At 70.6% G+C, this 110,379-nt stretch carries 117 protein-coding genes and 2 tRNA genes (2 of these 119 cut by a window edge); 45 read left to right on the top strand and 74 right to left on the bottom strand.

All coding sequences use genetic code 11. The features are described from left to right. Window positions 1-340 carry the 5' end (the start) of an ABC transporter gene (locus BJP65_RS12580; RefSeq protein WP_070409367.1) on the bottom strand. Its footprint begins 872 nt before the window's first position, so 340 of the gene's 1,212 nt are visible here — the first part of the coding sequence; the start codon lies at window positions 338-340; its stop codon lies beyond the left edge, outside the window. A 13-nt stretch (window positions 341-353) separates the two neighbouring features. Further along, window positions 354-1,208, bottom strand: a complete 855-nt coding sequence (gene aztB / locus BJP65_RS12575) for a zinc ABC transporter permease AztB (RefSeq protein ID WP_070409366.1) — start codon at window positions 1,206-1,208, stop codon at window positions 354-356. Between the two features lie 55 nt (window positions 1,209-1,263). On the opposite strand from aztB, the gene aztA reads away from it, so the two are divergent. Continuing rightward, window positions 1,264-1,941: a zinc ABC transporter ATP-binding protein AztA gene (gene aztA, locus BJP65_RS12570; RefSeq protein WP_083285978.1), complete on the top strand. Its 678-nt coding sequence runs from the start codon at window positions 1,264-1,266 to the stop codon at window positions 1,939-1,941. On the opposite strand, the gene BJP65_RS12565 is transcribed toward aztA, so the two are convergent. Beyond that, complete coding sequence (locus BJP65_RS12565) at window positions 1,934-2,320, bottom strand: MarR family transcriptional regulator (protein WP_181015930.1); 387 nt, start codon at window positions 2,318-2,320, stop codon at window positions 1,934-1,936. The genes aztA and BJP65_RS12565 overlap by 8 nt on opposite strands. Before the next feature lie 191 nt (window positions 2,321-2,511). Between BJP65_RS12565 and BJP65_RS12560 the strand changes: the two genes are divergently transcribed. Both BJP65_RS12560 and BJP65_RS12555 read left to right on the top strand, forming a co-directional pair. Further along, complete coding sequence (locus BJP65_RS12560) at window positions 2,512-2,871, top strand: hypothetical protein (protein ID WP_070409363.1); 360 nt, start codon at window positions 2,512-2,514, stop codon at window positions 2,869-2,871. 77 nt (window positions 2,872-2,948) lie between these two features. Then, window positions 2,949-3,299 (top strand): hypothetical protein, encoded by a 351-nt coding sequence (locus tag BJP65_RS12555; protein ID WP_055839021.1) that lies wholly within the window; start codon window positions 2,949-2,951, stop codon window positions 3,297-3,299. 20 nt (window positions 3,300-3,319) lie between these two features. Here BJP65_RS12555 and BJP65_RS12550 read toward each other — a convergent pair whose 3' ends face one another. After that, window positions 3,320-4,381, bottom strand: coding sequence for a hypothetical protein (locus tag BJP65_RS12550; protein ID WP_070409362.1), 1,062 nt, complete (start codon window positions 4,379-4,381; stop codon window positions 3,320-3,322). A 76-nt stretch (window positions 4,382-4,457) separates the two neighbouring features. Here BJP65_RS12550 and BJP65_RS12545 point away from each other — a divergent pair, with 76 nt between their 5' ends. Further along, window positions 4,458-5,210: an ABC transporter permease gene (locus tag BJP65_RS12545; protein ID WP_070409361.1), complete on the top strand. Its 753-nt coding sequence runs from the start codon at window positions 4,458-4,460 to the stop codon at window positions 5,208-5,210. Window positions 5,211-5,343: 133 nt separating this feature from the next. Here the strand turns inward: BJP65_RS12545 and BJP65_RS12540 are convergent. The 3 genes from BJP65_RS12540 to BJP65_RS12530 form a co-directional block, all read right to left on the bottom strand. Continuing rightward, window positions 5,344-5,425 (bottom strand) — tRNA-Tyr (locus BJP65_RS12540). A gap of 88 nt (window positions 5,426-5,513) precedes the next feature. Continuing rightward, on the bottom strand, window positions 5,514-6,395 hold the full coding sequence (locus BJP65_RS12535; protein WP_070409360.1) for a PfkB family carbohydrate kinase: 882 nt from the start codon (window positions 6,393-6,395) through the stop codon (window positions 5,514-5,516). After that, a complete protein-coding gene (locus tag BJP65_RS12530; protein ID WP_070410001.1) occupies window positions 6,392-6,892 on the bottom strand; it encodes an FBP domain-containing protein in 501 nt (166 codons plus the stop codon). The genes BJP65_RS12535 and BJP65_RS12530 overlap by 4 nt, the downstream gene beginning before the upstream one ends. A gap of 307 nt (window positions 6,893-7,199) precedes the next feature. Here BJP65_RS12530 and BJP65_RS16625 point away from each other — a divergent pair, with 307 nt between their 5' ends. The 4 genes from BJP65_RS16625 (at window position 7,200) to BJP65_RS16830 (ending at window position 8,946) form a co-directional block, all read left to right on the top strand. Beyond that, complete coding sequence (locus BJP65_RS16625) at window positions 7,200-7,538, top strand: hypothetical protein (protein ID WP_156784887.1); 339 nt, start codon at window positions 7,200-7,202, stop codon at window positions 7,536-7,538. Between the two features lie 124 nt (window positions 7,539-7,662). Next, complete coding sequence (locus BJP65_RS12525) at window positions 7,663-8,151, top strand: YajQ family cyclic di-GMP-binding protein (protein WP_055839030.1); 489 nt, start codon at window positions 7,663-7,665, stop codon at window positions 8,149-8,151. Between the two features lie 19 nt (window positions 8,152-8,170). Next, the gene (locus BJP65_RS12520) at window positions 8,171-8,812 is read left to right on the top strand and encodes a dihydrofolate reductase family protein (protein WP_083285844.1); all 642 of its coding nucleotides are present in this window, start codon (window positions 8,171-8,173) and stop codon (window positions 8,810-8,812) included. After that, window positions 8,809-8,946 (top strand): hypothetical protein, encoded by a 138-nt coding sequence (locus BJP65_RS16830; protein WP_181015929.1) that lies wholly within the window; start codon window positions 8,809-8,811, stop codon window positions 8,944-8,946. The genes BJP65_RS12520 and BJP65_RS16830 overlap by 4 nt, the downstream gene beginning before the upstream one ends. Window positions 8,947-8,976: 30 nt before the next feature. Here the strand turns inward: BJP65_RS16830 and BJP65_RS12515 are convergent, their stop codons facing one another. The 7 genes from BJP65_RS12515 to BJP65_RS12485 all read right to left on the bottom strand — a co-directional run bounded on the left by BJP65_RS12515 (window position 8,977) and on the right by BJP65_RS12485 (window position 16,681). Continuing rightward, window positions 8,977-9,771, bottom strand: a complete 795-nt coding sequence (locus BJP65_RS12515) for an SGNH/GDSL hydrolase family protein (protein ID WP_258027471.1) — start codon at window positions 9,769-9,771, stop codon at window positions 8,977-8,979. Window positions 9,772-9,939: 168 nt separating this feature from the next. Further along, entirely contained in the window at window positions 9,940-11,637 is a 1,698-nt protein-coding gene (locus tag BJP65_RS12510) for an AMP-binding protein (RefSeq protein ID WP_070409358.1), read from the bottom strand. A gap of 20 nt (window positions 11,638-11,657) precedes the next feature. Beyond that, window positions 11,658-12,620 (bottom strand): alpha/beta hydrolase, encoded by a 963-nt coding sequence (locus BJP65_RS12505; protein WP_070409357.1) that lies wholly within the window; start codon window positions 12,618-12,620, stop codon window positions 11,658-11,660. A gap of 209 nt (window positions 12,621-12,829) precedes the next feature. Further along, window positions 12,830-14,203, bottom strand: a complete 1,374-nt coding sequence (locus BJP65_RS12500) for an FAD-dependent oxidoreductase (protein ID WP_070409356.1) — start codon at window positions 14,201-14,203, stop codon at window positions 12,830-12,832. A 38-nt stretch (window positions 14,204-14,241) separates the two neighbouring features. Further along, a complete protein-coding gene (locus tag BJP65_RS12495; RefSeq protein ID WP_070409355.1) occupies window positions 14,242-15,303 on the bottom strand; it encodes a polyprenyl synthetase family protein in 1,062 nt (353 codons plus the stop codon). A gap of 82 nt (window positions 15,304-15,385) precedes the next feature. Beyond that, window positions 15,386-16,051, bottom strand: coding sequence for a class I SAM-dependent methyltransferase (locus BJP65_RS12490; RefSeq protein WP_258027551.1), 666 nt, complete (start codon window positions 16,049-16,051; stop codon window positions 15,386-15,388). Window positions 16,052-16,117: 66 nt separating this feature from the next. Continuing rightward, complete coding sequence (locus BJP65_RS12485; RefSeq protein ID WP_070409353.1) at window positions 16,118-16,681, bottom strand: DUF402 domain-containing protein; 564 nt, start codon at window positions 16,679-16,681, stop codon at window positions 16,118-16,120. Between the two features lie 150 nt (window positions 16,682-16,831). Here BJP65_RS12485 and BJP65_RS12480 point away from each other — a divergent pair, with 150 nt between their 5' ends. Then, window positions 16,832-18,046: an isochorismate synthase MenF gene (locus BJP65_RS12480; protein ID WP_055839576.1), complete on the top strand. Its 1,215-nt coding sequence runs from the start codon at window positions 16,832-16,834 to the stop codon at window positions 18,044-18,046. A 12-nt stretch (window positions 18,047-18,058) separates the two neighbouring features. On the opposite strand, the gene BJP65_RS12475 is transcribed toward BJP65_RS12480, so the two are convergent. From BJP65_RS12475 to BJP65_RS12465, 3 genes are all read right to left on the bottom strand, one after another. Next, window positions 18,059-18,916, bottom strand: coding sequence for a polyphosphate kinase 2 family protein (locus BJP65_RS12475; protein ID WP_070409352.1), 858 nt, complete (start codon window positions 18,914-18,916; stop codon window positions 18,059-18,061). Window positions 18,917-18,978: 62 nt separating this feature from the next. After that, window positions 18,979-20,775 (bottom strand): 2-succinyl-5-enolpyruvyl-6-hydroxy-3-cyclohexene-1-carboxylic-acid synthase, encoded by a 1,797-nt coding sequence (menD, locus tag BJP65_RS12470; protein ID WP_070409351.1) that lies wholly within the window; start codon window positions 20,773-20,775, stop codon window positions 18,979-18,981. Between the two features lie 3 nt (window positions 20,776-20,778). Continuing rightward, entirely contained in the window at window positions 20,779-21,195 is a 417-nt protein-coding gene (locus BJP65_RS12465) for a PLDc N-terminal domain-containing protein (protein WP_070409350.1), read from the bottom strand. Between the two features lie 74 nt (window positions 21,196-21,269). Here BJP65_RS12465 and BJP65_RS12460 point away from each other — a divergent pair, with 74 nt between their 5' ends. Beyond that, a complete protein-coding gene (locus BJP65_RS12460) occupies window positions 21,270-21,608 on the top strand; it encodes a DUF4229 domain-containing protein (protein ID WP_055839063.1) in 339 nt (112 codons plus the stop codon). A 31-nt stretch (window positions 21,609-21,639) separates the two neighbouring features. Here the strand turns inward: BJP65_RS12460 and BJP65_RS12455 are convergent, their stop codons facing one another. The 4 genes from BJP65_RS12455 to BJP65_RS12440 form a co-directional block, all read right to left on the bottom strand. Then, window positions 21,640-22,611, bottom strand: coding sequence for a 1,4-dihydroxy-2-naphthoate polyprenyltransferase (locus BJP65_RS12455; protein WP_070409349.1), 972 nt, complete (start codon window positions 22,609-22,611; stop codon window positions 21,640-21,642). 85 nt (window positions 22,612-22,696) lie between these two features. Next, window positions 22,697-23,851, bottom strand: a complete 1,155-nt coding sequence (locus BJP65_RS12450) for an AMP-binding protein (RefSeq protein WP_070409348.1) — start codon at window positions 23,849-23,851, stop codon at window positions 22,697-22,699. 28 nt (window positions 23,852-23,879) lie between these two features. Then, on the bottom strand, window positions 23,880-24,782 hold the full coding sequence (locus BJP65_RS12445; protein ID WP_055839072.1) for a 1,4-dihydroxy-2-naphthoyl-CoA synthase: 903 nt from the start codon (window positions 24,780-24,782) through the stop codon (window positions 23,880-23,882). 87 nt (window positions 24,783-24,869) lie between these two features. Continuing rightward, window positions 24,870-25,667, bottom strand: coding sequence for an LLM class F420-dependent oxidoreductase (locus tag BJP65_RS12440; protein ID WP_055839076.1), 798 nt, complete (start codon window positions 25,665-25,667; stop codon window positions 24,870-24,872). Window positions 25,668-25,714: 47 nt separating this feature from the next. On the opposite strand from BJP65_RS12440, the gene BJP65_RS12435 reads away from it, so the two are divergent. After that, window positions 25,715-26,716, top strand: a complete 1,002-nt coding sequence (locus BJP65_RS12435) for an o-succinylbenzoate synthase (protein ID WP_070409347.1) — start codon at window positions 25,715-25,717, stop codon at window positions 26,714-26,716. Here the strand turns inward: BJP65_RS12435 and BJP65_RS16895 are convergent. Next, on the bottom strand, window positions 26,703-27,329 hold the full coding sequence (locus BJP65_RS16895) for a TetR/AcrR family transcriptional regulator (protein ID WP_070409346.1): 627 nt from the start codon (window positions 27,327-27,329) through the stop codon (window positions 26,703-26,705). The genes BJP65_RS12435 and BJP65_RS16895 overlap by 14 nt on opposite strands. A gap of 116 nt (window positions 27,330-27,445) precedes the next feature. Here BJP65_RS16895 and BJP65_RS12425 point away from each other — a divergent pair, with 116 nt between their 5' ends. From BJP65_RS12425 to BJP65_RS12415, 3 genes are all read left to right on the top strand, one after another. Then, entirely contained in the window at window positions 27,446-30,352 is a 2,907-nt protein-coding gene (locus tag BJP65_RS12425) for an MMPL family transporter (RefSeq protein WP_070409345.1), read from the top strand. Next, window positions 30,349-32,436, top strand: a complete 2,088-nt coding sequence (locus BJP65_RS12420) for a YhgE/Pip domain-containing protein (protein WP_070409344.1) — start codon at window positions 30,349-30,351, stop codon at window positions 32,434-32,436. Before BJP65_RS12425 ends, BJP65_RS12420 begins: the two co-directional genes overlap by 4 nt. Window positions 32,437-32,618: 182 nt before the next feature. Next, window positions 32,619-33,509: an endonuclease domain-containing protein gene (locus BJP65_RS12415; protein WP_070409343.1), complete on the top strand. Its 891-nt coding sequence runs from the start codon at window positions 32,619-32,621 to the stop codon at window positions 33,507-33,509. Window positions 33,510-33,958: 449 nt separating this feature from the next. Here BJP65_RS12415 and ccsB read toward each other — a convergent pair whose 3' ends face one another. The 7 genes from ccsB to BJP65_RS12380 form a co-directional block, all read right to left on the bottom strand. Further along, window positions 33,959-34,969, bottom strand: a complete 1,011-nt coding sequence (gene ccsB, locus BJP65_RS12410) for a c-type cytochrome biogenesis protein CcsB (protein WP_070409342.1) — start codon at window positions 34,967-34,969, stop codon at window positions 33,959-33,961. A 4-nt stretch (window positions 34,970-34,973) separates the two neighbouring features. After that, complete coding sequence (locus BJP65_RS12405) at window positions 34,974-36,707, bottom strand: cytochrome c biogenesis protein ResB (protein ID WP_070409341.1); 1,734 nt, start codon at window positions 36,705-36,707, stop codon at window positions 34,974-34,976. Next, window positions 36,688-37,437, bottom strand: a complete 750-nt coding sequence (locus BJP65_RS12400; RefSeq protein ID WP_070409340.1) for a cytochrome c biogenesis CcdA family protein — start codon at window positions 37,435-37,437, stop codon at window positions 36,688-36,690. Before BJP65_RS12400 ends, BJP65_RS12405 begins: the two co-directional genes overlap by 20 nt. Continuing rightward, the gene (locus BJP65_RS12395; protein WP_055839098.1) at window positions 37,434-38,039 is read right to left on the bottom strand and encodes a TlpA disulfide reductase family protein; all 606 of its coding nucleotides are present in this window, start codon (window positions 38,037-38,039) and stop codon (window positions 37,434-37,436) included. The genes BJP65_RS12400 and BJP65_RS12395 overlap by 4 nt, the downstream gene beginning before the upstream one ends. Next, window positions 38,039-38,683, bottom strand: a complete 645-nt coding sequence (locus tag BJP65_RS12390) for a histidine phosphatase family protein (protein ID WP_070409339.1) — start codon at window positions 38,681-38,683, stop codon at window positions 38,039-38,041. Before BJP65_RS12390 ends, BJP65_RS12395 begins: the two co-directional genes overlap by 1 nt. A 143-nt stretch (window positions 38,684-38,826) precedes the next feature. After that, window positions 38,827-39,537, bottom strand: coding sequence for a DedA family protein (locus BJP65_RS12385; protein ID WP_055839102.1), 711 nt, complete (start codon window positions 39,535-39,537; stop codon window positions 38,827-38,829). Between the two features lie 98 nt (window positions 39,538-39,635). Next, complete coding sequence (locus BJP65_RS12380; RefSeq protein WP_055839107.1) at window positions 39,636-39,971, bottom strand: hypothetical protein; 336 nt, start codon at window positions 39,969-39,971, stop codon at window positions 39,636-39,638. Window positions 39,972-40,084: 113 nt separating this feature from the next. Here BJP65_RS12380 and aspS point away from each other — a divergent pair, with 113 nt between their 5' ends. Both aspS and BJP65_RS12370 read left to right on the top strand, forming a co-directional pair. Next, complete coding sequence (gene aspS, locus BJP65_RS12375) at window positions 40,085-41,425, top strand: aspartate--tRNA(Asn) ligase (protein WP_070409337.1); 1,341 nt, start codon at window positions 40,085-40,087, stop codon at window positions 41,423-41,425. Window positions 41,426-41,498: 73 nt separating this feature from the next. Further along, window positions 41,499-42,560 (top strand): ABC transporter ATP-binding protein, encoded by a 1,062-nt coding sequence (locus BJP65_RS12370; protein WP_070409336.1) that lies wholly within the window; start codon window positions 41,499-41,501, stop codon window positions 42,558-42,560. Window positions 42,561-42,567: 7 nt separating this feature from the next. Here the strand turns inward: BJP65_RS12370 and BJP65_RS12365 are convergent, their stop codons facing one another. From BJP65_RS12365 to BJP65_RS12345, 6 genes are all read right to left on the bottom strand, one after another. Further along, the gene (locus BJP65_RS12365; RefSeq protein ID WP_055839115.1) at window positions 42,568-42,870 is read right to left on the bottom strand and encodes a Dabb family protein; all 303 of its coding nucleotides are present in this window, start codon (window positions 42,868-42,870) and stop codon (window positions 42,568-42,570) included. Further along, on the bottom strand, window positions 42,867-43,145 hold the full coding sequence (locus BJP65_RS12360) for a glutaredoxin family protein (RefSeq protein WP_070409335.1): 279 nt from the start codon (window positions 43,143-43,145) through the stop codon (window positions 42,867-42,869). Before BJP65_RS12360 ends, BJP65_RS12365 begins: the two co-directional genes overlap by 4 nt. A 71-nt stretch (window positions 43,146-43,216) precedes the next feature. Continuing rightward, entirely contained in the window at window positions 43,217-43,510 is a 294-nt protein-coding gene (locus BJP65_RS12355) for a rhodanese-like domain-containing protein (protein WP_055839123.1), read from the bottom strand. A gap of 82 nt (window positions 43,511-43,592) precedes the next feature. Then, entirely contained in the window at window positions 43,593-43,691 is a 99-nt protein-coding gene (locus BJP65_RS16325; protein WP_003792170.1) for a 30S ribosomal protein bS22, read from the bottom strand. An 82-nt stretch (window positions 43,692-43,773) separates the two neighbouring features. Continuing rightward, window positions 43,774-43,965 carry a helix-turn-helix domain-containing protein gene (locus tag BJP65_RS12350; RefSeq protein ID WP_055839125.1) on the bottom strand — a complete coding sequence of 64 codons (192 nt, stop codon included), beginning with the start codon at window positions 43,963-43,965 and terminating at the stop codon, window positions 43,774-43,776. Between the two features lie 139 nt (window positions 43,966-44,104). Then, window positions 44,105-44,500, bottom strand: a complete 396-nt coding sequence (locus BJP65_RS12345; RefSeq protein WP_055839127.1) for a helix-turn-helix transcriptional regulator — start codon at window positions 44,498-44,500, stop codon at window positions 44,105-44,107. A 68-nt stretch (window positions 44,501-44,568) separates the two neighbouring features. Here BJP65_RS12345 and BJP65_RS12340 point away from each other — a divergent pair, with 68 nt between their 5' ends. Beyond that, window positions 44,569-46,011 (top strand): TrkH family potassium uptake protein, encoded by a 1,443-nt coding sequence (locus BJP65_RS12340; protein ID WP_156459471.1) that lies wholly within the window; start codon window positions 44,569-44,571, stop codon window positions 46,009-46,011. Then, window positions 46,004-46,675 (top strand): TrkA family potassium uptake protein, encoded by a 672-nt coding sequence (locus tag BJP65_RS12335; protein WP_055839130.1) that lies wholly within the window; start codon window positions 46,004-46,006, stop codon window positions 46,673-46,675. Before BJP65_RS12340 ends, BJP65_RS12335 begins: the two co-directional genes overlap by 8 nt. Before the next feature lie 66 nt (window positions 46,676-46,741). Here the strand turns inward: BJP65_RS12335 and proC are convergent, their stop codons facing one another. After that, window positions 46,742-47,587, bottom strand: coding sequence for a pyrroline-5-carboxylate reductase (proC, locus tag BJP65_RS12330; protein ID WP_070409334.1), 846 nt, complete (start codon window positions 47,585-47,587; stop codon window positions 46,742-46,744). Between the two features lie 123 nt (window positions 47,588-47,710). Between proC and BJP65_RS12325 the strand changes: the two genes are divergently transcribed. Both BJP65_RS12325 and BJP65_RS12320 read left to right on the top strand, forming a co-directional pair. After that, window positions 47,711-48,823, top strand: a complete 1,113-nt coding sequence (locus tag BJP65_RS12325; protein ID WP_070409333.1) for an alpha/beta fold hydrolase — start codon at window positions 47,711-47,713, stop codon at window positions 48,821-48,823. An 81-nt stretch (window positions 48,824-48,904) separates the two neighbouring features. Next, a complete protein-coding gene (locus BJP65_RS12320) occupies window positions 48,905-49,834 on the top strand; it encodes an LLM class F420-dependent oxidoreductase (protein WP_070409332.1) in 930 nt (309 codons plus the stop codon). Window positions 49,835-49,870: 36 nt separating this feature from the next. Here BJP65_RS12320 and tadA read toward each other — a convergent pair whose 3' ends face one another. Further along, a complete protein-coding gene (gene tadA / locus BJP65_RS12315; protein ID WP_070409999.1) occupies window positions 49,871-50,326 on the bottom strand; it encodes a tRNA adenosine(34) deaminase TadA in 456 nt (151 codons plus the stop codon). Window positions 50,327-50,412: 86 nt separating this feature from the next. On the opposite strand from tadA, the gene upp reads away from it, so the two are divergent. Next, window positions 50,413-51,045: a uracil phosphoribosyltransferase gene (gene upp, locus BJP65_RS12310; protein ID WP_055839143.1), complete on the top strand. Its 633-nt coding sequence runs from the start codon at window positions 50,413-50,415 to the stop codon at window positions 51,043-51,045. 81 nt (window positions 51,046-51,126) lie between these two features. Here upp and BJP65_RS12305 read toward each other — a convergent pair whose 3' ends face one another. Further along, window positions 51,127-54,681: a bifunctional RecB family nuclease/DEAD/DEAH box helicase gene (locus tag BJP65_RS12305; RefSeq protein ID WP_070409331.1), complete on the bottom strand. Its 3,555-nt coding sequence runs from the start codon at window positions 54,679-54,681 to the stop codon at window positions 51,127-51,129. 110 nt (window positions 54,682-54,791) lie between these two features. On the opposite strand from BJP65_RS12305, the gene BJP65_RS12300 reads away from it, so the two are divergent. Continuing rightward, entirely contained in the window at window positions 54,792-56,849 is a 2,058-nt protein-coding gene (locus BJP65_RS12300; RefSeq protein WP_070409330.1) for an NAD(+) synthase, read from the top strand. Window positions 56,850-56,923: 74 nt separating this feature from the next. Here BJP65_RS12300 and BJP65_RS12295 read toward each other — a convergent pair whose 3' ends face one another. Beyond that, complete coding sequence (locus BJP65_RS12295; RefSeq protein WP_055839151.1) at window positions 56,924-57,421, bottom strand: DUF427 domain-containing protein; 498 nt, start codon at window positions 57,419-57,421, stop codon at window positions 56,924-56,926. A gap of 106 nt (window positions 57,422-57,527) precedes the next feature. On the opposite strand from BJP65_RS12295, the gene BJP65_RS12290 reads away from it, so the two are divergent. From BJP65_RS12290 to BJP65_RS12280, 4 genes are all read left to right on the top strand, one after another. Next, window positions 57,528-57,725, top strand: coding sequence for a hypothetical protein (locus BJP65_RS12290; RefSeq protein WP_055839154.1), 198 nt, complete (start codon window positions 57,528-57,530; stop codon window positions 57,723-57,725). Further along, complete coding sequence (locus tag BJP65_RS16615) at window positions 57,722-57,865, top strand: hypothetical protein (RefSeq protein ID WP_156458827.1); 144 nt, start codon at window positions 57,722-57,724, stop codon at window positions 57,863-57,865. The genes BJP65_RS12290 and BJP65_RS16615 overlap by 4 nt, the downstream gene beginning before the upstream one ends. Window positions 57,866-58,003: 138 nt before the next feature. After that, entirely contained in the window at window positions 58,004-58,948 is a 945-nt protein-coding gene (locus BJP65_RS12285; protein WP_070409329.1) for an aldo/keto reductase, read from the top strand. A gap of 149 nt (window positions 58,949-59,097) precedes the next feature. Beyond that, complete coding sequence (locus BJP65_RS12280; RefSeq protein ID WP_070409328.1) at window positions 59,098-59,655, top strand: nucleoside phosphorylase; 558 nt, start codon at window positions 59,098-59,100, stop codon at window positions 59,653-59,655. On the opposite strand, the gene BJP65_RS12275 is transcribed toward BJP65_RS12280, so the two are convergent. The 7 genes from BJP65_RS12275 to BJP65_RS12245 form a co-directional block, all read right to left on the bottom strand. Continuing rightward, window positions 59,643-61,142 carry an MFS transporter gene (locus BJP65_RS12275; protein WP_235561635.1) on the bottom strand — a complete coding sequence of 500 codons (1,500 nt, stop codon included), beginning with the start codon at window positions 61,140-61,142 and terminating at the stop codon, window positions 59,643-59,645. The genes BJP65_RS12280 and BJP65_RS12275 overlap by 13 nt on opposite strands. A 137-nt stretch (window positions 61,143-61,279) precedes the next feature. After that, window positions 61,280-61,462: a hypothetical protein gene (locus BJP65_RS12270; RefSeq protein WP_055839166.1), complete on the bottom strand. Its 183-nt coding sequence runs from the start codon at window positions 61,460-61,462 to the stop codon at window positions 61,280-61,282. A gap of 9 nt (window positions 61,463-61,471) precedes the next feature. Continuing rightward, on the bottom strand, window positions 61,472-64,510 hold the full coding sequence (locus BJP65_RS12265; RefSeq protein ID WP_070409327.1) for an AAA family ATPase: 3,039 nt from the start codon (window positions 64,508-64,510) through the stop codon (window positions 61,472-61,474). Continuing rightward, complete coding sequence (locus BJP65_RS12260; RefSeq protein WP_070409326.1) at window positions 64,507-65,661, bottom strand: exonuclease SbcCD subunit D; 1,155 nt, start codon at window positions 65,659-65,661, stop codon at window positions 64,507-64,509. Before BJP65_RS12260 ends, BJP65_RS12265 begins: the two co-directional genes overlap by 4 nt. Window positions 65,662-65,796: 135 nt before the next feature. Continuing rightward, window positions 65,797-66,117 (bottom strand): hypothetical protein, encoded by a 321-nt coding sequence (locus BJP65_RS16320; protein ID WP_082509557.1) that lies wholly within the window; start codon window positions 66,115-66,117, stop codon window positions 65,797-65,799. Window position 66,118: 1 nt separating this feature from the next. Then, entirely contained in the window at window positions 66,119-66,328 is a 210-nt protein-coding gene (locus tag BJP65_RS12250; RefSeq protein WP_055839177.1) for a hypothetical protein, read from the bottom strand. Window positions 66,329-66,418: 90 nt separating this feature from the next. Next, the gene (locus BJP65_RS12245) at window positions 66,419-66,718 is read right to left on the bottom strand and encodes a GNAT family N-acetyltransferase (RefSeq protein ID WP_055839180.1); all 300 of its coding nucleotides are present in this window, start codon (window positions 66,716-66,718) and stop codon (window positions 66,419-66,421) included. A gap of 433 nt (window positions 66,719-67,151) precedes the next feature. Between BJP65_RS12245 and BJP65_RS12240 the strand changes: the two genes are divergently transcribed. Further along, a complete protein-coding gene (locus BJP65_RS12240) occupies window positions 67,152-67,844 on the top strand; it encodes a winged helix-turn-helix domain-containing protein (RefSeq protein WP_070409325.1) in 693 nt (230 codons plus the stop codon). 214 nt (window positions 67,845-68,058) lie between these two features. Then, on the top strand, window positions 68,059-69,048 hold the full coding sequence (locus tag BJP65_RS12235) for a DNA-3-methyladenine glycosylase (RefSeq protein ID WP_070409324.1): 990 nt from the start codon (window positions 68,059-68,061) through the stop codon (window positions 69,046-69,048). 66 nt (window positions 69,049-69,114) lie between these two features. On the opposite strand, the gene BJP65_RS12230 is transcribed toward BJP65_RS12235, so the two are convergent. Continuing rightward, window positions 69,115-69,936, bottom strand: a complete 822-nt coding sequence (locus BJP65_RS12230; protein WP_070409323.1) for a siderophore-interacting protein — start codon at window positions 69,934-69,936, stop codon at window positions 69,115-69,117. A gap of 74 nt (window positions 69,937-70,010) precedes the next feature. On the opposite strand from BJP65_RS12230, the gene BJP65_RS12225 reads away from it, so the two are divergent. Next, entirely contained in the window at window positions 70,011-70,232 is a 222-nt protein-coding gene (locus BJP65_RS12225) for a hypothetical protein (RefSeq protein WP_055839190.1), read from the top strand. 59 nt (window positions 70,233-70,291) lie between these two features. Here BJP65_RS12225 and BJP65_RS12220 read toward each other — a convergent pair whose 3' ends face one another. From BJP65_RS12220 to BJP65_RS12205, 4 genes are all read right to left on the bottom strand, one after another. Beyond that, window positions 70,292-71,050: an ABC transporter ATP-binding protein gene (locus BJP65_RS12220; RefSeq protein WP_055839192.1), complete on the bottom strand. Its 759-nt coding sequence runs from the start codon at window positions 71,048-71,050 to the stop codon at window positions 70,292-70,294. 31 nt (window positions 71,051-71,081) lie between these two features. After that, entirely contained in the window at window positions 71,082-72,092 is a 1,011-nt protein-coding gene (locus BJP65_RS12215; RefSeq protein ID WP_070409998.1) for an iron chelate uptake ABC transporter family permease subunit, read from the bottom strand. Then, complete coding sequence (locus BJP65_RS12210) at window positions 72,085-73,050, bottom strand: ABC transporter permease (protein ID WP_070409322.1); 966 nt, start codon at window positions 73,048-73,050, stop codon at window positions 72,085-72,087. Before BJP65_RS12210 ends, BJP65_RS12215 begins: the two co-directional genes overlap by 8 nt. A gap of 74 nt (window positions 73,051-73,124) precedes the next feature. Beyond that, window positions 73,125-74,093, bottom strand: a complete 969-nt coding sequence (locus BJP65_RS12205; RefSeq protein ID WP_070409321.1) for a siderophore ABC transporter substrate-binding protein — start codon at window positions 74,091-74,093, stop codon at window positions 73,125-73,127. 88 nt (window positions 74,094-74,181) lie between these two features. Here BJP65_RS12205 and BJP65_RS12200 point away from each other — a divergent pair, with 88 nt between their 5' ends. Continuing rightward, window positions 74,182-74,952, top strand: a complete 771-nt coding sequence (locus BJP65_RS12200; protein WP_070409997.1) for a siderophore-interacting protein — start codon at window positions 74,182-74,184, stop codon at window positions 74,950-74,952. A 36-nt stretch (window positions 74,953-74,988) separates the two neighbouring features. On the opposite strand, the gene BJP65_RS12195 is transcribed toward BJP65_RS12200, so the two are convergent. Together BJP65_RS12195 and BJP65_RS17105 are read right to left on the bottom strand one after the other, a co-directional pair. Then, window positions 74,989-76,791 carry a S16 family serine protease gene (locus tag BJP65_RS12195; RefSeq protein WP_070409320.1) on the bottom strand — a complete coding sequence of 601 codons (1,803 nt, stop codon included), beginning with the start codon at window positions 76,789-76,791 and terminating at the stop codon, window positions 74,989-74,991. Beyond that, window positions 76,788-77,759 carry a GNAT family N-acetyltransferase gene (locus BJP65_RS17105; RefSeq protein WP_156784885.1) on the bottom strand — a complete coding sequence of 324 codons (972 nt, stop codon included), beginning with the start codon at window positions 77,757-77,759 and terminating at the stop codon, window positions 76,788-76,790. Before BJP65_RS17105 ends, BJP65_RS12195 begins: the two co-directional genes overlap by 4 nt. 127 nt (window positions 77,760-77,886) lie before the next feature. Between BJP65_RS17105 and BJP65_RS12185 the strand changes: the two genes are divergently transcribed. After that, on the top strand, window positions 77,887-78,177 hold the full coding sequence (locus BJP65_RS12185; RefSeq protein WP_055839205.1) for a DUF4287 domain-containing protein: 291 nt from the start codon (window positions 77,887-77,889) through the stop codon (window positions 78,175-78,177). Window positions 78,178-78,219: 42 nt separating this feature from the next. Here the strand turns inward: BJP65_RS12185 and BJP65_RS12180 are convergent, their stop codons facing one another. Further along, window positions 78,220-78,828: a MerR family transcriptional regulator gene (locus tag BJP65_RS12180; RefSeq protein WP_070409995.1), complete on the bottom strand. Its 609-nt coding sequence runs from the start codon at window positions 78,826-78,828 to the stop codon at window positions 78,220-78,222. A 70-nt stretch (window positions 78,829-78,898) separates the two neighbouring features. Here BJP65_RS12180 and BJP65_RS12175 point away from each other — a divergent pair, with 70 nt between their 5' ends. Then, window positions 78,899-79,399: a DUF4188 domain-containing protein gene (locus tag BJP65_RS12175; protein ID WP_070409319.1), complete on the top strand. Its 501-nt coding sequence runs from the start codon at window positions 78,899-78,901 to the stop codon at window positions 79,397-79,399. Between the two features lie 29 nt (window positions 79,400-79,428). Further along, on the top strand, window positions 79,429-80,289 hold the full coding sequence (locus BJP65_RS12170) for a sulfurtransferase (RefSeq protein ID WP_070409318.1): 861 nt from the start codon (window positions 79,429-79,431) through the stop codon (window positions 80,287-80,289). A gap of 19 nt (window positions 80,290-80,308) precedes the next feature. Here BJP65_RS12170 and BJP65_RS12165 read toward each other — a convergent pair whose 3' ends face one another. Both BJP65_RS12165 and BJP65_RS12160 read right to left on the bottom strand, forming a co-directional pair. Then, window positions 80,309-81,631: an NAD(P)/FAD-dependent oxidoreductase gene (locus tag BJP65_RS12165; RefSeq protein ID WP_070409317.1), complete on the bottom strand. Its 1,323-nt coding sequence runs from the start codon at window positions 81,629-81,631 to the stop codon at window positions 80,309-80,311. A gap of 205 nt (window positions 81,632-81,836) precedes the next feature. Further along, complete coding sequence (locus tag BJP65_RS12160) at window positions 81,837-83,291, bottom strand: amino acid permease (RefSeq protein ID WP_070409316.1); 1,455 nt, start codon at window positions 83,289-83,291, stop codon at window positions 81,837-81,839. Between the two features lie 147 nt (window positions 83,292-83,438). On the opposite strand from BJP65_RS12160, the gene BJP65_RS12155 reads away from it, so the two are divergent. Beyond that, window positions 83,439-84,641, top strand: a complete 1,203-nt coding sequence (locus BJP65_RS12155) for a PLP-dependent aspartate aminotransferase family protein (RefSeq protein ID WP_070409315.1) — start codon at window positions 83,439-83,441, stop codon at window positions 84,639-84,641. An 18-nt stretch (window positions 84,642-84,659) separates the two neighbouring features. Here BJP65_RS12155 and BJP65_RS12150 read toward each other — a convergent pair whose 3' ends face one another. Next, window positions 84,660-85,466 carry a Cof-type HAD-IIB family hydrolase gene (locus BJP65_RS12150; RefSeq protein WP_308447281.1) on the bottom strand — a complete coding sequence of 269 codons (807 nt, stop codon included), beginning with the start codon at window positions 85,464-85,466 and terminating at the stop codon, window positions 84,660-84,662. Window positions 85,467-85,665: 199 nt separating this feature from the next. Here BJP65_RS12150 and zapE point away from each other — a divergent pair, with 199 nt between their 5' ends. Next, the gene (gene zapE / locus BJP65_RS12145) at window positions 85,666-86,688 is read left to right on the top strand and encodes a cell division protein ZapE (protein WP_070409994.1); all 1,023 of its coding nucleotides are present in this window, start codon (window positions 85,666-85,668) and stop codon (window positions 86,686-86,688) included. 24 nt (window positions 86,689-86,712) lie between these two features. Here zapE and BJP65_RS16315 read toward each other — a convergent pair whose 3' ends face one another. After that, window positions 86,713-87,273: an AAA family ATPase gene (locus BJP65_RS16315; RefSeq protein ID WP_258027470.1), complete on the bottom strand. Its 561-nt coding sequence runs from the start codon at window positions 87,271-87,273 to the stop codon at window positions 86,713-86,715. Here BJP65_RS16315 and BJP65_RS12135 point away from each other — a divergent pair. Both BJP65_RS12135 and BJP65_RS12130 read left to right on the top strand, forming a co-directional pair. After that, window positions 87,272-88,449 (top strand): IS3 family transposase gene (locus tag BJP65_RS12135; protein ID WP_374754258.1). Its coding sequence is split into 2 segments (ribosomal slippage): window positions 87,272-87,538 and window positions 87,541-88,449, totalling 1,176 coding nucleotides; the frame shifts between segments, so codons are not numbered across the junction. The two genes, BJP65_RS16315 and BJP65_RS12135, sit on opposite strands and share 2 nt — an antisense overlap. A gap of 500 nt (window positions 88,450-88,949) precedes the next feature. Then, on the top strand, window positions 88,950-89,570 hold the full coding sequence (locus BJP65_RS12130) for a histidine phosphatase family protein (RefSeq protein ID WP_055839222.1): 621 nt from the start codon (window positions 88,950-88,952) through the stop codon (window positions 89,568-89,570). Between the two features lie 173 nt (window positions 89,571-89,743). On the opposite strand, the gene BJP65_RS12125 is transcribed toward BJP65_RS12130, so the two are convergent. From BJP65_RS12125 to BJP65_RS12090, 8 genes are all read right to left on the bottom strand, one after another. Further along, complete coding sequence (locus BJP65_RS12125; RefSeq protein ID WP_258027469.1) at window positions 89,744-90,394, bottom strand: Pr6Pr family membrane protein; 651 nt, start codon at window positions 90,392-90,394, stop codon at window positions 89,744-89,746. Between the two features lie 262 nt (window positions 90,395-90,656). After that, window positions 90,657-91,331: a response regulator transcription factor gene (locus BJP65_RS12120; RefSeq protein WP_070409314.1), complete on the bottom strand. Its 675-nt coding sequence runs from the start codon at window positions 91,329-91,331 to the stop codon at window positions 90,657-90,659. After that, window positions 91,324-92,511 carry a sensor histidine kinase gene (locus tag BJP65_RS12115; protein WP_070409313.1) on the bottom strand — a complete coding sequence of 396 codons (1,188 nt, stop codon included), beginning with the start codon at window positions 92,509-92,511 and terminating at the stop codon, window positions 91,324-91,326. Before BJP65_RS12115 ends, BJP65_RS12120 begins: the two co-directional genes overlap by 8 nt. A 55-nt stretch (window positions 92,512-92,566) precedes the next feature. After that, window positions 92,567-92,848 (bottom strand): SdpI family protein, encoded by a 282-nt coding sequence (locus BJP65_RS12110; RefSeq protein WP_070409312.1) that lies wholly within the window; start codon window positions 92,846-92,848, stop codon window positions 92,567-92,569. 38 nt (window positions 92,849-92,886) lie between these two features. Next, window positions 92,887-93,705, bottom strand: a complete 819-nt coding sequence (locus BJP65_RS12105) for an ABC transporter permease subunit (RefSeq protein ID WP_070409311.1) — start codon at window positions 93,703-93,705, stop codon at window positions 92,887-92,889. Between the two features lie 15 nt (window positions 93,706-93,720). Beyond that, the gene (locus tag BJP65_RS12100; protein ID WP_070409310.1) at window positions 93,721-93,987 is read right to left on the bottom strand and encodes a hypothetical protein; all 267 of its coding nucleotides are present in this window, start codon (window positions 93,985-93,987) and stop codon (window positions 93,721-93,723) included. After that, entirely contained in the window at window positions 93,948-94,496 is a 549-nt protein-coding gene (locus BJP65_RS12095) for a hypothetical protein (RefSeq protein ID WP_070409309.1), read from the bottom strand. Before BJP65_RS12095 ends, BJP65_RS12100 begins: the two co-directional genes overlap by 40 nt. After that, window positions 94,477-95,403 (bottom strand): ATP-binding cassette domain-containing protein, encoded by a 927-nt coding sequence (locus BJP65_RS12090; RefSeq protein WP_258027468.1) that lies wholly within the window; start codon window positions 95,401-95,403, stop codon window positions 94,477-94,479. Before BJP65_RS12090 ends, BJP65_RS12095 begins: the two co-directional genes overlap by 20 nt. Before the next feature lie 500 nt (window positions 95,404-95,903). Here BJP65_RS12090 and BJP65_RS12085 point away from each other — a divergent pair, with 500 nt between their 5' ends. Next, window positions 95,904-96,335 carry a MarR family winged helix-turn-helix transcriptional regulator gene (locus tag BJP65_RS12085; RefSeq protein ID WP_070409307.1) on the top strand — a complete coding sequence of 144 codons (432 nt, stop codon included), beginning with the start codon at window positions 95,904-95,906 and terminating at the stop codon, window positions 96,333-96,335. Window positions 96,336-96,389: 54 nt separating this feature from the next. Here BJP65_RS12085 and BJP65_RS12080 read toward each other — a convergent pair whose 3' ends face one another. Then, window positions 96,390-97,886 carry an L-serine ammonia-lyase, iron-sulfur-dependent, subunit alpha gene (locus tag BJP65_RS12080; RefSeq protein ID WP_070409306.1) on the bottom strand — a complete coding sequence of 499 codons (1,497 nt, stop codon included), beginning with the start codon at window positions 97,884-97,886 and terminating at the stop codon, window positions 96,390-96,392. A 146-nt stretch (window positions 97,887-98,032) separates the two neighbouring features. Here BJP65_RS12080 and BJP65_RS12075 point away from each other — a divergent pair. Continuing rightward, window positions 98,033-98,105: transfer RNA gene (locus BJP65_RS12075), tRNA-Arg, on the top strand. A 133-nt stretch (window positions 98,106-98,238) separates the two neighbouring features. Here BJP65_RS12075 and BJP65_RS12070 read toward each other — a convergent pair. The 4 genes from BJP65_RS12070 to BJP65_RS12055 all read right to left on the bottom strand — a co-directional run bounded on the left by BJP65_RS12070 (window position 98,239) and on the right by BJP65_RS12055 (window position 102,023). Further along, window positions 98,239-100,554: a hypothetical protein gene (locus BJP65_RS12070; RefSeq protein WP_070409305.1), complete on the bottom strand. Its 2,316-nt coding sequence runs from the start codon at window positions 100,552-100,554 to the stop codon at window positions 98,239-98,241. Window positions 100,555-100,605: 51 nt separating this feature from the next. After that, window positions 100,606-100,818, bottom strand: coding sequence for a hypothetical protein (locus tag BJP65_RS12065; protein ID WP_070409304.1), 213 nt, complete (start codon window positions 100,816-100,818; stop codon window positions 100,606-100,608). Window positions 100,819-100,904: 86 nt separating this feature from the next. After that, complete coding sequence (locus BJP65_RS12060; RefSeq protein ID WP_055839237.1) at window positions 100,905-101,540, bottom strand: hypothetical protein; 636 nt, start codon at window positions 101,538-101,540, stop codon at window positions 100,905-100,907. A 54-nt stretch (window positions 101,541-101,594) separates the two neighbouring features. After that, the gene (locus tag BJP65_RS12055; RefSeq protein WP_070409303.1) at window positions 101,595-102,023 is read right to left on the bottom strand and encodes a YdeI/OmpD-associated family protein; all 429 of its coding nucleotides are present in this window, start codon (window positions 102,021-102,023) and stop codon (window positions 101,595-101,597) included. 271 nt (window positions 102,024-102,294) lie between these two features. Here BJP65_RS12055 and BJP65_RS12050 point away from each other — a divergent pair, with 271 nt between their 5' ends. From BJP65_RS12050 to BJP65_RS12035, 4 genes are read left to right on the top strand one after another with little or no spacing between them, the layout of a single operon-like run. Further along, window positions 102,295-102,705 (top strand): DUF4383 domain-containing protein, encoded by a 411-nt coding sequence (locus BJP65_RS12050; protein ID WP_070409302.1) that lies wholly within the window; start codon window positions 102,295-102,297, stop codon window positions 102,703-102,705. A gap of 38 nt (window positions 102,706-102,743) precedes the next feature. Next, window positions 102,744-103,238, top strand: coding sequence for a hypothetical protein (locus BJP65_RS12045; protein WP_156458837.1), 495 nt, complete (start codon window positions 102,744-102,746; stop codon window positions 103,236-103,238). 48 nt (window positions 103,239-103,286) lie between these two features. Then, the gene (locus tag BJP65_RS12040) at window positions 103,287-104,219 is read left to right on the top strand and encodes an oxygenase MpaB family protein (RefSeq protein ID WP_055839245.1); all 933 of its coding nucleotides are present in this window, start codon (window positions 103,287-103,289) and stop codon (window positions 104,217-104,219) included. Then, window positions 104,216-104,770 (top strand): DUF1992 domain-containing protein, encoded by a 555-nt coding sequence (locus BJP65_RS12035; protein WP_070409301.1) that lies wholly within the window; start codon window positions 104,216-104,218, stop codon window positions 104,768-104,770. Before BJP65_RS12040 ends, BJP65_RS12035 begins: the two co-directional genes overlap by 4 nt. 123 nt (window positions 104,771-104,893) lie before the next feature. On the opposite strand, the gene BJP65_RS12030 is transcribed toward BJP65_RS12035, so the two are convergent. Both BJP65_RS12030 and BJP65_RS12025 read right to left on the bottom strand, forming a co-directional pair. Then, window positions 104,894-105,727: an aldolase/citrate lyase family protein gene (locus BJP65_RS12030; protein ID WP_083285841.1), complete on the bottom strand. Its 834-nt coding sequence runs from the start codon at window positions 105,725-105,727 to the stop codon at window positions 104,894-104,896. After that, entirely contained in the window at window positions 105,724-107,175 is a 1,452-nt protein-coding gene (locus BJP65_RS12025; protein WP_055839253.1) for a cation:dicarboxylate symporter family transporter, read from the bottom strand. Before BJP65_RS12025 ends, BJP65_RS12030 begins: the two co-directional genes overlap by 4 nt. Before the next feature lie 137 nt (window positions 107,176-107,312). On the opposite strand from BJP65_RS12025, the gene BJP65_RS12020 reads away from it, so the two are divergent. Together BJP65_RS12020 and BJP65_RS12015 are read left to right on the top strand one after the other, a co-directional pair. Further along, window positions 107,313-108,905, top strand: coding sequence for an ATP-binding protein (locus tag BJP65_RS12020; RefSeq protein ID WP_070409300.1), 1,593 nt, complete (start codon window positions 107,313-107,315; stop codon window positions 108,903-108,905). Further along, a complete protein-coding gene (locus BJP65_RS12015) occupies window positions 108,902-109,585 on the top strand; it encodes a response regulator (protein ID WP_055839260.1) in 684 nt (227 codons plus the stop codon). The genes BJP65_RS12020 and BJP65_RS12015 overlap by 4 nt, the downstream gene beginning before the upstream one ends. Window positions 109,586-109,686: 101 nt before the next feature. On the opposite strand, the gene ald is transcribed toward BJP65_RS12015, so the two are convergent. After that, window positions 109,687-110,379: the 3' portion of an alanine dehydrogenase gene (gene ald, locus BJP65_RS12010; RefSeq protein ID WP_070409299.1), read on the bottom strand. Its footprint extends 393 nt past the window's final position; the window shows 693 of its 1,086 coding nt (coding positions 394-1,086); its start codon lies beyond the right edge, outside the window; it ends in the stop codon at window positions 109,687-109,689.

Here is a 110,379-nt window from a genome sequence, read left to right as displayed (position 1 = left end):
CGTGATCCCAGGTCCACACGCCGCTGTCGACGATCGAGACGCCCGTGTCGTCGGCGGCGAAGAGGTACCGGCCGTCCGAGTGCACCGCCGAGGGCGGGCGCACGGTGCCGAGCGCGGTCGTGGTCTCGTCGAGCAGATCGAGGTGCGACACGCGTCCGTCGCCGTCGATCGAGGTGAGACCCACAGCGGGTTCGGCGAGTTCGGCGGCACCCGCGATCTCGCCGTGCGTGTCGGTCGAGGGTGCGGTGTCGGGGGCGGCGGGCGCCGCGCAGCCGGCGAGCGAGAGGAGCAGCACCGCGCTGAGGGGCGCGAGGCGACGGGAGAGGTCGGGGTGGGGCATGGGGGCTTTCCGGTCAGGCGGGAACGAGAACAGGGGATGCCACGCGCCGGCGCGCGGCGTCACGGCAGGCGCGTAGGGCCCACGAGACGCCGGCCGCGGCGATGGCGGTGGCGGCGATGGTCGCGCCGGCGGCGGTCGCGGCGTGCCACGAGACGAGCAGGCCGACGGCGACGGCGACCGCCCCGATCACGGCGGCGAGCGCCATGGTCGTGGCGATGCGGTGGGTCCACTGGCGCGCGGCGACCGCGGGCGCGATGAGCAGGCCCACCACCAGCAGCGAGCCGACGGCCTGGTACGACGCGACGACGGCGAGGGTGACGAGCCCGACGAGAACGGTCTGCGCGACGCGCGGGCCGAGGCCGAGCACCTGGGCGACCCGCTCGTCGATGGCGAGGGCGACGAGGCCACGATGGGCGACCGCGGCCGCCGCGATGCCCAGGCCTGCCGCCACCGCGAGGACGACCAGATCACCGGCCCCGATGGCGAGGATGTCGCCGAACAGGATCGCCGTGGCATCGGTGGCGAAGCTCCCGGCGTGCGAGATGACGATGACGCCGAGGGCGAGCATGCCGACGAAGAGCAGGCCGATGCTCGTGTCGTACGAGAGTCGGGCGCGCCGCTGCAGCACACCGATGCCGAGGCTCATCACGACGGCGCTGGCCGCCGCCCCCAGCAGAACCGGAAGGCCGAGCACGGTGGCGAGAGCGACGCCGGGCAGCATGCCGTGGGCGAGCGCCTCGCCCAGGAACGCCATGCCGCGCACAATGACCCACGTACCGGCGACGCCGCACAGCACGGCGACGAGCACTCCCCCGAGCAGCGCGCGCTGCACGAATTCGAGAGAGAAGGGATCGAGGAGCCAGGTCACGATGCCCGACCGTATCGAGAATGAGAACGATTCTCAAACTCATACAATGGATGCCATGCCCCTCACCGCCGTCATCGCACGCGCCCTGCGCGTGGACTACTCCGGCACCCTCGCCCTCGACGGCGTCGACGTCGATCTGCACGCCGGAGCGCTCACCGTCATCGTGGGCCCGAACGGTGCAGGCAAGTCGACGCTGCTCGAGGTGCTTGCCGGCGCACGGGAGCCGTCAACCGGCACGCTCGAGGTCGCGCCGCGCACGCGCGCCTTCGTGCCGCAGCGCGCAGCCGTCTCGCCCCACCTCCCGCTCACCGTCCGTGACGTCGTGTCGGTCGGAGCGTGGGGACGCACGGGGCCGCTCCGGCGACTCAGCGCCGCGCACCGGGCCGCCATCGACGGCGCGATGCAGCGACTCGACATCGCGCCGCTGGCACGGCATCCGTTCTCGTCGCTTTCGGGGGGCCAGCGACAGCGAGCGCTGCTCGCCCAGGGCCTCGCCCGCGAAGCCGACATCCTGCTGCTCGACGAACCGACCACCGGACTCGACGCGGCGAGCGCGCAACTCAACCGTGCGGCCATCGCGCACGAGGTCACCCGTGGGGCGACGGTCGTGTGCGTGAGCCACGACGACCGGCTCATCGCCGACGCCGATCACCTCATCCGGCTCGAAGGAGGCCGCGTGAGGCCCGACGGCGCAGAGTCCGCGATGACGGCGCCGAGGCGCCCGCTCAGCTGAAGGTGCGCACGCGATCCGTAATGCGACGCAGCAGCTCGGCGGCCACCTCGACGACATCGCGCGACTCGGCGCGCACGGCGGCGTCCACCTCGACGGGGAAACGCCGGAGCGCCGCCCAGGGCTCCTGCTCCATGTCGATCTCGAGGTGGATGTGGTTGACCCGACGGTCTTCGGCATCGAGCTCGCGGCGCACGAGGCCTCGTCCGATCAGACGATCGACCATCGTGGTAACCCCGGCTGCGGTCACACCCAGATGGGAGCGCAGGATCGAGGGGCGGATGCCGGGCTCGTCGGCGATGCAGCACAGAGCCGTCGCCTCGAGTTCGCTGACCGACAGGTCGGTTCTCGCCTTCGCGACGGCATCATCACGTGCGGACACGTAGTCATCGAGCGCTGCGGTCAACGCGGAGGGATTCGTCAACGCCGCACCTCCTCAGTCCTGGGGCAATCCGGCCGATTGCTAAGGCCTACCTTACTCAAGGTCGTGAACATTTCAGTTAATTAATTAACTTTGTGAAATACGTGCTACTTTAGTGATTAGCCCGCCGACCCCGACTCTAGGAGATCGCAATGGCCACTCTTTACTACGGTTCCGACACCGCCCCCATTTTTCTTCCCGATCGCCTGATGGGTTACATCAAGGTCATCGCCTCGACGAAGCTGCGCCGCGGCGAGTCGTTCACGTTCACCTGGACCGGCACGGAGCAGGATCCCGGACGCTCCACCATCTGGCTGCAGCCTTCGATCCCCCTGCGGTTCGTGTTCGAATCCGTCGAGCCCGAGCAGCTGGTGGGCGAGTACCTGCGCACGCTGGCCGACCAGTCCAACGCCGCATCGGGTCTCGTCATCGACGTGCGCGAGTGGGAGGTCGCCGAGAAGGCGACCCGTAGCCCCGCCCGCACGCCCGTGCGATCGATGCGCGCCGCCTGAACGCACGAAGCCGAACCTCTCCGCACCCGACATAATGTGGTGACGCGCGATCTCGCGCGAAGGAATCGGAGAGAGCCGTGCCGGTACGCCGCCTGCTGAACAAGGACCTGCTCGAGGAGTGGCTCGCGGAATTCCGCGCCCTCGGCTACCTGACGGGAAGCGACATCCGCCTCCTGGAGCAGGATGACGAAACCGATCCCGACTCGGGTCTGATCGTCGTCGACCTCAGCGAGGCGAAGACCGTGACCTACCTGCAGCCCGTGACCGGCGGTGACGGGATCTGGACGGCGACGATGGAAGCGCGAGACGCCACCATCGAGCTGGACGCCGTCGCGCTGGTCAACCTCGGCAACGAGGTGAACGTGCTCGGCGCGCTCGTCAACTTCTTGAACGGCAAGTCCAAGACCCTGCTCGCCGCCTCGGTCTGACGTGAGCCGAGCTCCCGGCATCACAAGTCTGGGAACTGTGCCCGCAGATCGTCGAACGCTTCGCGGTACCCGTCGCGCCCGTGCACGTAGGCCAGGCAGACGACGATGTTCAGCACGGCGATGAGCGAGTCGCGTCCAGTGGAATCCATCAGCGTGCGGGTGGCCCACTCCTGCGGCGATTCGGTGCTTTCGCCATCCAGAGGCGCCGGCACTCTCGTTCGCACAGGGCGCGACCATGCGAGGACATCCCAGCCGTAACGGAGTTCGTCGAATGGCGGAGGCGCCGGATCTCCGTGGCGAAAGGCGTGCACTGCGGTCTCGTAGAGGGGCAGCGCGCTCAGCCCGGATGCGTCCAGGCACCGCAGGGCGGCCCACGCCGCGATACGGCGATGGAGGACATCATCGGCTTCGGCCAGGGCGAACTCGAGGTCCACGTCCAGCTCCGTCAGGGCGCTCAGCGGCATCCCGGCATCGACGAGTTCGAGCAGACGCGCATTCGGAACACGATCTCCCCACCGCAAACGGCCGCGCTCCTGCCGTTCGGCAACCTCTGCGAGCTCTTGCTCGGTCATCTCCTCCAGACCCAGAGTGCGCCGGGTGCGGTGCCAATATGAGGCTTCGGTGCTGGTCTGGACAAGGATTCGGCCGGGGGCGGGCGGAGCCAGCCAGAACTGCAAGAGGTAAGAATCTTCCGCCTCATCGCTGTTGTGAGCTTCACCGAAACCCTGGGCGCAGTAGCGGACACGGTAGTCGCCGCGGGGAAGCGGGAAAGGGAATTCATCACCCATGAGGCCGGTCAGGAACGCCTCGTCGAGCTCCGTCGTGAACGAGACTTCCACGACCTCTTCCCACATCGGGTCGACGGCGGGCTCAGAATCATGCAACTCGACGCGGAACGACACCCGGCCCGTGTGCGTTCCCGTAACGAGTTCGAGCACTCCGGGGATACCGGCTCCGCACAGTCCGTTGCTCTCATCGACCCAAGGGGCACCGAGGTCGCCGCGGTCCACGCCCTCATCGGTGGTGATCGATGCCGAACAGTAAGACACGTCGACCTTCGGCTCGTCTAGCAGGATTCGCACCCACGGAGACTATCGGCCGCCACCGGCGCGAGGCTCCGGACACAGGCGGTGGGCGCACCGCCAGTACTCTTTCGGCATGCCTACAGTCGATGTGCTGGTGCGCACGGCGGTGGCGATGCTGGTTCTCGCCGGCATCGCGGTGAGCATCCTGCTCGCTTCGGGAGTGCCGCGGTGGCACGGTCCGGCCTTTGCTCTCGTGCGGGCGACCGTGCAGCTCACCCTTCTCAGCGTCATCTTGACGGGGGTCATTCAGGATGCCGTCTGGGTAGGCGCCGCGCTCGTGGTGATGTTTCTGGTGGCGGTGTCGGTGTCAACGAATCGCATCGGAGATCCGCCCTCTCAGGCATGGAGGACGGCGCTTGCCCTCTTCGCCGGGGTGGGTGTGGCCGGAAGCGTGGTGTTCCTCACCGGCGCCGTCGAATACTCACCTCGGTTCGTTCTCGCGGTCGGGGCGATGGTGATCGGCAACGCCATGACCGTCGCCTCGGTGACCGGTCGCACCTTCGCGCAGCTGCGCGCTGACCGCTGGCCCGAAGTGGAGGCCTGGTTGGCGCTGGGAGCGACACCTCGCCGCGCCACCCGCGACCTCGGGCGGCGCGCGGTACACGACGCCCTCCTCCCCGGGATCGACCAGGTCAAGACGACCGGCGTGGTCGTTCTTCCCGGAGCGTTCGTGGGAGCGATCTTTGGCGGACTCTCACCCGTCGAGGCAGGACGCTTTCAGCTGGTCGTCCTCGCGGCGATCATGGCCGCGGGCGCCATCACGTCGGTCACGGCGATTCGGCTCACGGGCGGGACAATCAACCGCCCACCGAGGGCGCCGGTGTGACGACTGTCGCTCTACCCGTTTCAGCGTCCGGAGTGGGGCCGAGCGCTGCGTGAGCGAGCGCAGACAGCTGAGGGGCGCTCCGGACGCACTCTCCTGAAACAGGAAACGTCCGTCTCGAGAGACGGACGTTTTGTGGCGAGTGAGGGATTCGAACCCCCGAATGCAATGCAGTCTGATTTACAGTCAGATCCCTTTGGCCGCTTGGGTAACTCGCCATGCGCGCCCGCCCGGCTTGTTCAGTCGACCAGAGGCGCGAGAAACCACTCTACTATCTCGCAGAGGGTGCCTCCAACCACGGTGGGGTCACTCCGGCGTGCGCAGCAGGGCCCCCTCGTGGCGGCAGGTGGCGGCGGCGACATCCATGGCGCGGGTGAGCACGGCATCCCACTCCTCGGCATCAACCGGAAGGCGGTCGCGCACGAGCGCGACGGTGGTCGCCAGCACGGCGTCGCCACCACCCATCGTGTCGATGATGCGGCCGGGAAGCTCCGAGATCCCCCGCGCGACCGAGGTTCCGGCGGCGTCGATCGCGGCGCCGCCCGCGCCGTAGGTCGCCAGCACGGCACCCACGCCGAGGCCGACGAGCCGCACGCGCAGGTCGTCGAGCGAGCCGCCGTAGAGAAGCTGCGCGTCGTCATCGCCCACCTTCACTAAGAGGGCTCCGGATGCCGCCCGCTCGAGGCCCTGCACGAACGCGGCGCGGTCGTGCAGCATGCCGCTCCGCGGGTTCGGGTCGATGGCCAGGGGCGTCGACGGTGAGGCCGTGGCATCCATCAGGAGGCGGGTCTGCTCCGCGTCGTCGAAGGGGAAGCAGCTGACCACGACCATGGGGGCGTCGGCGATCGCCGCGCGCTCGGCGTCGCCGTAGCGCACCCGTCGGTTCTGGGCCGCGTCGTTGAAGACGTACTCGGGCTCTCCGCCCGGCGAGCGGGTGCTCACGGCGCGCGATGAGCCGTGCTCCGACGGACTCGCCAGCAGCTCGACGCCGTGCTCGGCGAGGAAGCCGCGGATCTGCTCGCCCGCCGCATCGTCGCCCACCATCGCGATGAGCGATGCCGGAACGCCCAGGCGCGAGAGCCCCACCGCGACGTTGAGGCCCGCGCCGCCGACGAACTCGCGCACACCCGTCTCGTCGCGCAGCTCGTCGATGAGGGCGTCGCCGATGACGACGACCCGCCCGCTCATCGCGTCACCTCGGCGGTCTCGAGCACGCGGGCGACGAAATCCTCGGTGCGGCGCCGCGTGCCGTCGATCTTGCGGTCGACGCTCGCGCGGATCTCGCTCGGCGCGAGGGGAGCCGCCAGGCGCACCGTCTCGTGGCACGACAGGTCGGCGCACATGTAGGTGCCCACCGTGTCGCCGTGCTCGCCGGCCGCGCCGGCCTTGCGTGCGGTGAACAACGTCACCTGATCACCGGGCTGCATCGTGTGGCAGAGGTTGCACATCGACGACCGGGCGCGCGACTGCCCGTCGGCGGCGCGCAGCAGCACTCCGATCGGCTCCCCGTCGCGCTCGATCACGAGGTATCCGCGGCCCCGCGTGCTCGGATCACGCCAGGCGAGGAAGTCGAGATGATCCCAGTCGGTCAGCACGAAGTCGTGAGGAAGCGCCAGAACGCGCACCTCGTCCGGCGTGGCGTTGACGAACGCGGCGCGGAGCTCGTTCTCGGTGAGTGCTCGCATGGCATCCGAGTCTACGAGCGCGCATACCGAGACGGGGCGGGCGATGTCGAGGGGGTGTGGATCGGGGGCCCGCGAATAGAATCGGATCATGGCTGATTCTTCCTTCGACATCGTTTCCCGATAACGGTCGAACGACGCGGGATCGCTCCACAACCTGCGTTGCCGCGTCCGAGAACACTCATGAAAGGCTGCTGTGTTGCGGCGTCGCGACCGGGGCGCGGATGGTCCCACAAGCCCCATAAGAAACTGGATCGGGCTGACTGTACTTGTCGTCCTGACGATCGTTGTCGCCATAGTCGCGACCACGATGATGCTCGATCGCATCGAGCCATCGACGTGGGGCACCTTTACTCAGGAGCGGTGCGTCGAGAACCGCGGGGGATGCCGGAGCATCGGCCGATGGGTGAGCGACGATGGCAGCTCTCGATTGCACGGCGTTGTCTTGGACGGTGCTCCTGGTTCGGACGGAACGGTGTCGGCCTTCTTTCGTCCGACGGATACCTTCAACGTGAACAAGCCCTGGGTCGTGCGGACGCAGGCAGCTGAAGACGCGAACATCTGGTTCCCGGCCCTGATGCTCGTCCTGCTCGCGGGATGCACCATCCACGTAGGCGCAAGGATGCGATCTCGCTCGTCGCGCCATTGAGGGGCTCCCGTAGACGCCCTGAACGTCACGCTCCGGGTCGGTCGAGTCTACGAGCGCGCATACCGAGACGGGGCGGGCGATGTCGAGGGGGTGTGGATCGGGGGCCCGCGAATAGAATCGGATCATGGCTGATTCTTCCTTCGACATCGTTTCCAAGATCGACCGACAGGAAGCCGACAACGCGCTGAACCAGGCTCACAAAGAGGTCGAGCAGCGTTACGACTTCAAGGGCACCGACGCGTCGATCGCGTGGAGCGGAGACTCCATCGTCATCAAGGCGAACTCCGAGGAGCGCGCCAACGCCGTTCTCGACGTCTTCCAGACGAAGCTCATCAAGCGCGGCATCTCGCTCAAGAGCCTGGATGCCGGTGAGCCCGTCGCCAGCGGCAAGGAGTACCGCATCACCTCCACGCTGAAGGAGGGCATCTCGCAGGACGACGCGAAGAAGGTCAACAAGATCATCCGCGACGAGGGTCCCAAGGGCGTCAAGTCGCAGATCCAGGGCGACGAACTGCGCGTGCAGTCGAAGTCGCGCGACGACCTGCAGGAAGTGCAGCGCCTGCTCAAGGCCGCCGACCTCGACGTCGACCTGCAGTTCACCAACTACCGGTAACCCCTCCCCGGAGCACACCTTGCCCGTCCGCGTCGATCTGAACATCTCGCTCGACGGGGTGGCGATGCCCGCCGACCCGTCGCCCGAGAATCCGATGGGCGAGGACTGGGGGCGTCTCGTCGCGGACTACATGGCGACGAGAACGTTCCGTGAGCGTGTCTTCGGCGACACGTCGGGCGCGGGGACGACTGGCGTCGACGACCGGTACGCCGCCGCGTACTTCGAGGGCATCGGCGCCGAGGTCATGGGCGCGGGCATGTTCGGCCTGCATGCCTTCCCCGACGATCCCGACTGGCGCGGGTGGTGGGGCGAGGAGCCGCCGTTCCGCGTACCGGTGTTCGTCCTCACGCACCGCGAGCGGCCCGAGATCGCCTTCGCGAACGGCACGCGATTCACCTTCGTCTGCGAGAGCATCACGGATGCCGTGACACGGGCGTCCGCGGCCGCCGGCGACGCCGACGTGCGCATCGGCGGGGGTGTCGGGGTGGTACGCGCGGCCCTCGAGGCCGACCTCGTCGACCACCTGCACATGGCCATCCGCCCCGTGATCCTGGGGCGGGGAACGCGCCTGTGGGACGACCTGCGCGATCTTGACCGCCGCTACACGGTGACGACCGAGGTCGCCGAGAGCGGCGTCGTGCACGTGACGTTCTCACGATGAACAGCCGGCCGAGTCCGCTCCCCTGCCCCACCTGCGGCGACCCGCTCTCGTTCGAGATCCTCGACGACGAGCGGTTCCTCGTGGCATGGTCGTGTGTGAGCTGCGGCCTCATCCGCACCACCGAACCGATGTGACGCTCCGCGCTCCCGGCGCGCACGGGCGGCTCAGTAGGTGAGGGCCTTCAGCACGCCGTCGGCGATCGCGCGGTGCCCGGTGTCGTTCGGGTGGAAATAGTCGCCGGTACCGGCGAACGAGTCGCGCCCCTCGGGACCGTGGTACGCGGACGTCGAGAAGGCGTCGGCGAGCCCGACGTACACCCCGCCCCGCGCGGCGCAGGTGCGGGCGATCGCCTCGTCGTACGCGGCGCCGTCACTCGTCCAGGTACCGAGGCAGACGAGCGCGGCCTTCGGCGACGAAGCGCGGATGCGATCGAGCAGGCCGACGTACTGCTGCTCGAAGTCGGCCACCGGAGTGGGCAGACCGACGTCGTTCGTCCCGAGCTCGATCACCGCGAGACCGAGGTCGTCGGGCACATCCGTGATCGCGGCGACGGTGGTGAGCGTCTGGTGTGCCTGGGCCGCGGTGGTCATCTCGACCGGGCCGACGGCATCCGCCACGAGAGAGGTGAAGCCCCGATCCTTCTGCGACGCGAAGAAGCCCGCGGCCAGTGAGTCGCCGGCGACGAGCATGCGCACCGCGCCGCCCTCGCCGCGCGTCACGAGAGCCGTTCCCGGCCGCGCCGTGGGGGTCGGCGCGGCTGTCGGGGTGGGGGTCCGCGTCGGAGTCGCCGACCGCGTGGGGGTGGCCGATCGCGTGGGGGTGACGGATGCCGAGGACGTCGCCGTCGCCGGAGAGCTCGGCTCCGCGCGCGAACCGGCGGTCATGACCAGCAGCACGGCGACACCGATCGCGACGAGCACGATGCCCGCGCCGATCAGCCACGCCACTCGCTGTCGCACGGCGGACTCAGCCCCGCCCGCCGCGCGCGCCACACCGCAGGACGGCGTGTCTGGTCATCGCGGCAGGGGTCGCCGCGACAGAGTGCGCGGTCGGCCGGTCGTCGAGCAGGTGCATGAGTCGATGTTCACACGCCGACGAGGCCGGCGCGAACCGTTGCGGCGCGCGGATCAGCCCCGCAGGGTGGCATCCGTCCATTCCACGCACACGACCTCACCGCGCGCGGCGGCCTCTTCGCGCTGACGAAGCTCGACGCGGCGGATCTTGCCCGAGATCGTCTTCGGCAGGTCATGGAACTCGATGCGGCGCACGCGCTGGTACGGAGCGAGCTTCTCGCGGGCGTAGCGCAGGATGTCGAGGGCCACCTCGTCGCCGGGCTCGTATCCCGCGGCCAGCACCACGTACGCCTTCGGCACGGCGAGGCGCACCTCGTCGGGCGCGGGGACGACGGCCGCCTCGACGACTGCCGGATGCTCGATGAGCACGCTCTCGAGCTCGAACGGACTGATCTTGTAATCCGAGGCCTTGAACACGTCGTCGGTGCGCCCGATATACGTGATGCTGCCGGTCTCGTCGCGCCGAGCCACGTCGCCGGTGTGGAAGAGGCCACCGGCGAAGGCTTCGGCGTTGCGCTCGGCGTCGCCCACGTACCCCCTCATCAGGTTGAGCGGACGCTCGGTCAGATCGAGGCAGATCTCGCCCTCGTCGGCACGCGCGCCGGTGAGGGGATCGACGAGCACCACCGGGCACCCGGGCAGCGGGCGCCCCATCGATCCCGGTACGAGCGGCGCCCCGGGAGTGTTGGCGACGACCGCCGTCATCTCGGTCTGCCCGTACCCGTCGCGGATGTCGAGCCCCCAGGTGCGTTGCACCGCGGCGATGACCTCGGGGTTCAGCGGCTCGCCCGCCGAGACGACCTCGCGCAGTCTCCCGCGACGCCCCGACAGGTCGGTCTGGATGAGCATGCGCCAGACCGTCGGCGGCGCACAGAACGTGGTGACAGCCTCGCTCTCCAGCTCCTCCAGCAGCCGCTCGGCCGAGAATCGCGCGAAGTTCAGCGCCAGCACCGTCGCCCCGGCGATCCACGGCGCGAAGAAGCAGCTCCACGCGTGCTTCGCCCACCCCGGCGAGCTGATGGCGAGGTGCACGTCGCCGGGTTCGAGCCCGAGCCAGTACATCGTCGTCAGGTGTCCCACGGGGTACGAGGCGTGCGTGTGCTCGACGAGCTTCGGCTTCGAGGTGGTGCCCGAGGTGAAGTAGAGCAGCAGGCGGTCATCGGCGGTGGTTCCCGGATGCCGGGCCGGCGGCGCCTCGGTGACGAACGCGTCGTCGTACGCGGCCCAGCCCGGGTGGGTGCCGCCCACGACGATGCGGCCGAGCCCCTCGGGCAGGTCGTCGAACTTCGCGGCGTCCGCCGCCCCGACGACCACGTGCCGGATCTCGGCGCGCTCGACGCGGTCGGCGAGATCGGCGGTGCCGAGCGCGGTCGTGGTGGGAGCGATCACCCCGCCCAGCTTCATGAGGGCGAGCATCGCCTCCCACAGTTCCACCTGGTTGCCGAGCATGAGCAGCACGGCGTCGCCGCGGGCCACCCCGCGGGACGCCAGCCAGGCGGCGACCTGGTCGGACCGCCGCGCGAGTTCGTCGAACGTGCGCTGGTGCCGCGTGCCGTCGTCGTCGACGACGATCAGCGCGGGTGCCTCGTTGCCCCGCGCCATCGGGTCGAACCAGTCGATCGCCCAGTTGAAGGCACCGTCGAACACCGGCCAGGTGAACCCCGCCGCCCGGGCCGGATCGGTGCGCGCGGCCAGAAGCTCGTCTCGTGCGGCACGGTAGCGCTCGGTCGCGGACGCGGCAGTGGGGATCATGGGGCTCCTTCGATCGCGTTCTACGCTAGCTGCGTCATCCAGGTCTCGAGCGCGGTGAACGCGGCGTCCTTCGCCTCGGGCGCCGACAGGAACACGTCGTGCAGCGCCCCGTCGATGCGCGCGATCGTCACCGTGCGGGCGATACGGGTGGCCGCGCGCGCGATGTCGTCGACGACGAGCACCGAGTCGCTCGAGAGCATCGTGTCGTTCCAGCTGAGCGCCGAGGTCGAGCGCTGCGACAACAGCACGAGGGTCGGGCATCCCACGTCGACGCCGGATGCCACCCGCGCGTGCCCCGCGATGACGGCGGCCAACCAGCCCGGGTGGGTGGGGAATCCCTGCGCCGGGCGCCAGCCCTCGGGACTGTCGGGCAGGGTCCCCAGCTCCCGCTGCGCGCGCGTGTAGAAGCCGAGGTCGACGACCGGGTGCGTGCCGAGCGGGTCGAATCGCGCGCGGGCGTTCACCAGCGGGGCGAGCGCCTGGCGTCCGAGCGGGCCGAGCTGCAGCTCCAGCCACGGACTGTTGAGAACGAGGGCGTCGGCGACCCCCGGATGCCGCGCCGCCCAGAGCGTCAGCGTGAGTCCGCCCGTGCTGTGTCCGAGCAGCACGAGACGTCGTCCCTCGCGCGCGGTGCCCAGGACATCCAGAGCCGCCGCGATGTCGGCGTCGTACACGTCGAGGGACGCGACGTAGCCCGGCGCCTGCCCGGGCCGCAGGCTCCGGCCGTAGTTGCGCAGGTCGAGCGCCGAGAATCGGGCACCGCGATCGGTGAAGAACCGGGCGAGCTCGACCTGGAAGAAGTAGTCCGACCACCCGTGCACGTACAGCACGTCGATGTCGCGAAACTCACCGAACAGACGGGCGCCGGCGCGCGGCTGCGCGCGCACGAGCGTCGCGACGACCTCCCCCTCGGCATCGTCGCCGAGCGGCAGGGTCTGCTGTTCGAAGCCGTCGCCGAGGACGTCCGGATGCCACTCCCCCATCGCCCCAGCCTAGGCATGCGGGGCGGGGGCCGGCATACCCCCACGGCGGGCCGAACTCCTGAGAAGTCGGGCCGTGCGGGCTCGCCGGCGCGCCGAGGGGGCTGTGGCGCGCGATGACTCAGGAGTTCGGCCCGGCCCGTCGGCGCCTCAAAGACAGCGAGCCGCCCACGTCCGTGCGGACGGGGCGGCTCGCTGTGCAAACGTGAGGGTTACTCGCCGCGCGAGATCGAGATCATCTCGTCGCGGGGCACGACCTTGACGCGGGCGCGCTCGTGCGGGGCGCCGAGGGCGACTTCGTGCTCGTCGAGGCGGTGCCAGCCGTCGAGGTCGGTCCAGCGCACGCCGCGCTCCTCGAGAAGGGCCGGAATGGCCTCTTCTTCGGGGTGGGCCGGCTGCCACCACTCCCCCTGGTCGTTGATGACGTGGCGCACCGTTTCCATGGCATCCGACTTGGTGTGTCCGATGAGGCCGACGGGGCCGCGCTTGATCCACCCGGTGGCGTACACGCCCGGCAGGCGGTCGTTCGAGTCGGCGGCGAGCACCTGACCCTCGTGGTTGGGGATGACGCCGTGACGCTCATCGAAGGGCACGCCGGTCAGCGGCGAGCCGAAGTAGCCGACCGCGCGGTAGATGGCCTGGATCGGCACCTCGCGGATCTCGCCCGTTCCCACGACGCCCCCCTCGGCGTCGGGCTTCGTGCGCTCGTACCGGAACGCGGCCACCCGGCCCTCGGCGTCTTTCACGACCTCGACGGGCTTGGCCCAGAAGTGCAGGTGCAGGCGTCGCGACGCTTCTCCGCCGGAGTTGTTCACGCCCGGGCGGGTGCGCCACTGCTGCAGGACGCGGTCGATGACCTTGACCTGCTTGTTGGTCTGGATGGCGGCCAGCGACGCCTCGTCGTAGTCGAAGTCCTCGTCGTAGACGACCATGTCGACGTCGCGCAGCTCGCCCAGCTCGCGCAGCTCGAGAGGCGTGAACTTCACCTGCGCGGGACCGCGGCGGCCGAAGACGTGCACGTCGGTGACGGGCGAGGCCTTGAGCCCCTGGTACACGTTGTCGGGCACCTCGGTGGGCAGCAGGTCGTCGGCGTGCTTGGCGAGCATGCGCGTGACGTCGAGCGCCACGTTGCCGTTGCCGATGACCGCGAGCGACTCCGCCTCGAGCGGCCACTCGCGCGGTACGTCGGGGTGGCCGTCGAACCAGCTCACGAAGTCGGCGGCGCCGTACGAGCCCTCGGCGTCGATGCCGGGGATGTCGAGGTCGGCGTCGCGGATCGCGCCGGTCGAGAAGATGACCGCGTTGTAGTGCTGCTTGAGGTCGTCGAGGGTGATGTCCTCGCCGAAGCGCACGTTGCCGAACAGGCGGATGTCGCCGCGGTCGAGCACCTCGCGCAGCGCCGTGACGACACCCTTGATGCGCGGGTGGTCGGGGGCGACGCCGTAGCGCACGAGACCGTAGGGTGCGGGCAGTTGCTCGAACAGGTCGATCGACACGTCGAACTGCCGCTCGGATTTCAGCAGGATGTCGGCCGCGTAGATGCCGGCGGGGCCGGCTCCGACGATGGCGAGGCGCAGCTTCGTCATGGGGTCCTCTCGATCGGGATCGGGGGGGTGGGAAAAGTTCAGGCCGAGCGGTCGGCGACCGCGCGGGCGAAGCGCGTCAGCGCCTCGCGCACGGCGCCGTCGGGCAGCGGTGCGAGGGCTTCGATGGCCTCTTGCGACCACTGGTGCGCGAGCTTCAGCGTCTCGTGCGTGGTCTCGTGATCGCGCAGCTCCGCGAGTGCGGCGTCGAGGATCGAGGGGTCTGCCCCGGCGGCGATGCGCTCCTGGCCCTCGTCGATGCGCGAACGCAGGTCGGCCGACGCCGCGTCGGAGCGGTGACCGAGCAGCAGGTACGGCATGGTCGGCACGCCCGCGCGCAGGTCGGTGCCGGGCACCTTGCCGGTCTCGGAGGGATCGGGAGACAGATCGATCACGTCGTCGAGCAGCTGGAAGGCCACACCGGCCTTCTCGCCGAACACGACCATCGGCTTCTCGAACTCCTCGGGGGCGCCCGAGTAGATGACGCCGGACTGGGCGGCCGCGGCGATCAGCGAACCGGTCTTGTCGGCGAGCACCCTGAGGTAGAAGTCGACGGGCTCGTCGCCCTCTTGCGGGCCGACGGTCTCGTGCATCTGGCCCAGCACGAGACGCTCGAACGTGTCGGCCTGCAGCTGGATCGCGCGCTCACCGCGACGCGCCATGAGCTGGCTGGCGCGGGCGAAGAGCAGGTCGCCGGTGAGGATCGCGATGTTGTTGCCGAACACCGTCTGGGCGCTGGGCACCCCGCGGCGCTTGTCGGCGCCGTCCATGACGTCGTCGTGGTAGAGCGAGCCCAGGTGCGTCAGTTCGAGCGCCGTGGCGACCTCGATGACCTCGGGCGTCGTTCCGCGACCGAGCTGAGCGGTGAGGATGGCGAGCATCGGGCGAACGCGCTTGCCGCCGGCCTCGTACAGGTACCGGGCGGTGACGTCGGCCAGACGGTCGGCGCTTCGGACTTCGCCCTCGAGGGTGCCCTCGACCTGGGCGAGACCGGCCTCGACGGTGGAGAGCAGGGTGCGCGAACGCAGGCCTGCGAAGATGCGGTCACTCAGGCCCAGCTTGCCCGACAGGCGGGTGCCGGCCGCAGGCGGTCTCGGGGTCACGCTTTCACCCTATCCTGGCGCCGTTGCGCCCCGCCGCGAGTATCTCGACGGGGTGACACCCCGGGCCGGGGCCCCCGGCGCATCACGCGCTCTGCGCGACGACGCCGCGGTGCAGCGCCACGATGCCGAACGTCAGGTTGCGGTAGGCCACGTCGTCCCAGCCGGAGTCGCGCATCCACCGCGCGAGCGTCGGCTGGTCGGGCCAGTCGCGGATCGACTCGTTGAGGTAGTCGTAGGCCTCGGCGTTCGAGCTGACCGAGCGAGCGACGATCGGCAGCACCCGGTTGTTGTAGAAGCGGTAGAGCCCGTTGAAGACGGGGGACGGCGGATGCGAGAACTCGCACACCACGATGCGTCCTCCGGGACGCGTGACCCGGCGCAGTTCCCGCAGCGCCCGGCGCGGGTCGTTGACGTTGCGCAGACCGAACGACATCGTCACGGCGTCGAACTCCGCGTCGGCGAAGGGGAGGTCGGTGGCATCGGCCTGCACGAACTCGAGGTTGGGCACGTCGCCGTGACGGCGGCGCCCCTCGGCGATCATGCCGCGCGAGAAGTCGGCGGCGACGACGTGCGCGCCGCTCGGGACGAACGCCATCGACGAGGTGCCGGTGCCGGCGGCCAGATCGAGGATGCGCTCCCCCCGCTGCGGGGCCACGGCGCGCAGCGTGGCGGCACGCCACAAGCGGTCGTTGCCGAGACTCAGCACGGTGTTGGTGCGGTCGTAGGCCGCTGCCACCTGGTCGAACATGCCGCTGACGCGCTGCGGGTCTTTACCGAGGTCGGCGCGGTTGGGGTCGCTGCTCACCCGTCGAGTCTAGGCCGGGTCACCCGGGTGGTCGCCGGGGGTTGCCAGCGCCGCGAGCCGATCGAGCCAGGGCCGGGTGACGGCATCCGAGAAAGGGGCGACCCCCTCGCGCACGCGGTGCTCGAGATCGAGCGCCGTCGCCTCGAGGTGCGCCACGATCTCGGCCGGGTAGCCGTAGCGCACGCGGTGCTCGTCCCACTCGTCGCGATCGTCGACCCAGGTGCCGCGGCCGTCGGTGCGGCGCACGACGTCGAGGTCCATGTCGATGCCACGGGGCACGCCGTCGTCGCCCCAGCGCACATCCCACGCCAGGTCGATGTACACCGCGACCGGATGCGGTGCGGCGTTGTGGGTGAAGGCCCAGTCGGCGCTCGCCGGCACCAGGGTCACGTTGGGCTCGCGGCAGACGAAGGCCGCGCCCGGCCGTTCGCTGCGCCACCCCACCTGCTGGCCGAACCACTCGCCCCACTCGTCGGAGCCGAGGTAGACGCTGTCCTGCACCCAGTGCGGTGAACCGTCCCACTTGCGCCACTCGAACAGCAGGCGGGTGCCGGGAGCGGGGCGATTATCCATGCTCGGAGTCTAAAACGCCGTCCGGCGTCGGTCTCCGCGCCCGGCGTCCGCGGCCTCGGCCGGCGCCGCGGGTCTACGCTGAAAGACGTGCTGGAACCCGCGGATGACGTCGTGCCGCGCCTGCGCGTGGTCACGCGCGAGCTGCCCCCCATGGACGACGTGCTCGCCTACACGACCCCCTACGATCCCCTGTTCTGGACGCGGCGGGGAGAGTCGCTGGCGGCCTTCGGCGACCTGCTGACGCTGCGCTACACGGGGCACCAGCCGGGCGATGCCACGATCTCGGCGCGCTGGCGGGCGATCGCCGCCGCCGCCGAGGTCGACGACCCCGTGCAGCTGCCGGGCACCGGACTCGTCGCCTTCGGTTCGTTCGTGTTCGACCCCCGCTCGGAGCGCGAGAACGTCCTGCGCGTACCCGGCATGATCGTCGGGCGCCACGGCGGACGCGCCTGGGTCACCCGCCTCGCCTTCGACGACACCCCCGACGAACCCGAACCCGAACTGCCCCCGCGCTCGCCCTTCGGCCCCCACTGGTCGGCGACCCTGGGTCCCGGTCGCCAAAGTGCCGAGGGGTATCAGGATGCCGTCCGCACGGCCATCGAGGCCATCGGCGCCCGCGAGGTGGGCAAGGTCGTGCTCGCACGCGACATCGTGGGCACCGTTCCGGCCGGGTCCGACCTGCGCCGGCTCGTCCGGTCGCTGCTCGAGGGGTATCCGGATTGCTGGGTGTTCGCGGTCGACGGTCTGATCGGCGCGAGCCCCGAGACCCTCGTCACCGTGTCGAAGGGCACGGTGACCGCCCGCGTTCTGGCGGGGACCACCGCGCGCGGCGGCGACGCCGACGCCGACGTCGCGGCATCCCTCGCCCTCACCCGCAGCTCGAAAGATCAAGAGGAGCACCGTTTCGCGGTGCAGAGCGTGCTCACCTCGCTGCGCCCGCACACCTCCGCGCTCGCGGCGGCGGAGCAGCCCTTCACCCTCAAGTTGCCCAACGTCTGGCATCTCGCGACCGATGTCGAGGGAACCCTCAGCGAAGACGCGTCGTCGTTGGACCTGATCTCGGTGCTGCACCCCACCGCCGCCGTCGCCGGCACCCCCACCGCCGCGGCGATGGACGTCATCCGCCGCCTCGAGCCCTTCGATCGCGGCCGCTACGCCGGCGCGGTCGGGTGGACGGGGGCGTCGGGCGACGGCGAGTGGGCCATCGCCCTGCGGTGCGCGCAGGTCGACCGCGCGGCGCCGTCGTCGCCCACCGCCCCGATCACGGCCTACGCCGGTGCGGGGATCGTCGCCGACAGCGTTCCCGAGTCGGAGCTGCTGGAGACCCGCGTCAAGTTCCGCCCCATCGTGGAGGCCCTCGCCTGACCCGGCTGGGCGTCACGATGCCGCGAGGCGCGCCTTCTCGGCCTCGACGTCGTAGTCGGCCGCGGGCCACCGCGGGTCGATGTCGGCGAGCGCGTCAATGAGCAGCTGCTGCACGGCCAGGCGGGCGTACCACTTGCGATCGGCCGGAATCACGTGCCACGGGGCGACGGGTGTCGAGGTGCGGTCGATCGCCACCTGGTAGGCCTGCATGTAGTCGTCCCACAGCGCCCGCTCGTCGACGTCGGACGGGTTGTACTTCCAGTGCTTGTCAGGGCGGTCGAGGCGCTCGGCGAGACGCGCGCGCTGCTCGTCCTTCGAGATGTGCAGCATGACCTTGACCACTCGGATGCCGAGATCGGCCGCCTCCGCCTCGAAGTTCACGATCGCGCCATAGCGTCGTTCGATCTCGTCGGCGGGGGCGAGTTCGCGCACCCGACCGATCAGCACGTCTTCGTAGTGCGAGCGGTCGAAGACACCGAGGTGGCCCGCGTCGGGCAGGCGCTTCTCGATGCGCCACAGGAAATCGTGCGCGAGCTCCTCGGCGGTGGGCTTCTTGAACGACGCGAGCTCCACGCCCTGGGGGTCGACCGTGCCGACGACGTGGCGCACGATCCCGCCCTTGCCCGCGGTGTCCATGGCCTGCAGCACCAGCAGCACCGAGCCGGTCGCGGTGCCCGCCACGCTCTGAGCGAAGAGGCGTTCCTGCAGGGCTTCGAGGGGTTCACGGCCCGCGTCGAGGTCGGCTTTGCCGTCGGTCTTGTCGCCGTCGTAGCCGGGCGTCGATCGCGGGTCGATGTCGGTGAGGCGGAATCCGGGCTCGACGCGCAGCGCGTCGGAGGCGGGCGTGGACCATCTGCGGCGTGTGCTCATGTCCCCATCGTGTGGGGCGTCGGCGGCACGCGCCAGTGGTTGACGCGTCGACGTCCCGCCCGTCAACGCGGCAGCGGAACCTCGATCAGCTGGCGACCGCCGGTCGGCGAGGTCAGCACCTGGTCGAGCGCGACGCGGGTGGTGCAGCGGTGGTACTCCCAGCCGAAGGCGAGGGCCAGCTGCTCGAGGCGCGCGGTGTGCGGGGTGTACTGCACGCGCGACATCGCGTCGGAGCCGGCGATGCCGGCCACCTCGAGGCCGTCGAAGATCGTGCCGCCGCCGTCGTTGCCGACCACGACCTGCAGGCGCGGTTCGTCTTCGCCCGGGGGCAGCAGCAACGCGCCCACGTCGTGCAGGAAGGCCAGGTCGCCCAGCAGCACGCGGGTCACGCCCGGGCGCTCCTCGATCTGGCTGGCGAGGGCGACGCCGGTCGCCGTGGCGATGGTGCCGTCGATGCCGGCGAGACCGCGGTTGGAGTGCACGGCCACCTTCTTGCCGCCGAGCACCTCGTCGGCCACGCGCACCAGACGCGAGGAGCCGAACATGAGGCGATCGTGGGGCCAGGTGGCCCGCCAGACCGCGTCGACGAGGGTCGCCCGGTCGAGGGGGGCACGGATGACCTGCACCTCGGCGTTCAGGGCGCCCAATCGCTCGTGCGGAACGGCCGAGGCCAGGCCGTCGGCATCGGGAGCGGGGGGCGACAGGTCGACGGCAGCGTCGCGCGAGGCGCGCATCCACTCCCCCAGCCAGGCGCGGTCTCCCGACGAGGGGTGAGGGCGGATCAGGTCGACGGCGATCGTCGCGCCGTTGAGGTTGACGGGTTCTCCGGGGCCGCGGGCGGCGATCACCTCGACGTCGTCGCGCGACAGCAGGCGCGTCACCTCGCGGCTCAGGGTGGGACGACCGAAGACGACGACGCGCTCGATGCGCCCCCCGAGGGCAGGATCGTTCAGCAGTGCCCGGTAGCCGTGCACGATCTGCCGACCGAAGCGAGCCCCGCTGACGATCTCGGCCACCAGCGGGAAGCCCCCGTCGTGCGCGAACTGCTCGGCCGCCGCGCCGGCATCCGCTCCGGCGACGACCACGGTGCGCGGGCCCGGCGCGAGCGTGTGGGCGTCCTCGACCTCGGGTGCCACGTCGGCGACACCGATGCCGCCGCCGCCCTGGTACAGCGCTCCCGACGCCTCCGCGTCGCCGTGCGCATCACTCTGCGCGTCGGACGAGGGGGCGATCCCGGATGCCGCCCGCGCGGCGAGCCAAGCGGGCGCGGCGCCGGCGAGGGGCTCCCGGAACGGCACGTTCAGGTGGACGGGTCCGGGCACCCGGGCGCCTTCACCGAGCGCGGCCGAGAGGGTCGCGGCGGCGAGGGCATCCGCGTCAGCGGTCTGGACGGATGAGCCGTCGTCGTCGACGGTCTCGGGCACGGGGAGGTCGGCTTCGAACCGCACCGCCGAGCGGAACAGCCCCGGCTGGCGCGTGGTCTGGTTGGCGCCGACGCCGCGCAGCTCGGGCGGCCGGTCGGCGGTGAGCAGCACCAGCGGCACCCCGGCGTGATGGGCTTCGAGGGCGGCGGGCAGCAGGTTGGCGACGGCGGTGCCCGAGGTGCAGACGAGGACCGCCGGCATCCCGGTCTCGCGTCCGATCCCGAGGGCGGTGAAGCCGGCGACGCGCTCGTCGATGCGCACGTGCAGGTGCACGAGACCCGCGCGTTCCAGGTCGGCGGCGACGAGAGCGAGTGCCTGCGAGCGCGATCCGGGGCTGACGACGATGTGCCGCACCCCGCGCGACACGAGGCCCGCGAGCAGAGCGGCGGCGGCGTCGGTCGCGGGCGCGGCGGAGCGGTCGTTCGACGAGGTCATGGTTCAGCCGACGGAGCCGCGCTGGCCGAGCGTGTCGTCGTCGCCCTTGCCGGGGATGTCGCCCGGGTCGTCGGTGGGCTTCGGGGCGCGAGGGTCGTCGGCTTCGGAGTCGAGCTGCGCCAGCTCTTCTTCGAGCCGCCGGATGCGCTCGTCTTGATCGGCGCGCGCGGTGTCGGACATACGGCCCAGGAACTCGGGGTCGTCGTCGGGAGCGCGTCTCACCACGGGCTGACTCGCACGACCTCGGCCGATGACGAACCACAGGATGCCGCCGAGCACCGGCAGCAGGATGACGATGGCCATCCATGCGCCCTTACTGACGCCGCGGTGACGTCCCGCCGGCTGCACGGCGCAGTCCACGATCGTGTACACCCAGAAGACGGTCGCCACGAGCGCGAGGATGAGGAGCAACCGTGCCATGACCTGAGTCTACGTGTGCCCGCTGGACGCGGGCCGGGCGCCGGCGGTTTCCGAGGCCGCCGTAGGATGGGGGCATGCGTGCTCGCTCGGCCCTCGTCTACACCGTGCTGCGACTGCTCGCGTTCCTCGTACCGCTGGTCGTACTGCTGTTCTTCCCCGTGTTCCAGGAGTTGCCCTGGCTCGCGGCGATCTTCGCGGCCCTCATCGGACTGAGCCTGTCGCTGTTGTTCCTGCGTCGTCCGCTCGACAGCGTCACCGGCGGTCTGGCCGAGCGTCGCGCGCAGCGCACCGCCACCGGGCGCCGTACGGGCGCCGAGACCGACGCCGACACCGAAGACGCGGTGGTCGATGCCACGCGGCACGATGACGCGCCCGCGACCGGCACTCCCGAAGGCGACGCTCCGCTGCGCTGATCCCTGCGCGTTCTGCGAACCCGCCGGGGGCTCAGAACGCGAAGGCCCAGAAGAGCAGGGCGCCGTAGGCGACCGACGTGAAGCTCGTCACCTGCAGCGCCGTGATGAGCTCGCGCGGGGTGCGGTAGGTCCAGACGATGAGGATCGCCGCGAGTCCGCCGAGCAGGGCGACCAGGGTCAGCCACGCCACCGGGTAAACGAACGCGAGTAACACCGCGATCCCGAACGGCGCGAGGACGAACAGGGTGAACAACATCTGCGTCGCGCGGCGCCCGATGAGCACCGACAGGGTGCGCTTCCCCGCGAGGCGGTCCTGCTCGATGTCGCGCAGGTTGTTGGCCAGCAGCACCGCGCAGGCCAGCAGGCCCGCGGCGACCGCGCCCAGCCAGGCCTCCTGCGGCAACGACTGCACCTGCAGCCACGTCGTGCCCAGGGTCGCGACGAGACCGAAGAAGACGAAGACGAACAGCTCGCCCATCGCGTTGTACCCGTACGGGCGCTTGCCGCCGGTGTAGAACCACGCGGCGACGATGCAGACGGCGCCGACCAGCAGCAACCACCACTGCCCCGTGCGGATGACCAGGGCCAGCCCGATCAGGGCGGCGAGCGCGAAGAACGCCAGCGCGACGATCAGCACCGTCCGCGGCTTCGCCTTCTTGCCGCCGGTGAGACGGCCGGGCCCGACGCGCACGTCGTCGGTGCCGCGGATGCCGTCGCTGTAGTCGTTGGCGTAGTTCACGCCGATCTGCAGAGCGAACGCCACGGCGAGACAGGCTAGGGCGATGACCCCGTGCAACTGATCGTCGACGAGGGTGGCCGCACCGGTGCCGATGAGCACCGGGGTGATGGCCAGCGGCAGCGTGCGAATGCGGGCCGCCGCGATCCAGTCGCGTGCCGTGGCCGGCGCGACGGCCTGCGGTGCACCGCCCTTGGGCTTCTGGGGGTTGCCGCCGGGGCGACGCTTCGAGGACGACGTCGAACGCTTACGAGACTGTGCTGCCACGGTGGCTCATCCTAAGCCCGTGGTCACCGTCCTCCTTCGCGGACCGGTCGACCCGCGAGCCGGGCGACGCCACCGCTCCCGGGTGTCAGACCCAGGGATCCTGCGCGAGGCGCGCGCGCACGGCGGCCCGGTCGGGCTTGCCCGACGACAGCGTCGGCAGCTCGTCGACGACGACGAGACGCGACGGACGCGCGGGCGCCCCGACCGCGTCGGCGACCACCGCGCGTACCCGTTCGAGCAGCACGGCATCGGCGGCGGGCGTCGGCCGCGGCACGACCACCGCCGACCCCTGGCCCCAGGTGGCATCCGCGACGGGCACCACGACGGCGCTCTCGAGTCCCGCGATGCCGCGCACCGCGGCTTCCACGCGATCGAGCGAGACGTTCACCCCGCCCGAGACGATGACGTTGTCGAGGCGTCCGGTCACGCTCAGCACGCCGTCCACGACCTCTCCCCCGTCGCCCGTGCGGTACCAGCGGGTGCCGGCGTCGTCGGAGGGGAAGACGGATGCCGTCCGCGCGGGGTCGCCGAGATATCCGTCGGCGAGCATCGGCCCCGTCAGGCGCACCTCGCCGTCGACGAGGGCCACCTCGACGCCGTCGAGCGGAACCCCGTCGTACACGCAGCCGCCGCTGGTCTCGGTCGAGCCGTAGGTGCGCACGATCCGCACCCCCGCGGTCTCGGCGCGCTCGCGCACCGTGGGCGCCAGGGCCTGACCGCCGATGAGGACGGCCTCGAACGAGCGCAGCGCCTTCGCCACCGTCGGATCGGTGTCGGCGGCATCCAGCAGTCGTTGCAACTGGGCCGGGACCAGCGAGGTGTACGTCGGCACCCGGGCGCCGTTCTCGTGCGACGCCATGCCGAGCGCCGCGGCGGCGAACGGTTCGGGGCGGAAGGGACCCGCGACGACCGCCGGCTCGCGATCGGCGAGCAGAGCCCGCACGAGCACCTGCGCCCCCGCGACGTAGGTGGCGGGAACGGCCAGCAGCCAGGCGCCCTCACCGATGCGCGCCGCCGTCGCATACGCACTGCTGATCAGGGCGTTGCGGCTGAGCAGCACCGACTTCGGCACGCCGGTCGATCCCGACGTGGTGACCACGGCGGCCGTTCCCGGGGGGACGTCCGCGGGCAGGTCCGCCCCCGCCCCCAGCGACACCGCGGGACCGGCGCCGAGCACCGCGGTACGCAGGGCGCGCAGCACGTCGCGGGGATCGCCGGATGCCGGAGCCTCGAGCCTCATGAGCGCTCGGCTCGACGGCATCCGGGGCTCAGTAGTGCCACGGGACGTCGGACCAGTCGGGGTCGCGCTTCTCGAGGAAGGAGTCACGGCCCTCGGCGGCCTCGTCGGTGCCGTACGCGAGACGGGTGGCCTCACCGGCGAAGACCTGCTGGCCGACGAGCCCGTCGTCGACTGCGTTGAAGGCGAACTTGAGCATGCGGATGGCCGTCGGCGACTTGGTGAGGATCGTGCGGGCCATGGCGAGAGCTTCGCGCTCGAGTTCGGCGTGCGCGACGACGCGGTTGACCGCGCCCATCTCGTACGCGCGCTGGGCGGAGTACTCCTCGGCCAGGAAGAAGACCTCGCGGGCCAGCTTCTGCCCGATCTGGCGGGCGAAGTACGCGGACCCGTACCCGGCGTCGAACGACCCGACGTCGGCATCGGTCTGCTTGAAGCGACCGTGCTCGGCGCTGGCGATCGACAGGTCGCACACCACGTTGAGCGAGTGGCCGCCGCCCGCCGCCCACCCGGGAACGACCGCGATGACGACCTTCGGCATGAAGCGGATCAGCCGCTGCACCTCGAGGATGTGCAGACGCCCCGCGCGACCCGGGTCGTGCACGGTGTGCTCCTCGTGCGAGTACTTGTACCCGTCGCGACCGCGGATGCGCTGATCGCCGCCGGAGCAGAACGCCCAGCCGCCGTCCTTCGCGCTCGGACCGTTGCCGGTGAGCAGCACCACGCCGATGCGGTGATCCTGTCGCGCGATGTCGAGCGCCGAGTACAGCTCGTCGACCGTGTGCGGCCGGAAGGCGTTGCGCACCTCGGGCCGGTCGAACGCGATGCGCGCCACCCGCCCGTCGTGGGTGACGTGCGCGGTGATGTCGGTGTATCGCTCGGCGCCCGGCGCCAGCGTCCACTCGGCGGGGTCGAACAGCTCGGAGACGGTCACCGTTCCACCCTACGACCCGACGCGGCGGGCGGATCCGGCGGTCGCCGCCCGGAACCCCCGCCTCGCCGTACAGGTGCCCGACCGGAATCAGGCGTTCTTGCCGTCGCGCCAGGTGAGCCACCGCTCGATGAGCGAGTAGTCCCACTCGGGCCCCGAGAAGCCGAGGGTGAACAGTCGCGTGCCCGCCTCGAACAGGGCGTCGGCGTCGGACTCGTCGCGGTCCTTCAGCTCGTTCGAGACGACGAGGGTCGACAGGTCGCGTCCCTCGGTCTCGGCCCACTTCTCGATGACCCCGAGCTTGTGGGGCAGTTCGTCGGGGGTGACGAAGCTGTGCCAGATGTCGGCGTGACGCGCGACGATGCGCAGGGTCTTCTGCTCGCCCTTGCCGCCGATCATGACAGGGACCTTGCGGGTGGGGGCGGGGTTGAGCTTGCCCCAGCGGTCGACGATGCGGTCGAGGTCGGTGGCGAGCGCGTTCAGCCGCGAACCCGCGGTTCCGAACTCGTAGCCGTACTCGTCGTAGTCGCGCTCGAACCAGCCCGAGCCGGTTCCGAAGATGAAGCGGCCGGTGTCGCCGCCCTTCTTGCTGATGTGGTCGATGGTGCGGGCCATGTCGGCCTGCAGGTCGGCGTTGCGGTAGCTGTTGCAGTTGACCAGCGCGCCGAACTCGACCCGTTCGGTCTGCTCGGCCCACGCCGCGAGCATCGTCCACGCCTCGAAGTGCTCGCCGTCGGGGTCGCCGTACAGCGGGAAGAAGTGGTCCCAGTTGAAGAGGACGTCGACGCCCATCTCCTCGAGACGCAGGACGGCGTCGCGGATGTCGGAGTACTGCACGTGCTGCGGCTGGATCTGGACGCCGAGCCGGACCGGGGTATCGAAGAGCATGCGGTCAGCCTATTCCCGGGCGCCGGCCCCGAGGCCAGGATGGGGGGATGAGCTCCACGTCCCTTCCCCCGCTCGCCGACGTCCTCTCCACCGCGCGGGTGGTCGCCCTCCCCCTGGCGGCGCGGTTCCGCGGCATCGAGACGCGCGAGGCCGTCGTGTTCGAGGGCCCCGAGGGGTGGACGGAGTTCTCGCCGTTCCCCGAGTACGACGACGCCGAGGCGGCGACCTGGTTGGCCGGTGCTCTCGACTTCGGCTGGCGCGCCGCCCCGGCCGCGGTGCGGGACGCCATCCCCGTCAACGCCACGATGCCCGCCGTCGCAGCCTCCGAGGTGGCGCGGATCCTCGCCCGGTACGACGGATGCCGGACGGTCAAGGTGAAGGTCGCCGAGGCGGGGCAGGTGCTCGCCGACGACGTCGCGCGCGTCGGGGCCGTGCGCGCGGCGATGGGGCCGGAGGGACGCGTGCGGATCGACGCGAACGGCGCGTGGAACGTCGACGAAGCCGAGCGGGCCGTGCACGCCCTGGCCGAGTTCGACCTCGAGTACGTCGAACAGCCGTGCGCCGCCGTCGAGGAGCTCGCCGAACTGCGCGAGCGCATCGCCTACCTCGACATTCCGATCGCCGCCGACGAGAGCGTGCGAAAAGCCGCCGATCCCCTTCTGGTCGCACGCGCCGGGGCAGCCGACCTGCTCGTCGTGAAGGCGCAGCCGCTGGGCGGGGTGCACGCGGCGCTCGACCTCGTGGCACAGGCGGGCCTGCCGGCGGTGGTGTCCAGCGCGCTCGACACCTCGATCGGGCTGGCGATGGGCGCCGCCCTCGCCGCGGCTCTTCCGCAGCTGGACTACGACTGCGGGCTCGGCACCGCCGCCCTCTTCACCGCCGACGTCGTGGCATCCCCGCTGGTGCCTCGGGCGGGCGTGCTGCACGTCGAGCGCCCCCGCCCCACGTCCGTCGACCTCGACCGCGTGGCAGCCCCCGACGAGCGACGCGACTGGTGGCTCGCGCGACTGCGGCGTTGCTATCGCGCCCTGGAACTCACTCGAGGATGAGGTGCACGATCTGCGCGAGGCGCTCGCCGAGCTGAGCGTGCGACGCCGCCGGCGAGACCCGCGTCATGAGGGCGGTCTCGGCAGTCGACACCCACGCCGACAGCAGCAGCTCGGTCGCCGCCTCCGCCGGCACCCGCAGAACCAGCCCCCGCGCCTCGGCGATGTCGCGTACGAGCTGGGCGACGCTGTCGCCCAGGGCCTGGTTCGACGAGAGATACGCTGCGGCGAACTCGGCGTTGCGCAGCGCCTGCAGACGGATCTCGGCGCCGAGCAGCACGTCGAGGCGATCGTCGCCGGTGACTTCGAGCACCCCCTGCACCAGCTGCAGCACCTCGCCCGTGGCATCCAGCCCCCGGTCCTCGATCGAGGTGACGCGCTCGCGGACGGCCGAGATCGTCTGCTCCGCCGAGCGGGCGCACAGAGCGAGGAACAGCTCCTCTTTCGAGGCGAAGTTCGAGTAGAAGGCGCCGCGGGTGAAGCCGGCGCGCTCGCAGACGGCTTCGACCGAGGCGGAGTCGATGCCGACCTCGGCGAACATCTCGGCGGCGGCGTCCATCAGGCGGGTGCGGGTGTTCTCGCGCCGGCGCGACGGTGCGGGGGCGGTGTCGGTCATCCGCGTCCTCCTGTTCACGGAGGAGATCCAGGTACGACCACCCCCTCGGCGACTACGATACATTGATGTATCCGATACGGTGATGTATCGACCCGTTCACCTATCTGGGAGCCACCGTGTCGACATTCCTGTACACCCTGGGCCGTTGGTCGTTCCGCCACCCGTGGCGCGTTCTGACCGCCTGGCTCCTGGTGCTCGTGCTGGCCGGCGGCGGGGTGGCGCTGCTCGCCAAGGGCACCGACAACACCTTCACCATCCCGGGCACCGAGTCGCAGGCCGGTCTCGAGATGCTCGAGCGCACCTTCCCCCAGGTCAGCGGGGCGAGCGCCGAGATCATCGTGGTGGCCGCCGACGGCGCGAGCGTGCGCGACCAGGCGTACCAGGATGCCATCACCACCACCACCGGCGACATCGGCAAGCTCGACTTCGTCGAGGCCGTCACCGACCCCTACGACGCCCGCATCTCGGGCGGCATCGCCGACGACGACCGCGCGGCGATCGTGCGCATCCAATTCGCCGGAGAAGCCACCGCCGTCCCCGCCTCCACCGAAGACGGGCTCCGCGAGGCGGCCACGGCCCTGGGCTCCGCCCTGCCGAGCGGATCGCAGGCCGTGCTCGGCGGCCAGCTGTTCGCCAGCGAGGTCCCCGGCGCCACCCTCACCGAGGCCCTCGGCGTGCTCATCGCCGCCCTCGTGCTGATGGTGACGTTCCGCTCGTTCCTCGTGGCCGGCATGCCGCTGGCCACCGCCATCCTCGGCGTCGCCCTGTCGGTGGCCCTGATCTTCATCGCCACCGGCTTCGCGACCGTCTCGTCGACGACGCCGCTGCTGGCGGTGATGCTGGGTCTCGCGGTCGGCATCGACTACGCCCTCTTCATCGTCTCGCGACATCAAGACCAGACGAGAGCGGGAATGGACCCCGAGGAGTCCACCGCGCGCGCCGTCGGCACCGCCGGTTCCGCCGTCGTCTTCGCCGGCATCACCGTGCTCATCGCCCTCATCGGCCTGAGCTTCGCCGGCATCCCGTTCCTCACCACCATGGGGATCGCCGCGTCGGTCGCCGTCGCGATCGCGGTGTGCGTCGGACTCACCCTGACCCCGGCTTTCCTCGGCTTCGCCGGGCACCGCGTGGTCGGGTGGGGGTACAAGCGACCCAAGAAGCGTTCCCGCCGGGCCCGCGGCACCTCCGATGACGACGCAGCGGCGGTCGCCCAGGCCGCCGCCGAGCGCGACGAGAAGGTCGCGGCCGCAGCCTCGCGCGCCGAACGCAACGGCCCGGCCAAGCGCTGGGTGGGCCTGGTCACCCGGCATCCGGTCGTCACCACTGTCGCGATCGTCGGTCTGCTGGGGGTCACCGCGATCCCCGCCGCCAGCCTCGCGCTCACCCTGCCCAACGCCGGCCAGCTCCCCGAGGGCGACGAGGCCCGCGTCGCGTACGAGCTCACCGACGAGTACTTCGGCCCTGGTGCCAACGGCCCGCTCATCATGACCGGCACGATCGTCACCTCGAACGACCCCCTGACGCTCATGACCGACATCGGCGACGAGATCGCGAAGATCCCCGGCGTCGCCGAGGTCGCCCTGGCGACTCCGAACGAGACCGCCGACACCGGCATCGTGCAGATCGTGCCCGAGACCGCCCCCGACGACCCCCGCACCGCCGACCTCGTGCGGGAGCTCCGCGCGCAAGAGGACCGCCTGTACGACCAGTTCGGCGTCCATCTGCTCGTCACCGGCTACACCGCCGTGACCATCGACATCTCCGACCAGCTGGGAGCGGCGCTGCTGCCCTTCGGCCTCTTCGTCGTCGGCCTGTCGCTCGTGCTGCTGATGATCGTGTTCCGCTCGATCTGGGTGCCGCTGACCGCCGCCGGCGGCTACCTGCTGTCGGTGGCCGCCTCGTTCGGGGTCGTGGCCGCGGTGTTCGAGTGGGGCTGGTTCGCCGACGCCCTGCACGTGGCCAAGGTCGGCCCCATCATCAGCTTCATGCCCATCGTGGTGATGGGCGTGCTGTTCGGCCTCGCGATGGACTACCAGGTCTTCCTGGTCTCGCGGATGCGCGAGGACTACGTGCACGCGGACCGCGAGGGGCGCACGCCCCGCGAGGTGGCGCTCGGCGCCGTGCGCAGCGGCTTCGCGGCCTCGGCCCGCGTCGTGGTCGCGGCCGCCGTCATCATGTTCGCCGTCTTCGTGGCGTTCGTGCCCGAGGGCGACTCGAGCCTCAAGCCCATCGCCCTGGGTCTGGCCGTCGGCGTGGCCGTCGACGCCTTCCTCGTGCGCATGACCCTCGTGCCCGCGGTCCTCGCCCTGCTGGGCGACAAGGCCTGGTGGATGCCGCGCTGGCTCGACCGCCTGCTGCCGAAGCTCGACGTCGAGGGCGAAGCCGTCGAGCGCGAGGTGCGCCTCGCCGACTGGCCGGCGGAGCCCGCCATGGCCGTCGCCGCCGACGAGCTGCGCACGGTCGGAGCCTCGGATGCCGAGGAGCCCGTGTTCCGCGACGTCTCGCTGCGTCTCGGATTCGGCGGCACCCTGCTGGTCACCGGTGAGAGCCGCACCACCCGCACGCTGCTCCTCGCCCTGTCGGGGCGCCTCGCCGGCATCGACGGGCGCCTGCGCGTCGACGGACTGCTCGTTCCCGAGCGCGCGGGAGCCGTGCGCTCCCGCGTCGGCGTCGCCCTGCTCGACGACCCCGCCGAGGCCGCGCGCACCGTCGCCGACGCGGTCGCGGGTCGCGCGCGCATCATCGTCGTGTCCGACGTCGACCGCCTCGACGACGACACCCGCGACGACGTCGCCCACGTGCTCCGCCGCGCCGCCACCGAGGCGCGCGAACGTTCGGGAGAGGACTCCTCCCCCTTCACGCTCATCGTGTCGGCCCGCGACGAACGTCGGGCCCTCGCCCTGCTGGCCGAGGCGCACCGCCCGGACGTGGCCTCGCTCGCCCTTCCGACACCGCGGCGCCATCGCGCGCCGGATTCCCCGCAGCCCGAAACCTACGCCGATCTCTCCGAGGTGTTCGCATGACTCTCCCCGTCGAGCGCTCCCGCTCGCGCCGCCCCGTGACCTGGCTCACCCTCGTCGGCGTGCTGCTGCTGCCGGCCGTCATCGGCGGCATCCTCGTGGGCGCGCTGTACAACCCCACCGACCGGCTCGAGAACATCACCGCCGCGATCGTCAACGACGACAAGGCCGTCGAGCTGAACGGTCAGCTCGTGCCGCTCGGTCGTCAGCTCACCGGCGGTCTGGTCAAGGGCGCCGACGACCAGTCGAGCAACATCGACTGGGTCATCTCGAACGACGCGGATGCCGCGGCGGGCCTCGCCGACGGCACCTACACCGCCGTCGTGACGATCCCCGAGAACTTCACGGCCGCCTCGCTGTCGACCCGCCCCGGAGAGAGCCCCGAGAAGGCCACGATCGGCGTCGCCACGGCCCCCAACGCCCGGGTCGTCGACGGTGCGATCACCGCGACCCTGGCCTCCACCGCCTCGAGCGTCTACGGCAGTGAGCTGTCGTCGCAGTACCTCAAGAACGTCTTCCTCGGCTTCACGACCCTCGGCGACCAGCTGGGCACCGCCGCCAGCGGGGCGCACCAGCTCGCCGACGGTGCCGGGCAGGCCGCCTCCGGCGCGACCGGACTGCGCGACGGTCTGGGTCAGCTCGCCGACGGTGCCTCGCAGCTGTCGAGCGGAGCAGGACAGCTCGCGAGCGGCGCGGGACCCCTGGCCGACGGCGCCACTCAGCTCTCGAGCGGCGCGGGCGCCCTCGCGCAGGGAACGCGCGATGCCGCCACCGGCGTCGGCAAGCTGGCCGGCGGAGCCGACGGCATCGCCGCCGGAAACCAGCAGCTCGCCACGCAGATCAACGGCCTCGCCGACCAGATCCCGCCCGGCTTCGAAGACGCCGCCACCCGCCTGGCGCAGGCCGCCCCGCAGGTGAACACCGCCCTGGTCGATGCGGCCGCCGCCCTGCAGAAGGCGGCCGACGAGTGCACCGGCACCCCCGAGCAGTGCACGGCGTTGCGCAACGCCTCCGACGAAGCCAACAAGGCGCTCCCGCAGGCCACCGAGACGGTGGCCAAGATCGGCGAGCTGGCCGGGCAGGCCTCGCAGCTCCCCGCCGGGATCCGCACCATCGCCGACGCCAACCAGCAGCTCGCCGACGGCGCAGCCGGCCTCGCCGGCGGAGCGCGCGAGGCCGAGACGGGGATCAACACGATCGCGGGCGGCATCGACGCCCTCTCCGGCGGCGCGAACCAGCTCGCCGACGGCGCGCGGCAGTTCGGCACCGGCGCGTCGGCCCTCAGCTCCGGCGCCGCACAACTGGCATCCGGCACCCTGGGCGCCCAGGACGGCGCCGGTCAGCTCGCCGACGGCGTGAGCCAGGTGGCATCCGGCACCACGTCTCTCGCCGACGGCCTCGACACCGCCGTGTCGCAGCTGCCGAAGTACTCCGACGCCCAGGCGACCACCCTCGCCGATGTCGTCGCCGACCCGGTGTCGGCCACCGGCGCGAGCGACTCGCTCTTCGGCCTGGCCGCCGTTCCGCTGCTCGCCATGGCCGTGCTGTGGTTCGGCGGGCTCGCCTCGTTCGTGGCCTTCCAGGCGGTGTCGGCGCGCGCGCTGACGAGCCGACGCCCCTCGGCGCTCGTCGCCCTGCGCGGCTTCGCCCCCGCAGCTGCCGTCGGCGCCGTGCAGGGCCTGCTGGTCGCGGGCGTGGTGCAGGTGGCATCCCAGTACGACTGGGACGACTGGGCCCTGTTCGCCGTCATCTGCATCGCCGCGGGCGTGGCCTTCGCCGCCGTGCACCAGGCCCTCGTCGCCGTGTTCGGCGGAGCGGGACGCTGGGTCGCCGCGGTGATCGGCGCCCTCGCCCTGGGGGCGACGATCGTCTCGACGGTGCCACCGGCCCTCGCCGCCGCCGCCTCTCTCATGCCCACCGCCCCGGTGTACGACGCGATGCTCGGCGCCCTGTCGTCGTCGAGCGGGGTCGCCGCCGGCATCGCCGGGCTGGTGGTGTGGGCCGTGCTGTCGCTCGTGGTGACGACGTTGATCGTGACGCGTCGCCGCACGACCTCGGCGCGCGCCGCAGCGGTCTCCGTCGCCTAGTTCCCCCCCCCCCCCCCGGTTGAGTGTCCAAGACACGCCGTTGAGCCGCCCCCGGCCGCGGCGTGTTCTGGACACTCAACGGAGGGCGGGCCGCGCCTGAGGGTCCTCCACAGGGAGGGTTGTCCACACGCGGGGCGGGGGCGCGCAGCGCGGGGCACCGTGCCCGGTGTCTGCTGTCGGGCATGCACCCTCGACCTCTCCCCGCCGAGCTCGACACCGCGTTCCACGTTCGCGACGCGGACCGTCTCGGCATCCCGCCCAGAAGGCTCCGCGCTCGCGACCTGCGGTCGCCGTTCCACGGCGTCCGGTACGCCGGCGACGACCCCGGACTCGGTTCCGTCGCGGAGCGATGCCACGCGTACCTCCCGCGGATGTCGGGGGGCCAGTTCTTCAGCCACGTCACGGCCGCCTCACTGTGGGGGATGCCGCTGCCTTTTCCGCACGGCGAAGAGCTGCACGTCTCGGCGGTACCGCCCGCTCGGGAGCCCCGCACTTCGAGGGTCACCGGACACCGCCTGGTGATGCCGCCCGACGGAATCACCCTCCTCGACGATCTGCCCGTCGCCGCTCGAACGGAGACGTGGGCGCAACTCGGCGCCGTGCTGCGCGTGGACGACCTCGTCGCGGTCGGCGACTGGCTCGTGGCCCAGGGCGATCCGGTGCCGGACCTCGAGGAGGTGGCGATGCGCGCCCGACGGCGCGGGGCGGTGGCGCTCCGTGAGGCGGCCGGTCTCGTTCGCCCGGGTGCGGAGTCACCGCGCGAAAGCGCCGTGCGTCTCGTCCTCGTGGATGCCGGTCTGCCCGAGCCCCAGCTCAACTGGACGCTCCGGACAGCCTCGGGGCTCTTCGTCGCCAGGCTCGACATGGCCTACCCCGAGCAGCGCGTCGCCGTGGAATACGACGGGCGCCATCACGCTGAAGCCGCGCAGTTCCGCCGCGACGCCGACCGGTGGCGGGCGATCAGCGACGCGGGATGGACCCTCGTCCGCGTCCTCGCGCATCATCTCGACGCGCCGAACCAGCTCATCGTCGCACCGGTTCGCAGCGCCCTGCTGGCCGCACCTCCCCATTGAGTGTCCAGGACACGCCGCTATGCGTGGCGGAGATGCGGCGCGTCTTGGACACTCAACGGGAAGGGTCCGGCCGCGGCGCAAGCCACGGCAGAGACCCGGCAAGAGCGCCCGCCCGCTCTCGGCGCGTGCGCGAGGGAGCCCCGCCCGCGCTCGGCCGGCTCCCCTCAGCGGCTACAAGACCGTTGAGTGTCCACAACACGCCGCCACGCACGGCGGGCACGCGGCGTGTCGTGGACACTCAACGGGCAAGCCCCGGCCGCGGCGCGAGCCACGGCAGAGGCCCCGCAAGAGCGCCCGCCCGCTCGCGGCGTGCGCGCGACGGAGCACCGCCCGCGCTCGGCGCGCGCCCCTCAGCGGCTACAAGACCGTTGAGTGTCCACAACACGCCGCCACGCACAGCGGGCACGCGGCGTGTCTTGGACACTCAACGGGCAGACCGACGCCCCGCGTCAGGTCGTCAGACCGCTGTACGCGTGCAGTCCCTTGAAGAACACGTTCACGATCGTGAAGTTGAACAGCACGGCGGTGAAGCCGATGATCGACAGCCACGCCGAGCGGGTGCCGCGCCAGCCGCGGGTCGCGCGGGCGTGGATGTATCCGGCGTACAGCACCCAGATCACGAAGGTCCAGACTTCCTTGGTGTCGAAGCCCCAGAACCGGCCCCACGCGTCGTTCGCCCAGATGGACCCGGCGATGAGGGTGAACGTCCAGAAGATGAAGCCGACGATCGCGAAGCGGTAGGCGAGCGACTCCAGCGCGTCGGCCTTGGGGACCGTCCGCAGGAAGCTGCGCTTGGGCGCGTCGTCCGACGGCGCCGCCTCGGCGAGCTTGCGTTCTCGGCGCGTCTGGATGAGCTGCACCACCGACAAACCGAACGCCAGGGCGAACAGGGCCGTGGCCAGGCTGGCGACGAACACGTGGACCACGAGCCACACCGACTTCAGCGGGTCGGCCAGCGGCACGACCTCGACGTGGAACGCGAGCGTCGCCCCGCCGAGCAGCAGCACGGTGAGGCCCGTCATCAGCGCGCCCAGGAAGCGCAGGTCGTAGCGGGTGAGCACGGCGAGGTACACCGCGATGATGAGCAGCAGACCGGTCATCGCGAACTCGTACATGTTCGACCACGGCACCCGCTCGGCGGCGATGCCGCGCAGCACGGTCGCGGTGAGGTGGAATACGAACCCGAGCGCCGTCAGCACCGTTCCCAGCCGCGCCCAGAGGTAGCGGGGCTTCGCTGCGGCAGGGGATGCCGACGACCCGGTGGATCCGCCGATCACTCCCCCGCCCCCCGCGGTGACGAGCTCGCGGGCGACGACGTCGTCCTTCGCCTTCAGCGCGAGGTCGGAGCGTCGTGCGAGGTCGATCGCGTAGGCGATGAACGCCAGCACGTAGATGGTGACCGCCGTCCACACCAGGAGGAGGGAGATCTCGTCGAGGAGAAGCGGGTCGGTTCCGGGCATGGTGTCAGTCTACTTTTCCGGTGTCGGGGTGGCGCGGGGTCGGAAGGGAGGAGGCGTGCTTCTCGGCGAGCTGGCCGACGGCGGCGCCGAGGGTGGGGTCTTCGCCGCGGGCCAGGCCCGCGTACTCGATGACCACGGCGTCGCCCTGCGGCGTCGCCTTGACCCACATGCGCCGACGCGGGACGAACAGCGCGGTCATGAGCCCGAACAGCGCGAGCAGCGCGAAGGCGAGCACCCAGGGACCGGCGAGGTCACGATGGATCGACAGCGAGGCGAAGCGCTTCACCGAACCGTCGTACCCGGAGGCGCCGGCGGGGGCCTCGTTCTCGAACGTGATGGTGCCGAGACCGTTCGGCAGATCCTGGGTCTCTCCCGGCATGAGCTGCAGGGCGGGGGTGCCGCTGTCACCGCCGGCGATCTGCGTCATCCCCGAGGGGTCGAGCGTGTAGACCGATCGGGGCGTGCCGTCGTCGATGCCGAGGTCGCCCTCGTAGACGCGCAGCGTCAGCACGGGGTACTCCAGCGCGCCGTAGGTCGAGGTGAGCGCGCCCGAGGGCAGCACGTCCATCGTCGGGTAGAAGAAGCCGAGTAGGCCGAGCTGCTGCGGCAGTCCGTCGGCGACCTTGATGACGCCGAGCGAGGTCATGTTGGCATCCTGGGGAAGGAAGGCCACGGAGTCGTGGAAGACCTCCCGTCCCTCGGCGTCGCGGATCGTCACGGTGGGCGCGTAGCCGTTGCCCAGCAGGTAGACACGGTCGCCCTGCACGTCGAGCGGGTGGTTGACGCGCACCTCGCCGTTCTCGGGCTCGCCGCCCGGGGCGCGCGTGGTCATGTGCGCCACGAAGTCGCCCGCCTGACCCGAGCCGGGCTGGCCGGGCGGCACGTAGGCGACGTCGAAGGCGTCGAGCGTCATGGAGTACGGCGTGAGCGTGTCGCCGCCGACGAAGCGGCCGGGGTTGAACGAGGAGTAGTCGAGCAGGCTGTTCGCGAACGCCTGGCCCTCCACGAGCACCCGCTGCCCCGTGTAGGTGAAGCCGCCTCCGACGCCGACGGCGATGAGCACGCCCACCAGGGCCGCGTGGAAGACCAGGTTGCCCGTCTCGCGCAGGTAGCCGCGCTCGGCCGACACCGAGTACGTGCCGCGCCCGTCGTACCGGGCGACGCGGTATCCGCTCTTGCGCAGCTGAGCGGCGGCGCTGTCGACGGCGGCCGCGGCGACGGCATCCGCGTCTCCGGCGACCGTGAGGCGGCGGGTGCGGTGGTCGTCCAGGCGCGACAGCCGCGCGGGCGTGCGCGGGGGCTGCGAGCGCAGGGCCTTCCAGTGGTGCTTCGTGCGCGGCAGCACGCAGCCGATCAGCGAGATGAACAGCAGCAGATAGATCGCCGAGAACCACGGCGAGCTGTACACGTCGAACAGGCTGAGCTTGTCGAGCACCGGCGCCAGGTCGGGGTTGTCGGTGAAGTACTGGGTGACGCCGTTGGGGTCGGCGGTGCGCTGCGGCACGAGCGAGCCGGGAACGGCGGCGATCGCGAGCAGGAGCAGCAGCACGAGGGCGGTGCGCATGCTGGTGAGCTGACGCCACCCCCAGCGCGCCCATCCCACGACGCCGAGGCGCGGCTGCACGATGTCGTCGCCGGCGCCGTCCGCGACGACGGAGTCGGCGTGGTCGGACGGGCGCAGCACGCCGTCGGCGGGTTCGGTCACGGTCTTTCCTCGATCAGAGCGGGAGTTGGACATTGCCGATCACTCCCTGCAGGGTCGACATCCACTGGCCCCAGACGCCCGTGACCATGAGCAGGCCGAGCGCGATGAGAAGGCCGCCGCCGATGAGGTTGACGACGCGGATGTGCTTGCGCACGAACGACACCGAGCGCGTCGCCCACCCGAAGCCGAGGGCGAGCAGCACGAACGGGATGCCGAGCCCCAGCGAGTACGCCAGTCCCAGCAGCGCCGCCCGACCCGGGTCGCCGAGGTTGTACGACACCGAGAGGATCGCCGCCAGCGTCGGGCCGATGCAGGGGGTCCAGCCGATGCCCAGCGCGATGCCGAGCAGGGGGGCACCGATCAGGCCCAGGTTGTCGCGCGACTGCAGCCGCACCGAGCGCTGCGCCACCCCGAAGAGGCCGATGAACACCAGTCCCATGAGGATGATGACGACACCCATGACGCGCGTGATGACGTCGCCGTAGCGCGTGAAGAACATGCCGGCGGCCCCGCCGAGCACGTTGATCGCCATGAACACCACGGTGAATCCCGCGATGAACAGGAGGGTCCCACCGAGCAGGCGCCCCCGGCCGGCTCCGGATGCCGAGCCCCCGCGCGGGGCGACGGCACCGCCGATGTACCCCAGGTACCCCGGCACGAGCGGCAGCACGCACGGCGACAGGAACGAGATGAGACCGGCGGCGAGCGCGAGGGGAAGAGCCACCCAGAGTGCGCCGTCGAAGACGAGAGCGCCCGGGTTCACGCGGGCTCCGCGACCAGCGTGCGCACCATGGACTCGAGGATCGAGGCCTCGGGGAGCTCGCCGATGACGCGGGCGGCGACGCGGCCCTGCTTGTCGAGCACGAGGGTGGTGGGCGTCGCGTTGATGGGGGTCTTGTCGGCGAAGGCGAGCTTGAGCTCGCCGTCGTTGACGGCCATCGCGCTCGAGTACGACACCCCGTGATCGCGGGCGAACGACAGCGCCGTGGCGGGCTGGTCGTAGGTGTTGATGCCGAGGAAGGCCACGTCCTGGCCCTGGAAGCTCTGATAGGCCTGCTCGAGGCGCGGGGCCTCGATGATGCACGGGCCGCACGTGGCATACCAGAAGTTCACGACGAGCACCTTGCCGGCGTAGTCGGCGCTCGACACCGGTGAGCCGTTGTCGAGGCTGCCCGAGAACTCCACGGCCTCGCCGCGGTCGGACTCGGGGATCTCCTGCCACTGCAGCCCGTTGGCGGCGATGTAGCCCTTGTTGTCACCCGCCCGGTACTGCTCGGCGAGGGGGTCGGGCGTGCAGGCCGCGAGGCCCATCACGAGGGCCGCGGCGGCGGCCATCGCTCCGGCGGCGGTGAGGATTCGGCGCATCAGACGGCTCCTACGTCGACGGCTCCGGCGGTGGTGGCCGGCTCGGCGTACGCCACCTCGACCCAGCGCGTCGAGCCGTCGGCGCCGTCTCGCCGTTCGAAGCTCGTCACGCTCGACAGCGCGCAGCGGCGCTTGCGGGGGTCGTGGCGGGTGGGTTGGTGGGAGAGGGCGAGGTGGGTCACCCAGATCGGCAGCTGGTGCGAGACGATGACGACGTCGCCCGAGGGGACGCGTTCCCACGCGTCGCCCATGGCCTCGGTCACCCGCGCCACGACGCGCTCGTAGGGCTCACCCCAGCTGGGAACAGCGGGCTGACGCAGATGCCGCCAGTTCAGCGGGTTGGCGAGCGCCCGCTTCATCCGCCGCCCCTCGAAGACGTTGGTCGGCTCGATCACCCGCTCATCGATCACGGGCTCGATTCCGAACAGCGTCACGAAGGGCTCCGCCGACTCTCGGGTGCGCTGCAGCGGTGAGGCGATGAGGGCCGAGACGGGCCGCCCGAGGCCGTGGACGTACTCGGCGGCCTGGCGCGCCATCTGCCGCCCGTCGACGCTCAGGCCGAATCCGGGGAGCCGACCGTAGAGCACGCGACGGGGGTTGTGGACCTCTCCGTGGCGCACGAGATGAAGGCGATCGGCGGGCACGATGCCAGTCTACGGGCGGGTTCTGTGGTCTGACTGAGCGAGGGGGCGGGTTGCTTCGACGTGGAGATACCCGCGGATACCGGGCCCGCAGGAGGTGTGCGCCCGCGTTGGCGGGAACTCGACCCCGCGATGTCCTCCGACGCTCAGGCGTCGGTGCGCGACGCCGGGGCGTCGTTGCGGGAAGCCAGAAGCGAACGGATGCGCGCGTACAGGAACCACGCGACTCCGATCACGACCGCGGCGATCACGACGTACTGCAGGATCGAGGCGTACTCCTCGACGATGTGCCAGTTCTCGCCCAGCAGGAAGCCCGACAGCACGAAGATCGTGTTCCAGATCAGGCTGCCGGCGCCCGTGAGCAGACCGAACCGCCACATCGGCATCTTGGCGACGCCGGCGGGGATCGAGATGAGACTGCGGAAGATCGGGATCATTCGCCCGAAGAACACGGCCTTGCCGCCGTGGCGCTCGAACCACGCGACCGTGCGGTCGACGTCTTCGGGGTGCAGCAGCGGCATCTTCGCGGCGAACGAACGCAGACGCGCGGCTCCGAGCCACCGCCCGAGGCCGTAGAGCATGAAGGCGCCGACGATCGAGCCGACGGTCGTCCACAGCAGCGCCTCGAACAGCGTGAATGAGCCGCGGCTGGCGGTGAGGCCCGCCATCGGCAGGACGACCTCGCTCGGCAGCGGCGGGAAGAGGTTCTCGAGGGCGATGGCGACGCCCGCGCCCACCGGTCCGATGATCTCCATGAGCGACACGGTCCAGTCGGCCAGCGACGTGAGCCACGACTGCCCGTCCTCGGAGCCGGAGCTCGCGCGCAGGGGGGAGAGAGTGAGGGTGGTGTCGGTCATCGGGTGCCTTCGCGCTCGGTGATCGGCCGCCCGACCGGACGCCCGTTCCAGGCTACGGTCCGGTCATGCGCGGTTCCTGGGGGTTGCCCCCGAGCGGTTCAGGATGCCGAGACCCCGGCGCCGACGAACGCGGCCGCGATGAACCACACCGCCGCCATCCCGACGATGGTGGCCAGCGGCACCCAGAACGCCAGGCGATGGCGCACGAGGCGCACGATCGCGGCGACCACGCCGATCAGCAGGATGACCCAGGGCGAGATGACGGCCGTCCAGAAGCCGATGTTCATCAGCCCCGTGTCGCAGTTCGACGGCCCGCACTGGTCGGCGGCGAACGCCAGCAGCACTCCCGCGTACGAGGCCCCGAGCGCCAGCAGGGGAAGGAGCACGAGCAGGATGATCGTGAGCGCGACGTCCCAGCCACGCGCCTTGCGCACTGTCGGTTCGGGACGCATCGTCCGGAAAGATTCCGGCGGCAACGAGTAGGTCACGCCCCCATCGTAGATTCGCGCCCGGGTGCGCGCGCACGGCGCACGTAGACTGGTCGATCGTGAGCGAACGCGTCCTGGTCAACCAGCTGAAATCCCTTCCCGCCGGCCCCGTCGAGGTGTCGGGATGGGTCGAAACCGTCCGCGACCAGAAGAAGGTGCAGTTCGTCGTCCTCCGCGACGAGACCGGCGCGGTGCAGCTGGTGAACCCGGCGACGCGTCCCTCCGAAGAGGCGACGGATCAGGATGCCGCCGCCCTCGCCCTCACCGAGACGATCGGCGCCCTGTCGACCGGCACCTTCCTGACCGTGCGCGGCGAGCTCAAGCACGACGAGCGCGTCAAGCTCGGCGGCGTCGAGATCAAGGTCGGCGAGCTCGTCATCGCGGCGGCAGCCAACCCCGAGACCCCGATCGCGGCCGACAGCAGCCCCGACAAGCGCATGGACTGGCGCTTCATCGACCTGCGCCAGCGCCGCAACAACCTCATCTTCCGCGTGCAGACCACTCTCGAGCACGCGATGCGTACCTACTGGGTCGAGCGCGACTACATCGAGGTGCACTCCCCCAAGCTCATGGCGTCGCCCTCGGAGTCCAACGCCGAACTGTTCGAGGTGCCCTACTTCGAAGACAAGACGGCCTATCTGGCGCAGAGCCCCCAGTTCTTCAAGCAGATGGCCCAGGTCGCCGGCTTCGGCAAGATCTTCGAGATCGCCCCCGCGTTCCGCGCCGACCCCTCGTTCACGAGCCGTCACGCGACCGAGTTCACCTCGATCGACGCCGAGATCAGCTGGATCGACTCGCACGAAGACGTCGCCCGTATGCAGGAGGAACTGCTGCAGAGCGCTTTCCAGGCCGTCGCCGACAAGCACGGCGCCGAGATCCAGGAGCTCTTCGGCATCGAGGTGCAGGTTCCGACGCTCCCCTTCCCGCGCATCCCCCTCGCCGAGGCGCGTGAGATCGTCGCCGCGCGCGGGTACGACATCCCGCGCACCGACGGCGACCTCGACCCCGAGGGTGAGCGTCAGATCGCGGCGCACGTGGCCGAGACGTTCGGTCACCAGTTCGTCTTCATCACCGACTACCACCCCGAGATCCGCGCTTTCTACCACATGCGCGACGAAGAGACCGGGCTGACGAAGTCGTACGACCTGCTCTTCAACGGCGTCGAGATCACGACCGGCGCGCAGCGCGAGCACCGCGTCGACGTGCTGATCGAGCAGGCGAAAGAGAAGGGTCTCGACCCCGAGCACCTCGACTTCTACCTCGACTTCTTCCGCTTCGGTGCCCCGCCGCACGGTGGTTTCGGCATGGGCCTCGCGCGCGTCCTGATGCTCCTGCTGGGCGAGTCGTCGATCCGCGAGGTGACGTACCTCTTCCGCGGCCCGACCCGCCTCGCTCCGTAAGGTTCGAGCGACCGACGCCCGGGGTTCACTCCCCGGGCGTCGTCGCGTTCATCGGCCGCCCTACCGTGGGGCCATGAACGCCCTCACCTCGGCCGCCCCGTCCCCGGCGGGACGATCGCGCAGGGGGTGGGCGATCTCGCTCCGCGACGTCGGCCGCGCGCGCGCCGGAGTCCCGGTGCTCGAGAACATCGACCTCGAGATCGAGCCGGGCGGCATCGTCGCCGTCGTCGGGCCGTCGGGCTGCGGCGCGTCGACCCTGCTGCGCGTGATCACGGGAGCCGAGCGGCCGGATGCCGGCACCGTGACGATCGACGGGCGCACCGGGGCCGCCGCGCCCCGCGTCGTCGAGGTGCGCGACCGCACCCCGGTCGCTCGTTTCGGGCGGGTGCGCGCCGCGATCCTGGCCGCCGCCCGTCGCGCGGGCACCGCCGACCCCGACGCCGAAGCCGAACGCCTGGGCGCGCTCGTCGGGCTCGGCGCCGGTGACCGGCTGGTGCACCGCCTCTCGCACGGCGACCGGCAGCGGTGGGCCGTCGCCCGGGCTCTCGCGTCGCGGCCGCGGGCCCTCGTGCTCGACGACGCGCTGGCCGCGCTGCACACCTCGGCGCGCGCCGAGACCCGCGATCGCGTCGTGCGGGAACTGCGTGCGACCGGGGTCACCACCCTGTGGGTCACGCGCGACACCGCCGAGGCCGCCGCCGTCGCCGACCATCTCGTCGTGATGGACCAGGGCCGTATCGCCGCGCAGGGGCGCCCCGACGAGGTCTTCGCGCGCGTCGGCGACCTCGCGGTGGCCGACCTTCTGGGTCCGGTCAGCGCCGTGCCGGGAATCGTCGAGGGAGCCGTCGTCGAGGTGTGGGGGCAGGAGCTCCCTCTCGCCGCCGCGGCGAGCGACGGTCACTGCGAGGTCGTCGTACGCCCGGAACAGGTCGTGCTCGTGGGCGACGGCGCCCCGGGAGTCGATGCGGTCGTCGAGGAGACCATCTTCCTCGGCAGCGTGCGCCGCTCGACCGTTCTCACCGCCGACGGCGATCGCGTCGTCGTCGAGCACGCGCCCGACCAGCGCCTCGACGATCGGGCACACGTCCGGATCGCTCTCGCATCCGGGCCGATGAGCGTTCGCCCCATCGGCTGAACGGGCGTCAGAACGGGTAGTCGACCGACGACCGCTCGGCGACGACCGAGCGCACGAAGGCCGCAGCCTCTTGGTGGGCGGGGTGCACCTGGTAGCGCTCCAACGCCTCGACGTCGGCGAACTCGCTCACCAGGGCGACGTCCCAGTTGTTCTGCGGGTACGCGACGTTGCGACCGATCTCGAGATGCACGATCTCGTCGATCACGCCGCGAAGAGCCAGCAGGCGCTCCGCGATCTGCTCGGCGTGCAGAGCCCGGGTGTCGGCGTCGTCGGCCGCGAGCTTCCACAGGACGATGTGTCGGATGCTCACGCGGAGGCTCCTTCGGGCTCGGACGCCAGCAACGCGGCGCGGAGGCGGTCGGCCGACACGCGCCAGTGCGCGTGCAGCTCGCCGTCGATCAGGATGACGGGGATCTTCTCCCACCACTTCTCGTACAACGCCGTGTCGTCGGCGATCGAGGCGTGCGCGATCTCGACACGGTCGGCGACGTCGGCGGGAAGATCGGCCACGACGGTCTCGACGATCTGCTCGGCCACATCGCAGAGATGGCAGCCGGGCTTTCCGATCAGCGTGAGGGTCGTCACGCCTTCATCCTAGGAGGGCCGTGGATCGCGGCGCTCGGGACGCGCGGGATGACGCGGGTCCGGGCACCGGATCAGGATGCGACGTCGTACCCCGCGGCGATCCAGTCGCCCGTGCCGCCCTCGACGTTCGTGGCGTCGTGACCGCGCGCGGAGAGCGCCTCGACCACACGCGCCGAGCGGCCGCCGGCCTGGCAGATCACGTCGAACGGCTCGGCGGGGAGCTCGTCGAGATGTTCGCCCAGGGTCGACATGGGAAGGTTCACGGCCCCGGGAACGTGCCCGGCGGCGAACTCGTGTTCCTCGCGCACGTCGATGAGCGGACGCTCGCGTCCCGCGTGCAGGTCGTGGATCGAGATGGACTGCATGCTTACCTCCGAGAGGGCGAACGGCGCGGGCGGATACACGAAGCGCCCGTCGCAGAGGACAGGCGCTCGGTGTCGTGCCGCGTTACTTCTTGTTGCGGCGCTGGTGACGAGTCTTGCGAAGCAGCTTGCGGTGCTTCTTCTTCGCCATGCGCTTACGGCGCTTCTTGATGACAGAACCCACGGAAAACCTCACTAAGTCGGGGTCTGGGTGCCGTGGTCGGCCCCCGGGAACAGCAGGCGATGAAAAAATGCCTCGGATCAGTCTAGCCGACGTCGGACACCGGCCGCTGCACGACCTCGGCGACGGCCGATTCGGGCACACGGTAGCTGCGCCCGAAACGCACCGCGGGGAGTTCGCCGGCGTGCACGAGACGATAGACGGTCATCTTCGACACGCGCATGAGCTCGGCGACCTCGGCGACGGTCAGGAATCGCACGTCGGGCAGCTCGGCCATGGTTCACCCCTCGTTACGGGTGAACTCACCCTCTGATGCTGTGCACACTCTAGGGTCTGGCTGTGAAGGCTGTAAACCTCTGGGCGTGCTGTGACGAATGTGCTTCCCGGATGCCGCTCTTCCGCGGCATCCGTGAACCTCACCGTCCCGGAAGCTTGCGGAAGGCCGTCGAGAAGGAATGCTTGACCGACGCCGCGGCACGACCCACCACTTCGGCGGCGTGGACGGCGGACTCGGGAAGTGCGGGCTCGTTCTCTTCGTCGACCGAGAAGAACGGCACGAGCCAGTCGTCGACCTCGTCGAGAGGCGCCACCGCGAGGCTGTAATAGCGGTGCTGACCCTCTTCGCGCACCGACACCAGCTCGGCCTCGCGCAGCACCTTCAGGTGCTTGGAGACGGTCGGTTGACTCACCCCCAGGGACGCCACGATCTGCGACACGCTCGTTCCGCGTTCGCCACCGGTGGCCCGGTCCAGAAGGAGCTGAAGGATGTCGCGACGCGTTCCGTCAGCGATCACGTCGAAGATGTCCGCCATGGCATCAGATTAGCGGCGCCCCGGCCCGAGTACCATGATTCGGGTTCGGGCACCGAAGGGAGCGGCGCATGGCGGCGACGCCGAACGAGGTGCGATTGGCCGTGCGCGTGAGACGCATCGCGTTCACGGCATGGGATCGACTGCGCAATCTGACCACCGCATCACCCGCGCGTTTCGCGGTGCTGGTGTTCGTGACGCTCATCCTTCTCTTCACTGCGCTGTTCTCGCTGCCCGCGGCGTCGGCCGACGGGCGAGCGACGCCCCTGGCCGACGCGCTGTTCACGGCGGTGTCGACCATCTGCGTGACCGGTCTGTCGACGGTCAACATGTACACGCATTGGTCTCCGCTCGGGCACGTCATCACCTACGTCGGGGTGAACGTCGGTGCGCTCGGCGTGCTCACCCTCGCCTCGATCCTCGGCCTGGTCATCTCGAAGCGCCTGGGGCTCCGCGCGAAGCTCATCGCCGCCGGAGACAGCAACCCCCTGCGGGCGCACGGCGGACCGGTGAACGAGGGGCAGACCGTCCGTCTGGGCGAGGTCGGCCAGCTGCTGCGCACGGTCGCGCTGTCGACGCTGGTGATCGAGGCCGGGCTCACCGTGCTCATCTACCCCTCGCTCATCATCGGGGGCATCGACCCGATCGTCGCCCTGTGGGAGGCCCCGTACTACGCCGCCATGGCCTTCACCAACACCGGGTTCGTCCCCAACGCCGACGGACTTACGCCCTTCGCCCAGGACTACTTCCTGCTCTCGGTGCTGATGATCGGCGTCTTCCTCGGCTCGATCGGCTTCCCGGTGATCTTCACCCTGTGGCGGCACCACTGGCGATTCCGTCTGTGGTCGCTCCACACGAAGCTCACCCTGATCACCACGGTCATCCTGTTCTTCTTCGGCGCGGGCGTCATTCTGTTGCTGGAATACGACAACCCCCTCACATTCGGAAGCATGGATGCGTGGGACACGACCTTCCAGGCGTTCTTCCTCTCCGCCATGACCAGGTCGGGCGGATTCTCGGTCATCGACATCGGCGATCTCAACGGCGCGACCCTCATCGTGGGCTCGATGCTGATGTTCGTGGGTGGCGGCTCGGCATCCACCGCCGGCGGCATCAAGGTGACGACCCTCGCCGTGCTCGCCCTCGCGGTCTTCTCCGAGGCCAAGGGGCGGCCGTCGGTGCAGGCGTTCGGGCGCCGGATCCCCAGCGACGTGCAGCGCGTGGCCCTCTCGGTCGTCGCGTGGGGCGCCACGATCGTCGCGATCTCGACCGTGACGATCAGCCGCATCACCGACGCCCCCATCGAGCACGTCCTGTTCGACGTGATCTCGGGCTTCGCGACCGTGGGCCTGTCGACCGGTCTCACGGCGGAGCTTCCCGACCCCGCCGTCTACGTCATGGCCGCCACGATGTTCATGGGCCGCATTGGTACAGTGACACTCGCCGCGGCCGTGGCTGCGTCGTCTCGATCGCAGTTGTACGCGCTGCCCGTCGAAAGGCCCATCGTTGGTTGAACGCATCCGCAGCGACGCGCCCGTGCTGGTCATCGGCCTCGGGCGCTTCGGCGCGGCGTGCGCCGGCGAACTCGACCGCCTCGACCGCGAGGTCCTGGCCGTCGACGGCAACCTCGAACTCGTGCAGAAGTGGTCGGAGCGTGTCACGCACGCCGTTCAGGCCGACGCGCGCAACATCGACGCTCTGCGCCAGATCGGCGCGCAGGACTTCCAGGTGGCCGTCGTCGCCGTCGGCTCGCTCATCGAGGCGTCGGTGCTCATCACCGCCAACCTCGTCGACCTGAAGGTCCCGCAGATCTGGGCCAAGGCCGTCTCGCAGTCGCACGGCAAGATCCTGGCCCGTGTCGGCGCCAACCACGTGATCTACCCCGAGGCCGAAGCCGGCGAGCGCGTCGCGCACCTCGTGAGCGGACGCATGCTCGACTTCATCCGCTTCGACGACGATTTCGTGCTCGCCAAGATGTACCCGCCGAAGCTCGTACGCGGCGTGGGCCTGAACGAGTCGGGTGTCCGCTCGAAGTACAACGTGACCGTGGTAGGGGTGAAGAGCCCCGGGCGGGCGTTCCGCTACGCCGAAGCCAACACCGTGGTCACGAACCACGACCTCATCATCGTGTCGGGGACGAACTCCGACATCGAACGCTTCGCGTCGCTCGACCGCTGAGCAGTCGCTCGGAGTCTCTCGCCCTGGAGCCTTCGCCCGTAACGGGCCCCGTGCTCGGCCGGCACGTCACCGCCCCTCGGCGAGCTCTTTCGCGCGCGCGAGTGCGGCCTCGGCGGCCTCGGTGAAGGTGTCGTCGAATCGGGCCTCCTGCAGCACCGCGACGGCCCGCTCGGTCGTGCCCTTGGGGCTGGTGACGCGGCGACGCAGCTCCGCCGGGTCGACGTCGGAGGCGGCCAGGAGCGTCGTGGCCCCGATGAAGGTCTGCTCGGCGAGCAGACGCGCCTGCGCGTCGTCGAAGCCCATGCGGACGGCCGATTTGGTGAACTCCTCGACCAGCAGGAAGACGTAGGCCGGGCCCGATCCCGAGATCGTCGAGAGCGCGTCGATCTGTTCCTCGGGCACCTCGAGCACCGCACCCACGGTCTCGAACAGAGCGCGGACGACGGCCACATCGTCGGCCGAAGCAGCCGGCCCCGCGGCCAGACCTGTCACGCCCTTGCCGACGAGCGACGGCGTGTTCGGCATGGAGCGCAGCGTCGCGACACCCGCGCCGAGGTGGCGGGCGAAGGTGTCGAGGGTGACCCCCGCGGCCAGGCTGACCACGACCGCGCCGTCCCGCAGGTGCGGGGCGATCTCGTCGAGAAGGTCGGGCACCATCGCGGGCTTGACGCCGATCAACACCACATCAGCGGATGCCGCGGCCTCGATGTTGCCGTTCGGGTGGGCCTCGAGCGCGACGCTCGTCACTCCCTCGAGATCGGCGAGCTCGGCGGCCTTCGCGATCGAGCGGTTGGTCGCGGTGACGCCGCCCGCGCTCAGGCCCGCGGCGACGAGGCCGTGCAGGATGGCCCCTCCCATCGAGCCGGCTCCGAGGATCGCGATCGGGGGCAGCGAGGTGATGGCATCCGTCATGCCTCCAGTCTACGAAGCGCCCCGACGCCGCGACAGGCAACCCTGAGTGCGACCGATAGGGGCGGGCGTTAGAGTCGGACGACGGTGTACCGGGGCACCCGCGATCGACACGGAGGACCTTCCATGACTCTCTTCGACGGCATCACCGCGCGCCTGATCGAGACCGACCGGCTGGGTGTCAATGTGCTCGAGCGCTCCGGCGACGACCCCTCGACGCCCCCGGAGCACACGGTCGTGCTGGTGCACGGGAACGTCGCGTCGTCGCTGTTCTGGCAAGAGATCATGCAGGACCTCCCCAGCGATCTGCGCGTCGTCGCGGTCGACCTCCGCGGCTTCGGTCGCACCGAGCACACCCCCATCGACGCCACCCGCGGCGTGCGCGACTTCAGCGACGATCTGCACGCGACGCTCGACGCCCTCGGCATCGCCTCCGCCCACCTCGTGGGATGGTCGCTCGGCGGAGGTGTCGTGCTGCAGTACGCCCTCGATCACCCGGTGCTCTCGCTGACCCTCCAGTCGCCGGTCTCGCCCTACGGGTTCGGCGGCACCCGACGCGACGGCTCGCGGCTCGACGACGAGGGTGCGGGCACCGGCGCCGGCGCCGCCAACCCCGACTTCGTCCAGCGACTCACCGACGGCGACACGAGCCACGACGCCCCGACGTCGCCGCGCTCGGTCTTCCGCTCGACCTACGTCGCGCCCGGGTACACGAGCGAGCACGAGGACGTCTGGGTCGAGGCGATGCTCTCGACGTCGACGGCCGTGGGCAACTACCCGGGCGAGTCGATCACGACCGCCACCTGGCCCGGCTTCGCCCCCGGACGCACGGGGGCGCTCAACACGCTGTCGCCCCTCTTCTTCGACGTCTCGGGCATCGTCGACCTGGCCGACAAGCCCCCGGTGCTGTGGATCTACGGAACGGCGGATGCCATCGTCTCCGACACCTCGTTCTCGGACGTGAACCACCTGGGCGCCCTCGGCGTCGTTCCCGGGTGGCCCGGCGACGAGATCGCCCCCGCGCAGCCCATGGTGTCGCAGACGCGCGACGTGCTCTCCGCCTACGCCGCCCGTGGCGGCGAGGTCACCGAGGTGCCCGTCGAGGGAGCAGGCCACTCGGTTCATCTCGAGCGTCCCTCCGCGTTCCGCCGGGCCCTGCTCACGCACATCGGCTACGTCGGCCGTCCGGCCGATCCCGCCCCGCCCACCGAGGCGATCATCCTGCGCTCCGCCGACTGAGCGCGGCCTCGACGCGGCCCATCCCGCACTCTCCGTCCCGCACTCTCCGTCTCGCACCGCCCGACCATCCCGGAGGCTCCCGTGGAGTACTGCCTGTTCACCGAGCCCCAGCAGGGCTTCTCGTACGACGACCAGCTCGCCTTCGCGCAGTCGGCCGAGCGGCACAGCCTCGACGGGTTCTTCCGCTCCGACCACTACCTGCGGATGGGCGAGGGCGACCCGCTGCCCGGGCCGACCGACGCGTGGACCACGCTCGCCGGTCTCGCCCGCGAGACGTCGCGCATCCGCCTGGGGACCCTGGTGTCGTCGGTGACCTACCGCGTGCCCGCGATCCTCGCCATCCAGGTCGCGCAGATCGACGCGATGTCGGGCGGCCGGGTCGAACTCGGCCTCGGAACCGGCTGGTTCGAGCGCGAACATGCCGCTTACGGAATCCCCTTCCCCGCCAAGCGCTTCGACCTGCTCGAAGAGCAGTTGCAGGTGGTGACGGGCCTGTGGCAGACCCCGGATGCCGAGACCTTCTCGTTCGACGGAGAGCACTACCGTCTCGACGCCGCCCCCGCCCTCCCCCGCCCCGTGCAGTCACCGGTGCCCGTGATCGTGGGCGGCGGCGGGCCGAAGCGCACGCCGGCGCTGGCCGCGCGGTACGCGACCGAGTTCAACATCGGCTTCGTCGCCGAGGAGCAGATCTCGGCTGCCTTCGCGCGCGTGCGCGCCGCCTGCGAGACCGCCGAGCGCGACCCCGCGACGCTGAAGCTCTCGGTCGCTCTGCCGACCATCGTGGGCACGGACGACGCCGAGATCGAGCGACGGGTCGCCGCGATCGGGCAGACCCGTGCGCAGTTCGACAACGGCGCCAACCTCGTCGGGACTCCGGCGCAGATCGCCGACAAGGTCGAGCGCCTGCGGGCGCTGGGCGCCGAGCGGGTGTACTTCCAGCTGTTGGATCTGCGCGACGTCGCACACGCCGATCTCGTCGGCGCCGAGCTGCTCCCCCTGCTGCCCCGCTGACGCACGCTGGCCGCGGGGCGGAGGGCGGGTGCCCGATTACGCGTCGTAGTCGTGCGGGTGTTCGCGCCGGACCTCGAAGAACGCCGTCAACTGCGCGGCGGCTTCGTCCTCGTCCACCCCGCCGACGACCTCGACGCGGTGCGGCAGGCGCCGGTCGCGCAGAAGGTCGTACATCGAACCCGCGGCGCCGGCTTTGGCATCCCACGCCCCGAAGACCACCCGGGGCACGCGCGCCTGCAGGATCGCACCGGCGCACATGACGCACGGCTCGAGGGTCACCACGAGCGTGCAGTCGGCGAGATGCCACGACCCGAGGGCCTCGGCCGCGGCCCGCAGCGCCAGCACCTCGGCGTGCGCCGTGGGGTCCGCCGTGACCTCGCGCAGATTGCGGCCCTCGCCGAGGATCCGCCCCTCGGCGTCGACGACGACGGCGCCGACGGGCACATCACCGTCGACGGCGGCCTCGGCGGCCAGCGCGAACGCGCGACGCATCGCGGAGCGGTCGGCGGCGGTGGGGGTCACGGGGGCTCCGAAAAAACGGACGAGGGAGATCAGGGGAAGCGACTAGCCTTGAGCCTATGCGTGTCCACGTCGCCGACCACCCGCTCATCACCCACAAGCTCACGGTGCTGCGTGACGTGCAGACATCCTCGCCGGTGTTCCGCCAGCTCACCGAAGAGCTGGTGACCCTTCTGGCCTACGAGGCGACTCGCAACGTGCGTGTCGAGCCGATCGAGATCCAGACCCCGGTGACCCTCACTCAGGGCGTCAAGATCAGCGAGCCCCGCCCCATCGTCGTGCCGATCCTGCGCGCCGGTCTGGGCATGCTCGAGGGCATGGTGAAGCTTCTGCCCACCGCCGAGGTCGGCTTCCTCGGCATGGTGCGCGACGAAGAGACCTTCGAGCCCACGACGTACGCCGAACGCCTGCCCGACGACCTGAGCGACCGCCAGTGCTTCGTGCTCGACCCCATGCTCGCCACCGGCGGCTCGCTGGGTGCGGCCATCAACTTCCTCTTCGCCCGCGGCGCGCAGGACGTCACCGCGATCTGCCTGCTCGGCGCCCCCGAGGGCGTCGCCGCCATCGAGAAGCAGGTCGAGGGACACGACGTCACCCTCGTGCTCGGCGCCGTCGATGAGCGACTCAACGAGAAGGGCTACATCGTGCCCGGTCTCGGTGACGCCGGCGACCGGTTGTACGGCACGGCCTGACGCGGTTGCGCAGCCCGATTCGGGGTTGCGAGCGGGCCGGGCTCGGCGCCATCGTCGACGGCGATCGGGCAGCCCGGCCCCTCACTCGACTCCGTCGACCAACCGTGCGAAGGCGCTGAGGCGCGCCACCCCCTCGGGGGTACGCGGAAGGTCGTCGAGCAACGCGGGTGAATACACGACGTACGCCGCCTGCATCGCACGCGAGATCGCGACGTTGATGCGGTTGCGCAGTAGGAGGAACTCCAAGCCACGCGGTGCCTCGCGCCCCGAGGACGCCGCGAGGGTGAGGATGGCGACCGCCGCCTCTTTGCCCTGGAAGCGGTCGACGGTGCCCACGGGGACGTCCGAGAAGCCCGCCGCGGCCAGGGCCTCTTCGACGGCCACCTGCTGAGCGTTGTAGGGCGTGATCACGATGATGTCGTCGGCGCGCAGGGGCCGCGGCTCGTGCACGACGGCCGAATCACCGGCCCCTCCCTCGGCGCCCGTCCATTCGCGGCCGACGAGGTCGGATACGAGGCGTGTGACCTCGGCCGCTTCTTCGGCCGACCAGGTCGAGTTGCCCTGGTGGCGTACCGGGACGACGTGCACCCCGGGTTCGACGCCGTCGAGTCGGCGCAGGGCCGTCGACGGATGGGCGGCCAGACGGCCCTCGTACGACAGCCGCGACACGGGACCCGCGACCGCGGGGTGCAGACGCCGGGTGCGTGCGAGGAAGTAGCCGAGCTCGGCGGGCACCACCTCGGCGCCGTCGATGATCCACCCCAGCGCCGACGTATCGACGGGTTCGGGGTGCGTGCCCTGGCTCACCTGCGGCAACTGCTGCGGGTCTCCGAGCAGCAGCAGTCGCTGCGCGGCCAGCGAGACGGCGATCGTCGAGGCGAGCGAGAACTGTCCGGCTTCGTCGATGACGAGCAGGTCGAGGCTGCCGCGGGGGATGCGCGTCTCGTGGCTGAAGTCCCACGCGGTGCCGCCCACGACGAAACCCTGCGCCGCGTTCTCGGCGGTGAAGGCGGCGACGCCGTTCTTCGGGAGAACCGTGAAGGCATGCGGGACGCTCGGGTCTTTCGGCGCCTTGCCGACCCGGGATGCCGGGACCCCGGCCGCGATGACCTGATCGAGCATGTGCTCGATCGTCGCGTGCGATTGCGCGACGACGCCGATGCGATACCCCCGCTCGGCGACCAGGCGGGCGATGACGTGCGACCCGACGTAGGTCTTGCCGGTGCCGGGCGGGCCCTGCACGGCGAGATAGCTGTGGTCGAGATCGGCCACGCTGCGGGCGATGGCGGTGACCTCGTCGTCGCCCGGGGCACCGTCGACGGCGGTGACAGGTGCCAAGGCGCCGGAACGGGTGCGCGGCGGCACTCGACGCAGGACATCGGCGGCGGCGCCGTCGGGCATCGCCGGGGCGACCGTCAGCACCGCGTCGGCCCACGCGTCGATCGCCTTCTGCTGGTTGCCCGCGCGCGGCGGGGCCGGCGGGGTCAGGGCGAGCGGCAGGTCGTCCCAGGTGACGCCGTCGGCGGCGATCTCTTCGACGATCGCGCCGTCGTCGAGCACCTCGCGCACCGTCACCCGGCGGGCTCCGTGGATCCAACGCGGGCGGGTGTCGAGCGGGAACGGCGCCGGCAGGTCGTAGACGGCGAAGGGCTCGGCATCCGGGCTCAGGCGCGTTCCGGGGGCGAGTTCTCCGCGCAGCTCCACCAGGCGGCGCTCGGAGCCCCGCCCCGACTCGGCGATGTGCCAGTCCGTGACGACCCGCGAGCGGGCGGCGTCGACGACCACGACGTCGCGCGTCTCTTCCCACACCGAGATCGGCTCGCGCAACCGCAGGAAGTGCGTCGCCCAGTAGCTCTTCTCTTCGCGGGGGTAGTAGTCGATCGCGGCGGCGGCGAGGCGCAGCGCTGTCGCATCGCGCGAATCGGCACCGGACTCGACGGCGGCGGCCCACCGCTGCAGGGCGGTCGCCCGGGGCGAAGGCTCGTAGGCCTGCTCGTCGGGATCGGCGCCGTGGGCCGGCACCGCACCGGCCTCGCGCGCCCGGTCGACGAGCCAGTCGCGCAGGCGGCGGGTCGACACGCAGTCGTAGCGGTTGTAGTCGGCGAGGTCGTCGAGCACGCGCTGCGCACCCACCGCGTCGCCGTCGGCCGCGAGCGCCCGGGCCTCGACGTATTTCACGATCGAGTCGTCGCCGCGCTGCACATCGCTCGTGCGCACCTCGTCGCCCATGTAGAGAGGTTCGAGCTTCTTGATCGAGTACGAGCGGGATCCCACGCGCAGGGCACGACGGACCACGGGATAGAGGTCGACGAAGATCCCGTCGCGCAGCAGTCGATCGACGTCGGCTTCGCGCACCCCGTAGGTGGCCGCCATCGTGAGCAGATGGGTGGGCTCGTAGGGGGCGTAGTGGTAGATGTGCATTCCGGGGTACTGCTGACGGCGCAGCGCCACCATGTCGAGGAAGCGCTCGAGCGCGACGCGCTCTTCGTCGAATGTGTGGGCCCAGAGCGCCCCGTAGGTCTCGCGCGTGTCGACCCAACCGAACAGGTAGTCGATGCCCCAGTGCGCGCCGACGCCCTCGGTGTAGAGCGGGTCGCCCTCGAAGTCGAAGAACAGGTCACCGTGGTCGGGGCGCGGCAGCACTCCCAGCGACTTGGGTGCGACGACCTCGTAGGTGGGCACGGCGTGCGCCGGCGTCGCGTCGGTGGGGACGCCCGCCGGGCTGTCGAGCTGCAGTCGCGCCTGGGTGCGAAGCGAGACGAAGGTGTCGGATCCCATGGCGGCCGGGGGCTCGGTCGCGCTGGCGAGCGCGTCGATGGTGGGGATGCCGCCCGCGCGCAGCCGATCGCGCTGCACCGGACGCATGCCGGCGACCAGCAGCAGATCACGGTGCGCGACGACCTCGAGCTCGCAGGTGGCGCAGCGGCCACAGGCCACGACGCCCAGGTCACCCCGCGCGTCGCCCCATTCGATGACCGGGCCGGCGACACCGAGCCCGACGCGGCGGTCGGCGATGAGAGCGCGCAGACGCGTGCGCCGCAGCCCGAAGACCGGCAGCAGGTCGTCGACACGGTGCGTGCTCGTCGAGCCGTCGCCCAGCAGCAGCTCCACGCGGTCGGAGCGCGCGACGCCCAGGCGATCGAGCTGGTCGACGTAGGCGGCGAGCTGCATGAGGGCGGTGACGCGGGCGCGGCGGGCGAGCTTCGTGTCTTGCACGACCCAGGGCCGCGTGCCGTCGGGGCGGGGGTGGGTCTCGCGCACGAGGAAGTCGGCGAAGCCGACGAACTCGTCGGTGGCGAAGGCGGCCTGGTAGACGACCTCGGCGGTGGGGTCGGCGAGGGCCGCGTCGGTGAGGCGCACGGCCTCGGCGAGCGCGACCGCGTCGGAGGAACGCGCGGCGGGGATCTCGCGGACCGCGCCGCCGAGACGGGCCCGGTAGTCGTCGAGCACCCGCAGTTCGTGCGCGGTGCCCAGCTGTGCGGCGCGTTCGAGCGTGGCGTCTGCGGGGTCGTCGACGGGGGCGATGCGGCCGATCTTGGCGTCGATGGCGCGCAGCCACGCGAATTCGCACTCGGCCGCCGCCTTGAGATCGCTGGCGCTCCAGACGATCCGCCCGTCTTGTTCGATGTACCGCATGGGAACCCACGCTAACGGGGACCACCGACATCACGATCCGTGCCTCCACAGGCCGGACCGGGCCGCGAAGGGACTGCCATCGTGTCGGAGGCACCTGACAGACTGGACGGGTGATCACCGACCTGCCGTTCGAGAGCGTCTACCGGCACGGCTTCGCTCGGGTCGCCGCGTGCACGATCCCCGTCGCCCTGGCCGACCCGGCGACGAACGCCGACGCCGTGCTCGACTCCGCCCGCGCGTGCGACGCCGAGGGCGTGGCCGTCGCGGTGTTCCCCGAGTTGTGCCTCACGGGTTACTCGATCGACGACCTCGTCATGCAGGACCCCCTGCTCGACGCGGTCGAGGCGGCGCTCGGGCGTCTCGTCGTGGCATCCGCAGACCTCCTCCCGGTGCTGATGGTGGGCGCTCCCCTGCGGCACGGCAACCGGCTGTTCAACTGCGCCGTCGTCATCCACCGCGGTCGAGTGCTCGGCGTCGTCCCCAAGGCCTACCTGCCCACCTATCGCGAGTTCTACGAGCAGCGCTGGTACGCCCGCGGCGACGACCAGGCGGGCCAGCACATCACCGTCGACGGCGCCACGGTGCCGTTCGGCCCCGACCTGCTGTTCGACGCCGTCGACGTGCCGGGGCTGACGCTGCACGCCGAGGTGTGCGAAGACGTGTGGGTTCCGATCCCGCCGTCGTCGGGTGCGGCTCTGGCCGGAGCCACGGTGCTCGCGAACCTCTCGGGCAGTCCCATCACGATCGGCCGTGCCGACGACCGCACCCTGCTGTCGCAGTCGCAGTCGCTGCGGTGCCTCGCGGCGTACGTCTATGCCGCCGCGGGCCAGGGCGAGTCGACCAACGACGTCTCGTGGGACGGCCAGACGATGATCTACGAGGGCGGACAGCTGCTCGCGACGACCGAGCGCTTCCCCGATGGTCCACGCCGGAGCGTCGCCGACGTCGATCTCGATCGATTGCGTCAGGACCGCCTGCGTCAGGGCACCTTCGACGACAACCGTCGCACGGTCGGCCCGCAGTTCCGCACCGTGTCGTTCGAGCTCGCGCCGCCCGCGACCGACGTCGGCCTGCGCCGCACCCTCGACCGCTTCCCGTTCGTGCCCGACGACCCCGCTCGTCTCGCTCAGGACTGCTACGAGGCCTTCAACATCCAGGTGTCGGGGCTCGTGCAGCGTCTGCGGGCGATCGGCGATCCCAAGCCCGTGCTCGGTGTGAGCGGTGGCCTCGACTCCACCCATGCGCTGCTCGTCATCGCTCAGGCGATGGATCGCATGGGGCGTCCCCGCAGCGACATCCTCACGTACACGCTCCCGGGCTTCGCGACGAGCGAGAAGACCAAGCGCAATGCCATCGCCCTCGCCGAAGCCGTCGGCGCCTCGATCGAAGAGATCGACATCCGACCCGCGGCATCCGAGATGCTCGCCCGCATGGGGCATCCCTTCGCCTCGGGTCAGCCGGTGCACGATGTCACCTTCGAGAACGTGCAGGCGGGGCTGCGCACCGACTACCTCTTCCGTCTGGCCAATCAGAACGGCGGCATCGTCGTGGGTACGGGCGACCTGTCCGAGATCGCCCTCGGCTGGTCGACCTACGGCGTGGGCGACCAGATGAGCCACTACTCGGTCAATCCCGGCATACCGAAGACCCTCATCCAGCACGTCATCCGCTGGGTGATCTCGGCCGGCGAGCTGAGCGCGGACACCGTCGAGGTGTTGCAGGCCGTCCTCGACACCGAGATCAGCCCCGAGCTCGTCCCGGCCGGTCAGGACGGGCGCATGCAGTCCACCGAAGACCGCATCGGTCCGTATAACCTCCACGACTTCACGCTGTACCACGTGCTGCGATTCGGGTTCCGTCCGTCGAAGGTCGCGTTCCTCGCCGCGCACGCCTGGAAGGATCCGGATGCGGGAACCTGGCCCGCGGGTTATCCCGAGGGTGAGCGGCCGGCGTACGACCTGGTGACGGTCGCGCGGTGGCTCGAGGTGTTCCTGCAACGGTTCTTCGGATTCGCGCAGTTCAAGCGCACGGCCATCCCGAACGGCCCCAAGGTCTCTCCCGCCGGTTCACTGTCACCGCGCGGCGATTGGAGGGCGCCGTCCGACGGCAACGCGCGGGCCTGGCTCGCCGACCTGCACGCCGCCGTTCCGCAGGCGTTCGGCAGCTGACGCGGTCTCTCCGCTCAACGAAGCCGGTCACTCCGTCATCGGTATAGCGGAACGCGGGCGCGGGTGACCCCGGGTCACCAGCCCATCGACCCCGGAACACCCTTGAACGGGCCGGCGAGGTCCTTCGTCACCCACCCGCCGTAGAAGCCCCCGGGTTGCGGCTGCACCGTCTCTCCGCCCAGCACCACGCGGTCCAACGGCCCGGCGTAGACGGCCACGCGGTCAGCCAGCATCTCGTACCCCGGCATGGGGTTCGGATAGTTCCACGCCGCGCGTGCGGCCACCGCTCCCCCACCACCGTGCACGTCGAAGTAGCGCGCTCCGCCCTTGTACTCACAGAACGACGCGCCCTCGCCCAGGGTCAACGCCTCACCGAAGGCGGCGATCGGCAGGTAGTAGACGGGCGGGTGGCTCGTCTCGAGCACGCGGACGACGTCATCGGTGTCGACGATGCGCACCCCGCCGAAGTCGATCTGCACGCGCTTTCGCACGGTCTCGACGCGAGGCGGGCGGGGGTAGTCCCACACGGACTCCTGGCCGGGGCGGACGGGATCGGGAACGGGGCGCGCCATATCCCTACGCTACGCCTCGGGGCGGGATGCGGATCGAGATCTGATCGTGCGTTCGCCGTCACGGGAGACATCCGGCTTTTCGGTAGCCTGGGAGCAGGGGGTCGACGTGAGCGAACAGAAAGTCACAGACGGCGGGGGCAGGTTCCGCGTCTACCAGGTGAGCGGCATCGTGCTCGCCGTCCTCTTCCTCGCGCTCGGCGTCGCCGCGTTCCTCGCCGGCGGCGGCCCCATCATCGCCGCCATCGCCGTCATCGGAGGTCTCACCGTGCTTGTCGTATCGATCGTGACGATGGTGCGCTCGTGAGCGTCCCCGATGGCTCCGACCGCCCCGACGGCAAGAAGAAGTACCCGACCGGCACGGTCGTCATCTGGATCGCCGGTGCGGGGATCGGCCTCTGGCTGCTCATCAGCGGCCTCATCGGCATCCTGTCGGGCGGTTCGTGAGTCGGCGGGGCTGAGCTCGCTCCGCTGAGCCCCGGGCCGGCCGCCCCTGCCGCGCGGCGGGTCACGGCGCGTCGAGGGAATGCCCGCTGCCGAGCATCGTTGTCCCTGAGGTCAACGAACCTCGACAGGAAGGGCATCATGACGCGCCTTGGACGCAGCGACCTCGACATCCTCCCCCTCTCGCTCGGCGGGAACGTCTTCGGTTGGACCGCCGACCACGACACCTCGTTCGCCGTACTGGACGCCTTCCATGCCGGGGGCGGGAACTTCATCGACACGGCTGACGGCTACAGCGCGTGGGTCCCGGGCAACTCCGGCGGAGAGAGCGAGACGTTGATCGGCGAGTGGCTCGCGTCACGCAAGCCGTCGAACGTCGTCGTCGCGACGAAGGTGAGCACCCACCCCGACTTCCGCGGCCTGTCGGCGGCGAACGTGCGCGCGGCGGCCGAAGCCTCGCTGCAGCGCCTGGGTGTCGACACCATCGACCTGTACTACGCCCACTTCGACGACGCCGAGACCCCGCTCGAAGAGACCGTGGCCGCCTTCGGCGACCTCGTGTCCGACGGTCTCGTGCGCCACGTGGCCGTGTCGAACTACACCGCCGAGCGCATCCGCGAATGGGTCTCTCTGGCCGAGGCCTCGGGCGTCGCCCTGCCCGTCGCCATCCAGCCGCACTACAACCTCGTGCACCGCACCGACGTCGAGCGCGACATCGTGCCGGTCGCCGAGCAGTACGGCATGTCACTCGTGCCGTATTTCGCCCTGGCCAGTGGCTTCCTGACCGGCAAGTACCGGACGGCGGATGCCACGGGCGACTCGCCCCGTGCCGAGGGCGCCGCGAAACTCGCCACCCCCGCCGGCCTCGCGCTGATCGACGCGCTCGAGGAAGTCGGACACGCCCACGGCGCTTCCATCGCGACGACCGCGCTGGCGTGGCTGCGCGCGCAGCCCGCGGTGGCCGCCCCGATCGCCAGCGCGTCGAAGGTCGAGCAGGTCGCCGATCTGCTCGCGAGCGCGCGCCTCGAGCTCAGCGCCGACGAGCTCGCCCACCTGTCGCGGGCGTCGGACGCCGCGCAGGACTGACGTCGATCGCAGTGAGGCCCCGGCACACACCGTGTCGGGGCCTCGCTGCGTCTTCGGACCCCGGCGGTCGGGCGACGCCCGAGCGCGTCATCCTCGTGACGTCATCGTCGTGACGTCATCGTCGTGACGTCATCGACGACAATGGAGGGGTGAAGCTCCTCGTCGCCGCCCATGTGTCCGAACTCGTCGCCTTCGAGGAGGACATCCCCGGCTTCACCCGGCTGCTGACGGGCGTGGGGAAGATCCCCGCGGCCTACGCCCTCACACGCGCCCTTTGCGAGGGCGACTACGACGAGATCGTCGTCGTCGGCACGGCGGGGGCGATCGACGATGACGTTGAGGGGGGCATCTACGAGATCGCCGGAGCCATCCAGCACGACGTGAAGGGGCTCGACGGGACGTTCGGCGAGCACGTGTCACTGCCGACGCGGGTGGACACCGGCGCCGAAGGGCTCGTCATCGCCACCGGCGACCACTTCGTCGACGACGCCGAGGCGGTTCGGCTCATTCGCGGCCTCGGAGCGCGGCTGGTCGACATGGAGTCGTACGCGCTCATCTGGGTCGCGCAGCAGTTCGACGTGCCGATCCGCATCCTGCGGGCCGTCTCGGACCGCGCGCAAGACGGCGCGACCGAACTGTGGGATGTCGTCGTCGAGCGCTGCAGCCACGAGCTGCGCGCGAAAGTCGGCGAGCTCTACGGGGTCTGAGACCCCGAGCGAGCCCGACCCGCCAGATCGCCGACGCCCACGATCAGCGCGATACCCAGGAAGACGCCCACGGTGATCATGCCGGACGCGTAGGCGTCGTGGTAGACCACCGTCATGTCGGCGGTGTCCTGCTCGCGATAGACCGTCGCGTAGAAAAGTGCGAGCGCGATGGCCGTGCCCACGGCGGTGCCGATGCGTTGTCCCAACTGACCCACCGAGCCCGCGACACCCCCGCTGGTGACGGGAATGTCGGCGAGCGTGAGGGTCTGATTGGGCGAGATCACCAGACCGCCGGCGAACCCGCCGACGACCATCACCCCGGCCATCGCCCACGGCGTCCACTCGGGTGCGGTGAACAACGCGACCAGCACGAGACCGGCGGCCGTGGCGACCATACCCAGGATGCCCCACACCACCAGCGGGCGCCCCAGACGCGTGACCAGATTGCCGCCGATCCACGAGCTCCACGCCGATGCGACCGCGAACCCGATCGTCACCATGCCCGCGAACACGGGTTCGAGTCCCAGCCCGCCCTGCAGGAAAAGGGTGCCGAGCAGGAACATCGCGGGGATCGCAGCGAAGTACGCGGTCGAGATCAGCACACCGTTCCGATACGACGACAGACCGAAGATCGAGAACGGCATGAGCGGCATCCCGCCCCGATCCGCGTACCGGCGCTCCCAGAACACGAAGCCGGCGGCGAAGACGACCGACACCACGAGCAGCCACCAGCGGCGGGGATCATCGCCGGGCGCACCCGTGGTGAAGAGGAACGGCCACATGAGGGCCAGGATCGTGAGAGCGAACAGCAGCACGCCGACGGGATCGAGGTCGAGCTTGCGACGCGACTTGGTGCGGGTGTCGGGCAGCAGCCACGCGGCCAGGGCGATGACGATCGCGACCAGCGGGATGTTGATCCAGAAGATCAGACGCCAGCCGTCGGTCTCGCCTCCCAGGGCGATGAGCAGACCGCCGAGCGTGGGACCGAACGCGGTGGCGATGCCGATGGTGGCCCCGAACAGTCCGAAGGCGCGACCGCGTTCTTTGCCCTGGAACAGCTGCTGCACCAGCCCGAGGACCTGCGGCATCTGGATGCCGGCGGCCACCCCCTGTAGCAGACGAGCGACCAGCAGCACTCCGGTGTTGGGGGCGAGGGCGCACGCCAGGCTCGTGACGAGGAACAGCGACAGGCCGACGAGGAACAGCACGCGCCGGGAGCGCAGGTCTCCGAGACGACCGGCGGGCACCAGCACGAGACCGAAGGTGAGGATGTAGCCCGACACCACGAGCTGCAACTCGGTCGGCCCGGCGTTCAACGCCGCCTCGATCGAGGGCAGGGCGACGTTCACCTTGGTGAGGTCGAGGATCGTGAGCGCGGCGACCGCCACGGCGACCCAATAGGCACGCCAGCGATGCTTCGACGACAGGACGATATCGCGCGTGGGGGGATGGGCGGAGCCCGAGGGGGCAGGGGGCTGATCAGACATCGCGTGCCACGCTACTCCGGGGGTCGGACACGACGGTCGGGCTTGCATCGACCGTCTCGCCGGCACCGTGATCTCGGACGATCTCGCTCGGCGGGCCGCCGGCGCCCGAGGACCGGGGCGCCGAGCGTTCCGCGCGCTCAGTCGATGTCGCGACGGGCGAAGACCGCGCGCAGGATGAAGAAAACGATCACCGCGACGATCGCCACGGCGACCACCCGGAACGCGAACGCGAGGATCGACAGGAGGATGTTCACGACGACCCAGGCGATGACCACGGCGACGATGACGCCGAGGATGGTCCAGAGGGTGCTCTTGCGCATGTGACCAGCCTAGGCGGGGAGCAGGGCGGCATCCTGGGAGATGACGCTCGGTCCCCTCGGTGTCGCGGTCACCTGCAACTGCGCGGGCAACTGGTCTCTCATCGACGCCACGTGGCTGATGACGCCCACGGTACGGCCGCCTTGCCGCAGCTCGTCGAGGGTGCGCATGGCGAGATCGAGGGTGTCGTCGTCGAGCGAGCCGAAGCCTTCGTCGATGAAGAGGGTGTCGAGCCGGATGCCCCCCGCCCGGGCCGTGACCACCTCTGCGAGCCCGAGGGCCAAAGCGAGCGACGTCAGGAAGGTCTCACCGCCCGAGAGCGAGTGCGGCGGACGGCACTGGCCGGTGAAGGCGTCCATGATCTCGAGCCCGAGCCCGCTGGCGGCCCCGCGGGCCGCGAGCGCGTCGGTGTGCTGGAGTCGGTAGCGGCCCGACGACATCTGCTCGAGACGCAGGTTGGCGGCCACGACGATCTCTTCGAGCTCGGCGGCCAGCACGAAGGTCTCGAGCGTCATGCGGCGGGTGTTCGGGGCGCGCCCGGCGAGGGTGTCCGCCAGACGGGCGACGACCGCGTGCTCTTCGGCCAGCTCCGCGATGGCCGAGTGTCCGGCATCGGCGCGCTGGGCGAGGCCTCGCAGACGGTCAGCGAGAGTCCGCGCCTCGGCGTGCGCGGCGGCGGCCTGCTGCACGGACTCGCGCGCCTGCCGCACGGCGGCGGTGAACGGCGCGAGATCGAGCGGCTCGTCGCTCGCGTCGACGAGCGCCAGTTCCAGGTAGAACAGGCGCTGACGGGCGGACGCGATCGCCGTCGCGTGCTCGGCGACGAGCGCGTCGAGACGTCGGCGGTCGGCGGCGGGCCGCAGGGCGCCGACGACCGCGTCGATGTCGTCGAACGAGGTGTCGGCCACGAGGTCGTCGAGGGTCGTCCGGGCGTCGAGGTGCGCGGCCCGCGCGGCGACCAGATCGGCGCGCGCGGTCAGCAGGTCGCGCACCGCCGTCCGATGCGACCGCAGGTCGTTCTGTCGCTCGGTGACGGTCGCGAAGTCGCCGCGCGCGCGACGCACGTCGTCGCGCAGGGCGTCGCCTCGCTGCTGCGCGAGGGCGGCATCCTGCCGCGCCGTGGCGAGGTCGGCCGTCAGGCTCTCGATCCGCGCCGCGATGGCGACGTCGATCTCGACGGCACGCGCCCGCTCCGCCTGAAGATGCTCGAGGTCGGCGACGTCGGCGAGAGCGCTCGCGAGCACGGTCTCGGCCGTGGCGAGGCGGTCGGTCAGGGTCGCGACGCTGTCTCCTCCCGCCCGAGCGGCGGCGAGAGCGTGGTCGTCGCGGGCGATCCGGGCGGCGTCGGAGGCGAGCCGGTCGGCGTCGACCGCGGCGTTCTTGCGATCTTCGGCGGCGGCGATCTGCTCGTCGGTGACCGAGGCGTCGCCGCCCACGGCGGGGGCCGGGTGCTCTCGGGAGCCGCAGACGGAGCACGGTTCTCCGTCGACGAGCTCGTGGGCGAGTTCTGCGGCGGCGCCCGCCAGGCGACGCCGCAGCAGCGTCGTCCACGCGTCGACCGCGCGCTGCAGATCGTCGGCGCGGACGAGAGAGGAGAGGTCGGCCTGGTCGCGCTGTTCGAGCAGTCGCGACGCCTGGTGAGCGGCATCCAGCCGACGTCGAGCCTCGTCGCGAGCTGCCAGCGCGGCCTGTCGCCGGTCGGGGGCGCCCTGGAGGGTGGTGAGGCGCTCGTCGAGCGTCTGGAGCAGATCGGGCACCTCGCGGCGCCCGTCGACGAGGGCGTCGCGCTCCCGCTCGAGCGTCTGCACGCGCGCGGTGGCCTGTGCGACCGCGGCGTCGGCGTCGACCAGTTGCTGCTCGGCGACACGCGCGGCCTCGGCCTGGGCGAGCAGTGCGGTCAGCTCATCGTCTCGTGCGGCGAGGGCATCGTCGGTTCCGGCGTCGCCTTCCCCCACGGCGCGCGCACGGTCGAGGGCTGTCCCGTGACGCTTCTCTGCGGCGGTCACCGCGGTCGCGGCCCGCTCCGCGGCGTCGACCGTCGCCCGGAGCGCCTCGGCCGCGGCCGCCGCGGCCGCTTCGTCGCGCGCGCGCTCGACCGCGTCGCTCTGCGCCTCGAGGGTGGCGAGCTCCCGGCGCACGCGCACGCGGTCGCGCTGACGCTCGTGCAGCGTCGCGGCCTCGCGTTCCGCCGTGAGAGCCGCATCGAAACCCGCATCGGCCGACTCTCGATCTCGGGCGAGGGTATCGACGAGGTAGGCGGCCCTCTCGACGGCGCGGACGACGAACGCCAGCCTGTCGGCGACGGCGCGGGGGGCGTCGTCGGACGCCGGGGAATCGCCGGACGACGACGTGACCTCGGAGTCGGGGGCACCGCCGTCGAGTTCCGCCGCCAGACGCTCGGCCTCGTCGAGGAGGGTCGAGACCTCGATCCCCTCGGCGGCGAGGCGCACCTGGGCGCGCTTGCGACGTTCGTCGAGATCTGCGGTGTACTGCTCGAACGAACGCGTGCCGAACAGGGTGCGCAGCAGCGTCAGTCGCTCGTCGTTCTTGGCCAGGAGGAATCGAGCGAAACGGTTCTGCGCCAGCAGGATGACCTGGAGGAACTGCTGCTGACTCAGCCCCACGATCTCGTCGAGGCGGGTCGCCACGTCGACGGGGCGGGCCGCGACGCCGGTCCAGCCCTGCGGGGTCTGCACCTCGAGAAGGGCGCGGTGCGGCTCTTTGGTGGTGCCGCCGCCACGACGCTTGGGCCGCTCGAACTCGGGCGAGCGGGTGATGCGCCATCTCTCGCCGTCGGCGCTGAACTCGAGCGTGACGCGCGTCGGGTCGTCGGGGGTGCAGTGGTCGCTGCGCAGGCGCCGTTCCGCTCCGTCGTAGCGGGGAACGCCCCCGTACAGGGCGTAGCAGACGCCGTCGAGCACGCTCGACTTGCCCGCCCCCGTGCGCCCCGTGATGAGGAAGATGCCGTCGTCGGCGAAAGCGTCGAAGTCGACCGCCTGCGTGTCGAGGAACGGGCCGAAACCCTCGAGTTCGAGCCGGTGGAGCTTCATGCGCGTGCCTCGGAGACCGCCCGGGTGTCGAGGACCTCGCGGATGAGGGATCGCTCGGCCTCGGTGGCGCCCTCGCCCTCGCGCACGTGAGCGAGGAACGCGTCGATGACCTCGGCGTCGTCGCGGGCCGCCCGCACGCGTCTCGCGTAACCGACGCCGTCGTCGGCCCGGGTCTCGGCCGGAACGTGCGCGACGGTGGCGCACCACGGGAATCGTGCCTGCAGCCGTCGCATGGGATCGGGCTGAGGAGTCGCGTCGGTGTACTCGGCGCGCACCCAGTGCTCGTCGTGGCCGTTGAAACGTTCGTCGGAGAGGAGGTCGTCGAGGGGGGCACGCAGGGTGACGAGGGGGCGCGGAACGGGCAGGTCGAGCCACCGCACCTCTGCGAGACCGTCGCCGTCGAGCTCGACCAGCCACGAACCACGCGGTTTGCCCGCCTCGCCGAAGCTGTAGTGCACCGGTGCTCCCGCGTACCGCACGCGATCGGACAGCTGCTGCCGGCCGTGGATGTGCCCGAGCGCGACATAGTCGGGCCCGTCGAAGGCCGAGAGGGGAACGACGTCGAGGCCGCCCTGACGGGTCTCGCGCTCGACGCCGGGGGTGGCCTCCACTCCCGCGGCGAAGCAGTGCGCCGCTACGACGGAGCGGCCGCCGCGTTCGGCCAGATCGTCGCGCACGAGGTCGAGGGCGTGCGCCATCGTCTGCGCCTGGCTGCGCAGCTCGACGCCCTCCCACAGGTGACGCACGATAGCGGGTTCGAGGTAGGGGATGCCGTAGATGTGGACCGGCCCGTGCTCGTCGTGCACGGTGACCGGCGTTCCCACCGACAGCGGATCGGTGACGACGGTGATGTCGTCGCGCAACAGCGCCGATTGGAAGCCGAGGCGGGCGGCGGAATCGTGATTGCCGCTGGTGACCACGACGCGGGCACCCGCGTCGGTCACCGCCGCCAGGGTGTGGGACAGGAGCGGGTAGCACGCGGCTGCGGGAGTGGCCGAGTCGAAGACGTCGCCCGCGACGATGACCACGTCGACGTCGTTCTCGCGGACCTGGACGACGAGGGCATCGAGCACGCCGCGCAGGGCGTCGAGCGTCGAGTGCCCGTGGAACGATCGCCCGATGTGCCAGTCCGAGGTGTGCAGGATGCGCATGCAGACACGGTACGTCGCACCTCCGACATCGGCTCGCAGCAAACGCCTGCCTGCGGTGACGACTCAGCAGAACCAGGGCGTCGCGAAGACGGCGCCCGCCCCGGGGTCACCGGGGCGGGCGCCGTCGATCGGTTGTCAGGCCCCGTTGACCTCGGCGACGAGGGCGCGGATGCGGTCGTCTCCGAGATCGAGACCGATGTCGGCGAAACGCTGACGCAGGACGTCGGCGACGCGCTCGTCGCTCTTGCCGCCGACGTCGGCGCGGGTCTGGACCACGACGCCGGCGATGCGGGCCTCGTCGTCGGTGGGGTGGGTGTCCATCATCGGCTCCGACTGCTCGTCGGGGCGCGCGGGACGCTTGCTCTCCTCGTGCACGGCACCGCCCACGGAGTCGGCGGGCGACGCGCCACCGTCGGGACCGGCGGAAGGTTGCGGGGCTCGGGTCTCGTCCGACATGTCAGTCCTCCGTGCTCAAGTCGGGGTCGATGCCCTGGCTGGCGGCATCCCCCTCGATCGGGTCCGAGGGCTCGGCGTCGTTGAGGCGCGGCGAACCCTTCGCGTTCTCGTTCTGCTGAGCGGTCTCGCCGTCGGCGACGGCACCACTCTCCCAGCCACCGGGCGGGTCGGCGTTGATGACACCCTCGGGCAGGTCGCGGTCGTCTGTCATGACTTCCCCTTTCGACCTCTCCAGCATCGCGGCGCCACCGTCCCCCGCAGCGGGGGTTGACGGCATTGCGGCTCCTGCATAGGCGTCGCCTCAGGCGGACGGCCGCGTATGCAGGAGGCCGGCGCGTTCCGGATGGGCCTCGAACCACTCCCCCACGTACCAGCACACCGGCAGGATCCGGCGGCCACCGGCCGCCTCGATCGCGTCGACGGCGCGTTCGGTCACCACACCGGCGTACCCATGCCCACGGAAGGTGGGAATGGTGAACGCGCGCGTGAGGGCGATGGTGCGCCCGTCGTCGCGATAGTCGAGCACCGACACGAGGTCGTCGCCGTCGTGCAGGGTGAATCGCGAGGCGGTCTTGTCGTCGGCGAAGTGCAGGTCGGCCATTCCGTGAGGGTACGCCGCTTCGCGACTCCGGGCGCCGATGCAGCAGAATGCTCGAATTGCGCGCGTGTGGGCGACGAACATCGCGCATGATGCGCAACGGGACACGCGATCGCTCGATTTGACGCGATCCGACTCGGTGCGTCATAATCCCCCCATGACTGTCAACGCGCGTTCTCTGTCCGCCCGGGAGGCGAACAGGACTGCCGGCATGATGATGCCCGGCCGCGTTGTCATGTGTTGTCGAATGTGCCGCTAACCGCGACCCCTCGTACGGACGACCTCGGTTTCTGAACGCCGACCTCGTCCCCCGGTCGTCTGGCATCCGCGTCGATCACGCGTACCCCGGCACCGCACCCCGGCCCTCTCGGCCCTCACCTCCCGCTGAACCCCGCATCGTGACGCACGGGTTCACCACCCAAGGACTTCATCACTCATGTCGATCTCCGCCGTTCTCGACCGCACCCAGCCCTCCACCGTCCGCACGCAGGCTCCCGCCGCCCCCGCCGCCCCGCGGCCCGTCGCCGGCACCGCCCCCCGCGGCTTCGCCCTCTACGTCGGCATCGACGAAGAGAAGGCCGCCGCCGCCGGTGTCAGCCTCGGCACCCTCGTCGAGGCCCTCCGCCGCACGCTGAGCGAGCTCGCCCCCGCCGCCGAGACCTACGCCACGGTGGCCCTCGCCCCGGCCGGCGCCGGTGGCCGCGACGTCGACGTCGTCCGTCTCGCGCTGCACGAGCCGTCGGCCGTCGCCCGCACCAAGGACGAACCCGTAGACGAGGACCGCGCCCCCGGCGGCGTGGTCGTCGACATCTCGCGCAAGCGCGTGCTCATCGACGGCGAGTCGGCCGCCTTCACCTTCAAGGAGTTCGAGCTGCTGCAGTACCTCGTGCTGCGCGAGGGGCGCACGATCGAACGCACCGAACTGGTGGCTTCGCTGTGGGAGGGCTCGACCGACGACGACGCCCCGGGCGAACGCACCATCGACGTGCACGTGCGGCGCCTGCGTGCGAAGCTCGGCGCCTACGAGGACATCGTGCGCACGGTCCGCGGCGTCGGGTACCGCTTCGACCGGCACGCCGACGTCTCGATCCGTTACGGCCACGGCACCCCCTCGCCCGACCGCTTCTGATCGCTCGCCGCCGCATCCGGTGTTCTGTGCGCACTGGTCGCGGTCAGTCTGCATGATCGGTGGGGCTGGAGTGCACGGGAGGGAGTGTAAGGACGCGAGCGGATGGATCGGTCATGCAGATGAGCCGAACACCAGCCGCGACCGGCGCCGCGAACCCCACGGCCCCGCACAGCCCGGATGCCGCGATGTCGGAGGGCCGACGTAGGGTGTCGGCATGAGATCGACCGGGGTGCGCGCGCGGCAGGCGCCGCGCGAATCGCCGGTCGTCGCGGATCGCCCGATCGAGTCGGAGTACCGTCCCGCGCGCCCCGTCGACATCGGTCGCGCGGTCTCGGCGCAGCGGCACGGTCGTAACGACCCCACGTTCTTCGCCACGGCGCCCCTGCGCGACGGAGGCGTCGTGTGGCGGGCCAGCCGCACGCCCCTCGGCGTCGCGACCCTGGCTCTCCGACAGAGCATGGGCGGTTCCGTGCGTGCCGCCGCCTGGGGACCGGGCGCCGAGTGGGCGATCGACCAACTGCCGGCGCTGTGCGGAAAGCTCGACGAGGCCGACGGGTTCGACGCCTCCCGGCATCCCCTGGTCGCCGAATGGCACCGGCGGCACCCCGACCTGCGCATCGGCCGCACCGACCTGGTGTTCGACGCCCTGGTCAGCGCCATCATGGAGCAGAAGGTCACGAGCATGCAGGCCTTCTCGGCCTGGCGCAGCGTCGTCACCTGGTACGGCGAGCGCGCACCGGGTCCCCCTCCGCGGCCCCTGTTCGCTCCCCCCGACATCGAGGGATGGCGCCACGTTCCGTCGTGGGCCTGGCACCGGGCCGGCCTCGAGCCGCCGCAATCGCGGACCATCGTCGAGACCGCGCGTCGAGGCCCGACGATCGTGCGCGCGGCGAGCGCCGCGGTCGACGGCGAGGCCCGCGACCGCGTCTTCATCAGCCTGCGCGGCGTCGGCATCTGGACGAGCGCCGAAACGCGCATCCGCGCGTTCGGAGATCCGGATGCCGTGAGCGTGGGCGACTACCATCTCGCCCACCAGGTCGGTTTCGCGCTGACGGGCCATCGCACCGACGACGACGGCATGCTCGAGTTGCTCGAGCCGTTCGCCGGTCACCGTCAGCGTGTCATCCGGTTGATCTACGCCGGGTCGGGCCTCGAACCGCGTCGCGGTCCGCGGCTGCACCCCGAGGACCACCGCGATCGCTGAGGGCGCACCCGCGGCGTCCGCCCGCGCGCGGCGCAGGGAGGTGGCGGTCGCCGTCGATCCCCCGGGTCAGTGTCCGCGCGGAGCCCGCCAGTAGCCGGTGAACGAGATCGCCCGTTTGTCGACGCCCGCCCGCACCCAGTGCCGACGCATCGCGCTGACCAGCGACTGCTCGCCCGCCACCCACGCGTAGGCCGGGAGTCCATCACCCGGCGCCGCCTCGGTCGCCGCGTCGCGCGCGGCCACTCCCGGCGTCGCGTGCGGATCGGCGCGCACGACCCACCGCACGTCGACGCCGTCCGGGGCGGCGAGTGTTCGCACATCGCCGGCACCCGGAACCTCGACGACGGCCGTCCCCGTCGCGGCGGGATCGAGCGACGCCAGAATGCCGGCGAGCGCCGGCAGCGCGGTCTCGTCGCCGACGAGGGCGATCGGGCCGGCGAGATCGGCGGGCGGGGTGAACAGCACCCCCTCGTCGAGGATGGCGACGGCGTCTCCCGGGGCGCACGTCTCGGCCCACGTTGCTGCCGGACCCGCCGTCCCCTTGGCGGCGGATCCGTGCAGGACGAAGTCGACGTCGAGCTCCGCCGGCTGCTCCCCCGCCGGGCGGAAGTCGGCGACGGTGTAGTTGCGCAGAACCGGGCGTTCCGTTTTGGCGATCGCCAGGTACCGCAGGTACGCGAACGAGTCGAGGCGCTGCCGGAGGCGGGTCAGGGTGCCTTCGGCGACCGGGAGGAAGAGGCGGAACCACTGGTCGCGACCGAGGGGCACGAAGCGCGCGAGATCGTCGCCGCCCAGGGTGACGCGGGCGAACGACGGCGACAGCCGCTGCCGGCGCAGGACGTGCAGGGTGAGCAGCTCGCTCTTCTCGGGCTTCACGCGTGTGGTCATCGGGCTTCCTCGTTCTTTCGGGGACGGGTGGGCGACGACCGGCGCGGACGCGCGCGGCCGCCTAGGCTGGGCGCATGATGCAGACAGGGACCGGCTGGCCGCGCGGACGCACGTACTGGATCCTCGGCACCCTGCTGCTGCTGGGTCTCGGCATCCTGTTCGGACTCGTGTGGCAGAACGTGTGGCTCGGTGTCGTCATCGCCGCGGCGGTGTCGGTGGGGTGGCTCATCGCCTACGAATCCAGCCGAGGGCGCAACGTCGGCGTCAACGATCCCGACAACGGCATCCAGCTGTAAGACGCCCCCGCGCGGGGATTGCCGTCTCCGCATGCCGGAGCGGCGGCGGTGCGTGCAGGTCATCGGTAGTAGACCGCCAGCGGATAGGGTCCGTCTCGGCGCACGTCGACGGGGGTGCCGAACACCTGCTCGAGCGTGGTCGGGGTCATGAGCTCGTCGGGGGTCCCGACGTGCACGACCTGCCCGTCGGCGAGCGCGACGATGCGATCGGCGTACGCCGCGGCGAAGTTGATGTCGTGGACGACGATGACGATGGTCTTGCCCAGTTCGTCGACCGCGCGGCGGAGCTGCCCCATCATCGCCACGGCGTGCTTCATGTCGAGGTTGTTGAGCGGCTCGTCGAGCAGGATGTAGTCGGTGTCCTGGGCGAGCACCATCGCGACGTAGGCGCGTTGCCGCTGCCCGCCCGAGAGCTGGTCGAGGTAGCGGCCCGACAGCTCGGTGAGATCGAGGAACGCGATGGCCTCGTCGATCTTCACGTGGTCCTCGGCGGTGAGGCGCCCCTGCGAGTGCGGGAAGCGACCGAAACCCACGAGCTCGCGCACAGTGAGGCGGGTGACGAAGTGATTCTCCTGCCGCAGGATCGACACGATCTTCGCCAGGGCACGACCCGGCGTGGTGGTGACGTCGTTGCCCGCGATGGTGGCGCGGCCGCTCGTGGCGGTCGCCAGACGCCCCACGATCGTCAGCAGGGTCGATTTGCCCGCGCCGTTCGGGCCGACGAGGGCCGTGATGCCCCCGGCGGGGATGTCGAGGGTCACGGGACCCAGGACGGTCAGGTCGCCGTAGGTCATGGTGACGTCGGTGAGGGAGATCACGCGACGTACCGCCCCGGTGAGCAGGAGAGCATCAGAGACTGCCCTTTCGCAGCAGGTAGACCAGGAAGAACACGCCACCGACGAACTCGATGATGATCGAGAGCATGCCCGCGGCGTAGAACACGTGGCGCAGCACGAAGTACCCGCCGAGCAGCGCCGCCATGCCGAGGAGCACGGCGAAGGGCAGCACGACCCGGTGCTGCGAGCTGCCGGCGAGTTGGTACGCCAGGGTGGCGACGATGAAGCCGAAGAACGTCATGGGTCCCACCATCGTCGTCGAGACCGAGATGAGCACCGCGACCAGGACCAGCATCCCGATCACCTCGCGACGGTAGGCCAGGCCGAGGTTGAGCGAGGTGTCGCGTCCCAGCGCCAGCACATCGAGTCGGTGACGGGCGCGCCAGACGAGAGCGAGCACCACGGCGACGACCAGGGCTCCCCACGGGAGGTACTCGGCATCCGAGTTCGACAGGTTGCCGAACAGGCGGGCAGAGAGGATGTCGAAATCACTGGGAGTGAGCAGTCGTTGCATGACCGTCGAGAGCGAGCCGAAGCCGACCCCCAGCACGACGCCGACGAGCAGCATGATGTGCAGGTTGCCGCGGCGCCCCGCGAACAACCAGCCGTACAGGAGCGTCGCGAAGCCCACCATGAGCACGCTCTGCACGACGACCTTGAGCAGCCCGTCGGTCGCCGACAGGGCGGCGCTGCCGAAGAAGAACACCAACGCGGTCTGAATCACGACGTACAGAGCGTCGAAACCCATGATCGACGGCGTCAGGATGCGGTTGGCGGTGGCGGTGTGGAACAGCACGGTCGCCACCGCCTGGCAACAGGCGACGAGGGCGATCGTGGCGACGCTCACCACGCGCAGGTTCACCGCGATCCAGAACCCCCGCGAGCCGGGCACGCCCGGCACGTTCCACGTGAGCACGCCGACGGCGGCCACGATCACGATGAACGCCAGGATGCCGAAACGCAGGCCGATCCGCCGACGGCGGGCCGCACGGGCGGGCGCGGGGCGGGTCAGGATCTCAGCCACGGGCACGCATCCTCAACAGCAGCGTGATGAACACCGCGGAGCCGACCACGCCGAGGATCATCGAGACGGGCACCTCGAACGGCATCCGTACGACGCGGCCGACGATGTCGCAGACGACGACGACCGCGACTCCCCCGAGGCACACCCAGGGGAGGTTCGCGCGCGCGTTGTCGCCGCGCCACATCGACACGAGGTTGGGAACGACGAGCCCGAGGAAGGGGAGGAAGCCCACGACCACGGTCGTCACGCCCGTGGCGACGGCGACGAGGGCGGTGCCGACGAGAAGGACGCGCGTGTGGTCGAGCCCCACCGAGGTCGCGAGGTCGCGGCCGAGACCGGCGACGGTGATGCGATCGGCGTAGAGGAACACGAGCACGACGATGAGCGCGACGATCCACAGCACTTCGTAGCGTCCGCGGACGATCGAGGTGAAGCTGCCCATGAACCAGGTGCCGAGCATCTGCAGCGAGTTCGTCGAGACGGCGAGGTAGGTGGTGAACGCCGAGACGACGGCGCCGAGCATGATCCCGATGAGCGGCACGACGAGCGAGGAACGCAGCGAGATGCGCTGCAGGATGCCGATGAAGACCATCGTCCCGACGAAGGCGGCGACGGATGCCGCGACCATGCGCACCGGAAGAGGCGCGGCCGGGGCGACGAGCACCGTGACCAGCAGCCCCAGCGCGGCCCACTCGGACGTGCCCGTGGTCGACGGTTCGACGAAACGGTTCTGCGTGAGCAACTGCATGATGAGGCCGGACACGGCCATCGCGCAGCCGGCGAGCACGAGCGCGAGGGTACGGGGCACGCGCGAGATGAGGAACATCTCGGCGCCGAAGCCGTCGCCGGCGATGTCGTAGACGCCGACGAACAGCGAGAGCACGACGAGGGCGGCGACGCCTGCGAAAGCGGCGGGCAACGCGAGCCGCGCACGAGGGCGGAGGGCGGTGGCGGTCATGGCATCCCTCCCTCCCCACTCGCGCGAGGGGTCGGATTCTCGACCCGTCGCGCGAGCGGGGGTGGGGTCGGACTTCAGGAGGCGAAGGCCTCGGCGGCCGAACGGTAGAGCTTCGTGTAGGCCTGGATGCCCTCGTCGAGGTAGAAGCTGCCGTCGAGGTAGACGACCTGGTCCTTCTGCACGGCGGGGACGTTCTTCAGCGCCTCGGCGTTCTCGATGAGGTCCTTCGCCGAGACGTAGCCGTCTTCGCCGAACATCGCGTCGCGGTCGAGCACGAAGAGCCACTCGGGGTTCGCCGCGGCGATGGCCTCGACGCTGATGTCGTCGCCGTGCGACGCATCCTCGGCGGAGCGCTCGAGCGCGGGGGTCAGGCCGAGCGTCGGGAACAGCGTGCCGACGCCCCGGCCCTCGCCGGGCGCGGCGTAGGCGATCTTGCCGCCCGAGGTGATGAGGCCCATGACGCTCTGCGACGGGTCGTAGGCCGCACGGGCGTCGGCGATCGCGGCATCCAGATCGGCGGAGAGCTGGGTGGCCTCGTCGTTCTTGTCGAACACCTGGCCGAGGATGGCCGTCTGACGCTTCAGCTCGGTCATGTGATCCTGACCGTCGCGCGGGCTCGTCTCGATCGTCGCGGGCTGGATGTCCTTGAGCTGCGCGTAGATCTCACGGAAGCGGTAGCCCCCGACGATGAGGTCGGGCTCGGCCGACAGGACGGCTTCGATGTCGGGCTCGCGGTGCAGACCCACATCGAGCACCTCGTCGCCGCCCGACAGCGAGGGCCACAGGTCGTACATGAGCGGCTTGGGCGCAGCGACGAGCGTGACACCCCAGTCACTGAGTGTCTGGAAGGTCGTGTTGTCGAGCGCGACCACGCGCTCGGGAGCGACGGGCACCTCGATCGAGCCGTGGTTGTCCTCGACCGTGACGGTGATCGCGGCGGCCGGGGTGTCGCCGGGAGAGGCAGCACCCGCGGCGCAGCCGGTGAGCGCGAGGGCGGCCACCAGGGAGGCGGCGGCGAGGGGACGGAACAGGCGGGTACTCATGCGAATCTCTCCAGTGCTGTGTCGGTTCGAGCCGCGACGGGAATCCCGAGACGGGTCGAGAAGTTAGGTTAGCCTTAGCTTTGTGAAGATGTCGAACCCGACCCTCGGAGCCCGTCTGGAGCCCCGCCGTCACGAGCTGGTGTTCCGCTCCGCGACCCTCGCGCGCCGCACCTTCCTGACCCCGGCGTACGTGCGCCTGCGCCTGGAGGGCGCGGAGTTGCGCGGATTCGACTCCCCGGGGGCCGACGATCACATCCGCGTGTTCTTCCCGGCCACGCCCACCGACGACCTGCGCGACTCCCCCAACCGCGAGTACACGCCGGTGAGCTGGGATGCCGCGGCGGGCTGGCTCGACATCGACGTCGCCCTGCACGCGAACGGCGTCGGCAGCCGGTGGGCCGAGCATGCTCCCCTCGGCGCCCCGGCGGGCGTCGGCGGACCCCGCGGATCCCTGGTGCTGGTCGGCCGACCCGATGCGTGGTTGCTCGCCGGCGACGAGACGGCCGTTCCGGCGATCCGTCGCTTCGCGGCGGCGATGGACGACGACGCCGTGGGCCGTATCGCGATCGAGGTGCCCGACGCCGCGCACGACCTCCCGGTCGCCGCTCCCCGGGGAGTGGAGGTCGTGCAGGTGCACCGCGGCGATCGCGCACCCGGCGCGGAGCTCGCCGACTGGCTCGACGCGCTCGACATCGAGGAGCAGCCCGACGGGTGCGTGTTCGGCTTCGTCGCGGCGGAGCAGGCGATCGTCCGCGCGGGGCGCGCCCTGCTTCTCGACCGGTGGTCGGGCGACCCCGCCGCCACCGTCGTGAAGGGCTACTGGAAGCGCGGCACAGCCGAGTACCACGCTCCGCACTGACGCGGGACTCGGCCGATCACGCGGCCGGTCATCGACTCAGTCGCGCTCCACCCCGGCGGCGAACGCCAACACGCGGGCCCGAAGGAACGGGGTGGCGTAGACCGTCGAGGCGCCCGGCGTGGGCGACGCGACGGCGGTGGCGGTCGCGTCCGCGAGCGCTCCACGCACGAGAGGCACCGCGGCGCCGGCGTCGGCGAGCGCCTCGACCGCGCGTACGGCGTACTCGTCGCCCACCGCGATCCGCTGCTGCACGGCGACGGCCGGGTCGACCCCGTCGGGGACGCGGACGCGGGATTGCGCCAGCAGCGGTGGGGTACTGCGTGCGAACGACAGCGTCGCGATCGCCACGGCGAGCCAGCTGCCGTCGTCGCCGGCGAGCGCCGCGAGGTCGTCGCGCGACGCCGCGAGCGCTCGGGAACGGAGGGCGGCCAGATCATCGGCGGCGACGGGACCGTCTCCGGCTCGCGCGTCGTAGGCGTCGGAGGCCGCGATCGCCGCGCGACGCAGGAGCGACGCGAGACCGTCGAGGTCGGCGTCGCGGTCGAGCGCTCCCGCGCCGTCATCGGCGACGTCGCGACGGTCGATGCTCGCCTGCGCCGTCGCCAGCGACGACGATGCCAGCGCCGAGGCGGTGCGTCCCCCCTCGAGGTCGCCGTCGTCGGCGTCGTCGGACGCAGGCTGCTCCGCCAGGGCACTGCCGGCGTACCCGGCCAGCGCGTACGCCTCTGCCGCGGCGCCGATGCCCTCGAGGGCGAGGTCGGCCGCGTCGAGGGTGTCGGGCGGGTTCTGGGCCCACGTCGCGAGGAGCTCGGCGGCCGCCGCGCGCGTCGCCGTGGCGGATGCCATCGCGTCCTCGACCGAGACCGCGGAGGCCGCCGCGACCGCGGCGAGGTCGGCCGCCGACACCGCAGCCGACAGCGCGCCGGCCTCGTCGCCCGCCTCGCGCAGAGCCTGCGCGCGGGCGAGGGCCGCTCGCGCGGGTACCGCCCGGGCGTCGTCGACCGTTGCAGCGAGGGCGGTGTCGGCCCGCGCTCGCGCGTCGTCGACGGCGGCGGCGATGGCCTCTGACCCGGGTGTGTCGGGGAGTGACTCGGAGCCCTCCGTCGCGCTGGGCAGCGGCGTCGGCGAGGCAGCCGGGGTGGGGAACGCCGCCTCGGGAAGGTCTTCGCCGGTCATGACCGCGTAGGCGCTCGCGACGTCGGCGACCTCGGCGATCGTCATTCCTCCCGTCGCCGCGAGCTGGTCGAGGTCGACGGCCGCCCCGTCGGCGTCGACCGCGATGCGCTGCCCCGCGGGCACGAGGATCGTGTCGATTCCGCCGGCCTCGATCGCCGCCGACACCTGCTCTGGCAGTCCGGCGACGGGGCTCACCGTTCCGAAGGGGGTGACCCCACCGGCGAGCGCGACCCCGGGCTGCACCTCGGTGCCGTAGTACAGCGCCAGCACCCCGACCGCGGTGACGGCGCCGGCCCCGGGAGTGTCGATGCGCGCGTCGAGGCCGAAGGTGTAGGCGGTGTCGGGACGGGCGCCGGTGAGCAGCGTCGCCGCGGCGACGGCGGTCCAGGTCGCGGACTGGGTGACGGGGGCGACCCCCGAGACGTCGTTCTCGGTGATGTCGATGCTCAGATCGCCGCCGTCGGCCGAGGCCGCGGTGATGCGCTGGGAGGTGACGCCGCCCTTCGCGCCGTGGGCGTACAGCACCGGGACCGTGAGCTCGTCCCCATCGAACGAGCCGTCGGATCCCGTACCGAAACCGAGCGAGAACCGCAGGTCGCACCCCGCGAGCACGACCACGCAGACGAGGGCGAGTGCGGTGGTGACGAGCGGACGGAACCTCACGCGTCGCCGCCGAGCCCGACGTACAGGGCGCAGGTGGCGTTGTAGTAGTCGCGCGTCTCGCCCGCCGGGCGCAGGCCGATGCGTTCGGCGACCGCACCCGACGCGGTGTTCGCCGGGTTCGTCACCGCGACGAGACCACGGATGCCCTGGCGCTCGGCGAGCGCGCGCACGGCCGAGGCCGCTTCGGTGGCGTAGCCGGCCCCCCACGCGTCGGGGTGGAAGTGCCAACCGATCTCGATGTCGTCGGGGCGGCCTCCGCCCACCCCCGATGACCACGGGATGCGCTTCAGCAGCACCGAGCCGAGGCGTCGACCGTCGGTCGTCTCGACGGCACGCACCCCCAGGATGCCGTCGGCCAGACCGACCCAACGATCGAGCAGGGCGTCGACCTCGGCGGTGTCGGTCATCACGTCTCCGGTGCCGAGGTACCGCCGCACCTCGGGCCGACGGTACATGTCGAACAGGAACGCGCGGTCCTCGTCGGAGCGGGTCCAGTCGCGCAGCACCAGGCGCTCGGTGGCGAGGCGGGTGCGCCGCATGGGCAGGTGCGGAATACCGTCTTCGGCGAACGGCGGCCCCGACACGACGAAGCCGAAGCGGGCGTACCAGGGGGCGAGGTGCGCCTGCGCGTCGAGCAGGATCGGGATGCCGGGAGCCTCGGCGTCGAGCACGTCGACGGCAGCGCGCATGAGGTCGGCCGCGATACCGCGTCCGCGCGCGGTGGTCGCGGTGGCGACGCGACCGATGCGCGTGTTGGCGGGCTCACGGAGCAGGCGGAGGGTCGCCAGGACGTCGTCGCCCTCGGTCGCCCAGAGCAGCTCCGCCCCCTCTTCGATGTCTCGGCCGTCGATCTCGGGGTACGCGGCCTCTTGCTCGACGACGAACACCGCCACGCGCAGCCAGAGGATGCGGTAGAGGGTGCGGGGGTCGATCTCGGCGACGGGCGCCCGGTGCAGGATGACGGCCATCATCCGACCGTATCGCGGGCGCCCGACATCGTCGCGCCGGACCCCCGGGGCGGGCGCACCGCGGCGTCGTCCCGGGGCGGCTCGACAGGCCTGGACCGATGTCGGAGGCGGACGCTAACCTCCGGTCATGTCCTTCCAGTCGTACCTCGACAACATCGAGACCAAGACGGGCCTCACCCCGCGACAGTTCGTCGCCCTCGCCGAGCAACGAGGCTTCGGCGCCGGCACGAAGGCGACGCCCATCCTGCAGTGGCTCAAAGACGATTACGACCTCGGTCGCGGTCACGGGATGGCGCTCGTGCACGTCATCACGAAGGGGCCGAGAATCTCCGACGCCCACGTCGGTCGGGCCGGTGCCCACGGCGATGCGAGCGACACGCTCTGGCTCGACGGAGCAGCGACGAATCCGAACGGCTGACGCGCGGGCGCGACGACCCGGCCGCCGCACGCGCGGTACGGGTCAGCCGGTGCCGAACCGTCGCGAGGCGGCGATCTGCTCCGCCACCCGCCGAAGGGCCAGCACGAGCGGTTCGACCAGCGCCGTTCCCAGTACGACGTAGCGCACCGCGTCCTCGATGGAGGTGTCGGGCGTCGCGGCGAGCTCGGCCTCACCGATCGCCGACAGGTGTTCGACGTACGCCGACATCACCGCTTCCGGCACCGTGAACCCGGCGCGATCCAGAGCGGCCAAGGCGTGGGCCACGGCCGCGATCTGGTCGGGGAAGCATTTCTCGGGGCTGCCCCCCATGCGCACGAGCAGTGCGGTGGCCTCGGTGAGGTCGACATCCGCGGTGATCTCGGGGGTCACCGCGGCGTTGGCGGCGCCGAGCAGGTCGTAGGGGTTCTGCGGCGGATCTTCGAGCACCGTGACGACGCGGCGCACGCCCGCGATCCCGACCCCCGCATCGACGAGGGCACGGATCACCCCGAGGCGCTGCAGGTGGGCCTCGCCGTACGAGGCCTGCGTGGGCGAGGTGCGCTCCCCCTCGGGCAGGAGCTTCTCGCGGAGGTAGTACTTGATCGTCGCGACGGTGACCCCACTCGTCATCGCCAATTCCGAGATACGCATCACTTCCCCCTTGACTCGATAGCAAGACTATCCAACACTAGATAGCACCACTATCCAGTAAGGACGAGCCATGGCATCCCTTCTCCGCGGTCGCATGACCCACCACCACGAGGGCGAACTCGTCGTCTTCCACATCGGCATGACGATCAACCGCTGGTACCGCCCCGACAAATGGATACCGATCCTCGGCGAGATGGGCCCGATGCTGCGCGAGCTGAGCACCGACCCCGAATCGGGGCTGAAGGGATTCACCGTCCTGCTGGGTGCGCGGGGCCCGTACCTCGTGCAGTACTGGTCGTCGCTCGAGAAGCTCTACTCGTACGCGTCGGCGCCGGGGCAGGCCCACCGCCCCGCGTGGTCGCGGTTCAACAAGCGGGCACGCACGGCCGAGGGCGCCGTGGGCATCTGGCACGAGACGTACGTGGTCGAACGGGCGGAGTCGATCTACGTCGACACCCCCGCGATGGGGTTGCCCCGGGCGACCTCGATCGTTCCCGTCGGCGCGCGACACGACGGCGCCCGCGCGCGCGTCGCCGATGGCGCCACCCCGCGTACGGCGGGGACCGAATGACACGGGCCCGGCACTCGCATACTGGGAGAATGAGCCGCATCCTCGTCACCGCGTCCGACCTGCAGGCCGCCCTCTCGGCCGGCGCGTTCCCCGACGGCGGTCCCGTGCGCGTCCTCGACGTACGCTGGCGCCTCGATCGACCGGACGGACGGCCGGATTACCGCGCCGGCCACATCCCGGGGGCGCAGTACGTCGACCTCGACCACGATCTCGCCGCGCACGGAGCGGCGACCGAGGGTCGGCATCCGCTCCCCCCGGTCGAGGCGTTGCAGAACGCCGCCCGACGGTGGGGCATCGATGCCGGCGACACGGTCGTCGTCTACGACGACCTGAACAACATGTCCAGTGCCCGCGCGTGGTGGCTGCTGCGGTTCGCGGGCGTCGCCGACGTGCGCCTGCTCGACGGGGCGTGGCGGGCATGGACCGAGGCCGGATTCGACCGTGAGACCGGGGACGCGGCGATCCCGACGCCGGGCGACATCGACCTCGCCTACGGCGCGCTGCCGTCGCTCGAGCTGGGCGAGGTGGGCGCGTTCGCCGACGACTCCCTGCTGCTCGACGCGCGCGCCGCGGAGCGCTATCGCGGCGAGGTGGAGCCGATCGACCCGCGGGCGGGACACATTCCCGGGGCGATCAGTGCGCCGACGACCGAGAACGTCGACGCCGACGGGCGTTTCCACACTCCCGACGCGTTGCGGTCGCGGTTCCGCATGCTCGGCGCCGAGGACGGCATGTCGGTGGGCGTGTACTGCGGCTCCGGGGTGACGGCGGCCCACCAGGCGGTGGCGCTGACCCTGGCCGGGTTCGAGCCGCGCGTGTTCCCGGGGTCGTGGAGCCAGTGGTCGAACCACCCGGAGCTGCCGGTGCAGACGGGGCCCGCACCGCGCTGAGACCGGCGCCGCCGACGGGCTAAGCCCAGAGGTCGCTCACCGGGATGTCGTGACCGAGCACGTTCTGCGCGGCGCGATGGCCCGACAGCATCGCGCCGGGGACGGTGGCCGGATCGTCGCCCCAGGTCGCCTCCCCCGCGAGGTGCAGCACTCCGCCGACGGGCTCGGCGAGATCGTCGTGGTCGGCACCGACCGATCCGGGCAGCATGTACGCGTAGGAACCGCGCGAGAACGGGTCGTCCTGCCAGCGCGTCACGATGGCGCTGGTCGGTTCCGTGACGACATCGCCGTACAGGCGCCGCAGCTGCGCCACGGTCGAGGCGACGATCTCGGCATCGGTCCACTCCCGCGTCGCGACGGCGGCCGGGCCCGCCGCGAAGGTGAGCAGCGCGTGCTCGTCGTGGAGTCGCCCGATGTCGTACCAGGAGTGCCACCACTCCCCCTCGTCGCCGAGTTGACGGATGCCGTAGACCCCGGCATCCCAGAATCGTTCGTCGAAACGCAGCACGACCTTCTCGAAGGCGTTCATGCGCACGAGGTCCAGGGCGCGGCGATGACGAGCGGGAAGCTCGGGCTCGAACACGACGTCGCCGGCGTGCAGGACTCCGACCGGAACCGTGACGACGGCCCGGGCGGCGGTGAAGGTGCCGTGGTCGGTGTCGACCCGCACGCCCTCGGGCGACCAGTGCACCCGCGAGACGAGGTGTCCGAGGCGCACGTCGAGGCCGTCGGCGAAGTTCCGGGCGAGTTCGTCGTACCCGTGCGGGAACACGACCTCGTCACCGTTGACGGTGTCGTCGTCGAGGCCGTGGGCGCCGAGGGCATCCATGCCGATGCCGTACTGCTCCTGGGCGCGGCGGTCGTTGTACTCGCGTACGCGTTCCGTCCGTTCGGCATCCCAATCCTGTGCGGCGAGCGCCTTCTCGACGACGTCGGCATAGCTGGCATCCGGATCGGCGTCGGCGATGATCTCGACGAGGGCGGCGTTCAGCGCGCGGATGTCGTCGGCGTACCGCCGCACCGCGTCGTCGTCGAGTCGCTCGCCGTCGGCGTCGAAGTAAGCCAGCGGGCGACTGTCGGGCTGGTATCCCCCGACGGTGAACTCCATCATCGGCATGCCGAACGCGCGGGCGGCCTCGGCGACCGGGCTGTCGTCGATGCCGTGGATCCACGAGGCCCCGCGGTCGGTGACGTGCCCGTGAGAGCGGTCCGAGAAGACGCGCCCACCGATCCGATCGCGTGCCTCGAGCACGACGACCCGGCGGCCGGCGCGGGCCAGCAGACGCGCCGCGGCGAGGCCCGAGATCCCCGCGCCGACGACGATGGTGTCGACAGTGTCCATGCGTCCTCCCCCGTTCCAGGCCGATCGCTCGACCCGACTTCCCGCGACCGTACTGCGGGCGGAGAGCCGGTGGCATCCGCCTCGCCGGAGCGTCCATGGCGTCGGAGTGGACACCGCGTACAGCGGGAACGCGCGCACGCGGAGCACGACGACCCGGCGGCCGAGCAGAAGGCGCCCGCACGCCGTCACGGGCCGCCGAGCGGGGTCAGGAGGCGGGCGCCTCTTCGTCGAGCGCCGCAGGTCCGACGCCGCGACGACCGTAACGCCACCAGAAGAACAGATAGCAGAGGCCCACGAACGGGATGCCGAAGTACAGCGCCGCGACCTGCTGCGGGTCGAAGGCGATCGCCACGATCGACGCGGTGAGCAGCACGAAGGCAAGGATCGGCACAAGCGGATACAGCGGTGTGCGGTAGGCCAGGCTCGACAGGTCTCCGCCCGCGCGCAGGAACGCCCGGCGGTGGAAGAACTGCGCGGCCACGATCGACATCCACACCGCGACCGCCGCGAAACCGGCGATCGAGACGAGCACGAGGTACACCGTCTCGGCGGCGATCACGCTGGAGATCAGCGAGACCAGGCCGATGCCCAAGCTCACGATCAGCGCGACCAACGGGATGCCGCGGCGGGTCAGGCGCGTGAACGAGCGGGGCGCGTAGCCCTCTTCGGCGAGCGAGAACAGCATGCGCGCGCACGAATACAGCCCGCTGTTGCCCACCGAGAGCAGCGCGGTGATGACGACGAAGTTCATGATGTCGGCCGCGTAGGGCACACCGACGTACTCGAAGACGTCGACGAACGGGCTGGAACTGAGTCCGGCCTTCTCGTACGGAAGCAGGGCCGCGATGACGGTGATCGAGCAGACGAACAGCACGAGCAGACGCAGCACGGTCGAGCGGAGCGCCCGGGGGATGTTGCGACCCGGGTCTTTGGTCTCGCCCGCGGCGACGCCGACGAGCTCGGCACCGCTGAAGGCGTAGAACACCGCGAGCGAGGTGATGAGCACGCCGCCGAGACCCGCGGGGAGCAGCCCCTCGGGGGTCACGAAGTTGCTGAACAGCACGGCCTCGTGAGGAGTGGTCGACAGGGGCGTGAAGCCGAAGATCGCCATCGTGCCGAGCACGATCAGCGCCAGGATCGCGACCACCTTGATGAGTGCGAACCAGAACTCGGTCTCACCGAACACGCGCGCCGAGATCGCGTTGAGCGTGAACAGGATGCCGGCGAACACCAGGCACCACACCCACACGTCGACCGTCGGGAACCAACGCTGCATGAGAATTCCGGACGCCGTGAACTCCGACCCGAGGGCGACCACCCAGCACAGCCAGTACAGCCACGCCGTCACGAAGCCCGTCGCCGGCCCCATGGTGCGTGCCGCGTAGATGTGGATGGACCCCGAGACGGGATAGACGACGGCGAGCTCGCCCAGGCACACCATGACCAGCCAGACGACGAAGGCGCCCAGCAGGTACGCGAGCACGGCTCCCAGCGGACCGGCCTGGTGGATCGTGTAGCCCGAGCTGAGGAAGAGTCCCGACCCGATCACGCCGCCGAGGGCGATCATCACGAGGTGGCGCGCATCCATCGCCCGCCGCAGGTGGCGTACGGGCGTGCCCGCACCGGAGCGCTCGAGGGGCTGACCCGTGGGTCGGTTCATGGGTGTTCTCGCATTCGTGCTCGAGCCGGTGGCAGACGGGACTCGCGGGCGCCGCAGGTCAGAGTAATGGATGCCGCCGACACGACCGTGCTCACTACGCTGAGGCGGTGCCGCTCCCTCGTCGGCGCGGACGGGAAGGACTCCGAGATGACCACGCGCCCCGATCGCACCGACGACCACTCACTGGGAGAGGCGAGCCTGGCCGTCCACGGCGGGAAGACGCTCGACAGCACTCGGGCGCTGAGGACGCCGCTGGTCATGTCGAACTCGTTCGCCCTGCCCGACGATCCGAGCGAGATCAGCTGGTCGGCGTACGAGCCGGGCCTGTACACCCGCAACACCGGGGTGAACCAGGCCGCGCTCGAGGCGAAGCTCGCCGCTCTCGACGGGGGCGAGACGGCGGTGGTCCTCGCCTCGGGCGTCGCCGCTCTGCACGCCGTGTTCTTCACCCACGTGAGGGTGGGCGATCACGTCGTCGTCAGCGACGTCGTCTACGAGGCGACGTGGCGACTGTGGACCGAACTGCTCCCCGAGCGGTACGGCATCCACGCGACTTTCGTCGATGTGACGGATCCGGATGCCGTCCGCGCCGCCCTGCGCCCCGAGACACGTCTCGTGTGCGTCGAAGCCATCGCCAACCCGACCACGAAGGTCGCCGACATCGCGATGCTCGCCGAGATCGCGCACGCGGCCGGGGCGATCCTGATGGTCGATTCGACCTTCACGCCGCCGCCGTTCTACCGCCCGCTGACCGATGGCGCCGATCTGGTCGTGCACTCGTTGACGAAGTACATCAACGGACACGGCGATGCCATGGGCGGGGCCGTGATCGGACGCGCCGATCTCATCGACCCGATCAAGGGCGACGCGATGGTCGACGTGGGCGGCGTCATCTCACCCTTCAACGCCTGGATGATTCAGCGCGGATCGGTGACGCTTCCGCTTCGACTGCGTCAGCATTTCGCGTCGGCGCAACGGGTGGCCGAGATGCTCGAGGCCGATCCGCGGGTGGCGTTCGTCGCGTACCCCGGGTTGGCGTCGCATCCGCAGCACGAGGTGGCCGCGCGTCAGTTCGGCGGCCGCGAGTTCGGCGGCATGATGGCGTTCGCCGTCGAGGGCGACCCCGCTGCGCAGAACCGCTTCGTGTCGCACCTGCGCCTGATCACGTCGGGATTCTCGCTCGGACACGAGGACACCCTGATCGTGCACACCGCGGCCGAGGGGCCGCGGACCGCGACCTACCCCGAGGAGTTCCGGCGTTACGGTCACCTGCGCCTGTCGGTCGGACTGGAAGACGCCGACGACCTGGTGGCGGATCTCTCCGCCGCGCTGGACGCGACCGCGCTCTGAGTCGATCAGCCCCGTCGATCAGCCGGCGAGCAGGTCTTCGATCGTCGTGATCACACCGTGGTCGACGTTCGACGGAGCCCGGTGGCGCGCGCGGGCGACGACGTCGGGGTGGGCGTTGTGCATGGCGAACGACCAGTCGGCGGCATCCAGCATCTCGAGGTCGTTGAGGTAGTCGCCGAACGCGACGGTCTGCGCGGGGGTGACGTCGAGGGCCGCCTGCAGACGGCGCAGGGCGACGCCCTTGTCGACGCCGGGGTTCATGATGTCGACCCAGTGCTGTCCCGAGACGACGACGCGATGGGTCTCGGCGATCTCGTCGAGAGCGCGTCCGACGCTGTCCTCGGCGAGCGCGAAGTCGTACACGGCGATCTTCAGGACGTCGTCGTCGATCGCGAGCACGTCGTCGACGATCTCGAGGGCGGCATAGTAGATCGCGGCCTGGGAGCGGAACGCCTCGTCGGTGCGCTCGATGTAGGCGGAGCGCTTGCCGCACACCACGACGCCGAGATCGTATCCCTCGGCGGAGAGGTGGCGCAGGCGCTGGACGGCCCGCGCCACGACGGCGGGTTCCAGGGCATCGGATGCCACTTCCACCCCCGCTCGTACGACGTAGGCGCCGTTCTCGGCGATGAAGGTCATGGCATCCGCAGCTTCGCCGAAGGTGGCGCGCAGGGTGGCGAGTTGGCGTCCCGACGCGGGCACGAACGTCACGTCACGTTCTTCGAGCCTGGGGAGCAGACCCCAGAGGGTCTCGGGCACGTTCCCGGACGCGTCGAGAAGGGTGCCGTCCATGTCGACGGCGATGAGGCGGATGTCGTGGGGCACGCGGCCATCCTCGCAGGCTCCGGAGCGGGGTACGCGGCGGCCGACCCGGCATCCCGAATGTCCGATGCCACGCACTTTGTCGCTGCTGGCGCTTGATCTCCCGCAGGATTTCGCAGAACAGTTGCATACTCGAATGGGCGCCGCTGCCACCGAACGTGTCAGTAGCCGACGCCAGGTGGTCGTGTGGCACTCTCAAAGAGTGCAATCGAAGGACAGGCTCATTCTTGGCGTCGAGAAAGCGGCAGCCCACGACGGCTTCATTCTCGACGCTCCGCAGCGTGAGCTACTCGAGCGGCTAGCGACTCTCGGGGCAGACCTCGACCGGAGCCCATTGCGTCGATCCTCCCCGCGCAGCCTCTACATCCACGGCGACGCAGGGCGGGGCAAGTCCTGGCTCGCTGACGCCTTCTACGCGGAACTCCCACTGCCCAGGAAGACGCGCCTGCATTTCCATGGATTCTTCGACGAAATACACCGCAGCATCCACGATCACCGAAACGAACGCGATGCAGTCGAGCGCGCGATCGACGACGTTACTCAGAACAGCCGTCTGCTCTTTTTCGACGAGCTCCACGTCCACGATTCCGGAGATGCCCGCCTCCTCACCCGCCTGCTCGATCATGTCTTCCAACGTGGCTTGACTGTTCTCGCGACCTCCAACTATGCCCCGGACGACCTGCTCCCGAATCCGATCTGGCACCACATCTTCGAGCCCGGCATCGCGCTCATCAAGACGCACATGGACGTGTGGAACCTCGCCGGCCCCGTCGACTATCGCAGCATCAATGAAGAGCACAACCACGGCTTCGCTGCCGGCACCTGGACGGTGGCACCCGCCAGTTCCGACGCACTTAAACAGCAGGCCCTCACTGTCGTCAAGGGACGAGCATTCACGGTGACGTCAGTCGATGACGGCGAGTTAGTCGCCACGTTCGACCAGCTGTGCGCGACAGCGACCTCGACGGTCGAGTATCTGGACTGGGCGCGATCCTTCTCCCGGTGGGCCATCACCGACATTCCTTCATTCGGGGCAGTCGACGCCGAGGCTCAGCAGCGCTTCATCAATGTCATCGACGTGCTCGTAGACGCCGACATTCCAGTGCGCTTCTCGTCGACGGTCGATCTGTTCGGCTTCCTCGCGGACGCATCTATACGGCCCGATGCCTTCCGAATGGCAAGCCGCCTCCAGCTCCTCGACACCACTTTCCGATCGAGCCACTGACAACTCGCGTTCCGGATCGCCGCGTCAGTCAGGTGAGTTCAGCTCGACGGCTTGCGCGAGAGGTCCGCGCATCCATCGCTCGACGTCTCGGTTGGACCTCAAACGCACCACCGACAAGCGTGGCAAGTCGGCTTCGAGTTGTGGAACCCGATCGCGATACTTGTGCCGCGTCGATACCGCCCACCGAACGATGTACTCCGGGTCGGTCAGAATCCGGCGGAACGGTGGCTCGATGTTGCCGTTCCAGATCTCCTCGCGACGAAGGCGCCGACGCACGGTACGACGTAACACCCGCGGGAAAGTCGTGGTCCAGAACGGCAGATCGAGCCAGACCAGTAGGTCGGCGTGTGCTGCGAGCAGCGGGCGCGCCGCAGCGTACTGCCACTCCGTGACCCACGCATCCTTGGCCACAAGGTCCGCTACATCATCGAGGAACACCGTTCGGGGCGTCCAGTTCGGCCCATGGAATAGTGCGTCGATCTCCGTATGGGGCACGTTTGCGATCTGACCGATAGGGCGTGAGGAACGAATCGGTGACAACTGATCGTTAGTGCCGGGAGGCGCTGACGGGAAGGATGTCATCATGCCCGGTCCCTATCCCAGAGAGTTCCGCGAGGACGTTGTCGCGGTCGCTCGTCGCCGTGAGAGCGGCGTCACCATCAAACAGATCGCCACCGATTTCGGTATCAGCGAAGCAACGCTGCAGAACTGGCTCCGCCAGGCCGATGTCGAGGAGGGAAACCGTCCCGGTCAGACCGCCGCCGACGCTTCTGAGGCGCGGGAGTTGAAGAAGCGGATCCGGTTGCTCGAGCAGGAGAACGAGGTGCTCCGGAAGGCCGCGGCGTATCTGTCGCAGGCGAATCTGCGCCTCGGTGGCTCCCCAAAATGACGTACCCGCTCGTTGCTGAGCTCGCCGACGCGGGGATCCCCGTGACGGTGTCGTGCCGGGTTCTCAAGCTCGCCCGCCAGCCCTACTACCGGTGGCGAAACGACCCGATCCGCGATGCGGACGTGCTTCGGGCGTATCGGATCAACGCGCTGCACGATGCGCACCACGAGGACCCAACGTTCGGATACCGATACCTCGCCGACGAGGCGCGTCGAGCCGGGTGGCGGATGAGCCGGCGGACGGCGTGGAAGCTGTGCTCGCAATCCGGAATCCTGTCGTCCGCGCAACGCCGGCGCCGCGGGAAGGGCAAGAAGGCCGGCCCGCCCGTGTTCGACGACCACGTGCAACGCGTGTTCCGCGCTGACGCCCCGAACCGGCTCTGGCTCACGGACATCACGGAGCACTGGACGAGCGAAGGCAAGCTCTACTGCTGCGCGATCAAGGACGTGTTCTCCAACCGCATCGTCGGCTACTCGATCTCGGATCGGATGACCGCGAAGCTCGCCGTCAACGCCGTCCGAAACGCCATCGCGCGCCGCGGTGAGGTCGCCGGGTGCATCCTGCACGCCGATAGGGGGAGCCAGTTTCGAAGCAGGGCGATGGCCCGCGAGCTGCGGCGCCACGACATGGTCGGATCGATGGGCCGCGTCGGCGCAGCCGGCGACAACGCGGCTATGGAGAGCTTCTGGTCACTGCTGCAAACGAACGTCCTCAACCAGCAACGGTGGGCCACCAGGCAGGAGCTGCGCCTCGCGATCGTCGTCTGGATCGAGCGAAAGTACCACCGACAGCGAGCCCAGGACACCCTCGGCGGCTTGACGCCCATCGAGTTCGAGGCCAAGCTAACCGAGCCGCTGACGCTCGCGGCCTAAACCCAACCTGTCACCAGTTCGTTCCTCACGCCCTCGGACAGTTCGGCGGGCACTACCGGTGTCAGATCCAACGCGTAGCCTCTCGATCGAGGACAGCGAGCCTGACAATGCCACCTCGGTGTGGTGCTCACTCCGGAACGTAGAACTCTGATCCGCCGGTCCGGGGCGGCGCGCCGGTCTACTGACAAACTTTTGGCAACGGGGACAAGGTTTTGGCGCTATGGACAAAGTTCTTGGCAGCACTGACAAAGTTCTGGCAATCGGACACCGAACCTGGGAAAACTATGAATAACAGAATCATCACGGCCGACTCTTCCGCTCCGTTACCCCACCGTTATAGAGTGCTCACACGGTAGTTGTTTTGCTGTGGCAGCTACCGACATGTGATTGCAGGACACTCTGGTGCAGGAAAGGGCCGGTCGGGTTTTCTCGACCGGCCCTTCGTCCTTTCCCGGGTCGCGGCGTTCCCGCGACCACTCCGCACGCGCGAGGATGGTTCCGTGAAGGACGACGACCTGACCGAACCCGACGGACGCCTCGTTCTGGTGCGCCACGGCGAGACCGAGTGGAGCCGCACCGGTCGCCACACCGGGCTCACCGACATCCCGCTCACCGAGACCGGCGCATACAAGGCCGAGCTCGCGGGCACCCTGCTGGCGACCCGCCGGTACGACCTCGTGCTCACGAGCCCCCTCGAGCGCGCCGTCGAAACCGCGCGGCGGGCGGGCTTCCCGCGGGCGCAGCACGAGCCCCGCCTGGTCGAGTGGGATTACGGCGCTTACGAGGGCCTCACCACGCCCGAGATCATCGAGCAGCTCGGCCGCCCCTGGACCATTTGGCAGTCGGGGGCGCCGGCCGGCGCGACCCCCGGCGAGAGCATCGAGCAGGTGACCGCACGCGCGGCGTCGCTTCTCGACGAGCTCCGCCCCCGCGTGCGCGCCGGCGAACAGGTTCTGCTCTTCTCGCACTCGCACTTCCTGCGTGCGCTGGCCGGCGTCTGGCTCGGGCTCACCGCCGCCGGCGGTCGCTACTTCGTGCTCGGCACCTCCGCGGTCAGCGAACTCGGCTTCGAGCACGGCTCCGAGGTCATCACGCAGTGGAACCACGTGCGCGGACGCTGACCCCGGCCTCCCGGCATCCGGTCTCGACGATGCCGTGCGCATCTCGGCGATCCGACGAGTGCAATCGGAGTCCTCGGTCCGGCGCGATTCCGGATGCCGAGCCCTCGGCGTCGCGCCACCGCGCACCCCGGACGGAGTGACAGCGGACGCGTGAGCCGTCGCCCGCCCGTCCGCTAGTCACGGGTCGGTACGGCGCGCAGGACGACGCCGGGTACGCGCGAGCCCGCCCACGCAACGGCGCCGGCCACGACGAGCGCGAGGAGGATCCCGATCGAATGCCCGGCGAGAGACCCGACGCCCCGCTCCGGCAGCAGGAACCCATACGGCACCCAGCCGTCCGTGGCTCCGCGGATGAGGACGACAGTCAGCCAGGCAAGCGGGTAGGGGAGGACGATCCACAACCTCCCCCACGACAGAGGGCGACGGTCTCCGACGATCAGCCAGTCGACCAGGACGAAGAGAGGGAAGAACACGTGCAGGATCGCGCTCACCCAGGCGGGCGCCGATCCCGTCCCCGGCACGAGCACGTTGTACACCGCGGCGACCACGATGAGGCACGCCACGGCGACGGCTCGTGCGCTCGTCAGCCAGCGCGGCGCGGGACGGCCGGAAACCATGAGAGCCCCCGTCGCGATGAGCACGCCGCTCGTGAGCAGGCTGGTCTGGTTCGTGAAGTAGCCGAAGTAGTCGAAGGGATTGTCGTCTCCGACGGCGACGCGTCCCGCGAAGGTGAGGAGGAGGACTCCCACGACGGCGACGGCAACCAGGATGCGCGTCCACCCGATGACGAGCATCACGCGACGATCGGCAACGGACGAAGACACGTCAAGCAGCCTAAAGAAGCTCCGGTCGAACGACGGAATCTCGTCAATGGTGATCACGCGGGTACCTCGTGCGCCTCACTGTCCGATGACAGTCATACTGTAGTTTTCGCCAGTGATTCTGTGGTTGGGATCCTCAGGATCCCGGCAAGTGGGGTCGTCCCGCTTTCCTACGCGACGCTTGTTCAGTGCTTCCGCGAGATGGCACAACCTCCCACGGCTCCATACATCCGGTCGAGCGCCAGTTGCGAGACCGTGAAGCTGCTCACATCGCAGCGCCCCCGATAGGAAGTCCGAGTTGGTGGGCAAGGATGATGGCCTGTACGCGGTCACGGAGGTCGAGCTTGGCGAAGATGCGGTTGATGTGCGTCTTGACCGTCGTAGGTGACAGGTGCAGCATCGCGCTGATCTCGCCGTTGGAGAGCCCAAGCGCGATCGCGTCGAACACGTCACGCTCTCGGGGAGAAAGGGCCGACAGAGCCTCACCGGCCGAGGCGGGCTGATCGCGACCCGTGTAAGCGTCGATGAGTTGCCGGGTGATGCGCGGGGTCACGATAGCGTCTCCGCGGGCGACGACGCGCACAGCGTCGACGAGTGCTTGGTGTGTGGCGGTCTTGACGAGGAAGGCGCTGGCTCCAGCACGGAGAGCACCGAAAGCGTACTCGTCCAGATCGAAGGTGGTCAGCACGATCACGCGGCTACGCAACCCGCGGTCGAGGATGCCGCGCGTGGCCTGAATGCCGTCCATGCCCGGCATCCGCACGTCCATCAGAACGATGTCAGGTTTGAGCTCGGCCGCACGCTGCATGGCCTCGTTGCCGTCGGCGGCTTCACCGATGACACGGATTCCGGGCGCGGAGTCGAGCACGAGCGAATTGCCCTCCCGGGCGAGCGGTTGGTCGTCCACGACGAGCACGGTGATGTCCGACGATTCAGACATCCGAACCTCCGATGCTGAGGGTGGCACGTGTGCGCCAGCCGCGGCCGGGCAGCGGGCCTGTTGTGCTGTGTCCGCCGTGGCTGCGCGCCCGCTCGCTGATGCCCGTCAGTCCGTGCCCGACCTTCGACTCAGAATGAGTGGGCATTCCATCGTCGATCACCTCGACGGTGACCTCGTCGTCGGCCACGGTGACGGTCACTGTGGCTATGCTCGCGCCGGTCGCGTGGCGGAGGGTATTCGTGAGGGCTTCCTGCACGATGCGGTAGACCGCCATCCGCAGCCCCGGGTCCTCGGGCAGCGGGCGCCCCTGTTCGGTCAGCTGCACGGGCAGGTCGGCATCTCGGTACGTTGTGGCGAGTTCTTCCAAGGTGGGCATGTTCAGGCCAGACTCGTGCAGGCTGTCGTCCAGTTCGGCGTCGGCGCCCCGGAGGATGTTCAGGACACGGTGGATGTCGGTGAGGGCGTCCTGGCCGACGATGCTGATCTTCGCGACCGCGGCGCGCGCCCGCGCGGGATGGGCCTCCCAGCCAGCGTCGGCACCGTTGGCGAGGGCAACCATGACTGAGATGGAGTGCCCCACCACGTCGTGCATCTCGGCAGCGATCCGCGCGCGTTCTAGAGCGGCGGCGTTCTCGATGCGCTCGTTCACGAGCTGGTCGAGCGCGACGCGGCGCTCACGGCGGCCCCGCACGATAAGTCCGATGACCAGGGCGATGAGGGCGAACGGGTCGAGAATCGCGACGAGCGGCGGGGTCGTGCCGCTCAGTGAGTACGGGATCGTCGCGAGTGCTGTCGCGCCGGCACCTACGCCGTAACCGATCAAGGCGCGGGTCGGGGGCTGAAGGGAGGCGACGGTGTACAGGGCGAAAGCGAACGGGATCATCGGGTACCCGAATCCCGGCTGTGCGAGCGGACTCGCAGCGCAGGAGATCGCGACGACGAAAAGCACCGTGAGCGGCCACCGACGACGCATCAGCAACGCTGCGGCTGTGATCGCCAGCAGCGGGTATCCCCACCATGTGGCATCGCCCGCCCGGTAGATCATCGCGATCAGATGCGGGACGCACGCGATGAGCACCACGACGACATCGACCATGACCGGATGCCGTTGCAACCACACCAACGGCGGCCACAGCGGACGCTGCAAGTCGGCGAGACGCACACTCGAGCTCTCGGTCATGTCCGGCCTCCTCTCGCCCGTTGGCGTGTCGATCACGATGCTCGACACGTGGTGTCTATCCAGTCTGCGTGAGATGACTGCGCAGCGCCCTCTGCGCGAAGACCCCTCCGACGATCAGCGCCGCCAAGAGCGCGACGATCCCGCCCGTCATCACGGGTCCGACCAGCCCTGCGGCGTCCGCGAGAGCCATGACGAGCGCGGCCACACCGGACACCGTCAGCAGGAGACCACCCCCGATCAGGAAGGGAGCGTATCCGCGGTGCGCAGCGTCCCAGGCGTCCGTGCTGCTCAGCGCCGCGCGGGTGCGGCAGCGCGATCGCTGGGCCGAGGAAATCAAGGATGGATGGTGACACAGTGTTCTCCTGTTCGTTTGCTTTAGGCGTCTCGCGCGCGGAGCATGACGGCGGCTGCCACCCACAGCACAGCGACCCAGCCCAGCAGCACGAGGTAGCCCTGCCAGGGCTGCAGCGGCGCGGTTGTCTCCAGATCCGAGATAAGCATCCGGCCCGCGGTGGTCGGGAAGTACGCGGCCGCGTCGCGGATCACCTGGACGGGGATGGAGGCGACGACGGAGGGCAGGATCGTGACCAGCGGGAGGGTGACGGCGAGCCCTGCGACCACGTTGCGCAGCAGTATCCCGATCGCGGTCGCCAACGCGGCGATCGCGGCGAGATACGCACCCGACCCGAATGCCAGGACCACCCCCGTTGGCAGATCGATCGGATAGTCGATCCCCGCGGCGGGCAGGAACGTAAGCGGGATGCTCAACGCCAGTCCCGCGCCGACCGTGCCGACCCCGAACCCGAGAACCGCGGCCGCGATCGTCTTGGCGGCTAGCACCGGCAGCCGGGTCGGGGCGGCCAGCAGTGAGACTTTGATCTGTCCCGACCCATACTCGCCGGTGACCGCGAGCACAGCGATGACGGCAATGAGCACTTGGGCCCACAGCACACTGTCTACGAACTGCATCGGGCGCGCCTCGATGAGCTGCCCGGCGAACCGCGGGTCGGTCAACCGCGATACCAACGCCAGCCCTTGCAGTACCCCGGAACCGACGACCATGACGAACGCCACGGCGGCAAGAATCCAGTTCGAGCGCAGGGTGGTCAGTTTCACCGTCTCGGAGGCCACCGCCCCCACGAGCGCGGGTCGACCGTGTCCCAGAGACGGGGCGGCGACGCTGATGACAGACATGGAGGTTTCCTTTCGTCACACGTCGCGGGCGCGCAACAAGCCGCCCGCGATGAGGGTTGCGGCGGCTGCCCACGCCAGCAGCACGAGATATCCGCCCCACCAGGACAAGGAGGCGTCGGGGTTGTCGGGGAGGAACACGAGCTGTCCCGCCGGGGTCGGCAGCCAGGCTGCGGTGCGCTGAACCCATTCGATCGGGATCAGGGTCACCATCAGCGGGGCCACCGTCAGCAGCACCGCCACGGTCAGCAGCGCGCCGACAAGATTGCGGACGATCGCGGCCACCGCGACCGACAGCGCCGCGATCGCCGCAAGGTAAAGGCCTGCACCTGCCACTGCCCGCACCGCGGCCCATACATCTGGAGGCACATCCAGCAGCAGCGCGTTTCCCCGAACGCGATCGCGGCCCCCGCGATACCTGCCAGCCCGGCGGGCACAGCGATGGCGAGCTGCTTGCCGAGCAGAACAGGGATGCGGGTCGGCACGGCCAGGAACGTCACTCGAGCCGAACCGGACGAGTATTCCGACGCGAAGAACACCACGGCGGGTACCGCCACCAACAATTGCACCCACGACATGCTCCCCAACACATCCTGGGCAGCGACCCCGGCAGACAACCCCGAGTCAGCACGGGCGGCGAGAGCCGGCAGTACGCCCATCACGGCCAGACCGACGACGACTGCACCGAACACCGGGAGGTTCGAGCGCAGCGTGACGAACTTGATCCACTCGCTGCGTAGCACCCTGCCGAAGCTGACCCGCCCGACCGCCAGGTCAGGAGATGTCGTCGTCACGGCTGCTCGCGCCCGTCGCTTCGTACTCCACCGCGCCGCGAGTGAGTTCTCTGTACGCTTCCTCGAGTGTGCGCCCCACCGGCGTCACCTCAAAGAGCACAATGTCGTGCTCGGCCGCGATACGGGCAATATCCTCCGCCTCGAGACCGCCGACATCCATTGTGTCGTCGCCGCGGACGACGAACGTTCCGCCCGCGCGCGTCAGAATCAGTTTCAGTGCGTTCAGTCCGTCCGTGCGCACTCGCACCGACGTACCGTGCGTCAGCGCGTCGACCGGGGTATCGGCGAGGATGCGACCCCGCCCGATCACGATCACATGCGAGGCGACCAGCGCCAGCTCGGTCAGGAGATGCGATGACAAGAAAACTGTTCGCCCCTCGGCCGCGAGACCGCGCAGCAGTTCCCGCATCCAGGTCACCCCGTCTGGATCAAGACCGTTCACCGGCTCATCCAGAATCAGCGTGCCCGGATCGCCGAGCAACGCGACAGCGATCCCGACCCGCTGCGACATCCCCAGCGAGAAGCTGCCCACCCGTTTGCGGGCGACCGACGTGAGCCCGGCCAGGTCGATCACCTCGTCTACCCTCGCCCGCCCGATCCCGTGGGTGGCGGCGACCGCGCGCAGATGATTGACAGCCGTGCGGGAGCGATGCGCTGACTTCGCATCCAGCAGTGCGCCGACCTGACGAAGCGGCAACCGCAAGCCGGCGTACCGCTGTCCGTCGATCAACGCCTCACCCGACGAGGGCCGGTCCAACCCGACCATCAGCCGCATCGTCGTGGACTTTCCCGCGCCGTTCGGCCCGAGAAACCCGGTTACTCGCCCGCCCTGTACCTCGAACGACGCATCATTCACCGCCGACTTGCTGCCGTATCTCTTACTCAAGGAACGAACCTCGATCGCCACAGAAGCCTCCATCCATCGCTTGTCACTCGACGGTACGGACGACACGATGAAGCCGACTACCAACCACGGGTTGATCCTCCTTAGCAGCGTGACACCACACAGAGCGCTGGGAACGGTGAACCGTCCCCGGTCCTGTGCCGGTCTTAGGCGGGCGCAAGGACCATGTCCATGACCTGAAGACCGAAAGCCAATCGCTGCCTATCGCGAGACCCGCCCACAGAATCAATGGCACGGACGACAGGATCACTGTCATCGGACACCGGCGCGCGATGCGATCACGAAAAGATAACGGCGAACTCTTCCCTTCCGTTATCTCGTCGTTATAGAGTGCTCGCACGGTAGTTGTTTTGCTGTGGCAGCTACCGACATGTGATTGCAGGACACTCTTGGTGCAGGGACAAGGGCCGGTCGGAAGCCTCTCCGACCGGCCCTTACTCTTTGTCCACAGGAGGGGCCCGAGAGCGCGTCCTCCCGAGGCGTCCTCCCTCTACGCTGAATGCATGACCGATCGACGTCTCGCCGTGCAGGCATGGGAGAGCCTCTTCCGCGCACAGCACGAGGTGTTCGAAGACATCCGGTCCGACTTCGACAGCACCGAGCTGACGCAGGCCGAGTACGACGTGCTCCTCACCGTCACGCGGTCACCGCGCATGACGGCACGCCTGCGCGACGTCACGGGCAACATGCTCATCAGCCAGCCGAGCGTGTCACGCCTGGTCGAGCGCATGGTCACGCGAGGCCTGCTCACCAAGTGCGCCGACCCCGAAGACGGTCGAGGCTCGCTCGTGACCGCCACCGAAGCCGGCGCCGTCACGTTCCGGGGCATCGCCGCCGCCCACGGCCGCTCGATCGCCGCGCGCATGGCGCGCCTCGACAACGACGAGCTCGCCCAGCTGCAGGCGCTCACCGCGAAACTGCGCGCCCCCGCCTGACGACGGCCTCCTGGCCGGTCCGCGGGCGCGCGGCGACCAGCCGAGCCGCGTGCGTCAGCACTCGATGACGTTGACCGCCAGGCCGCCCTCGCTGGTCTCTTTGTACTTCGTCGACATGTCGATGCCGGTCTGGCGCATGGTCTCGACCACCGCGTCGAGCGAGACGTAGTGCGAGCCGTCGCCGCGCAGCGCGAGCCGCGCCGCGGTGACCGCCGTCGACGCGGCGATGGCGTTGCGCTCGATGCAGGGGATCTGCACGAGCCCACCCACCGGATCGCACGTCAGGCCCAGATGGTGCTCCATCGCGATCTCGGCCGCGTTCTCGATCTGCCGGTTCGTCCCACCCATGACGGCGGTGAGACCACCCGCGGCCATCGCGCACGCGGAGCCGACTTCGGCCTGGCACCCGCCCTCGGCGCCCGAGATCGACGCGTTGGCTTTGAAGAGCGAGCCGAGCGCCGTCGCGGTGAGCAGGAAGCGTCGAATGCCACGGCGACGGTTCGCCTCGGCCACGTCACCGTCGTCCCACGCGGCGACCTCGCCGCGGGTGACAGCGTGGCCGTCGTACCCGAGAAGAGCGCTGCCCACCAGCTCGCCGTAGGGGGTCACGGCGTTGCCCGCCCCCAGTCCCGAGTCGGCGAGGAAACGCCACCAGTACATCGCCACCGCCGGAAGGATTCCAGCCGCGCCGTTCGTGGGCGCCGTCACGACTCGACCACCGGCCGCGTTCTCTTCGTTCACGGCAAGCGCGAACGCCCCGAGCCACTCCCCCGGCAACTCTCGATGACCCTCGGCCTCGATGGCATCCAGCTGTCCTCGGATGACGGCGGCTCGGCGCTTGACCTTCAGGATGCCGGGGAGCACCCCGTCGTTGCGCAGGCCGGCGTCGACGCAGGTGGCCATGGCGTCCCAGATGCGGTCGAGGCCCGCGGCGATCTCGTCGTCGGAGCGCAGGGCCGCTTCGTTGAGGCGCGCGGCTTCGGCGATGGTGATGCCGCGCTCGTCGCACAGCTCGATCAGGGTGGCCGCGTCGTCGAAGGCGAGCGGCATGGGCGCGGCCGCGACAGCCGACGGTTCGCCCTCGCGGCGGATGAAGCCCCCGCCGATCGAGTAGAACGTCTCCTCGACGAGGACGACCCCGTCGGCGTCGCGCGCGACGAGGGTGAGGGCGTTGGGATGCCCGGGAAGGCGCGTCCGGGGCACGAGGGCGACATCGCTCTTCGCGAACGGGATCTCATGCTCGCCGGCGAGGCGGAGGGAACGCCCGTCGGGCCAGTCCGACCACGCGCGGCGGACGGCATCCGGATCCACGGTCTCGGGCTCGAGGCCCTGCAGGCCCGCCACGACGGCGTCGGGGGTGCCATGGCCGATGCCGGTCGCACCGAGCGATCCGTAGAGCGCGCACGAGACGGATGCCACCCGCTCGAGGATGCCGTGAGCGCGCAGCCGGGCGGCGAAATCGACGGCCGCGCGCATGGGGCCGACGGTGTGGGAGCTCGAGGGTCCGATCCCGATGGAGAACAGCTCGAACGCGGAGACGTAGGCGCTCATGTCGCCAGCGTACGTGTCCCGTCCGACACCGTGTGGTCACCTGTGCGCCACGCCCGGGATGCACGCCGTTCGGGGCCGATTAGACGTGCCCCGGGGTCGCGGCTATGCTTGACCACGGCCTGCGCGCCGTTTCGCGCGGAGGCCCTGCGCCCGTAGCTCAATGGATAGAGCATCTGACTACGGATCAGAAGGTTAGGGGTTCGAGTCCCTTCGGGCGCACACTGTGTTGAGACAGTAGAGGTCCGGTCCGGAAGAAATTCCGACCGGGCCTTGTCTCGTTTTCGGGCGGAGACGATCCGCCGCCGCGATGCGGTGCTGCTCTCCCTGCCTCGCGGAGAGAGCAGGACCGGCCTCAGATCGTCGTCCGGCGCCTCCGCGGGGACAGCAGAACGCCGGCGGCGATGATCGCCCCCGCGACGGGAACAAGCCCGAGCCACACCACGGCGCCGCTCTGGGCGAGCCCGCTCGGACGGCCGGGGGCGGCCGACGCGGTCGGGTCAGCGGAGGCCGTCGGCTCCGGCGAGACGCTCGGCTCCGGCGAGACGCTCGGCTCCGGCGAGACGCTCGGCTCCGGCGACGCCGTCGGATCCGGCGACGCCGTCGGCTGCGGAGACACCGTCGGCTGCGGCGCGGGGTCGTTCATCGCGGCGGTCATCGTCGCGAACCACTGCCACGGTGCCGATGCACCGCCCGGAAGGGCCCCGGCGTATTCGTCCCCCCGGACTCCGCCGAACCGCGGCTCGGCAGCGACGATGTCCTGGAGCGATCGAGCGAGCTCGTCGGGCGAGGTGAACGCGCTTCCCGCGGGGCAGAGAGCGGGCGAGGTGCTGGCCGACAGGACGACCTTCTCGGGTGGCATCCCCAGTTGGGCGACCAACCGGCGGTAGCCGTCGCCGGTCACCACGGCGTCGCAGGCGAGGCGAAGGGCGAACCACGCCACGTCGTCGCCGCGCGCCGCCGCGACGGCGGGATAGTCGGGAGCCGAGTCGCTTGCTCCCGCGAACGCCGCCTCGTCACCGACGAGCGACACGGTGGACAGCGGGCCGAGGTCACGGCGCAGAGCGTCGACCAGTCGCACGATCATGCCCGTGTCGAGGTCCGTGCGGATGTCGAGCTCGACGGCGTCGAACGAGTTCATCTGCAGATACCCGCGGAGGTTTCCGTAGTAGCGGTCGAAGTCCCGGCTCAGCACCGACCAGATCGACGCGGATTCGCCGCCGAGGGTCACGACGACGGGAATCCCGGCGGCACGGAGCTCGGCGAGCTCGGCCCGTGCGTCCGGGTCGGTGTCGGCGAAGAAGGGCTCTCCATTCCGCAGGAACGCGCCGTCGTCCCTCAGGTCGAACGTGCCGAAGGCGACGGCATCCACTCCCGTGCCGCGGGTGACGAGGTCATCGAGCGGGATGACCTCGTCACCGTCGTTCGTGGTCCGGTACGTGGCGATCGTCTTCGTGGCGGTCACGGGCCGCGGAGTGATCGACGACGCGTCCACCCGTACGACATCGACGTCGGCGCCCGTGCTGTCCACGTGGATCGAGACGCCCGTCGCGGCATCCGTGTACGTCTCGCCGAGGCGCAGCGGGGCGTCCAGCAGCGTCGCCTCATTCCGGACGTCGGGATGCCGGCCATCGGCGAACTCGACCTGGATCGGGCCGTCGCCCGTCGTGCGAGACACGTCGACGGTGGACACGAGGACGCCCTCGTGGGGAATGCCGACGTCCCACTTCTCGGCGCGCCGGGACTCGACGGTCAGCACGCGCGAGGCGTCGAGACGCACCGCGGCGAGCAGGGTCGGGCCGTCGGACTGCACCGGCGACAGAGACACGGTGCGCGTCTCACCGGGCAGCACGCAGGCGACCTGTGCGTCGCTCGCCCAGCCGAGCATCCATCGGTGCCAGGCGAAGTACGCATGCCCCGGACCGATCGTCGAGCCCATCAGGTCCCACGGTCCGGTCCATCGCGTCGACGGCGCCCCGTCATTCGACGTGTCGTACAGGTCGGGCAGACCGAGGACGTGACCCATCTCGTGCGTGGGCACCCAATGGCCGCCCCCGTTGAGATCGACCTGCCGCAGCAGCGCCCCGTGCGTCAGAGTGCGTCCGTCAGCCACCACCCCGTAGTCGTTGCCCGCGTGAGAGCGGAAGGCGTCACGCGGGGTCTTCGTCGTCCAGACCACCCAGACCACGTCGACGGTCGAGAAGTCGACGACGTCGTCGGTGGCGGCGACGGCACTCGCGAGATCCTGCTGACCCTCTTCCCACTCGGCAGACGATCCGGCCAACCGCGTCCACTCGGGATGCGACCGTCTCTGAAGGGTCAGCGCGCCGCGCGAAGCATCGTCGAGCGCCTTCACCGAGACGTCGAGGGTCTCCTCGATCCCGGGGATCTCCCGAGGGTCTCCGGGCGCATCGTCGAAGTCGACGTACAGCGTCGCGACCACCGGGGAACCCGAGGGGGGAAGCGCGTTCGCCGGCAGGGGGAATCCCTCCCGAAGCGGGCTGTCCCCCGCCGGCGCACGGCACGCGGCAACCTCGGATGCCGACGGCGTATCGACCGCCGACGCGGCCGTGGCCACGCCGCTCAGCATGAGGGCGCTCGCCGTGAACGCCAGCGTCGCGAGGATGGTCAGGAATCGAGAGGGGCGACGCGGATGTCCCAGCGGTTTCACGGGCGAAGCTTATCGACTCGAGAAAGCGCGTTCTTCGAGCGAGATCGCTTCTCAGGAGAGCGGGTCGGCCTCGTCGCCGGGCGCGGCATCGTCCCGCGCTGATGTGCGCTGCAGGATCGCGATGGCCTCGCGCAGGGAATCGAGCGATGCCTCGATGTCGTCGTAGTGGTGCACGAACCCGTTCGCGTCGCGCGCGCTCACCGACACCATCGCGTACCCCGGCCGGGCGACCCGAGCCGTGCGTCCGAACCGTCGCTTCGCCATGGCATCCGCCTTCCGTGTAGCCGTCGACCGCGGCTGCGCACGGCGTCGGCATCCGGACGCCGCCCTCGCCGCGCTCCGGAGTCGCGTCAGAGCGCGGCCGACTTCTTCTTCTTGCCGCTCTTGCCGCCGCCGGTCGTCGGCGCGGCCTCGGAGGCCGCCTCGGCCGCCTCGGCCTTGTCTTTCGCCCGGCGCTTCGCCTGCGACGCGAGGCGGGCGAGGTCGACCATGCGCAGGGCATCCATGCGGGCACGCCGCATCGTCGCGTATTCGGGGTCGGCGTCGGCCGTCATCCCCTCGACGTCGAGACGCTGACTGAGATTGGCCTCGACGTCACCCCAGGCCGCGATGCGCGCCGCGGCGACGAGCTGGCGCACGCGCTCGGGATCGTCGGCGAGGGCACGCAGCTCTTTGGCGACGCCGTGCGACTGCTTGGCGCGACGCCGCAGGTTGCGGGTGTCACGGTCGCGGTAGTCGTGGGTTCCCGAGGAGTCGGAGAATCGGCCCCACGCACGCTTTCGCTGATGCGTCACGCGCTCGGCGGCCTGGTCCTGCTCGTCGGCGAGAGAGCTCAGCGTCTTACGGGCGAACTCCGCGAAGACGTCACCGTCGAAGTGACCGCCTCGGGCGATCGTCTCGACCAGGATGCGATTGCGCAGCGAAAGCCGGGCCGCGGCCGTCGCGATCGACAGCCCTTCGGCGATGGCTTCCTTCGTGCGCCCCACGTGACCTCCCGGTCCAGGCTATCGGTCGCGCGTCCCCCACGCGGTCCGTCGAGGTCAACCGAGCTTCGTCGCGAGGGAGGTGATGCGCCGCGCGCGGGTGTCGGCCGTTTTGGCTCCCTCGACGTTCGCGACGTGGGCCTTTCGCGCGCTGGGAGCGAGAGCGTCGAACGCGGCGCGCGCGCCCGCCGCGTCGAGAGCCGCGGCGAGATCGTCGGGTACCTCGACGGTGCGCGGAGCGGTGTCGAGTCGCAGCTCGACGACGATCGGATCGCCGCCCGACAACCCCGTCGCTGCGCGTTTGTCGGCCGAGAACGGGATGAGCTGCCGCCCGCCCATGACGGCGAGCGTACTGGGATAGACGTACCCGTTCACATCGACGACGACGGCGGCGCGTCTGCCGCCGCCGAGGGCCTCGACGACCTCGGGCGGCACCTCGATACCGGTGTTGTTGCCGATCTGCGACAGGGTCGTCTCGAAACGCATGACCGCAGTGTGGCAGAACCGCGGGTTACGTGAACACCGGGTGAAACGCAATGCCCCGAGTCGGCGTTCGCCTCTCACCTATGGTCGGCTATATAACGGAGGGCCTCGGAGAGTACTCGGGGGCCTTCTGTCGTTTTCGGGAGTCGCCCCACACCCCCGGGTTCTACCGGATCGCCTGCACTGACGCAAAGGCCAATCCAATCCATGCATTGCCTCCGAAGATGATGTGACGCGGCCGGACGGTCGCTGCCAACTCTCTGGGAGGTTCATCATGAGCTCATCACCCAACCGTCTCGTGGCCACCGTCTTCGGCGCTGTCTACCTGCTCGTGGGTCTGCTCGGCTTCGCCGTCACCGGCGGTGTCGGATTCATCGCCACGCAGGGTGGCCTGCTGCTGGGCATCTTCGAGGTCAACCCGCTGCACAACATCGCCCACCTTCTGATCGGTGGCGCGCTGCTCGTCGCGGGTCTGGCCAACGCACGCGCCGCCAAGGGCGTCAACACGACCGTCGGCGCCGTCTACCTGCTGCTCGGCATCGTCGGCTTCTTCCTGGTCGGTACCTCGGCGAACATCCTGGCCCTGAACGTGCCCGACCACTTCCTGCACCTCGCCAGCGCCGTCGTGCTGCTGGGTGTCGGCCTGGGCACCGAGCGCAACGTCCCCCGCACCGCAGCGGTCTGACGATGACCGCCGCGACGTTCGTACGGTCGTGGCCCTCCGTGTCTGCATGGGGGGCCGGGCTCATCACCGCCGCCCTCGGTGCGGGCGCCATCATCACCACCGGCTCCGGGGTCGCCGCGCGCGGCCTCGGAGTCGGGGCGGTGGTCCTCGGACTCGCCGCCCTCGTCTGGGGCGCCGCGGTTCTCTCCGCCGGGCGCCTCGTCACCCCCCGGGCCGCCCTCGCGGGCAGCCTGGTCTCTCTGTTCACCGTCTTCGCCCTGATGTTCGCCGCTCCCGCGCGCACCAGCATCGTGGCCGTCGCCGCGGCATCCTTTCTGCTGGTGGTCGTCGGCGCGACCACGGCCGTGCACCTACGCCGGCAACGCCGGGCCGCCGCACCCGAGCGCACCGCCAAACCCATGAGCGTGATCGGCCTGCTGGTCGCCGCCGCCGTCATCGCCGTCGTCGTCACCCCCGCCCTCGGCGCCACGCAGAACGCCGTGCTGCTACGCGACGACGGCACCGTGCCCGTCATCACCCACGAAGGTCACTGACCCTCTCTCCACGGAGCCCACCCGCTCAGACGGTGGCACGCTGGAAGGGTGACCGACGCTCCCCACTCCCCCGCTCCCGACTGGATCCAGTCGCTACGCGGGAAGATCCTCGTCGCCCTCGCGGGCGACCCGACCGGCATGGCCCCCTACGTGCGCGCGATCGCCGAGGGCGACGACGCCGGCTACTTCGTCGAGAACGGTCCCGCGTGGACCGTGCACGCCGGAATGGGCACGCTGGTCGCCGGCATCCGTGCCCTGCTGCTGCAGGCGCTGCACCCGGGGGCGCTGGCGGGCGTGCACGACTGGTCGCGCTACCGCGAGGATCCGATCGGACGCCTCACCGGTACGGTGCGCTGGGTCATCACGTTGACCTACGGCTCGCGCACGCAGGCGGATGCCGAGACCGCCCGCGTCGGACGCTTCCACCAACGGGTGAAGGGCGAGTACCAGGCGGGCGACGGGGAGGAACGCCGGTACACGGCCGAGGCGCAGGACCTCGTGCGGTGGGTGCACCTGGCCTTCACCGATGCGTTCCTCGCCGGGCACGAGGCCTCGAAGAAACCCATCCCCGGCGGACCCGATGCCTATGTCGCCGACTGGGCGACCGCCGGGCGCCTCATGCGGGTCGTCGACCCGCCCCTCACGCGCGCGGCCCTGCGCGCCGAGATCGACGGGTTCTGGGAGCGTGGCGAGCTGCGCGGAGACGAACGGGTCGCGGACGTGGTCTCGTTCCTGCGCCGACCGCCGTTCCCCGGCGTCATGGGGTTGTCGTACCGCGTGCTGTTCGCGGCGGCGGTGGCGACGATCCCCCGCCGCTACCGGAAGATGCTCGGCGTGCGGCGCTGGCCTCTTCCCGTCCTGACGCTCACGCGCGTGATCCTGCGCGTCACCGAGCGGGCCCTGGGCTCCGGCCCGCGGGCCCAGGACATGGCGCGCGAGCGGCTGCGGCGCCTGGAGCGTGAGGGGCGGGAAGCCGCGTGAGCGACGACCCCCGCCAGGCAGCCGAACGGTATCGCCTCGATCGCGCGCTCCGCGACGACGGCCTGCTCGAACCCGCGTCGGACGAGCGTCCGGCGCGGGGGTCGACGGCCGCCGAACGCGTTGCCTTCGTCGAGACGGCGATCCAGCAGGCGATCCGTCGCGGCGAGTTCGACGACCTCCCCGGCGCGGGCAAGCCCCTGCCCGACCTCGGCGCCGCTCACGACCCCGACTGGTGGATCCGCCGCAAGATCGAGACCGAGCAGCTCACCGGCCTCGGACCGCCCGCGCTGACCCTGCGCGTCGAGCACGCCGAGATGGCGCAGAGGCTGGACGCGCTCACGCGCGAGCCCGAGGTGCGGGAGGCCGTGGAGGACTTCAACCGCCGGGTCGTCGAAGCCAGACGTCAGCTGCAGGGCGGGCCGCCGGTGGTGACGCCGACGGTCGACGTCGAGGCCGAGGTACGGGCATGGGGCGAGCGGCGGCGGGCGCGGGAGGCGGCGGTCGCTGTGGCACCGGCGCGGCGTCGGCGTTGGTTCGGGCGGGGCCGCTGAGCTGCCGACCGGCTGGGGGCCCGGGGCGCTGAGACGGAGACCCGGCGACAGGCGGATCCCGACCTCGTCGACCTCACCGGGACCTGAATGCGGGCCGGCCCCGCGACAGGCTCAGGGCTGCGGTCAGAGCGAGGCCAGCGCCTCGGCGCGCTCCACCAGGGCGCGGGCACGCGCCAGGGTCGGGGCGTAGGAGCCGTCGACCGGACCGTCGGGCGTCGCCGACAGCAGCGCGAGAGCGGCGTCGACCTCGGCCGGCGACGGCGTGAACGCGGCGTGCGCGCCGTCGACGGCGGCATCGTGGAGCGCGAGCGTGCCGGTGAATCCCATCGCGACGGCGTGCGCGGCGGCATCCTGAGCCTGATCCACCGGACCGCACGGGCCGTCGATCGGTCCGGCGATACCGGCCGCGGCGGAGGCGACGACCAGCTGCGCCCGCGGCCACGACAGGGCGATGCGGTCGACCCCCATGCCGGTGTCGCGGCGGAAGTCCCCGGTGCCGAACGCGAGACGGCGGGTGGCCGGGTGCGCGGCGATCGCGGGGGCGGCCAACAGGGCCGCAGCCGATTCGACCATGGCGACGATGGGGACACCGGCGGGGAGGGATGCCGCCACATGGGCGACGTCGGCGGGCCCGGCGCACATCGCCAGCACGACGCCGGCGAGGCGGTCATCGAGCTCGCGACCGAGAGCGAGGTCGGCCTGGCCGTCGCGGGTTCCGGCGGCGCTGATGCGCAACCACACCGGGGCGTCGGAGGCCGCGGCGCGGGCGCGGTCCCGACCCTCGGCCTTACGCCCGGCCGGGAGGCCGTCTTCGAGGTCGAGCACCAGCACATCGGCCGACGTCTCGAGGCCGCCGGCGAGCGGCGAGCGCAGCATCCACGTGCGCGCGAGGTCGACACGCGCCGGGGCGGGGGCGACCGAAGCCGCCCCCGCCGAGGTGTCGTGCGTCAGGCTCACGAACGACCCCGCGCCGCCGCCTCCGCCGCCGCCTGGGCGCGGAACGCGTCGAGCGACTGCGTGTCGACCTTGACGGCGGGGCCGGCACCGACCTCTGCCGAGGCGAGCTCCTTGGCATCCGCCGCCGGGGTGGCCGAGTGGTCGTGACCGGTGAGCAGGGTCTCGTCGAACGGGATGTTGCCGGAGAGGACCTCGCGCACACGCTGACCGTCGTACTGCTTGGTCCAGACGCCGATCAGCATCGTGGCCACGGCGTTGCCGGTGAAGTTGGTGACCGCACGGGCCTCCGACATGAACCGGTCGATGCCGACGATCACGCCGACGCCGTCGACCAGGTCGGGGCGGTAGGCCGAGAGGCCGCCGGCGAGGGTGGCGAGGCCGGCACCGGTGACACCGGCCGCCCCCTTCGAGGCGATGATCATGAAGATCATGAGGCCGATCTGCTCGCCGATCGACATGGGCGAACCCATGGCCGAGGCGATGAACAGCGACGCCATCGTGAGGTAGATCGCGGTGCCGTCGAGGTTGAACGAGTAGCCGGTCGGGACGGTGATGCCGACGACGGGCTTCGAGACACCGAGGTGCTCCATCTTGGCGATGAGGCGGGGAAGAGCCGCCTCGGACGAGGAGGTGCCGACGATGAGCAGGTACTCGCGGCCGAGGTACTTCATCAGCGTGAAGATGTTGGTGCGGGTCACGACGTAGAGGAGCGTTCCGAGCACGAGGGTGATGAAGAGGAAGCACGTGAGGTAGAACGCGCCCATCAGGACACCGAGGCTGATCACGGCCTGGAAGCCGGTCTTGCCGACGACCGCGGCGATAGCACCGAAGGCACCGATCGGGGCGAGCCAGAGGATCATGCCGAGGATGCGGAAGACGAGCACCTGGAAGTTGCGGATGCCCTCGACCATGCGCGCGCCGCGCTCGCCCATGCCCTGCAGGGCGAAGCCGACGAGAAGGGCGATGAACAGCACCTGCAGGATGCTGCCGCCGGTGAACGCCGAGAAGAACGTGGTCGGAATGATCCCGAGGATGAAGTCCTGGGTCGTGGTCGCTTCGGCGGCCGCCTCGTACGTCGAGCCCGAGATGTTGAGGCCCTCGCCGGGGTGGATGATGTTGCCGACGACGAGGCCGATGATGAGCGCGAACGACGACATCACGAGGAAGTAGACCATCGCCAGGCCGCCGATCTTGCCGACCGTGGAGGCCTTGGCGATCGAGCCGATGCCCACGACGATCGTGCAGAAGATGACCGGGGCGATCATCATCTTGATGAGGCTGACGAAGCCCTTGCCGACCGGCTCGAGCGTGGTGGCGAACGCCGGAGCGACGAGACCGACGACGACACCGGCGACGACGGCGATGATGACCGAGATGTAGAGCCAGTGGTTGCGGTCGATCTTCTTGCGAGGCCGACCGTCTCGGGTGGTGCGGAGTGAGAGTGCCATGGGCGACTTCCCCTTTTCTGAACGCCTTCGTTGAGTCCGGCGGGGGTGCCGGTCGATGTCATGACTTTGATCGACGCGGGACGCGGGAGCGATTTGTGGTCGTATTGTTCACGGCAAGCGCGACGAAAGGTGCGGTGATGCGACTGAGCGTGGGTGGGCGCCTGGCGCTCGTGGCGCTCGGCGTCGTCGTGCTCGTCGCGGGAGTCCTCGCCGCCCTGCTCTCGATGCAGCTGAGCGACTCCGGCCAGCGCGAGGCCGAGCAGGTCACGCGCTCGGTCGCCGAGACGTTCGCGCACGAACCTGACGTCGCCGACCTCGTCGAACGCAGCGACTCCGACGCGCTGCAGCCCATGGTCGAGTACATCCTCGACGACGCCTCACTGTCGTTCGTGACGATCATGACCCCCGACGGCATCCGGCTCACCCACCGCAACCGCTCCGAGATCGGGCAGCAGTACCAGGGCTCGCGGGCCGAGGCACTCGCGGGCGAGTCGTTCACCGAGGTGTACGAGGGGACGCTCGGCCCCTCGGTGCGCACGATCGTCCCGATCCGCGACGGCGGCGACGAAAACGGCACCATCGTCGGACTCGTGGCCGTGGGCGTGACGCTCGGCGCCGTGCAGCAGGACCTCGCCGCCCGCGTGCCGGTGATCGTCGCCGCCGCCGCCGCCATCGTCGGCTTCGGCGTGCTGGGCGCCCTCTACATCCGCCGCAGTGCGCGCCGCGTGACGGGGTCGTACACCCCGGGCGAGCTGTCGCGCCTCGTCGAGAGCTACGAGACCGTGCTGCACTCGCTGCGCGAGGGGCTCGTGGTCACAGATCGCGACGGACGCATCGTGCTGTACAACGACGAAGCCGCCGACCTGCTCGCCCTGCCACCGGCGACGAGCGGGCAGGTCTCACTCGACCCCCGCGACGTCGACATGGACGCCGCCCTGGCCGACGCCATCGTCACCGGGCGGCGCATGGTCGAGGAGACCATCGTCAACGGGGACCGCGTGCTCCTGGTCAACCAGGAGGAGGCCCGCGACCTCGCCGGCCGCCGCGCCCCCGAACGCGGACACGTCATGACCCTGCGCGATCGCTCGGAGCTGCAGGCGCTGCTCGGCGAACTCGAGGGCGTGCGCACCCTCAGCGACACCCTGCGCTCGCAGACGCACGAGCACGGCAACCGGCTGCACGCGCTGCTGGCGCTCCTCGAGCTCGGGCGGATCGACGACGCGCGGCGGTTGATCGTGGCATCCACGGGGGAACGGCAAGAGCTCGCCGACCGCCTGGTGTCCGACGACGAGGGCGCCGTGGTCGTCGCGTTGCTGCTCGGCAAGCTCGACGAGGCCGCCGAGCGGGACGTGCGCCTCGACCTCGACGTCGCCGAACCGACGCCCGCACTGCCCCTGGCCCCGGCCGAGGCGGTCACGATCGTGGGGAACCTCGTCGACAACGCCCTGGATGCCGCGAGCTCGGGCGCCGAGCCGCGGTGGGTGCGCGTGGTGGTGCGCGAGGGCGGCGGCGACGTCGTGCTCGAGGTGAGCGACAGCGGAGCCGGGTTCGACCCCGCGCTGGACGACCCCTTCGCCTTCGGGGCGTCGACCAAACCCGCCCATGCCGTCGGCGGGCGCGGCGTGGGCCTGGCCCTCGTGCGCGACATCGTCGCGGCGCACGGAGGCACCCTGCAGCTGGGCACCGACCCCACGACCGTGCGCGTGTTCCTGGCGGGGGTGCCGTCGTGATCCGGGTGCTGGTCGTCGACGACGACGCGCTCGCCCTCGAACTGCACACCGCCTACGTCGCGCGGGTGCCGGGCTTCGAAGTGGTCGGGCAGGCCGCCGGCGCCCGGGCCGCGCTCACCGCCCTGTCGGACGCGCAGCGCCGCATCGACCTCGTGCTGCTCGACATGACCATGCCCGACGGCTCGGGTCTCGACGTCGCCCGGCGCGTGCGCGCCGCGGGCTCGCGCGTCGACATCATCGCCGTCACGGCGGTCCGCGACGCCGCGACCGTGCGCGCCGCGGTCTCGATCGGCGTCGTGCAGTACCTGATCAAGCCGTTCGCGTTCGCCGCCTTCCGCGAGCGGCTCGAGGCGTACCGCGCGTACGTCGAGGGCCTCGACCGCGCAGCCGGAGAGGCCACGCAGTCCGAGGTCGACGCGCTGCTCGGGTCGCTGCGCACCGTGGCGCCGCCCCTCATGCCGAAAGGCCTGAGCGATGAGACGCTGCAGGCCGTGGCTGAACGGGTGCGCACGGCATCCGGAGCCGTGTCGTCGACCGAGGTCGGCGAGAGCGAGGGCATGTCGCGCGTCACCGCCCGGCGCTACCTCGAGCACCTCGCCGACGTCGGCCGCGTGCGCCGCGAGCCCCGCTACGGCGGACAGGGGCGCCCCGAGATCACGTACGCGTGGGTGCGGGGCTGAGTCGCTCGAGCCCCCGTCGAGTGTCCAGGACACGCCGCTCGGGCGCGCAGGCGCGCGGCGTGTCTCGGACACTCAACAGGGGGTGAAGGACGTCTGGGGAGTCAGAGCGAGAAGGCGGCGCGGACGCCCTCGTTCACCACGACGCCGGCGCGCACGTTCAGCCCCCTCGCGAGGGCGGGATCGGCGGATGCCGCGGACTCCCAGCCCGCGTCGGCGATCCGCGTGATGTAGGGGAGCGTGGCGTTCGACAGCGCCCGCGTGGAGGTGTGCGGAACGGCGCCGGGCATGTTGGCGACGCAGTAGTACAGCGCCTCGTGCACGCGGAACGTGGGCGCGTCGTGCGTGGTCGGGCGAGAGCCCTCGAAGCAGCCGCCCTGGTCGATCGCGATGTCGACGAGCACCGAGCCGGGCTTCATCGACGCGACCATCTCGTCGGTGACCAGCTTCGGGGCGGCGGCGCCCGGGATGAGCACCGAACCGATCACGAGGTCGGCGTCGGCGAGCTGCTCCGCGATCTCGAGGCGCGTCGAGACGCGGGTCTCGATGGCGCCACCGAAGCGCTCCTCGAGCTGGCGCAGCTTGGGCAGCGAGATGTCGACGACCGTCACCCGGGCGCCGAGGCCCAGCGCGTTGGCCGCGGCGTGCTCGCCCGCGACGCCGCCGCCGATCACGACGACCTTGGCCCGCGGGGTGCCGGGAACGCCACCGGGAAGCAGGCCGCGCCCGCCCGACGCACGCAGCAGGTGGTGCGCGCCCTCGATGATCGACAGGCGTCCCGCGACCTCGCTCATGGG

It is taken from the genome of Microbacterium sp. BH-3-3-3, from assembly GCF_001792815.1.
In the GTDB taxonomy this organism is placed as follows: Bacteria; Actinomycetota; Actinomycetes; order Actinomycetales; family Microbacteriaceae; genus Microbacterium.
This window is presented reverse-complemented; position numbering and strand designations above follow the sequence as displayed.

Excerpts from the sequence above, each read along its gene's own strand:
- upp (WP_055839143.1), top strand. The coding sequence starts at position 50,413 with ATGCGTGTCCACGTCGCCGACCACCCGCTCATCACCCACAAGCTCACG.
- proC (WP_070409334.1), bottom strand. The coding sequence starts at position 47,587 with ATGACGGATGCCATCACCTCGCTGCCCCCGATCGCGATCCTCGGAGCC.
- BJP65_RS12180 (WP_070409995.1), bottom strand. The coding sequence starts at position 78,828 with ATGCGTATCTCGGAATTGGCGATGACGAGTGGGGTCACCGTCGCGACG.
- BJP65_RS12065 (WP_070409304.1), bottom strand. The coding sequence starts at position 100,818 with ATGGCGAAGCGACGGTTCGGACGCACGGCTCGGGTCGCCCGGCCGGGG.
- BJP65_RS12235 (WP_070409324.1), top strand. The coding sequence starts at position 68,059 with ATGAGATCGACCGGGGTGCGCGCGCGGCAGGCGCCGCGCGAATCGCCG.
- BJP65_RS12080 (WP_070409306.1), bottom strand. The coding sequence starts at position 97,886 with ATGAGCGCCTACGTCTCCGCGTTCGAGCTGTTCTCCATCGGGATCGGA.
- BJP65_RS12270 (WP_055839166.1), bottom strand. The coding sequence starts at position 61,462 with ATGCGCAAGAGCACCCTCTGGACCATCCTCGGCGTCATCGTCGCCGTG.
- BJP65_RS12490 (WP_258027551.1), bottom strand. The coding sequence starts at position 16,051 with ATGTTCGACCAGGTGGCAGCGGCCTACGACCGCACCAACACCGTGCTG.
- BJP65_RS12340 (WP_156459471.1), top strand. The coding sequence starts at position 44,569 with ATGGCGGCGACGCCGAACGAGGTGCGATTGGCCGTGCGCGTGAGACGC.
- BJP65_RS12345 (WP_055839127.1), bottom strand. The coding sequence starts at position 44,500 with ATGGCGGACATCTTCGACGTGATCGCTGACGGAACGCGTCGCGACATC.
- BJP65_RS12350 (WP_055839125.1), bottom strand. The coding sequence starts at position 43,965 with ATGGCCGAGCTGCCCGACGTGCGATTCCTGACCGTCGCCGAGGTCGCC.
- BJP65_RS12460 (WP_055839063.1), top strand. The coding sequence starts at position 21,270 with ATGCGTGCTCGCTCGGCCCTCGTCTACACCGTGCTGCGACTGCTCGCG.
- BJP65_RS12285 (WP_070409329.1), top strand. The coding sequence starts at position 58,004 with ATGACGCGCCTTGGACGCAGCGACCTCGACATCCTCCCCCTCTCGCTC.
- BJP65_RS16315 (WP_258027470.1), bottom strand. The coding sequence starts at position 87,273 with ATGATGACATCCTTCCCGTCAGCGCCTCCCGGCACTAACGATCAGTTG.
- BJP65_RS12485 (WP_070409353.1), bottom strand. The coding sequence starts at position 16,681 with ATGGATAATCGCCCCGCTCCCGGCACCCGCCTGCTGTTCGAGTGGCGC.
- BJP65_RS12530 (WP_070410001.1), bottom strand. The coding sequence starts at position 6,892 with ATGCGAGCACTCACCGAGAACGAGCTCCGCGCCGCGTTCGTCAACGCC.
- BJP65_RS12175 (WP_070409319.1), top strand. The coding sequence starts at position 78,899 with ATGGCATCCCTTCTCCGCGGTCGCATGACCCACCACCACGAGGGCGAA.
- BJP65_RS12160 (WP_070409316.1), bottom strand. The coding sequence starts at position 83,291 with ATGAACCGACCCACGGGTCAGCCCCTCGAGCGCTCCGGTGCGGGCACG.
- BJP65_RS12260 (WP_070409326.1), bottom strand. The coding sequence starts at position 65,661 with ATGCGCATCCTGCACACCTCGGACTGGCACATCGGGCGATCGTTCCAC.
- BJP65_RS12055 (WP_070409303.1), bottom strand. The coding sequence starts at position 102,023 with ATGCGTTTCGAGACGACCCTGTCGCAGATCGGCAACAACACCGGTATC.
- BJP65_RS12395 (WP_055839098.1), bottom strand. The coding sequence starts at position 38,039 with ATGCGCCGAATCCTCACCGCCGCCGGAGCGATGGCCGCCGCCGCGGCC.
- BJP65_RS12120 (WP_070409314.1), bottom strand. The coding sequence starts at position 91,331 with ATGTCTGAATCGTCGGACATCACCGTGCTCGTCGTGGACGACCAACCG.
- BJP65_RS16320 (WP_082509557.1), bottom strand. The coding sequence starts at position 66,117 with ATGTCGGACGAGACCCGAGCCCCGCAACCTTCCGCCGGTCCCGACGGT.
- BJP65_RS12505 (WP_070409357.1), bottom strand. The coding sequence starts at position 12,620 with ATGGGGGAGTGGCATCCGGACGTCCTCGGCGACGGCTTCGAACAGCAG.
- BJP65_RS12245 (WP_055839180.1), bottom strand. The coding sequence starts at position 66,718 with ATGGCCGACCTGCACTTCGCCGACGACAAGACCGCCTCGCGATTCACC.
- BJP65_RS12200 (WP_070409997.1), top strand. The coding sequence starts at position 74,182 with ATGTCGAACCCGACCCTCGGAGCCCGTCTGGAGCCCCGCCGTCACGAG.
- BJP65_RS12165 (WP_070409317.1), bottom strand. The coding sequence starts at position 81,631 with ATGGACACTGTCGACACCATCGTCGTCGGCGCGGGGATCTCGGGCCTC.
- BJP65_RS12475 (WP_070409352.1), bottom strand. The coding sequence starts at position 18,916 with ATGAGCACACGCCGCAGATGGTCCACGCCCGCCTCCGACGCGCTGCGC.
- BJP65_RS12275 (WP_235561635.1), bottom strand. The coding sequence starts at position 61,142 with ATGTCTGATCAGCCCCCTGCCCCCTCGGGCTCCGCCCATCCCCCCACG.
- BJP65_RS12325 (WP_070409333.1), top strand. The coding sequence starts at position 47,711 with ATGACTCTCTTCGACGGCATCACCGCGCGCCTGATCGAGACCGACCGG.
- BJP65_RS17105 (WP_156784885.1), bottom strand. The coding sequence starts at position 77,759 with ATGGCCGTCATCCTGCACCGGGCGCCCGTCGCCGAGATCGACCCCCGC.
- tadA (WP_070409999.1), bottom strand. The coding sequence starts at position 50,326 with ATGCGTCGCGCGTTCGCGCTGGCCGCCGAGGCCGCCGTCGACGGTGAT.
- BJP65_RS16625 (WP_156784887.1), top strand. The coding sequence starts at position 7,200 with ATGATGCTCGATCGCATCGAGCCATCGACGTGGGGCACCTTTACTCAG.
- BJP65_RS12240 (WP_070409325.1), top strand. The coding sequence starts at position 67,152 with ATGTCGATCTCCGCCGTTCTCGACCGCACCCAGCCCTCCACCGTCCGC.
- BJP65_RS12480 (WP_055839576.1), top strand. The coding sequence starts at position 16,832 with ATGGACGACGTGCTCGCCTACACGACCCCCTACGATCCCCTGTTCTGG.
- BJP65_RS12020 (WP_070409300.1), top strand. The coding sequence starts at position 107,313 with ATGCGACTGAGCGTGGGTGGGCGCCTGGCGCTCGTGGCGCTCGGCGTC.
- BJP65_RS12405 (WP_070409341.1), bottom strand. The coding sequence starts at position 36,707 with ATGTCCAACTCCCGCTCTGATCGAGGAAAGACCGTGACCGAACCCGCC.
- BJP65_RS12085 (WP_070409307.1), top strand. The coding sequence starts at position 95,904 with ATGACCGATCGACGTCTCGCCGTGCAGGCATGGGAGAGCCTCTTCCGC.
- BJP65_RS12440 (WP_055839076.1), bottom strand. The coding sequence starts at position 25,667 with ATGCTCTTCGATACCCCGGTCCGGCTCGGCGTCCAGATCCAGCCGCAG.
- BJP65_RS12535 (WP_070409360.1), bottom strand. The coding sequence starts at position 6,395 with ATGAGCGGGCGGGTCGTCGTCATCGGCGACGCCCTCATCGACGAGCTG.
- BJP65_RS12450 (WP_070409348.1), bottom strand. The coding sequence starts at position 23,851 with ATGAGGCTCGAGGCTCCGGCATCCGGCGATCCCCGCGACGTGCTGCGC.
- BJP65_RS12250 (WP_055839177.1), bottom strand. The coding sequence starts at position 66,328 with ATGACAGACGACCGCGACCTGCCCGAGGGTGTCATCAACGCCGACCCG.
- BJP65_RS12305 (WP_070409331.1), bottom strand. The coding sequence starts at position 54,681 with ATGCGGTACATCGAACAAGACGGGCGGATCGTCTGGAGCGCCAGCGAT.
- BJP65_RS12210 (WP_070409322.1), bottom strand. The coding sequence starts at position 73,050 with ATGACCGCCACCGCCCTCCGCCCTCGTGCGCGGCTCGCGTTGCCCGCC.
- BJP65_RS12510 (WP_070409358.1), bottom strand. The coding sequence starts at position 11,637 with ATGATCCCCACTGCCGCGTCCGCGACCGAGCGCTACCGTGCCGCACGA.
- BJP65_RS12415 (WP_070409343.1), top strand. The coding sequence starts at position 32,619 with ATGCACCCTCGACCTCTCCCCGCCGAGCTCGACACCGCGTTCCACGTT.
- BJP65_RS12295 (WP_055839151.1), bottom strand. The coding sequence starts at position 57,421 with ATGGCGCGCCCCGTTCCCGATCCCGTCCGCCCCGGCCAGGAGTCCGTG.
- BJP65_RS12105 (WP_070409311.1), bottom strand. The coding sequence starts at position 93,705 with ATGTCTGTCATCAGCGTCGCCGCCCCGTCTCTGGGACACGGTCGACCC.
- BJP65_RS12230 (WP_070409323.1), bottom strand. The coding sequence starts at position 69,936 with ATGACCACACGCGTGAAGCCCGAGAAGAGCGAGCTGCTCACCCTGCAC.
- BJP65_RS12370 (WP_070409336.1), top strand. The coding sequence starts at position 41,499 with ATGAACGCCCTCACCTCGGCCGCCCCGTCCCCGGCGGGACGATCGCGC.
- BJP65_RS16895 (WP_070409346.1), bottom strand. The coding sequence starts at position 27,329 with ATGACCGACACCGCCCCCGCACCGTCGCGCCGGCGCGAGAACACCCGC.
- BJP65_RS12560 (WP_070409363.1), top strand. The coding sequence starts at position 2,512 with ATGGCCACTCTTTACTACGGTTCCGACACCGCCCCCATTTTTCTTCCC.
- aztA (WP_083285978.1), top strand. The coding sequence starts at position 1,264 with ATGCCCCTCACCGCCGTCATCGCACGCGCCCTGCGCGTGGACTACTCC.
- BJP65_RS12025 (WP_055839253.1), bottom strand. The coding sequence starts at position 107,175 with ATGGCACTCTCACTCCGCACCACCCGAGACGGTCGGCCTCGCAAGAAG.
- BJP65_RS12155 (WP_070409315.1), top strand. The coding sequence starts at position 83,439 with ATGACCACGCGCCCCGATCGCACCGACGACCACTCACTGGGAGAGGCG.
- BJP65_RS12225 (WP_055839190.1), top strand. The coding sequence starts at position 70,011 with ATGATGCAGACAGGGACCGGCTGGCCGCGCGGACGCACGTACTGGATC.
- BJP65_RS12265 (WP_070409327.1), bottom strand. The coding sequence starts at position 64,510 with ATGAAGCTCCACCGGCTCGAACTCGAGGGTTTCGGCCCGTTCCTCGAC.
- BJP65_RS12170 (WP_070409318.1), top strand. The coding sequence starts at position 79,429 with ATGAGCCGCATCCTCGTCACCGCGTCCGACCTGCAGGCCGCCCTCTCG.
- BJP65_RS12420 (WP_070409344.1), top strand. The coding sequence starts at position 30,349 with ATGACTCTCCCCGTCGAGCGCTCCCGCTCGCGCCGCCCCGTGACCTGG.
- BJP65_RS12500 (WP_070409356.1), bottom strand. The coding sequence starts at position 14,203 with ATGACGAAGCTGCGCCTCGCCATCGTCGGAGCCGGCCCCGCCGGCATC.
- BJP65_RS12050 (WP_070409302.1), top strand. The coding sequence starts at position 102,295 with ATGAGCTCATCACCCAACCGTCTCGTGGCCACCGTCTTCGGCGCTGTC.
- BJP65_RS12465 (WP_070409350.1), bottom strand. The coding sequence starts at position 21,195 with ATGGCACGGTTGCTCCTCATCCTCGCGCTCGTGGCGACCGTCTTCTGG.
- BJP65_RS12185 (WP_055839205.1), top strand. The coding sequence starts at position 77,887 with ATGTCCTTCCAGTCGTACCTCGACAACATCGAGACCAAGACGGGCCTC.
- BJP65_RS12115 (WP_070409313.1), bottom strand. The coding sequence starts at position 92,511 with ATGACCGAGAGCTCGAGTGTGCGTCTCGCCGACTTGCAGCGTCCGCTG.
- BJP65_RS12525 (WP_055839030.1), top strand. The coding sequence starts at position 7,663 with ATGGCTGATTCTTCCTTCGACATCGTTTCCAAGATCGACCGACAGGAA.
- BJP65_RS12205 (WP_070409321.1), bottom strand. The coding sequence starts at position 74,093 with ATGAGTACCCGCCTGTTCCGTCCCCTCGCCGCCGCCTCCCTGGTGGCC.
- BJP65_RS12435 (WP_070409347.1), top strand. The coding sequence starts at position 25,715 with ATGAGCTCCACGTCCCTTCCCCCGCTCGCCGACGTCCTCTCCACCGCG.
- menD (WP_070409351.1), bottom strand. The coding sequence starts at position 20,775 with ATGACCTCGTCGAACGACCGCTCCGCCGCGCCCGCGACCGACGCCGCC.
- BJP65_RS12385 (WP_055839102.1), bottom strand. The coding sequence starts at position 39,537 with ATGACCGACACCACCCTCACTCTCTCCCCCCTGCGCGCGAGCTCCGGC.
- BJP65_RS12355 (WP_055839123.1), bottom strand. The coding sequence starts at position 43,510 with ATGCAGTCCATCTCGATCCACGACCTGCACGCGGGACGCGAGCGTCCG.
- BJP65_RS16830 (WP_181015929.1), top strand. The coding sequence starts at position 8,809 with ATGAACAGCCGGCCGAGTCCGCTCCCCTGCCCCACCTGCGGCGACCCG.
- ccsB (WP_070409342.1), bottom strand. The coding sequence starts at position 34,969 with ATGCCCGGAACCGACCCGCTTCTCCTCGACGAGATCTCCCTCCTCCTG.
- BJP65_RS12545 (WP_070409361.1), top strand. The coding sequence starts at position 4,458 with ATGCCTACAGTCGATGTGCTGGTGCGCACGGCGGTGGCGATGCTGGTT.